This window comes from Nocardia takedensis NBRC 100417, assembly GCF_000308695.1.
In the GTDB taxonomy this organism is placed as follows: domain Bacteria; phylum Actinomycetota; class Actinomycetes; order Mycobacteriales; family Mycobacteriaceae; genus Nocardia; species Nocardia takedensis.
In genome coordinates, this window is record NZ_BAGG01000032.1 from 1 (window position 1) to 115,343 (window position 115,343).

The following is a 115,343-nucleotide window of genomic DNA, read 5'->3' on the forward strand; positions in this document are numbered from 1 at the left end:
TGCCCGACGATCCGCGCATCGACCACACGTCCCGCAAACCCGGGGCCCGCAAGCCGATCGACTAGTTGGTGGTGGTGATGCCGGTGGCGATCTTCACCACGACCTGGTCGGCGGTGACCTCGGAGACGGTGATGTTCATGCCCTCGGCGGACTGGGTCTCCCCGACGGGGACCACGATCTGCTGCCCGGCGATCTTCAGCGTGGCGGCGTTGCCGTCCACCGCGACGAGTTCGGCATCGATGCCCAACACGCTGGCCTTGGCGTCGACGCCGCGTTCGAAGGTGATGGTGCAGCCGTCGATGTGGCAGTCGGCCTTGCTGCCGGGGCCTTCGACGGTGCAGGCGGCCGCGCCGAACGAGCTCAGCACAGCGAACAGAGACAGGGCGAGGAACCGTCGAGCGCGCACGTCACCAGTGTAGGGGCGGGTACGGTGGATCCGACCCACAGACGCCGATCGACAAGGAGACGAATCATGATGCGTGCCATGCTCGCAGCCGGACTCGCCGCGCTGACTCTCGGTGCTCTTCCCGCCGTCGCGTCCGCCGACGACCCCGAATTCCCCCGCAACGGCGTGATCCCGCCGGGGACGTATCAGATCACCCCGCACCCGGCCAACATCTTCGGCTCGCCTTGGGCGAACTGCGATCTCCAGGTCTCCCCGGACGGGGTCGGCGTGGTGATGGCCTGCGGCGCCGCGACCCGCGGCGGTCAGCAGAGCCCCGTCGGGCCGGACCGGACCGACGTGCGCTTGGACGGGCTGCCCTTCGGCTTGGCGCTGAGCGATATCGACCCGCGCCAAGGGCTGTGGATCGGCACCGTGAAGGTCACGGGCACGACGATCGAGGTGCCCTACAACTTCGCCGGGATCTCGCTGACCCGCCGCTGAGACGTCAGTCGCGGGAACGGCGCGGGCGCGCGTCCCACAGCCGGGCCAACGGCCTGCGGTGGTGCGGACGCGCCCGCGTCGCCCAGCGCGGATTGTCCTCGTCGCGCCGGTAGGCGGCGACCTGGCCCGCCACGGTGAACCGCAACCGGCGGGATTCGCCGAGCACTTCGCCGTCGGCGGCGACCGCCTCGGGTTCGTCCAGATGCACGATCAACTCGCGCATCTGCCGTTCGCTGTAGACCTTGCTGTGCCCGATCGCGGCCAGCAGCAGCGCGGCCACGGCGCGCGTGCGGGAGAACTTCAGGTCCGCGCGCAGCCATCGCACGTCGAGCAGGCCGTCGTCGATGCGGGCGCGGAAGGCCGGGATCGCGCCGTGCGGGTGGTAGACGCCGTTGCCGACGAAGACGAACCACACGTCGTGCCATTTCTCGTTGAGCCGCACCCGGATCGGGGCCGAACGGCGCAGTGTCACCACCAGCGCGGCGACGAAAGCGGGCCATTTGCCCCAGCGGTCCTGCCACTTCTCGCGCAGGCGCACCAGATCCGGGTACGCGCCGAGGCTCGCGGTGTTGATCCAGTGGTGGGTGCGGTGCCCGCCTTCGGTCTCGAGTTCGAGGCCGGCGATGTCGACGCCGACGGCCTCGCCCGCACCGGTGGCGTCGACCACTTCGAGCAGGTCGTAGACGCCGAGATCGCGGGCGAAGTGGTTCAGGGTTCCGGTGGGGATCACCACCATCGGCAGGTCGCGGCGCAGGGCGACGGTGGCCGCGGCGGCGATGGTGCCGTCACCGCCCGCCGCGCCGATCGCCACCGTGGTGTCGGCGCTCGCGGCGAGCAGCGCCTCCTCCAACTGTTCGACGCAGTCGCGACCCGCCTCGGTGCGCAGGATGGTCGCGGCGGGCAGGGCGGCGGCGATGTCGTCGGTGGGGTCGTAGCCCGGCGCGCCGGAGACCGGATTGACCAGCAGCACCAGACCTTTGCCCTCGGCCAGGACCGGCACCTCGCGCACGATGTGCGCCTCGGCTTCGTCGGATTCGCGGACCGGCCACCACCGCTTGGTCGCCACGGCGACCGCGCTGCCGATCGCGGCGCCCACGGCGACGTCGGAGGCCCAGTGCACCCCCGTGTGCACGCGCGAGTAGGCGACCGTCGCGGCCAGCGGGGCGACGATCAGCGCGGTGCGCGGGCTCTCCATCGCGACCGCGGTGGCGAAGGCCGCCGCGGACGCGCTGTGCCCGGACGGGAACGACGACGACGTGGGGCGTTTGATGAGCCGTCGTTGCAGCGGAAGCAGTTCCGCCGCGGGCCGCCTGCGCGCCACCAGCGATTTGAGGACGACGTTGACCAAGAAGCTCGACCCGGCCACCGCGACCATGCCGCGCAGCCCGGCCCGGCGCGTCGCCCCGGGGCGCACCGCCAGGCCCGCGGCGATGCCGGACCACAGCAGACTGTGGTTCGCCGACCGCGTCAACCGCAGCATCCCGGCGTCGGCCGCGGTGATCGGCAGGCACGCGACAGCGCCGCTGACGGCTTTGTCGAGACGACCCACCGTGCGGAATCTCTGACCCAACCACTCGCTCACCCGATCGACAGTACCCAGCGCGTCGACGGGCATTCGCGGCGCGACCGAACTCACCACCACTGCGTGAGTTCGCCCAACCTGCGCCCGAGTTCCGGCGCGAGCGACCGCGCGTAGCTGGCGGTCAGGTGGTGCTCGTCGCGGTAGATGAGGATGTTGCCCTCCACGACGCGGCAGCGGTCGGGTCGGCAGATCGCGTCGGACATGTCGAAGGGGAACACGTTCGGGTAGGCCGAGGCCGGTTCGTCGGCGGGATTGCGCGGATCGAGCGCCGAACTGCGTTCGACGCCGCAACTGAACGCGGTGCCGCGGTGCGCGAGACAGTCGACGGCCCGGTAGAACACGCCGTCGCGGCGCAGTCGAGGCGTGTCGCGGACGGCCAGTACCCGCAGTCCGCGATCCGACAGCGCCGACCACACGTCGAGGTATTCCGGCGGCACTTCGTCGCCGTCGGCGTGCATGCGGTACCGGGTGGCGGTGGTGAAGACCCAGTCCGGGCGGGTCTCGGCGAGCCGGTCGAGTACCTCCTCGGTCCACTCCCGGCATTCGGGGAACGGGTATTCGGCGTAGGAGGGCTGGTCGGACAGGGTGAGCGGACACCCTTCCTTCAGATAGGTGACCACGCGGAAACCGCGGTCGCGGCCGAGCATCTCGAAGGCGGGCAGCCAGTGCTCGGAATGCGAACCGCCGACCACCGCGATCGCCCGCGAGGCCGCCTGATCGCCGTAGGTGCACACCCTGACCTCGCGATTCGGGGTGATGCAGCCGTCGTAGGTGGGGGAGGGCGCGTCGGCCGCGGCCTCGAACACGGTGGGTCGCATGGTGGCCTTCTGCTGCTGCACGGCATCGCTGAGCAGGGTGGCGGCGCCGGGATAGTGCTCGATGTCCAGCGCCTGCGGCGGATGGGCCGGGTTGGCACGCAACAGCATCTGCCAGCCGAACGCGCCACCCAGAACTGTGAGCCCCGTCGCCACGATCACCGCCCCGACCGCGCGGCGGTAGCCCGGCCGGCTCGTGCCCGCCGCGCCGGACCGCACCCGCAGCGGCGATTCCACCAGCGCGCGCGTCAACCAGGCCAGGACCAGTGCGCAGCCGACGATCAACAGTCCGTCGGTGAGCCCGGGGGTGCGCTGCCCGTTGTTGGCGAGCCAGAAGATCAGCAGTGGCCAATGCCACAGGTAGAGCGCGTAGGCCAGGTCACCGAGTTCGACGCACGGCCTGCTCGCGAGCACCCGGTTCGGCCACGGCAAAGCCCCGCCCTTCCCGCTGCCCGCGAGGATCAACGCGACCGCGGCCAACACCGGGAACAGCGCCGAGGGGCCGGGGAACAGGTTCGCGCCGTCGAACAGGACACCGCAGCTCAGCACCGCCGCCAACCCGAGGGCGGCCAGCAGCACCCGGATCGGTCGGGCGAGCGCCGAGCCGGGGAGCACGATCGCCACCGCCGCGCCCGCCAGCAGTTCCCAGGCGCGCGCGCCGCTGTCGTAGTAGTTCCACGCCTGGTGACGATCCGAGCCCGCCGCCGCGTACCAGAACGACACCGCGCCGAGCGCGGCCACCAGCACGAGCAACGTCCCGCGCCGCGCGACCGGCCGGAGGCCGCCGGTCAGGATCGCCCACGCGGCGACCACCAGCAGCGCCGCCAGATAGAACTGACCCTGGATGGCCATCGACCACAGGTGTTGCAGCGGGCTGACCGAGGGATCGGCGGCGGCGTAGGTCAGCTCGGCGCCCGCCAGATACCAGTTCTGGTAGTAGAGCGCGGAGGCCAGCGTCTGGGCGGAGATGTCGGCCCACTGGGTGTAGGGGCGGGTCAGCGCGGTGACCAGCAGCACACCGGCCAGCACCACGAACAGCGCGGGCAGCAACCGTCGAGCAGTGCGGCGCAGCGTGGCGCCCACCGCGACCCGGCCGTCGGACTCGACCCGGCGCAACAGCATCCCGGTGAAGAAGAAACCCGACAGCACCAGGAACACGTCCACGCCGCCGGAGACCCGCCCCAGCCAGACGTGGAAGCCGACGACCAGTGCGATGGCGACACCGCGCAGACCGTCCAGATCGTGCCGGTAGGCGGCGTCATCGGGTCGGCGGCCCGCACCGGAACGCCGTGCGACCCGCGAGCCCGAGCCCGCCGTTGGACCCGGGCCGGTCGTCGAATTCGATGTCTGTGCGAACACCCGTGACTCCCCGCCGTAACCCGCGCGACTGCTCGGCCGAGCGGGATCTGCCGACCAGATCTTCCGATGGATCTCTCCGATGGACCTCCGCAAACGATGCCGTACCGGGCACACGGCAGGCAAACCGGAGATGTCCCGCGAGCGTACGCGAGGTTGCGGCGTCGCGGCCCGCGCCCCGCGCTGCCATGGTGCCCGACTACCCGGGGGCGGCGTGATCACCCGTGCGGGGTGATGTCGGCCGGCGTGACGCGGGCCACGATGGACACCCGATCGCCGTCGACGGGAGTGGATATGGCCGAGACGACCCGGCGCAACGTGCTGACGCGCGTATCGCCCACCCAGTGGTTGGCGCTGGGCCTGACGGTGCTGGCGGTGCTGTTCGTCGTGGAGAACCGCGACAAGGTATCGATCGAGATCCTGCTGATCAGCATCAGCGCGCCGATGTGGCTGATCCTGCTGGCGATGTTCCTGATCGGGTGGGCAGTGGGACTGCTCACCCGTCGCCGCACCGCCCGCAAGTGAGTCCCGCGGTCAGTTGACGACCGTGCTCGACCACTCGTCCAGATCGCCGCGCAACCCGTACTCGAGGTGTTTGAGCCCGCAGCGGATGCGACTCTTGACCGTCGGCAGCGGGATCCCGAGCAGATCCGCCACCTCCCGGTAGGTGCGATCGCCGTAGAACGCCAACGCGATCGACTCGCGTTCGAGCGCGGTCAACCGGCCCAGGTGACGGCGCACCGACTGGTGGTCGAACCGGATGTCGACCTGTTCGGTGACGCTGTCGTGGCCCGGCCGGAAATCCGCCGCGCCGTAGGCGGTGTCCCGGTCGGCGCCGGCCTGCTCGGCGCGCACCAGATCCACCGCGCGACGATGGGTCAGCATCATCAGCCACGTCATCGGCGCGGCGCGGCGGTCGTCGTAGCGGTGCGCCGAGGTCCACGCCTGGAGGTAGACCTCCTGGGTGATCTCCTCGGCCATCGACGGACTGCGCACGATCCGCACCGCCAACCCGTGCACCCGCCGGTGGGTGGCGCGATAGAACTCGGTGAAGGCGTGTCGATCTCCCGCCGCCATGGCGGCGAGCAGATCGCTCAGATCGTCTCGTCCGGTTCGCTGGGTGGTGACTGTCATCGCTGGCTCCGCATCGAAAGCTGAAGGTTCGCTGTCCAGTACTCGTAGCGCAGTTCCCCGTGTCGGGGCGGCAGTTGTCGGTCACGTCCGCCTGCCGTGCGGTTTCGTTTGTTGCCTGTAAGAACGCACTTTTCGTGCTCTTCGTGACCGGTCCGGCTGCGGGGGAGATCGCTCGACGATGGGCGACACTGGAGTTTGCCATGACCGCGAACTGCACTGTATGGGCAATCGTCGGCACTCGGATAGGTATTACACATGTGGACTACTGGCCGATAGGCGAACCGTCAGCTATCCAAGCATTCGTGAAAAACGGTTCTGACCGGGCGATTTCATGGGTTGCGGTCGAGATCGCGACGGGGTGCCGCGACCTCGCCGTGATCGTTTCGGTATGTGCGCGGGCCCATCCGACCGGTCCGCGAGGGGTGCCGATCGTTCCGTTGTCGGGTGCTTGCCGACGCCCGCGCGGCTTGCGTAGCCTCGGGACGGTGACCTGATTCGTGTCCGCGGCGGTATACCGAGGGGGAAGTCATGGCGATCGCTCGTCTGGCCGGTGTTTCACTCGACAGCGACGACCCGATCGGGCTCGGGCGCTTCTATCGCGCACTGCTGGATCTGCGCCTGCTGCACGAATCCGACGACGTGGTGGTGCTCGGCGCGAAGGGCGTGGCGCTGACGGTCGAACGGGTCGCCGAGCACAAGCCTCCGGACTGGCCGAACGACGCGGTCCCCAAGCAGATGCACCTGGACCTGTACGTGGACGACTTGGACGTCGCCGAAGCCGAAGCGCTCGCGATCGGGGCGCGCAAGCCGGAAACCCAACCCGCGCCGGACAAATGGCGGGTGCTGCTCGACCCGTCCGGCCACCCGTTCTGCCTGACGCTGCCCGCGTGAGCGCCGAATCCGGTGTTTGAATCGCGCGTGACGCGGGTAACTCTGTGTCGATCAGGTGTATTGCCTGGTCGGAATGTGTTGCGCCCCCGGCAGGAATCGAACCTGCGACCTAGGGATTAGAAGGCCCTTGCTCTATCCAACTGAGCTACGGAGGCAACGCGTTCCACCTCGGTCGGCTATCGACCGTGCTGTTCGGCACGGTAAGTATAGCGACCGTCCAGGTACTAGGTTCTCAGCGTGAGCAACGGTGTGGCACCTCGGTAGAGCGAGCAGGGCGCGCCGACCACGGCGGTCGGTCCTCTGACAGGGTATCGGGCCGAGCCCGAAGGGGCCACGCGAGAGGGTCCCAACTACGCTGAGTCGTATGTCGTCGCAGGACCCGTCCACCGAAACCGGAGCCTCTGACCCGGTCGGACAGGGTCCGGCGGGCAACGCCGCCGCGCTGACCGTCATCGCGGGCGCGGTGTCGGCGGTGGTGGCCGCGCTGGTCGTCGGACTGTCGGCGACGCAGGCGCTGAGCCTGCTCGGCATCCCCGATCCCGGCCCGCTCACGACCTACGGCCTTCCGGCGCTGCGCGCGCTCGCGGACCTGTCGGCGGCGTTGACCGTCGGCGCGCTGCTGTTCGCGGCCTTCCTGACGCCGCCGCAGTCGAGCGGACTGCTCGACGCGGGCGGATACCGCGCCTTGCGCCGCGCCTCGTGGTTCGCGCTGACCTGGGCGTGTTGCGCGGCGCTGCTGGTGCCGTTGACGGTGTCGGACACGACCGGGCAGCCCCTGGGGCAGGTGTGGCGGCCCGAGCAGCTCTGGCGGGCGATCGACCAGGTGGATCTGGCCGAGGCGTGGCGGACCACCGTCGTGTTCGCGCTGGTGGTGGCCATCGGATGCAGGCTCGCGCTGCGCTGGGGATGGACGCCGTTGCTGTTCGGCGCGTCGATCCTGACCATGATGCCGCTCGCGCTGACCGGGCATTCCTCCTCGGGCGGGTCGCACGACGTCGCGACCAACAGCCTGATCCTGCACCTGGTCGCGGCCGCGATCTGGGTGGGCGGGCTGTTCGCCGTCCTCGCCCACGCCGTGCGCGGGGGAGCGCACACCGATCTCGCGGCGCGCCGGTTCTCGGCCGTGGCCACCGTCGCGTTCGTGGTCATCGGGATCAGCGGCGTGGTCAACTCCTGGGTGCGGGTGCCCGCCGACGAGTTGTTCACCTCCACCTACGGCCGGTTGGTGCTCGCGAAGGCGGCCGCGTTGGTCGTGCTCGGCGTCTTCGGCTATCTCCAGCGCCGGGCCGCGTTGCCCGCGCTGGCCGCGAACCCGCGCGACCGCGCCGCGCTGGTGCGTTTCGGCGGTGTGGAGGCGATGATCTTCGCCGCCACGATGGGCCTGGCCGTAGGGCTCGGCCGCACTCCGCCGCCGCCCCCGCGCACGGTGCCCACCCCTGCCGAGGTCGAACTCGGCTACGACCTGGCAGGCCCCCCGACGGCGGCGCGACTGCTCTTCGACTGGCGTTTCGACTTGATCTTCGGCACCCTCGCCGTGGTGCTGGCGGTGGTGTACCTGCTCGGCGTGCGACGCCTGCGTCTGCGCGGGGACGCGTGGCCGGTCGGTCGCACCGTCGCCTGGCTCAGCGGATGCGCGGTGCTGCTGCTGGCCACCTCCTCCGGGGTGGGCCGGTACTCGCCGGCCGTGTTCAGCGTGCACATGGGGCAGCACATGGCGCTGTCCATGCTGGCCCCGATCCTGTTCGCCCTGGGCGGCGCCGTCACCTTGGCGCTGCGCGCGCTGCCGGCCGCCGGTCGCGGGGCCGCCCCCGGTCCGCGCGAATGGATCCTCGCGGCGGTGCACAACCCGGTCTCGCGGTTCCTGACCCAGCCGATCGTGGCCTCGGTCATCTTCGTCGGCGGCTTCTACGCGCTGTACATGGGCGGGCTCTACGACACGTTCGTGGATTCGCACGGCGCGCACCTGCTGATGAACATCCACTTCCTGCTCAGCGGCTACCTGTTCTACTGGGTCGTGATCGGCATCGATCCCAAGCCGCGCCCGGTGCAACCGCTGACCAAGCTGGCGATGGTGTTCGGTTCGCTGCCCTTCCACGCCTTCTTCGGCATCGTGTTGATGAGCATGACCACGGTCATGGGCGGCTGGTTCTTCCGCGCGCTGGATCTGGACTGGAACGGCGACCTGCTCGGCGATCAGCGCGCGGGCGGCAGCTTCGCCTGGGCAAGCGGGGAGGTCCCGCTGGTCGTGGTGATGCTCGCGCTGCTCATCCAGTGGTCGCGCAGTGACACCAAACTCGCCAAACGCACCGATCGGGCCGCCGAACGCGACAACGACGCCGATCTCGCCGCGCACAACGCCATGTACGCCCGACTCGCGAAACGAGATCGCGAGGTACGCAAGTGAATTGCGGGCAAACACCGCACCGGCCCACTCGGGACCGTGTGGTGAGCGGATCGCCGCGTCCTCGGGCACGATGGACTCCGACACCCGGGTGGCGACGCGCCGGAAGATCGTGAGTGAGCGGAAGACTTGGCTGTGACTGAATCAGGCATCGGCGCCGGAACGGACCGGCCCCGAGGCCCCGCGGACCGCACCGCGGAACCATCGTGAGCGGGCTGGTGCCCGTGGAGGACGGACGGGAAGCGGTCGAGGCCGCGCCCGCCGGATACGACACCTCGGGGCGGGTGTCGCGTACGGATGTGCGGACCGCGCGCAAACGGGTGGCCGGGCGGGTGCGCAAGACCCCGGTCTTCCACACGAGCGTGGCCGGGCCCGCCGGTCCGGTGCCGGTCTCGCTGAAACTCGAATACCTCCAGCACGGCGGCACGTTCAAGGTGCGCGGCGCCTACAACACGCTGTTGGGCGCGGCGGTGGTGACCGAACGCGTGGTCATCGCCTCCGGCGGCAACGCGGGGATCGCGGCGGCACTGGCGACCTCGCAACTCGGGATCGCCTGCACGGTGGTGGTTCCTGAGTCCGCCCCGCACACCAAGGTCGCGGCGATGTGGTCGCACGGGGCCGAGGTGCTCTGGCACGGCGCGGACTACACCGAGGCCCACCGCTACGCGAGCGATTTCGCGGCCGAACGCGGAGCGACCCAGTTGCACGCCGAGGACCTGCCCGCGGTGGTGGCCGGTGTGGGCGTGGTCGGCCTGGAACTCGAGGACCAGGTGCGCGGCAGACCGCCGGTGCTGGTCGCGGTGGGCGGCGGCGCGTTGGTCGCAGGGGTCGCGGCGGCCCTGGGGCGACGGCAGCAGGTCATCGGGGTGGAACCGGTCAGCGCGCCCGCCCTGCACACCGCCCTCGAATCGGATCGACCGCGGTCGGGGGCGCGCGGTGACGACCCGCTCGCGGAGCGGATCGGCGGGGTGAGCCTGGGGATCGCGCGTCGATACGGGGTGCGGTCGCTGCTGGTCACCGACGATGCCGTCACGGCCGCGCGCGACTACCTGTGGCGGGAGTTCCGTGTGCTGGTCGAATCCGCCGGTGCGACCGCGCTGGCGGCCGTGCAGAGCGGGGTGTACGTGCCGCTGCCCGGTGAGCGTCCGGTGGTGGTGCTGTGCAGCGCCAACAGCGAGGTCGCCCTTCCCTGAGGCCACCGTTCCCCCGGGATCGCGGCGAAACGATCGCTGTCCACACCCGGGGAGTTGTCCCCAATCCCGTCGCGGGCCCGTCCCGCGTCCTCGCCGACTGCCAGGCTGGAGGGACCTCACCGAGGGGGGAGGCGAGGCCGGGCAGCAACGTCCCGGTCCGGATGCGAAGGGGCGGAGAACATGTACGAAGCGATGGCGACGGTGATCGGCACGGTGGTCACGCATCCGGTCACCCGGGCTCTGCACTCCGGTGAGCGGGTGCTCAGCTTCCGGATGGCGAGCAATTCGCGGCGCTTCGACCCGGCCTGCGGCAACTGGGTCGACAACGGCACCCTGTTCCTGACGGTGACCTGCTGGCGCAGGCTGCTGTCCGGGGTCGAGGAATCGCTGCGGCGCGGTGACCCGATCCTGGTCTACGGGCAGTTGCGCTCGCACGAGTACCGCACCAGGGACGGGGTCGAGCGGCGCGACCTGGAGATGCGCGCCAGCACCGTCGGGCCGGATCTGACCAGGTGCGCCGTGCGATTGCTGCGCGGCGGCGAGGAGTCGGGCGGAGAGTCCGGCGGCCACGACGGGGGCGTGATACGGAATACTGGGCGGGGCTCGAGCGCTGAAGACGAGGCACGCCTCGCCGATGCGGGCGCCGTGGCGGGGGAGTCAGCGGCGGTGCCGCCCTCGGCGCCGGAGCGCAGCGCCGAACCGGAGTCAATCGACGCCTGAGCCTCGGATTCGACCCCCGACCGCCGAGCGGAATCCAGCCCGCCCGTGTGCCGGCCCCACGACCCGTGTCGACCTCGACGCGGTGGGGTGGCGCTGCCCGATACCACCGTTCCCCTGACCGATAGGCTTGCGTATATGGCTGAGTTCATTTACCAGATGAAGAAGGTTCGTAAGGCACACGGCGACAAAGTCGTGCTCGACGACGTCACCTTGAACTTCCTTCCCGGCGCCAAGATCGGTGTCGTCGGCCCGAACGGCGCCGGTAAATCCAGCGTTCTGAAGATCATGGCCGGACTGGACCAGCCGAACAACGGCGATTCTTTCCTCGCGCCGGGCGCGACCGTCGGCATCCTCCAGCAGGAACCGCCCCTCAACGAGGAGAAGACGGTCCGCGGCAACGTCGAGGAGGGCCTCGGCGAGATCAAGGTCAAGCTGGACCGGTTCAACGAGATCGCCGAACTGATGGCGACCGACTACTCCGACGAACTCATGGAGGAGATGGGCAAGCTCCAGGAGGATCTCGACCACGCCGACGCCTGGGACGTCGACTCCCAACTCGAGCAGGCCATGGACGCGCTGCGCTGCCCGCCGCCGGACGAGCCGGTCACCAAACTCTCCGGTGGTGAGCGCCGCCGGGTCGCGCTGTGCAAGCTGTTGCTGAGCAAGCCCGACCTGCTGCTGCTCGACGAGCCGACCAACCACCTCGACGCCGAATCGGTCAACTGGCTCGAACAGCACCTGGCGCAGTACCAGGGCGCGGTCCTCGCCGTCACCCACGACCGGTACTTCCTGGACAACGTCGCGGGCTGGATCCTCGAACTCGACCGCGGTCGCGCCTACCCGTACGAGGGCAACTACTCCACCTACCTGGAGAAGAAGGCCGAACGCCTCGAGGTGCAGGGCAAGAAGGACCAGAAGTTGCAGAAGCGCCTCAAGGAGGAGCTGGCCTGGGTCCGTTCCGGCGCGAAGGCCAGGCAGGCCAAGAACAAGGCGCGTCTGGGCCGCTACGAGGAGATGGCCGCCGAGGCCGAGAAGCACCGCAAGTTGGATTTCGAGGAGATCCAGATCCCCGCGGGCCCGCGCCTGGGCAGCGTCGTGGTCGAGGTCTCGCACCTGGACAAGGGTTTCGGCGATCGCCAGCTGATCAAGGATCTGTCCTTCACACTGCCGCGCAACGGCATCGTCGGCGTGATCGGCCCCAACGGCGTCGGCAAGACGACGCTGTTCAAGACCATCGTCGGACTCGAGGCGCCCGACAGCGGCGAGGTCAAGGTCGGCGAGACGGTCAAGCTCAGCTACGTCGACCAGAACCGCGCGGGCATCGATCCGAAGAAGAACGTCTGGCAGGTCGTCTCCGACGGACTCGACTTCATCGAGGTCGGCAACCAGGAGATGCCTTCGCGTGCCTACGTCAGCGCGTTCGGCTTCAAGGGCCCCGACCAGCAGAAGCCCGCGGGCGTGCTCTCCGGTGGTGAGCGCAACCGGCTCAACCTGGCGCTGACGCTCAAGCAGGGCGGCAACCTGATCCTGCTCGACGAGCCGACCAACGACCTCGACGTCGAGACCCTCGGCTCGCTGGAGAACGCGCTCGAGCAGTTCCCCGGCTGCGCCGTGGTCATCTCCCACGACCGGTGGTTCCTCGATCGCACCTGCACCCACATCCTGGCGTGGGAGGGCGACAACGACAACGAGGCCAAGTGGTTCTGGTTCGAGGGCAACTTCGAGGCATACGAGGCCAACAAGATCGAACGCCTCGGCCCGGAAGCGGCTCGCCCGCATCGGGTTACGCACCGCAAGCTGACCCGCGACTGACCCGTGGCGGCGGGGGAGCGAGGGCGCCGCGTATCGCTCTCCCGCCGCGTCGGTTTCTCGAAGGAAATGCGGTTGAGGTCGGTTCATCCGACGCGCCGCCGAAGGAAATGCGGACATCCTCCCCTACCCGCCGGTACTGGATAGGGTGGGTTACGTGCATGCGCCGGTGCTGTTCGAGGAGTGGGTGGAGCCCAGCTTCGACGCACCGTCATGACGGTCGCAGGATCCGATCGGATGCTGAACCGGGTCAGGAACCCGGCAACTATGCGGCGAACTTCGCAATCGTGGTGAACACCCTGGGATTCAAAGGGATTTCACCCTGTTGTTTCCGGCGCACAGCTACTCTCGGACCGGCGTCACTTTGTTACGGAACCGAATCCGAGGGAGTTGGCGAAAAATGACGGTCTCGTCCGAATTGTCCGCAGCGGCGTGGGCCGCGGGTCTGCCGCAGTCACTGCGCGGCGAACTCGCGAGTCTCGAGGAGGCGTACTTCCGCCACGTCGACGCGGGCGATGTGGACTGCGCGATCACCGGGATCGCCCAGATCTTCCGACGGCACCTCGAACTCGCGATGACGCGTCCCGCCGGACGGACCTTGATCCGTGTCCACCGACCCGAGGACGGCACCGGCCTGGGCGCCGCGGTCCAACTGGTCACCGACGACATGTCCCTGCTGGTCGAATCGGTGACGGCCGCGCTCACCCGGATCGGCGTCGGCGTCAGCGAAGTCATCCACCCGATCTTCGAGGTCGAACGCGACGCCGAGGCGAGATTGATCCGCGCCGCGCCCTACGAGGTCGACCGGCCCGACGAACAAGCCGTGCGCGAATCCTGGATGCACCTGCAACTGCACTCCTCGGTCCCCGCGGAACTGCTCGACCGCATCGAACAGCAGTTGCCGGTGGTGGTCACCGACGTGCGCCAGGTCAACGCCGACACCGACGCGATGAAGTCGGTGCAGAGCACGCTGGCCGACGATCTCGAGGGCTGCGCGGGCACCGGACGCTGCCCGTTCACCGACGACGACCTGGTCGAGACCGCGAACCTGTTGCGGTGGTTGGCCAGTGGCAACTTCACCGTCCTGGGGTACGCGCGTTACCGTCGAGACGAGAAGGACGACTCCGCCTCCTACGCGCTGCCCGGCACCTGCCTGGGCGTGCTGCGGCCCGACGTCGGCACCGACTTCCGGGTGCCCGTCCACGACGGCGACCGCCCGCTGCTGATGCTCACCCAAGGGCTGGTCCCGGCCACCGTGCACCGGTCGGTGTACCCGTACTTCATCGGTGTGGCCGATATCGACGAATCCGGCGCGGTCGTGGGCGACCACCTGTTCATCGGCGTGTTCACCGTCACCGCCGTGCACGAGAACGTCCTCGACATCCCGGTGATCGCGAGTCGGGTGCGCGCGGCCATCGAGCAGAGCGGCTTCGGCCTGAACTCTTTCTCGGGTCAGGCCATGCTCGAGGTCATCCAGTCCTTCCCGCGCACCGAACTGTTCTCCTCGGATTCGGAGACCATGCGCGCCACCGCGACCGCGGTGCTCAACGTCGGATTGCGCAGGCAGGTCAAACTGTTCATGCGCGCCGACGGATACGGGCGGTTCGTGGCCTGCCTGGTCTATCTGCCCCGCGACCGCTACACCACCCGGGTCCGGTTGGAGATGCAGGACATCCTGGTCCGCGAACTCGGCGGTGCCTCGATCGACTATTCGGCGCGGGTCAGCGAAAGCGAATTGGCCAGCGTCTATTTCACGGTCAAGCTGCCCGACGGCGAGCTGGGCGCGCCCCGCGAGACCGCGACGCGCGCCGACACCTCCGAACCCAACCGCGTGCGCATCCAGCGCCTGCTGGCCGAGGCCAGCCACACCTGGGACGACCACCTCACCGACGAGCTGAACAGCGCGCCGGTCGTGGGCCCCGAAGTGGTCAAGCGCTACGCCGAAGCCTTCCCCGAGGGCTACAAGCAGGATTTCGCGCCCTCGCGCGCGCTGCACGACATCGTGCGCCTGGAGCGGCTCACCGAGGGCTCGATCGTCCAGCACCTCTACCGCCGCTCGGAGTCGACGCCCGGTTCCTGGCGGTTCAGCCTCTACATCGGTGGCACCGGCATCTCGCTGAGCCAAGTGCTGCCGGTGTTGCAGAGCCTCGGCGTCGAGGTCGTCGACGAACGCCCCTACCAGATCACCCTCGACGCCGTCGGGGGTGAATCGGCCGCCGAGCGGTGGATCTACGATTTCGGCCTGCTGGCCCGGCCGGAACTGCTGCGCAGCGCGCTCGACCGCGACCTGGACGCCGAACTGCTCGAGTCCTCGGCGCGCGCCGACGCGCTCGAAGCCGAGGTGCGCGGCCTGCGTGAACGCTTCACCGACGCATTCGAGGCGGTCTGGTTCGGCCGCGCGGAGGCCGACGGACTCAACGAACTCGTTCTGCGCGCCCGGTTGCCGTGGCGGGCGGTGTCGATACTGCGCACCTACGCCAAATACCTCCAGCAGGCCGGATTCCCGTACAGCCAGTTCAACATCGCGCGGGTGCTGCTCACCTACCCCGACGCGGCCCGCCTTTTCGTCGACCTGTTCGCGGCGCGTTTCGATCCCGAGACGGTCGACGCCGAACAGGCCGCCACCCTGGAGACCCAGTTGCGCGGGCGGATCGACGAGGTGGTCAGCCTCGACGCCGACCGCATCCTGCGCGCCATCCTCGGGCTGATCAAGGCGACCTTGCGCACCAACTACTACGTCACCGACGCCGAGGGCATGTCGCGCGACTACATCTCGGTGAAGGTCGAACCGCGCGAGATCGTCGAACTGCCCCGGCCGCGTCCGCAATTCGAGATCTTCGTCTACTCGCCCCGGGTCGAGGGCGTGCACCTGCGGTTCGGTCCGGTGGCCCGCGGCGGGTTGCGCTGGTCGGACCGCCTGGAGGATTTCCGCACCGAGATCCTGGGCCTGGTCAAGGCGCAGGCGGTCAAGAACGCGGTCATCGTGCCGGTCGGCGCCAAGGGCGGTTTCGTGGTGAAACAACCGCCCGCCGCCACCGGTGACCCGGGGGCGGACCGGCAGGCGCTGGGCGCCGAGGGCGTTGCCTGCTACCGCACCTTCATCTCCGGCCTGCTCGACATCACCGACAACGTCGACCGGGCCAGCGGAGCCGTGCTGCCGCCCGCCGGCGTGGTGCGCCGCGACGGTGACGACACCTACCTGGTGGTCGCCGCCGACAAAGGCACCGCGACCTTCTCCGACACCGCCAACGAGGTGGCCCAGCGCTACGGATTCTGGCTCGGCGACGCCTTCGCCTCCGGCGGTTCGGCGGGCTACGACCACAAGGCGATGGGCATCACCGCCAAGGGTGCGTGGGAGAGCGTCAAGCGCCACTTCGCCGAGATGGACATCGACACCCAGACCGAGGATTTCACCGTCGTCGGCATCGGTGACATGAGCGGTGACGTCTTCGGCAACGGCATGCTGCTCTCCGAGCACATCCGCCTGGTCGCCGCCTTCGACCATCGCCACATCTTCCTCGACCCGAATCCGGACGCCGCGAGTTCCTTCGCCGAGCGGCAGCGGATGTTCGAGTTGCCCCGGTCCTCGTGGGCCGACTACGACGCCTCGCTGATCAGCACGGGCGGCGGCGTGTGGGACCGCACCGTCAAATCGGTGCCGATCAGCGAACAGGCGCGCGCCGCGCTCGGCCTGGCCGAGGACGTGACCGCGCTGTCCCCGCCGGATCTGGTGCGCGCGATTCTGCTCGCCCCGGTCTCGCTGCTGTGGAACGGCGGCATCGGGACCTACATCAAGGCGTCCACCGAGACCAACGCCGAGGTCGGCGACAAATCCAACGACCCGGTGCGCGTCGACGGGAACCGGTTGCGCGTCAAGGTGATCGGCGAGGGCGGCAACCTCGGCGCGACGGCGCTGGGCCGGATCGAGTTCTGCCGCAACGGCGGCAAGATGAACACCGACGCCCTGGACAACTCCGCGGGCGTGGACTGCTCCGACCACGAGGTCAACATCAAGGTCCTGCTCGACGGCGTGGTGAGCAGCGGTCTGCTGGCCGAACCGGAACGCAACCCGCTGCTGGCCTCGATGACCGACGAGGTCGCCGACATGGTGCTGCGCGACAACGTCTCCCAGAACTCGCTGATGGGGATCTCGCGGTTCGAGGCGCCGCGGATGCTGCGGGTCAGCGCGCGGTTGATCGAGGATCTCGAGCAGCGCCGCGGTCTGGATCGCGAACTCGAGGCGCTGCCCTCCGACAGCGAGATCAAGCGCAGGATCGAGGAGGGCAGCGGCCTGGCCTCCCCGGAACTGGCGAATCTGATGGCGCACGTGAAGCTGTCGCTGAAGGCGGATCTGCTGGTGTCGGAACTGCCGGATATGGCGTGGTTCGCCAACCGGCTGCCCGACTATTTCCCGACGCCGCTGCGCGAACGCTTCGGCGCCGCGATCAAACGGCACCGCCTGCGTCGCGAGATCGTCACCACGATGATCGTCAACGAGGTGGTCGATCACGGCGGGATCACCTACGCGCACCGCTTGAACGAGGAGGTCGGGGCGACGGCCACCGACGCGGTGCGCGCGTTCGCGGCGGCCGCCGACATCTTCGACCTGCACACCATGTGGGCGCGCATCCGGGAGGCCGACGCCTCCACCTCGGTGCGCGACGCGCTGGAACTCGAGACCAAGCGCACGCTGGACCGGGCCTCGCGGTGGCTGCTGAGCAACCGTCCGCAGCCGATCGCGGTGGGCGCGGAGATCAACCGCTACAGCCGCGGCGTGCGCGAGCTGGCCCCGAAGGTGCCGGGCTGGCTGCGGGTGCACCACGTCTCGACGCTGACCGATCACGCGGCCGACCTGATCGCCGAGGGCGCGCCGACCGATCTGGCGACCGAGGTCTTCGGCCTGCTCAACCAGTTCCCGCTGCTGGACGTCCTCGATATCGCCGACATCACCGATCGTGACGGCGAGGAGGTCGGCCAGCTGTACTACGCGCTCAACGACCACCTCAAGATTGATTGGCTGCTCGAGGCGGTCAGCCATCTCGAACGCGGCGACCGGTGGCATTCGCTGGCGCGACTGGCGCTGCGCGACGACATGTACAGTTCGTTGCGCTCGCTGACCCTCGACGTGCTCTCGGCCGGTGATCCTGAGGAGACGGCCGACGAGAAGATCGCCTACTGGGAGTCCAAGAACCAGTCCCGCCTGGGGCGCGCCCGCGCGGCCCTGTCGGAACTGTTCGAGTCGGGGACCCACGATCTGGCGACGCTGTCGGTGGCGGCGCGGCAGGTGCGCAGCATGGTCAGCGGCGTGGGCGTGCAGTCCGAACGCTGAACCGCGTGGTCGGGTGCGCTCGCCGGGCGCACCCGACCGAATGGTGTTACGGTGCAGGATGAAGTGCGGGCGGTGCCGCGCCCGGCGGGAACGTGTTCCGTTTCCGGCGCGCCCCGCGACGATCATCGGGGACCGCGATTGCGATACTGGTTGCCGCGAAAGTGATCGAGTCCGGTGACCGAGGTCTCGCCCGAGCCCACCGCGACGAGGCGGGCGGCACGGATGAGCGTCGGGAACCCAGTCGGAGGTACCACGTGACGAACTCTGTGAACGGCAAGGGGATGAAGGAGGGCGGCGCGGTCGTGCTGCCCAAACGTTTCCACGCCAAAGTGGAGATCCGGTGGTCGGATATGGACGTCTACCAGCACGTCAATCACGCCCGCATGGTGACGCTGCTCGAGGAGGCGCGGATTCCGTGGCTGTTCGACGGCAAACCCACCGCGACGTTGCGTGAGGGCTGCGTGCTGGCCGATCTGCGGGTGCGCTACCGCGGTCAGTTGCGGCACGAGGACACTCCGCTCGACATCGCCATGTGGATCGAGCAGTTGCGCGCGGTCGACTTCACCGTCGGCTACGAGGTACGCGCCAGCGGGGCGGCCCCCGATTCCCCGCCCGCCGTGATCGCCTCCACCCAGATCGCGGCGTTCGACATCCGCACCCAGCGGTTGCGCAGGTTGTCGCCGGTGGAACGCGAGTATCTGTCCGAGTGGATGGTGGGCTGATCCTCCGGTCGACAGGGTTGTCGTGATGATGTCGCCGCAGCGGGTGCTGCACGTGTCCGATCCGGCCGAGCGCGAGAATCTGGCCACCTTCCTGAGCAGGGCCGTGCGGTTGGATCCGGCCACGGTGGTGCGTCTGCGCAAGCGCGGCGACCGACTCGTGGCGGCTTGGGTCGGCACGGGTTTCGAGGCGTTGGCGGTGCGGACGGTGCAGGCCGAACTCGGCGTGGACGATGTGACGGTGGGCGCGGACCTGGTGCTGGCGGGTCTGTCCTCGGGCAGTCCGATCGATCTGGGGTATTCGATGGATTCGGCGTGGCGTGGCGCGTTGCCGCCGACCGACGGGTTCGCCCACATCGATGACGTGCCCGCGCGCTCGCTGGTGGAACTGGCCGAGCGGGGCGCGCAATTGGCCAAGGAGCACGGCAGTTCGCACGGGCCGCCCGCCTCGCTGCTGGATCAGACGGTGCTCACCGCCTCGGCGGACCGGCTCTCGGTGGAGGTCCCGATGCGGGTGGTCTTCGCGCTGACGGCGATGGACTTCATCCCGCATTCGGGCGACAAGGCCGAGTCCCGGCGGATTCCGACCGCCGAGATCGTGCGGGTCCGCGCCACGAAGACCTGGCTGCGCCTGGACGCGCGCTACGGTTCGGTCGCCCGCCGTCGCGGTGGCGCGATCCCGCTGACCCCGCAATAGAACGCCGACCCCGGCCTCGGCCCGACGACCTCAGCCCGCGCCGAACAGACGCAATAGGGCGGTGGTTCCCGCGGCGGCCAGGATCACCACCGGCAGCGGGGCCGAACGCCACGCCAGCAGTCCGGCGACCAGGACGCCCGCGGGGAGGGCGAGGTCGACGTGTCCGGCGGTGAAGGGCAGGGCGGTGACGGCGGCCACGGCGGCGAGGAGCACCACCGCGCCGATCTCCAGCAGGCGCACGGCGCGGTCGGGGAAGCTGATCCGGTTGCGCAGTGCGGGTCCGGCCCAGCGGAAGGCGAAGGTGCCCGCGGCGAGCGCGAGCGCCGCGACGATCGTCATCGGGAGACCTTTCTGTTCGGCTGGGCGCGGTGGCGGGCCGCGGTGGTGGGAAATGGATGCGTCCAGTGGTCGCCGTGGGTGCGGGGTGAGTTCACCGGGATGCGTCGGGGGCGGCGTCGCGAGTCCGGGGCAGGAGGCGGTGCGCGGCGAACAGGCCGACCAGCGCACAGAGCACGGGCAGTCCCTGGGGCAGCACCGGGGCGCTGACCAGGGCGAGGACTACGCCGACGGCAACGGCCCAGCGTGTGGCGCGGTCGCGCAACGCGGGCACGACCAGGGCGGCGAGCACGGCCGGGAAGACCGCGTCCAGTCCGAAGGCGTCGGTGTCGGGGACCAGGCTGCCGATCAGCGCTCCCAGCGCGGCTCCGCCCGGCCACACGATCGCGACGCCGAGTCCGCACAGCCAGTAGGCGGCGCGTCTGCGGTCGGGGTCGGTCTGGGCGAGGGCGACGGCGACGGCTTCGTCGTTCATGACGTGGGTGCCGAGCAGGCGTCGCGGACCGGCCCCGGTGACGGTGGGCAGGGACAGGCCGTAGGGCAGGTGGCGCGCGTTGACGACGAGTCCGGCCAGGACGGCGGCGAACGGGTTACCGCCCGTGGCGAGGATGCCGAGGAACAGGAATTCGGCGCTGCCCGCGAGCACGAGGACGCTCAAGACCACCGGCAGCCACATCGGGAAGCCCCACCCGACGGCGGTGGCGCCGTAGGAGACGCCGATGACGGCGACGGCGAGCAGCACCGCCGCGATGCCGCCGACGGTGTCCCGATCCAGTGTTCGCCATATCGAACGCATGTTGCCTATAGTGAACGCGGACGGTCGGGATCGTCAAGCGAACAGTTCTCCCGATGTGATTACCTGTTGGCCGATTCGGAACTCGACGGGAGTGGGCGATGGCACGGGACGAGACGACCACGGCGACGCCGCAGGCGGTGATCGCGGCTTCGCTGCGCCGCGAGCGCACCAGGGCGGGACTGTCGCTGACCGAGGTCGCCCACCGCGCGGGCATCGCGAAATCCACCCTGTCGCAACTGGAGTCGGGCAGCGGCAACCCCAGTCTGGAAACCCTGTGGGCGCTGTGCGTCGCGCTGGACATGCCGTTCTCGCGCCTGCTCGACCCGCCGCGCCCCACCGTGCAGGTGATCCGCGCGGGCGAGGGGCCGGTGGTCGCCGCCGAACACGCCGACTACCGCGCCACCCTGCTCGCGGCCGGTCCGCCCAACACCCGGCGCGACGTCTTCCGGATCACCGCCGAACCAGGTCACGCGCGGCGCTCCGATCCGCACATTCCGGGGGTGGTCGAACACGTCCTGCTCGCGGCGGGACGCGCGCTGGTCGGGCCGATCGAGGCCCCGGTGGAACTCGCCCCCGGCGACTACATCAGCTACCCGGGCGACGCGCCCCACGTCTTCGAGGCGCTGGACCCGGCGACGTGGGCGACGCTGGTCATCGAGTACGCCTGAGGCTCAGGCCGCGCCTTCGCCGAGGTATTGCAACCACACCGGATCGAGTTCGGAGGTGGTCGACAGCAGTCGCCAGTGCGGGCCTTTCGGCGAGACGAGCGGGGAGCGCAGCGTCCACCCCAGCTCGCTGAGCAGTTTGTCGGCTTTGCGATGGTTGCACGGCGCGCAACTGGCGACGCAGTTCTCCCAGGAGTGCTCGCCGCCGCGACTGCGCGGGATGACGTGGTCGATGGTCTCGGCTTTGCCCCCGCAGTAGCCGCAGCGGTAGCGGTCGCGGTGCATGAGCGCGGCCCTGGTCATCGGGACGCGGGCGCGGTAGGGGACGTGCACGTAGGTGCGCAGTCGGATGACGGAGGGGATGGCGACCTCGGTCTCGGCCGAGTGCACGACGGGGCCTTCGTCGTTGTGGTGGACCGCGTCGGCCTTGTCGCAGATCAGCAGGACGACCGCGCGGCGGGCGGACAGTGCGGTGAGCGGCTCGTAGGTGGCGTTCAGAAGCAACACCCGGCGCTTCAACCAGTTGACGGTCTCGGTGGGAACGGCGGTCAGATGCGGACCGGGATGAGCGGTCTCGCCGGGGCGGTGGCCCCCGGAATGATGGTCGGACAAAATGTGCAGCGGAGCAGCCCCCGACCCACGGATGTGGACGTCGGCGGGCTGGAGTTGTCGGTGTGCCCTGGCCTCGTGTGATCGGCCGTGCCGCTGCTTCATGGGTACCTCCGTGGGACTGCTCCCCAGTTGACCACGGAAACCCCCCGATTGCACGGTGATTTCGCACAATGTTCGGTCAACTGCCGCTGAAGCGCCGTCGGGTCGCCGTAGGCCCCGGTCGGGGCGCGTTCGACGGCCACGGGGGCACAATGGACGGTGGCCGCGGCGGCGGCCATGCGATCACCTACCCGGCGAGAGGATCAGATGAGTACCGGTGAGCAGACGGCCACGTCGTTCTACGAGGCGGTCGGCGGCGCGGAGACCTTCCGACGGATCGTGGCGGTGTTCTACCGCGAGGTGGCCGCCGACGAGTTGCTGCGCCCGCTCTATCCGGAGGAGGATCTCGGTCCGGCCGAACGGCGTTTGCGGATGTTCCTCGAGCAGTACTGGGGCGGTCCGCGCACCTACTCCGACGAGCGCGGTCATCCGCGCCTGCGGATGCGGCACATGCCGTTCAAGGTGGGGCCGCTGGAGCGGGACGCGTGGTTGCGCTGCATGCGGATCGGGGTGGCCGAGATCGAACCGGAGATCCTCGACGACGACCATCGCAAGGCCCTGCTCGACTACCTGGAGATGGCCGCGAATTCCCTGCTGAACTCGCCGTTCTGAGGGTGGACGCCCGGTGTCCGAAAGGTGACGAACATCGCGATTTGGCGGTGGCGGTGAATTCGCGGGCGGCCGTGCGATGGAATCTTCGCTCCGACCGGGGCCGCTGGACGTGGTAAATCGTGCCGACCGGTCCCGATGCCGATGATTTGCCGCATATTTCGAATGTCGGGTCCCCTGAGAGAATTCGGTGAAATTCTTTGGCACTATTGCGGACGTGACAGAATCACCAGCCGCGCCGGTGGAGGGCAACGCGCCGGTTGACGGCGCAGCACAACCGTGGTGGCGTTCGGCCGTGTTCTACCAGGTCTACCCGCGTTCGTTCGCCGATTCCGACGGCGACGGCGTCGGCGATCTCGGCGGGATCGAGGACAAGCTCGGCTATCTGGAACTGCTGGGCGTCGACGCGTTGTGGATCTGCCCGGTCATGCGTTCCCCGATGGCCGACGGCGGATACGACGTCTCCGATCCCCGCGACATCGATCCGCTCTTCGGCGGACTCGAAGCGATGGACTCGTTGCTCGAGGCCGCCCACCGACGCGGGATCAAGATCACGATGGATCTGGTGCCCAACCACACCAGCGACCGGCACCCGTGGTTCGAGGCCGCGCTGCGCGCCGCGCCCGGCGGCGGTGAGCGGGCCCGCTACATCTTCCGCGACGGCCGCGGCCCCGACGGCGACCAGCCGCCCAACAACTGGCCGAGCATCTTCGGCGGACCGGCCTGGACCAGGGTGACCGAACCCGACGGCACTCCCGGCCAGTGGTATCTGCACATCTTCGCCCCCGAACAGCCGGACCTGAACTGGGACAACCCGGAGGTCATGGCCGATTTCGAGCAGACGCTGCGCTTCTGGCTCGACCGCGGGGTCGACGGGTTCCGCATCGATGTCGCGCACGGGATGGCCAAGCCGCCGGACCTGCCGGACATGGCCGAGGTCTCCACCAAGATGCTCGTGCACGACGACGACGATCCGCGTTTCAACAATCCGGGCGTGCACGAGATCCACCGCCGGTTCCGCAAGGTGCTCGACGAGTACCCGCACGCGGTGTCGATCGGCGAGGTGTGGGTGGACGACAACACCCGCTTCGGCGAATACGTCCGTCCCGACGAACTGCATCTGGCCTTCAACTTCCGCCTCGCCGAGACCGCCTTCGACGCCGAGCAGGTGCGCGCGGCGGTGGACAACTCGCTGGCGGCGGTGGCCCCCGTCGGGGCGACGCCCACCTGGACGCTGTCCAACCACGACATCGAACGCGAGGTCACCCGCTACGGCGGCGGGCCGGTCGGGGTGGCCAGGGCCAAGGCCATGATGATGGTCGAGTTGGCCCTGCCCGGTTCGGTGTTCCTCTACAACGGGTCCGAATTGGGTCTGCCGAATGTGGACGACCTGCCCGAGGAAGCGCTGCGGGATCCGGTGTGGGAGCGCTCCGGGCACACCGAGCGCGGCCGCGACGGCTGTCGGGTGCCGCTGCCCTGGGAGGGCGACGCGCCGCCGTTCGGCTTCACCGCGGCTCCGGCGGCATGGCTGCCGCAACCGGCCGCGTGGGCCGGGTCGACGGTGGAGGCGCAACTCGAGGAACTCGGGTCGACGGTGTCGCTGTACCGCCTGGCGATCGAGATGCGTGGTTCGCATCCGGAATTCGCGGGCGCGACGGTCGAGTGGTATGGCAGTCCGAAGGGCTGTCTGGCCTTCCGCAGGCCGGGCGGGCTGATCTGCGTCCTCAACGCCACCGCCGCGCCGATTCCATTGCCGCCCGGCGACATGCTGCTGGCCAGCGCTGCCCTGGTGGACGGTCAACTGCCGCCGGACGCCGCGGCCTGGCTGGTCTGAGGGTGGGTCCGGGACCGACACGGACGCCCCTGGTGTCGACCACGCGATGATCTACTACAGCCGATCGGATACCGTTGATCCGTGAGCATTCTCGAGACAGTGCTGATTTTCGGCGGCATCCCGCTGGTGGTCTACGGCGCCATCGCGGGCTTGTCGTTCCTCGGCAAGCCCTTCGCCGGTGACAAGCCGACCCATTTCGACCTCGGTCAGAAGTGGACGCAGCCGCCGGTGCTGTGGAGTGCCACCGACGAGGTGACCGGACACGGTCACCACGGTGCCGGGGCGCACGGCGACCACCACGCCATCGAGGCGTCCGCGGCGGATCTGATCGGAGGCCGGGCAAGTGGCAAGTTCTGAGTGGCCCGCGGTGGTCGAATCCGACCTGCCGCACGGATACGCGCTGACCAGCAGCGGTCGCGTCTCGGGTGTGCACGAGGCGGGTGAGGTGTTCAAGGAGGTGCCGTTCAGCGACGACGAGCGGCTCACCATCGACAACGTGCTCACCGAGGCCACCCGCGCGACGAAGGTGCGCTTCAACATCTACATCGGCGATCTCGGCGCCGACACCGCCGCCGGTGTCGACGCGATCTTCCCGGCCACGCCGGAGGCCGCGCGGTCGGTGCTCATCGCGGTCTCGCCGAACGAGAAGGCCGTCGAGGTCCGTTCCGGCCGCGAGGTCGCCGACCGGGCCAACGACCGGGTCTGCCAACTCGGTGTGACGGCGGCGCTGAGCAGTCTGCGCCGCGGCGACCTGATCGACGGACTGGTCTCCGCGATCCGCGTGATGACCGCCGCGATCGGCCGCTGACCGCGCTCGGCTGATCCCTGACCAACAGCGGCCCCGGACCCGAAGGTCCGGGGCCGCTGTCGGCTGTGGTCAGCTCGCGTCGAACGCGCGGGCCCGCAGCGACCGCTCGATACCGGCCTTGCCCTCGCCGACCAGCCTGCGCAGCGCGGGCGGGTGGTCGGCGGACAGGAACTTCTCGGCCTCGGCCACGGCCTGCTCCGACACGGCCCACGAGGGGTAGAGCCCGATCACGACGGTCTGGGCGACCTCGCTGGAGCGGCGCTCCCACACCCCGGGGATCTCGGCGAAGTAGCGCTCGACGTAGCCGGCGAGCAGGTCTTCCTGCCCCGCGGGCGCGAACCCGCCGACGATGGCGCGCGCGGTGATGTTGGGGACGGTGTCGTCACCCATCACCGTCTGCCACGCGTTCTCCTTGACCTCGGCGATCGGGCGCGCGGTCGCGGCGGCCGCCGCCTGGCGCTTGCCCGCCGCGGTGCGGTCGCCCGCCAGTTCGGCGTCGATGACCGGGGTGTCCGTGCCGTCGGCGTCGATGACGCCCGCCGCCGCCAGCGCGGTCACCAGACGCCAACGCAGGTCGGTGTCGATGTCGAGGCCGGGCAGTCCGGCGTCCGCGCCGTCGAACAGCGCGCGCAGCGCCTCGGTGTGCCGGGGTTTGAGCTTCGCGCCGGTCAGCGCGTTGACGAAGGCCAGTTGGTGATCGGAGCCGGGTTCGGCGGCGCGGGCCAGTTCCAGCAGGCGATCGGCGAATTCGGGCCTGCCGACCTCGGCCGCCCAGGTCGGCTCGGCGTAGCTGCCGATGGCGGTGGCGGCCTGCATGAGCAGGCGCTGCACGACGCCGATCTCCGATTCCGCGCCGACGCCGCGCTGCACGAGGGCGACGAAATCGCGGGCGCGCATCTCGGCCTGCCTGGTCATCTCCCAGGCCGCCGACCACGCGAGCGTGCGCGGCAGCGGGTCGACGATCTCGTGGATGCGGTGCAGCACCACCTCGAGCGACTCCGGGTCCAGGCGCACCGAACAGTAGGTGAGGTCGTCGTCGTTGACCAGCACGAACCGGCCGCGCTCCACACCGACCAGGTCGGGGACCTCGGTGCGTTCGGTCGCGTCCAGATCCAGTTCCACGCGGTGCGTGCGCACCAGCTTGCCGTCCCGCTCGCCGTAGACGCCGACCGCGAGTCGGTGCACGCGGTACTCACCCGCACCGGGCTGCGCGCCTTCCTGCACCACGGCGAATCGGGTGAACCGGCCCTCGGCGTCGACCTCGAAATCGGGGCACAGAATGTTCAGGCCGGTGGTCTTGAGCCACTGCGAACCCCAGTCCGACAGGTCGCGGCCCGAGGACTTCTCCAGCGCGGCCAGCAGGTCGTCGAAGGTGGCGTTGCCGTAGGCGTGATCGGCGAAGTAGTCGCGCAGACCGGCCAGGAACGGCTCCAGCCCGACGTAGGCGACCAACTGCTTGAGCACCGAGGCGCCCTTGGCGTAGGTGATGCCGTCGAAGTTGACCTCGACCGCGTGCAGATCGGGGATGTCGGCCGCGATCGGGTGGGTGGAGGGCAACTGGTCCTGGCGGTAGGCCCAGGACTTCTCCACATTGGCGAAGGTGGTCCAGGCGTTGGTGTACTCGGTGGCCTCGGCCTGGCACAGCACCGAGGCGAAGGTGGCGAAGGACTCGTTGAGCCACAGGTCGTCCCACCACTTCATGGTGACCAGGTCGCCGAACCACATGTGCGCCATCTCGTGCAGCACCGTCTCGGCGCGGCGCTCGTAGGCGGCCCTGGTGACCTTGGAACGGAAGACGTAGTCCTCGAGGAAGGTGACCGCGCCCGCGTTCTCCATCGCGCCCGCGTTGAACTCGGGCACGAACAACTGGTCGTACTTACCGAAGGCGTAGGGGACGCCGAACTTCTCGTGGTAGAAGCCGAAGCCCTGCTTGGTCTCGGTGAACAGGCGGTCGGCGTCCATGTGCGCGGCCAGCGAGGCCCGGCAGTAGATGCCCAGCGGAATCGTGCCGTGCCCGTCGGTGTAGGCGTCGGTCCACTGCGCGTAGGGGCCCGCGATCAGCGCGACCAGGTAGGTGCTCATCCGCGGGGTGGTGCGGAACAGGTGGTGGCCGGGTTCCGCGCGCAACGTCTCGACCACCGCGCCGTTGGAGATGACCTTCCAGTCCGGCGCCGCCGTCACCGCGATGTCGAAGGTGGCCTTGAGATCCGGCTGGTCGAAGCAGGCGAACATGCGCTTGGCGTCGGCGGTCTCGAACTGCGAGTACAGGTAGACCGCGTCGTCGGACGGGTCCACGAAGCGGTGCAGGCCCTCGCCGGTGTGGGAGTACTCGCAGTCGGCCTCGACCACCAGTTCGTTGCGTTCGGCCAGATCGGTCAACCGGATGCCGGTGGACTCGTCGTAGTCGGACACGTCGATCGCGACGCCGTTGAGCACGGCCGAACGCACACCGCGCGCGACGATGTCGATGAAGGTGCTCGCCCCCGGCGTGGCGGTGAAACGCACCGTGCTGCGGGAGAAGAACGTGTGCTCGCCCGGCTGCCCGGACCCGTCGGTCAGATCGAGATCGATGCGGTAGTTCTCGACCTGCACCGTGGCGGCGCGTTCGATCGCCTGTTCGCGAGTCAGGTTGGGTGCGGACATGAGGCTCCTTCGTGGTCGAAGAACGGCAGGCCCCACCAACCCTATCGGTGCCGCACGGCGTCGCACGTCGAAGACACCGCGGCCCACGCGGGGCGAGTGGCCGGGGGCGGCGGCGGTATCGTGCACGTGCCGCGCAGGCACATCACCGGAGGATTCGGAGGCCAGACGTTGAAGCATGTGCACGCCGGGAAGGTGCGCGATCTGTACGAGGACGGCGACACGCTGGTGCTCGTCGCCTCCGACCGGGTCTCGGTCTACGACGTCGCGTTGCCGACGCCGATTCCCGACAAGGGTGTACTGCTGACCCAACTGTCGAACTGGTGGTTCGACTTCTTCGCCGACATCCCCAACCACTTGGTCTCCACGACCGACGTGCCCGCCGAATTCGCCGGGCGCGGTGTGCGGGTGGCGCGGCTGGAGATGATCCCGGTCGAATGCATCGCGCGCGGGTACCTGACCGGCGGCGGTCTGAAGGAATACCAGGCCACCGGGGCGGTGTCCGGGGTGGCGCTGCCCGTGGGGCTGCGGGACGGCGACAAGCTGCCCGAACCGATCTTCACCCCCACGACCAAGGCCCCGCAGGGCCACGACGAACCGATCACCTACGCCGACGTGGTCGACCGGCACGGCCGTGAGGTCGCCGAACTGCTGCGCGACACCACCTTGGACCTGTACCGGCGCGGCGCCGAACACGCGGCGGGGCGCGGCGTGCTGATCGCCGACACCAAGGTCGAATTCGGCTGGCACGGTGAGGTGTTCACCCTCGGCGACGAAGTGCTCACCTCCGACTCCTCGCGGTTCTGGCCCGCCGACCGGTGGGAGCCGGGCCGCGCGCAGCCCTCCTTCGACAAGCAGTTCGTGCGCGACTGGGCCACCTCGACCGGCTGGGACAAGGAACCCCCGGGGCCGCACATCCCGGACGACGTGGTCGCCGCGACCCGCGCCAAGTACATCGAGGCCTACCAGCTGATCACCGGACTCAACTGGGGCTGAGCCGCCCCTCGGTGAGTAGTTCGGCCAGCCGGTCCAGGAACGGCACCTGCCCCTTGCCGAGTTTGCGGTGCGCGGTCTCCAGGTCGAACCACTGCGCGCGGTCGATCTCGGGAAACTCCGCTCGGCGACCCGAGCGCGGCGGCCACTCCATCTCGAAGGTCCCCGGCACGACCAGCGTCGGGTCCAGATCGCCCAGCACCGCCCACGCCGTCACCGTCTTCTTGCTCGCGCCGCTGCCGTAGCGCACCTGCCCCAGCGGCAGCCAGTCACCCTGCGGCACGGGCAGTCCCAGCTCCTCGGTGAACTCGCGCGCGGCCGCGTCCCGCGCGTCCTCCTCCTCGGCGAGGTACTCGCCCTTGGGAATCGACCACCCGCCGTCGTCCTTGTTCGTGTAGTACGGGCCGCCGAGATGGCCGAGCAGGACCTCGGGCGCGCCGTCGGCGTCGCGGCGGAACAACAGGACTCCGGCACTGGTCTTCTCGGTCATCCGTGCAGTGTGCTCGCTCGACGCCGAGTCTGTGCTCGCGGGGCGGTCGATGCGGTGAATCGCTGTCCGGGGTGCGGTTGGGCACTCGCGCGCCGCCGAGAGGTGATGCGTTCGGCGGGTCAGCGTGTGGTAGCGGCGCGCAGGCGGGCGGCGCGCAGGGTGAGGTAGTCGCGTTCGGGGGTGCTGGTGGTGCGGGCGGCGGCCGCGGTGTAGGCGGCGATTGCGGCGACGTGGTCACCCGCCATCTCGTACAGGTGCCCGCGCACGGCGGCCAGGCGGTGACTGCCCGCCAACTCCGCGTCCGACCCGGCGACGACCGCGAGTCCGGCCGCCGGGCCGTCGGTCATCGCGACCGCGACCGCGCGGTTGAGCGTCACCATCGGGCCGCCCGCCATCGTCTCCAACACCGTGTACAACTGCCGCACCCGCATCCAGTCGGTGTCCTCGGCGCGGCGGGCGTCCGCGTGCACGGCCGCGATCGTCGCCTGCACCTGGTACGGGCCACGCAAGCCGTCGGACAGCGTCGCCGTGACAAGTCGCAGACCCTCGGTGATCCGCGCGCGATCCCAGCGGGTGCGGTCCTGTTCGGCCAGCGGGATCAGTTCGCCGTGCGGACCCGTGCGCGCCGCCCGCCGCGCATCGGTGAGCAGCATGAGCGCCAACAGCCCGGTGACCTCGCTGTCCTCGGGCAGCAGAGCGCGCACCTCGCGGGTCAGCCGGATCGCTTCCCCGGACAGGTCGCCGCTGTGCAGGTCGGGACCCGCCGTACTGGTGTGCCCTTCGGTGAAGATCAGATACAGCACGTGCAGGACCGGGCCGAGCCGTTCGCGCCACCGGGCGCCGCCCGGCGGCCCGAACGGGCGCTCGAGCGTCGAGAGCCGTTTCTTCGCCCGCGAGATGCGTTGCGCCATCGTCGCTTCCGGCACCAGGAAGGCGCGCGCGATCTGCGCGGTGCTCAACCCGCCGACGGCGCGCAACGTCAACGCGATCGACCCCGCCGTCGGCAGCGCCGGATGACAGCACAGGAAATACATCGCCAAGGTGTCGTCACGATCGACGGCGTGCGCGTCGGGCACCTCGCGCGCCACGACGACGTCCTCCCGGCGACGCCGGGCCACCTCGGCGCGGATCGCGTCGGCCATGCGCCGCTCGGCCACCCGGATCAGCCACGCGCGCGGATTGTCCGGGAATCCGTCCGCGGGCCACCCGGTCGCCGCCGCGAGCATGGCCTCCTGGAGCGCGTCCTCGGCGGTGTCGAAATCGCCGAACCTGCGCACCAGCACGCCCAGCACGCGCGGCGCGAGCGCCCGCAGCACCGACTCGACCTGCACCGCGTCCGACTCCGGTGAGGTAGACGCCGCCCCAGGCGGATTCGCCGCCGCGCTCTGCGCGCTGGAGGTCGCCGGGCCTTCCGCGCTGGAGGTCGTCGCGTCCTCTGCACTCGATATCGCCGTGCTCTGCGCGCTCGAGGTCACCGGAGCGGTGCGTGCGGACTCCGTCATTCCTGGGCGGGTGCGCTCATCAACGCCCGCACCTGGATGTATTCGCCGATCGGCGCGCCGCCGGGGCCGGGGGCGGCGGAGGCCAGTGCGGCGATCTCGACGGCGCGTTCGGGGGAGTCGACGTCGACGATCCAGTAGCCCGCGAGGAACTCCTTGGTCTCGGGGAACGGGCCGTCGGTGACCACGGGGGCGGTGCGGCCGTCGGCGGAGACGATCCGCGCCTCCTCGGGGCCCGCCAGGCCCTGGGCGTCGACGAGTTCGCCGTTGGCGGAGAGCAGTTCGCCCAGCGCCTTCTGGAACTCGATGTGGGCGACGATGTCCTCGGGCGACCATTCGCCGATGGGGGTGTCGCAGTGCGCGGCCGCGCCGTAGGTCTTGATCAGCATGTATTTCACGGTCGGTCTCCTCGCCGGTCCGGGAGCGCCCCTGCGGCGCCGCCGCGAGTGGGTCGCAGCCGGCACCGCGTTCTCGACACGTTCGGGGTGGTGATCCGGCTCACAGCGGTTGGTCGGTATCGGCCAGACGGTCCGGATCGACCGGTTCGCCCGCGGCGATCAACTCCTTGACGCGGTCGGTGACATCCCAGACGTTGACGTTCATCCCCGCCAGCACCCGGTTGTCGCCGTCGAGCCAGAACGCCACGAATTCGCGGCCCGCCAGGTCACCGCGCACCACGACCCGCGCGTACTCGCCCGCGGCGGCGTAGCCGGTGTACTCCATCCCCAGGTCGTACTGGTCGGTGAAGAAGTAGGGGAGTCGGTCGTAGACGGCGTCGCCGCCGAGCATGGTCGAGGCCGCCACCGCGGGCTGATTCAGCGCGTTGGCCCAGTGCTCGACCCGGATGCGCCTGCCCAGCGTCGGATGCCGTTGTTCGGCGATGTCGCCGATCGCGACGATGTCGGGGTCGCTGGTCGCCAGGCGCTCGTCGACCAGGACCCCGCCGTCCACCTCCAGGCCCGCGTCGGCGGCCAGATCGATATTCGGTCGCGCGCCCACCGCGATCAGGACGGCATTCGCCTCGACCGTGCTGCCGTCACCCAGGCGCAACCCGGTGGCGAGCATGGCCTCGCCTCCGTCGCGGGTGGTGATCTCCTCGACCGTCACCCCCAGGCGCAGGTCCACCTCGTGCTCGCGGTGCAGGTCGGCGAACACCGCACCCATCTCCGGGCCGAGCGCGCCCAGCAGCGGTTGTTCGGCCGATTCGACCACCGTGACCCGCAGCCCGGCCCCGCGCGCCGCCGCGGCCACCTCCAGTCCGATCCAGCCCGCGCCGATCACCGCGAGACTGTCGTTCTGGCCGAACAGTTGCAGCAAGGTCTCGGAATCCTCGATGTTCCGGAGCGTGTACACGTTCGGCGAGTCCGCGCCCGGCAGATCCGGGCGGCGCGGGGTGGACCCGGTCGCCAACGCCAACTTGTCGTAGGGCAGCGTCGACCCGTCGGGCAACGTCACCGTCTTGGCCTCGCGGTCGATCGCCGTCACCGTCGTGCCCAACCGCAGATCCACCCGGTGATCGCGATACCACTGCGCCGGATCGACCGTGAAGTCGGCGAACTGCTTCTTGCCGAACAGATACTCCTTCGACAACGGCGGCCGCTCGTAGGGCAGATGCTCCTCCGCGCCGATCACCGTCACCTCCCCCTCGAAGTCGTTGGCGCGCAAGGCTTCGGCGAGTTTGGCCGCGGCCAGACCCCCACCGACGACGACGAAACGAGGCTGCGAACTCATGGTCGGACTCCTTCGCGGAGGGGATGGATTCCTGGCACGAGCCTACTGTCACCGACCCCGCGCGACCCCGGTTCGCGCGGACCGGGAACGAACCGCCGCGATCTGTGGTTGGTTCGAGTATCGGCGCGGGGTCACTCCCGCCCGAACACCGAACTTCGCGCAAAGTCGAGAGGAACCCCCGTGACCGACACGGCCGAGAAGAACGTCGCAGACTTCTGGTTCGACCCGCTGTGCCCCTGGTGCTGGATCACTTCCCGCTGGATTCTGGAGGTCGAGAAGGTCCGCGACATCGAGGCGCGTTTCCACGTCATGAGCCTGGCGGTGCTCAACGAGGGCCGCGACCTGCCCGAGCAGTACCAAGCGCTGATGGCGATCGGCTGGGGCCCGGTCCGGGTCGCCATCGCCGCCGCCCAGCAGCACGGCGACAATGTGCTCGCCCCGCTCTACACGGCGATGGGCACCCGCATCCACGAGCGCAAGAGCGAATACGAGCGCGAGAACCGCGCCGACTCGCTGGCCGCCGTCATCGCCGACTCGCTCGCCGAACTCGGCCTGCCCGCCGAACTCGCCCAGGCCGCCGAGAGCACCGACTACGACGAGGCCCTGCGCGCCAGCCACCACGCGGGCATGGACAAGGTCGGCATGGACGTCGGCACCCCGACCATCCACGTCAACGGCATCGCGTTCTTCGGACCGGTGCTCTCGCGCATCCCGCGCGGCGAGGACGCGGGCAGGGTGTGGGACGGCGTCGTCGCCCTGGCCTCCTACCCGCACTTCTTCGAGCTCAAGCGCAGCCGCGACGAAGACCCGTCCTTCGACTGATCGCCCGAACGGTGTGGCGGCGGACTCGCCGCCACACCGTGCTCAGGGGCGAGCGGTGTCCGGCGGGTCGGCCTTCTCGTCGGCGTTTTTCGGTGCGGGGGCGTCGGTGGCCGACGGCCGGTCGGAGGTCGAGCTGTCCGGCCCGACGGTTCCGGCCGACTTCTCGGTGGACACCGGATTCGGCACGCTCGTCGGGATCGAGTCGGCCTCGGGTTCCTTCTCGGTGGCGGGTCGCTCGGCCGGAGGCGCTGAGCTCTCCGGAGTGGCGGGCGCGTCGTGCGGGGGCGTCGCGTCACGCGGAACTTCCGGCGGGCGACTGCCTGCTGCCGGGACGATCGCCGGGTCGGTCCGGTGGGTGTCGGAGAGCGGATGCGGTCCGCTCTCTCTTGCCGGTCCGTTGGGATGGGGATGCGGACCGCTCCCATGTCCGAGTCCGCCGGGCGGGTGCGCTCCGGAGTGCTGCGCAGGTCCGCCGGAGAACGGTTGGCCGGGGCCGGTGTGCGGGCCGTGGCTTCCGGGCGGCGGGGAGTATCCGCCCTGCGGTCCGCCGAATCGCGGCAACGGACCGGTGTGGGGACCGACCGTGGGTGCACAGTACTGCCCAGGGAGGCCCGGTTGGCCGGGTTGCGGATGCGGTCCGCTGTGTCCGGTTCCGCCGGGATACGGCGGCGGGGCCGGATTTCCTCCGCCGAACTGGGGCAGTGGGCCGGTATGAGGTCCGTGGGCGGGGGAGGAGAAGCTGCCCTGCGGGCCGTGTACCCGGGGCAGCGGTCCGGTGTGCGGGCCGTCTCCACCCGGCTGCGGCCCGGACGATCCGAGGCCGCCCGGTGAGCCGTACTTGCCGGCGCCCGAAGGCGGCGGACCGCCGTAGCCGGGGAATCCGCCGGTGGGCAGGGCGGCGAGCGGCGCGGTCGGCCGCCAGAGCAGATTGCCGTGTTTGGTGCGGTCGCGCAGCGCCCACATGCGCCAGGTCAGTACCGGATGGCTGACCAGGCCGTTGTAGAGCCAGACGAAGAAGCCGCGTTCGGCCGGTGCCCGGTCGGCCATCTCGTCGAAGCCGACCAGCGCGTTGAGGTACTTGCCGCCGGCCAGGGTGTTCATCGCGCCGCGCGCGCCGCGGTGGTTGTAGCAGTAGCCGTGGTTGTCGGCGGTGTACTCCTGCGCGCGTCGCAGCGAACCGCCCAGGATCGGCAGGTACGGCACCACGTACATGCCGAGCCACCGCCAATAGGAGGCGTGGCCCGCGGCGATGTGGCCGACCTCGTGGCCGATGATGAACGCCAGCGCGTCGGGATCGCGTGCCGCGCCGCCGATCTCGAACAGGTCGCTGTTGACGGCGACGAAGCGCCGGAAGCCGTGTCCGGAGGCGAAGGCGTTGATCGCGCCGTTGCCGAGCACCACGTACGCGTCGGGCGTCTTGGCCATCCCGAAGCGGTGGGCGGCCTCGGTGACCATGCGGTGCGCGTCGGGGAACTGGGTGGGGGTGATCCGGATGCCGCTGGTGCGCAGTTGCGCGAACAGCATGCCGCGTTGCAGCCACAGCAGCAGCGGGGCCAACAGCAGCGGCGCGGAGATCTGCAACGGGATCCACCCGGCCAGCGTCATGATCAGCCCGAGGACGAAGAACAGGCCCGTGATCACCACGATCACGGTGAGCAGCGGCACCTCCAGGGTGTGCCGGGCGGGCATGCCGAACGGTGACAGTCCGCGGACCTGCTGGATGGGGCCCGGCGGTTTCGGGCCGTAGATCGTGTCGGGTGACTGATAGCCGGGGAGCCAACCCGGCGGCCCGGCGGCCGGGTCCCACCCGGCCGGGTTGATCACCGGAGTCGAACCCGTCGGCCCGCCACCGGAATCCGCGGTCATGAGCGAGGGATGCCGTTGGTCGTCGGACTGCATGGCAGGAACTCTATTCATTCCCCCGCCGTCGGCATCCCGAGAGCGCCTGACACAATCGCTGCCATGCGCGTATACCTGGGTGCCGACCATGCCGGTTTCGAGTTGAAGAATCTTGTCAAGGCCCATCTGGAAGAGGCGGGCCACGAGGTCGTCGACTGCGGCGCGCTCGAGTACGACGCGCTCGACGACTACCCGGCGTTCTGCATCGACGCCGCGCGCCGGACCGTCGCCGATCCGGGCAGCCTCGGACTGGTGTTCGGCGGCAGCGGCAACGGCGAGCAGATCGCCGCCAACAAGGTGCCGGGCGCTCGCTGCGCGCTTGCCTGGAGCGTGGAGACGGCCAAGTTGGCCCGCGAGCACAACAACGCGCAACTGATCGGCATCGGCGGCCGTATGCACAGCACCGACGAGGCCCTGGCCATCGTCGACGCGTTCGTCGCCACCCCGTGGTCGGGCGAGGAGCGCCACCAGCGCCGTATCGACATCCTGGCCGAGTACGAGAAGTCCGGCGTGGCCCCGGCGACCGTCTAGGCGGCTGGACAATGCCCGAAGGGCATACCCTGCACCGACTGGCCCGCTTGCACGAGCGACGCTTCGCCGGGTCGGTGGTGCGGGTGTCGAGTCCGCAGGGGCGATTCGCCGACGGCGCCGCCTCGGTCGACGGACAGGTGCTCGAGCGCTCCGAGGCGCACGGCAAACATCTGCTGCACCACTACGCGTCCGGGGCGACCGTGCACGTCCACCTGGGGCTCTACGGCAAGTTCTACGACGCCGAACTGCCGATGGGCGAGCCGATCGGGCAGGTCAGGATGCGCATGGTCGGCGGGTCCGGTTTCGGCACCGATCTGCGCGGACCGGCCGCCTGCGAGGTGCTGACGCCGCCGGAGGTCGAGGCGCTGACCGACCGGTTGGGCGCCGACCCGTTGCGCGGGGACGCCGATCCCGCACGGGCCTTCCAGCGGATCACGCGCTCGCGCAGGGCGATCGGAGCGCTGCTGATGGATCAGTCGGTGATCGCGGGCGTGGGCAACGTGTACCGGGCCGAAGTGCTGTTCCGGCACGAGATCTCGCCGTATCGCCCGGGAACCTCCCTGGAAGCCGCACTGTGGCAGGCCCTCTGGGACGACTTGGTCGACCTGATGCCGGTCGGAGTCGCCACCGGGCGAATGCATGTCGTGCGTCCCGAACACGATCACGGCGAACCGTCCTACGCCCCCGACCGCCCCAGGACCTACGTCTACCGCCGCGCGGGCGCGGCCTGCCGGATCTGCGGGTCGACGGTCCTGCACGCGGTCATGGAGGGGCGCAACCTGTTCTGGTGCCCCGGCTGTCAACCGGACTGACGCCGAAGCCCCCTTCTCCGAGTGCGGATGCCCCGCGTCGCGATCTCAGCCCGCGACCGCGGCGTCGATCTCCGGCTCGTCGGAATCCGAGAACGCGAACCGCCGTCCGCCCGCCGTCTTGGCGGTGTACATCGCCCGGTCGGCGCGACGCAGCAGATCGGTGAAATCGCAGGGGGACCCCGGTGCGGTGTGCGCGGTGCCGACACTCGCCGAGACCGGCACGGGACCCGCCGTCGACCACACCGGGTCGCGCAGCGCGTGCACGATCTTGTGCGAGATCTCCATCAGCGTGTGCGCGTCGCGGTTGACCGCGAGCACGAATTCGTCACCGCCGTAACGGCAGATCACCGTGTCGGAGGGGCAGATCTCCTTGAGCCGCTTGGCCAATTCGACCAACACCTCGTCGCCGACCGCGTGCCCGTAGCCGTCGTTGATCTGCTTGAACCTGTCCAGGTCGATCAGCAGCAGGCCGACGTGGCTGGTCGGGTCGGCCGCCATCCGGCGCACCCTGTCCTGCAACAGCGTGCGGTTGGCCAGATCGGTGAGCGCGTCGTGGGTGGCCTCGTGCCGCAGTCGATGTTGCAGCGCCGCGATCTCCTGGACCCGCAGCGAGACCTTGGCGGTCATGTTCTGCTCCTGCTGGGCCAGCGCGCGTTCCTGGAGGGCCTGGGCGTAGCTGTCGATGGCCTGGCTGGCCACGAACGGCCAGCGGGTGGCCACCAGCGAACCCGGCCTGCCGGAGGGGAAACCGAGCAGCCAGCGGCTCGCCTGGGCCAGCATGCGGGTGCGCTCGAAAGGGGGATCGGCCAGCAGCGCGCCGAGTTCGCGGGCGGCGGGGACCGGGAAGGGCTCGAAACGCGCGAGATCGAGCAGGCACTGGACGACCTGGACCAGGACCGGCTCCAACTGCTGCGGAGTCGTGTGCGAACCGGGCTCCGCGCAGACCGCGCGTGCCCAGGCGCGCGCCATCGCGGCGACGGGCGGATCGGTGTCGGCAGACATCGCGCTCACCCGACCGGGTCGACGTCGGCACCCTGCCCCGTGCGAGCACAGGGACCGGTTTCACCCCGATCACTACTGCTATGCGGTTGGGTCCACCGTGGTTGGTGCACGTTCACCGCCCCCTTTCCAGATACCCCCGTCCGGCAAAAAGGATCCTAGCAAGCCACCCGGCACTGAAAAACGCCGTTTCACAACGAGTTTTCGACGCCCGACGAATGGCGATCGGTTGTGTGATCGTTCCGGGACCCCCGGTGTTACACATCAATCCCGGTTCGCCGGACGTTCGCGCGGTGACATGCCAGAAGTATGCCCGAAATCGGATGAATCCGCCGCTCGACGGCGGTTTTCGAAGCCGCGGCCGACCGCGCGATCCCCCCGGACGTGGCGAAGTCGGTCGGATCCGCGGGGGAGTGACCTGTGACACAGTCGTCCGAGCAGGGGGCGATTGGCATTTTCGGTGGCGCATTCGGTACAGTCGGTGCGCACACGACATCGTGGCGATCCCATCGGTGTCGTATGCCTGCGGGTGTAGTTCAATGGTAGAACCTCAGCCTTCCAAGCTGATGGTGCGGGTTCGATTCCCGTCACCCGCTCCACACACGAGTTCATCCTCGCCGAGGCCATCGGCCGACGAGGGCCACGGGGTGTAGCGCAGCTTGGTAGCGCATCCGCTTTGGGAGCGGAGGGTCGCAGGTTCAAATCCTGTCACCCCGACAGTCTTTCGCGGAGCGCGGCCCAGGTCAGGGGCCTTCGCCCGTTCTTCGGCAACATTGCCGGATAGCCGTTCGCTACCGGATTTGACCGCGATTCGCCGGTGTCTATCGCACGTAGATCGCACGGCCGGACCACGTTTGGCCCTGGTCAGTGGTGGCCTGCGCATGACGGGGGCTGGCTACCCGCCTGCCCCATAGGGCCTGCCCGTCACGCGCAGAGGCTCGCAGGTCAAGGGTGGCCCTTGGGCCATCGGCGTGCCGACGCGACTTGTCGCGCCCTTGAGGTGTGAGGGGCGCGGGATCACAATGCAGGCCACCACAGACCAGGGCCACGCGACCGGAGGTCGCGAGGATAGCCGCGCGGAGACGGTTACTTCGATGGCTCGCGCGGGAAGTTCTGAAGTGCATGATTGAGCATGTCCACTACTGCCTGATTTGAGCGTTCGCGTATGGCCTCGATTTCGTCTGCGGTTTCGCGAAGCTGACCAGGGGTCACGCTCTTACTGAGCTTGCTGATGCTCGTTGCGGTCGCGAAGTTCTCGTTGGTCACTGTGATCATGCGCTCCTGCAAGGTGTCGTCCGAGGTCAGCAGCCGAGCTGACAGCGCCGCGCTAAGAACATCGTTGGTCGCGGGCTGGAGCTTGTTCAGGTTGTGCAGCGTTAGTTGTGTTCGATAGCTGCCACGGATGTTTCCGGGTTCGTTCGTCTCGATCGCCTCGGCCAGCGCCCGGGCCATCTGTGCGGCCATATTGGCATGGGTGCCACACGCACTGACCTGAAACGAAAGTGCGACCACCGCATCACCCAGGCTGCGTGTGTGCTCGTTGTCCTTGTCGTGACGCCACCGCTCCTCGGCCCGCTGGTAGGTCGCCTCTGCGAGCTTGAGAGATGCGCTTGACCGTTTGAGCGTCAGGACGTTGAAAATGGTTGCTGCGACTAGGGCAGCCACGCCAACGATGACCGTTCCGGACATGGCGCAAACTTACAGCGTTGCCTCACGAGAAGCTATGTGGCAAGCGAGCGAAGCCCGTGCGGCAGCTCGTATGTGAGTCGACCGGAGTAGGGCGCCGACGATATCGGCTCGACAGGACCCAGTTCGCGCCCTGGCGGCGATCCCATCCGCCGACGCACCGCCGCGCCGGTGCCCGACGAGGTACGAGGAGGGTGCCGTTGCGTGGCGTGCGCGGCGGCGGCGCGGAGCGCCGCCGGGGCGCTCTTGATCCTATATAGCTGAATTCGGCAACAACCTCGGTACGAGACCTGCGCCTAGTCGATCGGGTACTCGGCGCTGAGTTCGCGGTCACGGCCGAGGAAGTCGACGGCGTACTCGGTCGGGTTGCCGTCCTGGTCCCAGTAGAGGTTCGTCATGGTGAGGCAGTCGGTTCCGGTCTCAAGTCCGAGCAGGTTGGCGACATCGGCCGGTGCGGGCTGGAGTGCGATTACGTCGCGGCGGCGAACCGCTCGGCGTCCTGTGCGTTCCTCGATCAGGCCGAAGGTCATCTTCGGAAGCGGGGCCGTGGACAGGAGTTCGGGTGCGGCTTCGGCCAGTTCGCCCGGAAGCCATGACGTCGAGACGGTGACCACTCCGCGGTCATCGCGGTAGACGCGGCGGCGTGCGACCGCTGTCGAACCTTCGGGCAGTGACAACGCTTCGGTGACGGTCGAATCCGCGTCGACCAGGGCTGAACTGACTACCTCGACCGTTTCGTTCGGGCGGTAGCCGTTGCCGGTCGCCCGGAACATCTGGAGACGGTCGGGGCCGGTCGTCTGCTTGTGCGCGATGGAGACGAACGTGCCCTGGTTGTTGCTCTGGACGTAGCCTTCCGCGCGTAGCTGCGCGATGGCCTTCGCTGCGGTGGCGGAAGCGACCTGCCAGCCCTGCGAAATTTCGATGACGGACGGTAGCTTTGTGCCCTCGGTCAGCTCGCCGTTCCTGATCTGGACTCGGAAGTGCTCCGCGATCTGCATGTAGGCGGGCGCGGGCCGGTCCACTGTCGGCGACATGGGAAATACCTCCTGGCATTCGCGTGCTAGCTGACGAACCAGTCTATCAACTGCGGTTTCATCCCCCTTGACAAGCGCGTGCTAGTACGCGATGAGTTCGCGTGCTAGCATACGAATACGGGTCAAAAGCGGACAACCGGAGGTCATCATGCGGGTTCACGGAACAGCGACAGCGGCGGCGCTTCGCCCCTCGCGTCTGAACTTCGTCGGGTACTGCATCTACTGCTGCAAGCCGGGGTGCGCGTCGGCGGAGTGCATCGCCTACCACGCCCGATCGGTGTGGGAAGTGTGCCCGCGCTGCGGTGGAAGCGAGTACGTGGACGGTCACATTGACCCGGAGACGGCGTGCGGTCGCTGCGATTGCACGGGCGGGTTGACCGAGACGACTCCTGCCGGGGTGGCCGCGTCGGCGGCGACGGTGGTCGAGTTCCCGCGTCCGGCGGGGCAGACGGTGTACGAGTGCTGGCCGCATGATGGTGGCGCTCCGACGCGGTGGGTTCGGTGATCGCGGTGGGTGAGCGGGTGACCGAGGCCGAGGCGCATGTGTTGTTGCTCGGGCGTGAGGTGCTTCCGGTGCGGGAGCAGGCGGTGTTGTCGTGGCTGTTGTCGCGGCCGGATCGGATGTCGATCGCGTTGGCCGACGAGTGCGGCTACGACTGGACCTCGAAGGCGTTCCGGGAGTTGAAGGATCGGTGGCAGGCGTACGGGCTGCTCACCTACGGCTACAGCAAGACCTACAACGCGTGCCTTCCGCAGGCGACCGAGTTCGCGGCGTTGGTGATGGGCATGGACCCGGTCGAGTGGATCGTCTACACCTGCGCCGGTGCCGAGGTGGTCGACCTCGACGCGCACGCCGAGGATTACGACCTGGCGGCGGGGGAGCCCGCGTGATCGTCGATCAGGTCACCGACACCGATACCGCTGCTGTCCCGCGTGAGACGGCGGCGGATCGGCGCGCGCAGTTGAACGTGGTCGAGTTGGCGGCGTCGATGGCCGAGCAGCACCAGGTGTGCCGCCGACCCCTGGCGATGCATGCCACCAAGGCGGATGGCTCCACCGAATACGTTGCCGCCCCGTGCAAATCGACCATGGAGTGCGTCTGTCCCGGGTGTGCGGCCAGGGCGCGTCTGCTCCGTATCCAGCAGTGCCGCGAGGGCTGGCACATCGAGAAGGAACCCGAGACGGTGAAGAACGAACCCACCACCGAGCAGGCAGACCTGCTCACCGCCCGCACCGCCCTGGCCGAGGAGTACTCCCAGGCCAAGGAGGCGGGGGACGGCGACGCGATGGACGGTATCGCCGAAGTCGTCGCCGAACTCGACCAGGAACTCCGCGATTCGGGAATCCGCGGCAAGCTCCCGCCCCTCGATCCGGAGCCGCGTACAGCCCGGAAGCGGTCGACTCGTCGTCAGCAGGCCGCGCCGGACCTGCCCCGCAAGACGGTGGGTAAGTCGACGGTGGGGCGGGTGTACGCGGGCAAGTACCGGCCCTCGATGTTCATCACCCTCACGTTGCCCTCCTACGGGCGTATCCATCGGGACGGGGCCGGTGTCGACGCGAAGGGCAAACCGGTCTCCGACGGCGCACCGGTCGACCCGTCGAGCTACGACTACCGCCAAGCCGCGCGGGACGCGATCCACTTCGCGGCGTTGTTCGACCGGTTCGTGCAGAACTACCGGCGCGCGACCGGCCGTGACATCCAGTACTTCGCGACGGTGGAACCGCAGAAACGCGGCGCACCGCACATCCACATCGCGGTACGCGGCTCGGACTCGCGGGAGTTGATCCGCCAGGTGGTCGCGGCGACCTACCACCAGGTGTGGTGGCCCCACCACGACCGCGAGGTCTACAGCGCTGGTCGGTTGCCGTTCTGGGACTACCAGCGCAACCGGTTCGTGGACCCCGACACCCGCGAACCCGTCCCGACCTGGGACGAAGCACTCAACGTCATGGATACCGTGGATGATCTCGAACCCGCGCACGTGATCCGCTTCGGCTCCCAGATCGACATCAAGGGCATCCTGGGCGGCACCGAGGAGGCTGGACGTCACATCGGCTACCTGACCAAGTACCTGACCAAGTCGGTCGGTGACGTGCTGGAAGCGGCGACCGACCGCGCCGACGATCACTACGACCGACTCCACGCCGAACTCCAGCGAACCCCGTGCTCCGCGTCGTGTGGGCTGTGGTTCCGCTACGGCGTGGTCCCGAAGGGCGCGAAGGCCAAGACCATTCCGGGCGTGTGCAAGGGCAAGGCACACCGGCGCGACACGTTGGGGATGCGCGGGCGTCGGGTTTTGGTGTCGCGGAAGTGGACCGGCAAGGACCTGTCCGACCACAAGGCCGACCGCGTCGAGTTCGTCCGTGAGCGCCTGGCCGAGGTCGGGATCACGCGCGAGCAGTCCGCGCACTGGAAGATCGCCCCGGCCGAACCGGGTGACCCGAACGTGCCCCCACGCGAGCACCTCATCATGCGCATGGTCACCCAGAAGATCGCCCAACGCGCCGAGTACAACCGCGCCGCGATCGCCCTCGGGGAGGCGTCGTCGCCACCGCCTGTTTCACGTGAAACCGTTCAGCCACAACAAGATTCGCCGAACTCGGCGGCGTAGAGGAGTGGTGGTCATGGAGGCTCGTAGCGAATACTTGGACGTGTCGGGGGCGGCTGCCTACCTCGGAACCGGCGTGCGGTTCATCCGTCGGCTCGTCGCGGAACGGCGGGTGGTGTTCTACAAAGTCGGCGGGCACGTGCGATTCAAAGTCTCGGACCTGGAGGCGTTCGCGCAGGCGGGTCGGGTCGAGCCGATCGAGGTTCGGTGGCACGGTGGCAAGGCGGTGGCCTGATGGCGAGACGCCGTTTCGGCAACGTCCGCAAGCTGCCGTCCGGGAAGTTCCAGGCGTCGTTCATCGGGCCGAACGGGAAGCGTCAGAATGCGCCGAACACGTTCCGCACCAAGACCGACGCGGACCGGTGGTTGGTCAAGGTCGAGTCCGACATCAGCCGGGGAACATGGCTGGATGATGGACTCGGGCGACAGCGCTTCGAGGACTACGCGAAGGCGTACCTTCGCGACAATCCCGAGGTCGGTCGGCGGTGGGAGGAAACCTGCCTGCGCAATATGCGGCTGCACATGGGTGACCTGCTGGACGTGCCGCTGGTCGCCATGTCGCCCGCGATCGTGCGGGCCTGGTACGCCAAGGTCATTTCCGGAACGGGTGGACGTACCTCGATCGCGCAGTCCTATCGGTTCTTGAGTACGGTGATGAACCTCGCTGTCCGCGAACGGGCGGTGTCGATCAATCCGTGTCAGATTCGCGGTGCCGGAGCGAGTCGGGCGAAGGAACGTCCGATTGCCACGCCCGCCATGATCGAACTGCTGGTGCAGGCCATCACTCCGCGGTATCGGGCGGCGGTGCTGATGGCCGCATGGTGCGAGATTCGACGCGGCGAACTGTGCGCGCTGCTCACCGACTTCGTGGACGCCGATTCGGCAACCGCGTGGGTGCTGCGCAACCGGGTCGAACTGCTGGAGTCTGACGTGGCGTTCGACAAAGACCCGAAGACGGATGCCGGTCGTCGCCCGATCGCGATCCCGCCGCACGTCATGCCGTACGTCATCGCTCACCGCGACGAGTGGGCGGGGCCGGTGCGGTTCTTCGTCGGCCGCGACGGTGCGCCGATGCGCGGCAATGCGATCTCGCAGGCGTTCAACCGGGCGAAGAAACAGGTCGGGTTCCTCGGGACGTTCCACGACCTGCGCCATACCGGCCAATCGCTCGCGGCGGCGTCTGGGGCCACGCTGGCGGACCTCAAGAAGCGGGCTGGGCATTCCTCGGATCAGGCGGCGTCGCGATACATGCACATGGTCGCGGGTCGTGACCGGGAGATCGCGTACCGGCTGAGCGAGATCGCACGCACGGGCGACGCGTCCAAGCTGCCGCCCGGAATCGTGATGCACTGAGATATCGCACGTAGGCCGCGTGCCTGGACGTTGCATGACCCCTGACCAGCGGAAACCCCAGGGCTTTGGGAGCGGAGGGTCGCAGGTTCAAATCCTGTCACCCCGACAGTCTTTCGCGGAACACCGCCTCGCTCGAGGCCCGCTCGCCCGGATCACCGCGCGTGGGCGACCGCATTCGTCGAAGAGTCGAGAAAGGCCCGTACTCCTTGGAGTACGGGCCTTTTCGGTGTCGTTCAGCGCTGGCGGCTGGTGCGGGCGCGCCTGCGTTCGGCCTGGAGTTCGGCGAGTTCCTGTTCCAGGAGTTCGGCGATGCGGAACTGGCCGGTGTCGTGGATCGGGTCCGGGGCCGGGACGACCTGGAGATCCGGTTTGGCGGGAACGGCGGGGGTCTCCTTGCCGTTCTTGGCCGGTCGGGGTTCCGGGGTGGCACGGGACTTGGAGGGCACCACCTTGCGCAGGCCGCTCTTGGGCTGAGCCGCCGTCTTCGCCACGGGCCGTTCCACGGGGACGTCGGCGGGTTTGACGATGGGGGACGGGACCGCCTTCACCGTGGGTGCGGGCTCGGCGAACGCGGCCGCGATCGACTCGTGAGCGCGCTGGGCGGTCGCGGGCTCACGCTTCGGCGTGGCCGCGGGCTGCGGCGCCGCCGGGGCGGGAGTTTTCGCGGCGGCGGGCGCCGGAGCGGGTGCGGCGGCGGGCGCGGGTGCGGCGGCGGCCGGTTTCGCCGGTGCGGCGGCGGGTTTCGCGGGCGCGGGACGCGCGGCCGGGCGAGGCGCGGGCTCGCTCTGCTCCTGCGCGACGGGCTTCGCGGCGGCCGGGGCCGGACGCTTCGGCTCCTCGGCCTGCTCGACCTCGATCTCGTCGGTGGGCGCTTGCTCCTCGGCTGCCTCCGGGTCGTCGGCGAACTGTTCGGCGGGCTCGTAGAGGCCCTCCGGTTCGGCGTGCGGGTCGAAGGCGGGCTCGGCTTCGGCGGCGGGCGCCTCGGCCTCGATCACGACCGTGCCGGGCTGGGACAGCTCCATCGCCACCGGGCGGTAGGACGCGAGATCGGGCAGCCTGCTGCGGATGACCTCGGCCGGATCGGGCAGATCGCGGACCTGGTCGGTGGCGCGCGCGATGGCCAGGCCGTAGCGGGCGCTGGCGGCGTCGTGGATGAGCAGGGCCACGCCGATCATCACCGGCGCGACCGCGTGCACGCCGGCGTCGAACCACTGACCGCCGCGCACGTAGGGGTAGGTGTTGAGGCCGACGGTCAGCATGAGCAGCGCGATCTCGGCCGCCACGACCTGACCGCGGTTGTCCATGACACCCCATTCGGACACCTTGTTGGTGCCGATCATGATGATGATCAAGCAGACGCTGATCATCGCCTCGATGAGGTAGCTGAACCAGTACAGCGGATCGCCCGGGCCGCCGGGGGCGATGTTCTGCTGGACGTTGACCGCCGACCAGAGCATGCCCGCACCGACCACTCCGGCGAGCGCGCGCAGTGACCAGGCGCGGTGACGGTACAGCGAGGCCAGTTTGGCGTGCGGACTCGATTCCCGCCGCTGTGCGGCAATCGCTTTGCGAGCGACCAGTAGATCTCTGATGTCGGCCTTCTCGATTTCTTCCGTGGTCTGGCGGGCCCGGTCGGCGGCCGCGGCCGCGGCCTGCGCCTGTTTCCACCGTTGCGAGCGATCCTGGCCGCGGATCTTCTCGGCGAGGTCGCGTTCGGCGTGCAGTTCGTCCTCGGACAGCGCCTGCGTGAGCGCCGGATCGAACTGGTATGCCAGTCTGCCTCGGGCCTTTTCGACCCGCCGGGCCAGCTGACTGACATCGTCCTCGATGGGATGCTCTATCGTCACCTCGACTCCCGCCCGGGCAGGTTCGAGGTTTGGCAAGTGATCACACATGGGAACGGCACATGCCATTCATAGTCGATCGGGCGGTGCCTGCGAAACTGTGGATTAGCCGCGAGGGGGGTCGATCTCGGCGTGGCGCGGGCGACACGCCCCCAGCAAATTCGGCGGGCGGACATGTCGCGTTCACGGAGCCGGTACTGTGTCGGGCTCGTTCGCGTTCTGTCCGGGCAGCTCAGCGGTGTTCCGCGCCTCGAACGAGGTCCCGATCGCTCGGCGGGAGCCGGGTGGATTCCCTGTCGTGGGGGCGCCGGAAACCGGTCAGCGCCCACCCTGCCGATACCGACCGGTAACTATGGGAATTCGATCAACGGATCGCGGCCATCCGACTCAGGTGCGAACCGAGCGCCGTGTCCGTGACCGGCACCAGGGTCAGATCCGTGCTCGTGGTCAACAGGTAGCGGCCGTCGTCGCTGAAGTCGAGCCAGGTGCGATGCCGGGTGGGCGGCGACATGGGATCCTCCGGCGCAACCGTCACGGTGATGAAGCCCCGCGCGTCGATCGGCCGGTGCAGGGTATCGCGGAAGACGGCGGCGCGCTCGGCCTCCGCCGAACGGTCCAGCGCGTGCCGGCCGGTCTCCAGCACGGCCTCGCGGGGCTCGCGCATCGGGGCCAATCGGCCCGCGGGCGCGGAACCCATGGCCGACACCAGATGTCGCGACACCCGGCGCGCGTGACACGCGATGACGGTGACGTCGCACGGCCCCGCGACGATCACCGTCCCCCAGACCAGGTGCGCGGCCCCGAAGGCCAGGATCGGATCCTCGGTGCGGCCGTCGGCGGTGTAGCGGTCGCCGGAGACGGTGATGGTGGTGACGTCGCCGCGCGCGCACAACGCCAGCGCGCCGGTCAGATCCGGATCGCGATTGCGGCCGAACCGGTCGACGAGTCCGAGCTTGTCCCAGTCGTTCTCGCTGCGGACGGTGCCGCGGTGGGCCATGTTGATCGGATAGGGCCGCCGGTCGAGCCCGGTTTCCACCGACCATACGTAGGTGAACTCGTCCGGGCTCAGGACCCACTTCACGGCGCAGGCTCTCCGCGCACCGGCTCCCGGAAGGCGGGCACCGCGTCCCCGGAGGCCACCAGTGTCGAGTTGTAGAGGAAGGTCAGCGTGTCCTGCGCGTCCGCGAGCGCGGTGGCGGCGGCGATGTCGTGGGCCATGCGCCGCGGTCCGCCGTCCACGGCCTCGCGCACCGGGTCGGGGTCGGGGACGTACGGCGCGACCGGTGCCGGGATCGCGTCGCGCACGGTCTGGGCGGCCGAGGAGTTCTGTTCCATGAGCCGGTGCACCGCGGCGCACACGTCCTGGGCGGCCAGTCCCGAGCGGACGAATTCCTCGGTGGCCCGGGTGGCCGCGTCGGCGGCCCGGCCGTGCCATTCCGCGAATTCCTGGCGGACCGCCGCGGCGAACACCTCGAACAACTGCTCGAGGGCGTCGGCCCCGGCCCGCCAGCCCTCTGCGGTGCGGCCCAGCGCGGCCGGATCGAGGGCTTCGTGCACCAGCCGCCAGATCTCCTCGTGGGTGAAGGCGTCGAAGGCCTCGCGGTCGGGAACGTAGGGATCGTCGGTTTCGGCGGGTCGCCCGAGCGGCTTCATAGTCGATCATCCAGTTCGTCGGCGGCCACGGCCAGTGCCGCGCGCCGGGCGGCGTCGGCTTCCTCGAACAACGCGGCCGCCGCGAGATATCCGGCCTTCAGACGCAAAGCGGCCTCCTGCAATTCGGTCAGCACCTCGCGGTACCGCACCCCCTTGTCCTCGAACCCCCTGGTCAGCGCCACACCCGAGGGCAGTTGGGCGAACCCGGCGACCTCGGTGAGTTCACCGCCCGCGCTCCTGGCCCGTGCCAGCCCTTCGATCAGCGCGTCGCAGGCGGCCTCGAGTCGGCGCGCCGACCCCTGCGGCATCGCGAACTCGCCCGCCGCGGCGGCCTCGTACACACCGGCTTCGGCGGCCTGCGCCTCGTCGGGTCGCACTGTTCCGGCCCCCTCGATCTCGGTCGACACCAAAGTCCTTGAAGCTCGGCAGTTTATCAGTGGGGGTATCCGCCGGAGGTGGGTTCTCGGGCCGCTGTGCGGTACCCCGACACGTGAGAACGGCCACTGTGGCTTCGCACGATGCGTTCACAAGGCGAACGCCTGAGAGCCGAGCGCGATCGTCCGAGCACGCGGGCCGGGCGACCGAGGCCGCGATCCTCGGGGCCGACTTGGACACCCAGCGCGTCGGCGGTCAGACGGTCGACTCACCCGGCCAGCGCCATTGCGCCACCTCGGGAATGTCCGCGCCGTGTTCGCGAGTCCAGGCACGCGCGTTCCACCGGGCGTCGACCATCTCCTGCCGCAGTCCGGCGGCGCGGTCGCGCAGCGCGGGCACACGGTCGATGACGTCGGCGACCAGGTGGTAGCGGTCCAGGTCGTTGAGCATCACCATGTCGAACGGCGTGGTGGTGGTGCCCTTCTCCTTGTAGCCGCGCACGTGCATCCCGGCGTGGTTGGCGCGCCGGTAGGTCAGGCGGTGGATCAGCCACGGGTAGCCGTGGAAGGCGAAGATGACCGGCCGGTCGCGGGTGAACAGGCTGTCGAATTCGCTGTCGGTCAGGCCGTGCGGATGTTCCTCGGCGGGGGACAGGCGCATCAGGTCGACCACGTTGACCACCCGCACCCGCAGGTCCGGCAGGCGGCGGCGCAGGATCTCGGCGGCGGCCAAGGTCTCCAGCGTGGGAACGTCGCCCGCGCAGGCCAGCACCACGTCGGGCGTGGTACCGACGGTGTCGTTGTTGCCCGCCCACTCCCAGATCCCGAGTCCGCGCGCGCAGTGCGCCTCCGCCTCGCGCACCGACAGCCAACTGGGCTGTGGCTGCTTGCCCGCGACCACCACGTTGACGTAGTGCCGCGAGCGCAGGCAGTGGTCGTAGGTACTGAGCAGGGTGTTGGCGTCCGGCGGCAGGTAGACCCGCACGATCTCGGGTTTCTTGTTCAGCACCACGTCCAGGAAGCCCGGGTCCTGGTGGGTGAAGCCGTTGTGATCCTGACGCCAGACGTGCGAGGACAGCAGGTAGTTCAGGCTGGGAATGGGCCGTCGCCACGGGACCTGGGCGCTGGCGTCGAGCCATTTCGCGTGCTGGTTGAACATGGCGTCGACGATGTGCACGAACGCCTCGTAGCAGGTGAACACACCGTGCCTGCCGGTGAGCAGGTAGCCCTCCAGCAGCCCTTGGCACATGTGCTCGGACAGCACCTCGATCACCCGGCCCTGGCGATCCAGGTCGACGTCGCGCGGGTCGATCTCGGCCTGCCAGTTGCGCCCGGTCACCTCGAGGATGTCCTGGAGTCGATTGCTGGCCAGTTCGTCCGGGGCGAAGGTCAGGAAGTTGTGCGGGTTGTGCCGGGTGACCTCGCGCAGCCAGCCGCCGAGGACGCGGGTCGCCTCGTGGTCCTGCGCACCGGGTGCGGTGACCTCGACGCCGTACTCATGCCAGTCCGGCAGGCGCAGGTCGCGCACCATCGATCCGCCGTTGGCGACCGGGTTGGCGCTCATCCGCCGCGCGGGCTCGGGCACCAGGTCGAGCAGGTCCGCGACCGGCGCGCCCGCCTCGTCGAACAGGTCCTCAGGACGGTAGGACTTCAGCCACTGTTCGAGTACTTCCCGGTGCCCGTCGTCGGTGCGCGCCGACGGCAGCGGCACCTGGTGGGCGCGGAAGGTGCCCTCGACCTGGTCGCCGTCGACGTAGGGCGGACAGGTCCAGCCCTTCGGGGTGCGCAGCACGATCATCGGCCACCGCGGACGCTCGGTCGCCCCGTCCTCGCGCGCGGCCCGCTGGGCGGCCGCGATCCGGTCCAGGGCGGTGTCGAGCGCCGCGGCCATCGCCTGGTGCACCGCGGCCGGGTCGTCGCCCGCGACCACGATCGGCTCGTGCCCGTAACCGCGCAGCAGCGAGAGCAGTTCGTCCTCGGGGATGCGGGCCAGCAGGGTCGGGTTGGCGATCTTGTACTCGTTGAGCGCCAGGATCGGCAGCACCGCGCCGTCGCGTCGCGGGTTGAGGAACTTGTTGGCGTGCCAACTGCCCGCCAGCGGCCCCGTCTCCGCCTCGCCGTCGCCGACGACGCAGAACACCGTCAGGTCGGGGTTGTCGAGCGCGGCGCCGTAGGCGTGCAGCAGCGAATAGCCGAGTTCGCCGCCTTCGTGGAAGGAACCCGGCGTCTCGGGGGCGCAGTGGCTCGGCACCCCGCCCGGGAAGGAGAACTGGGCGAACAGTTCCTTCATGCCCTCGGCGTCGCGGGGGATGGCGCTGTAGAGCTCGGAGTAGGTGCCCTCCAGCCAGGCGCACGCGTTCGGGCCGGGACCGCCGTGGCCGGGACCCGCGACGAAGACCGCGTCCAGGGCGCGCCGCCGGATCGCGCGGTTGGCGTGCGTCCAGACCAGGTTCAGGCCGGGGACGGTGCCGAAATGCCCCAGCAGCCTGGGTTTGACGTGTTCGGGCCGCAGCGGTTCGCGCACCAACGGGTTGGCCATCAAATAGATCTGGCCGACCGCGAGATAGTTCGCCGCCCGCCACCACGCGTCCAGCGCGAGCAGTTCCGCGCGGTCCAACGGGCCGGGGACCTCGGCGAGTCGGTAGGGCCGCGGTGCGACGGTGCGCCCCCCGCTGCTGTCGACGTTGTCGGCCGAGGTGTCGCCCTCGGTGGCGGCCGTTCGGGTCATGTGCCGAACTCTCCTCACACTGATGACAGGGGCGGTCGCGACCTGGAGTGCCGTCGTCCGCGCTGGACTTCGGGGCGGATCGCGATCGACCCTGGCCGCGATCGAGGGTGTCGGGTGAGCTGCGGGCGGATTCGACCTCAGCCTACCGAGCGTCGGGCCGCGCGCCACCGCACCGCGCGAGTCGGCCGGGCGGGGAGCATACGGCGGGGTGGTGTCCGGTTGTGCGGCTCACGCGCGCGTGGCCTAAGGTCCGCCGCATGCGAAATATCGGCAGGATCATCGGAGTCGCCGTCGTCGCCGCGGTCGCGTTCGCCCTCACCGCTTGTGGCTCCGACGACGACTCGGCCGCACCGGCGAGTTCGACCGCGCGGTCCGCGTCCTCGGCCGTCGCTTCGACCGCCCCGGCGACCAAGACCCACGGTCGCGAGTGCACCGCCGACGACGTCGAGGTCAGCAACGGCTTCGGCGAGAACCCCGTCATCACCCTGCCCGACGACTGCGATCCGCCCACCAAGTTGGTGGTCAAGGATCTGGTCGCGGGCAGCGGGCCCGGCGCGGCCACCGGTCAGCAGCTCACCATGAACTACTCGCTGGTGACCTGGTCGGACGGCCAGAAACTGGACAGCTCCTTCGACCGCGGCAAGCCGTTCCCGCTGACCCTGGGCGCGGGCCAGGTCATCCCCGGCTGGGAACAAGGGCTCGAAGGCGTGCAGCAGGGCACACGGCGACTGCTGATCATCCCGCCGGACCTCGGCTACGGCAAGGGCGGCAACGGCATCAAACCCAACGAGACGCTGGTCTTCGTCACCGACGCCGTCGCCGTCGGTAACCGCTGACCGATTGCAGCGCTGCCCGGCCGGTCAACTACCCTGGTCGGGATGCGCGTCCCGCCGTGCGCGGGTGACGCGAACCACCGACCACACGTACGACGAACAAGGAGCATGTCCGTGAAGAGCACCGTCGAGCAGCTGAGCCCGACCCGGGTCCGGATCAATGTCGAGGTGCCCTTCGAGGAACTGAAGCCGGACTTCGACCGCGCCTACAAGGCGCTGGCGCAGCAGGTCCGCATCCCCGGCTTCCGCCCGGGCAAGGCTCCGGCCCGACTCCTCGAGGCGCGCCTCGGCCGCGGCGCGATCCTGGAGCAGGTCGTCAACGACGCGCTGCCGGGCCGCTACAGCGAGGCCGTCACCACCTCCGAGGTGAAGGTCATCGGTCAGCCCGAGATCGAGATCACCAAGATCGAGGACGGCCAGGAGCTGGCCTTCACCGCCGAGGTCGACGTGCGTCCCGAGATCGCGCTGCCGGACTTCGACGACATCGAGGTCACCGTCGACGCGTTCACCGTCGAGGACGACGACATCCAGACCCAGCTCGATTCGCTGCGTCAGCGCTTCGGCACCCTGACCGGAGTCGAGCGCGCCGTGCAGAACGGCGATTTCGTCTCCATCGACCTGTCCGCCACCGTCGACGGCGAGGAGGTGGCCGACGCCACCACCACCGGCCTGTCGCACGAGGTCGGTTCCGGTCAGCTGATCGAGGGCCTGGACGACGCCGTGGTCGGCCTGTCGGCCGGCGAGTCGGCCGAGTTCACCTCCACCCTGGTGGCGGGCGAGCACGCGGGCAAGGAATCGGTCATCAAGGTCACCGTGCAGAGCGTCAAGGAGCGCGAACTGCCCGAGGCCGACGACGAATTCGCCCAGCTGGCTTCGGAGTTCGACACCCTCGACGAGCTCAAGGACGACCTGAAGAAGCGCGTCGAGCTGAACAAGAAGGTCGAGCAGGCGGGCACGATCCGCGACAAGGTGCTCGAGGCGCTGCTCGACAAGGTCGAGGTGCCGCTGCCCGAGGCCGTGGTCAAGGCCGAGATCGATGCCGTCACCCACGACGCGGTGCATGGTTTCGACCACGACGACGCCAAGCTGGCCGAGGCGCTCGAGGCGCAGGGCAGCAGCCGCGAGGAGTTCGACAAGGACACCAAGGAAGCCGCGGAGAAGTCGGTCAAGACGCAGTTGCTGCTCGACGCGGTCGCCGAGGCGGAGAACACCCAGGTCGGCCAGGACGAGCTGACCGAGCGGATCCTGTTCCAGGCCCAGCGTTACGGCCTGTCGCCGGAGCAGTTCATCCAGCAGGTGCAGCAGGCGGGCCAGCTCGGCGCGATCTTCGCCGACGTGCGCCGCGGCAAGGCGCTGGCGGGCGTGGTGGGCCGGGTCAAGGTCACCGACTCCGAGGGCAACGCGGTGGACACCTCCGAGATGTTCGGCGGCGGGGAGGATTCCGTCGACGAGCTCGCCGAGGCGCTCGAGGCCGCCGACGCGACCGAGGCCGAGGCCGACAAGGCCGACAAGGCCGCGGAGTAGGTTCCGGATTTTCCGAGCGCGGGCGTGGTCGAGCACTGGTCGGCACGGCGCGTCCGCGCGCGCAGCGCAGGTGAGGTCAGCGAATTTGCGCTGTGAGCGAAGAAGGGCGGTGCCGGGAGTTCGGCGCCGCCCTGCTTCGTTACTGTTTGTGACAGCGAAGATCAATGGCTGTGTGGCGATGGGCGCTGTACCGCGTTCACGAGCTGTGTAGCTTTCAACGCTGTAGAGCTTCTAAACGACGAGCCGGTGAGAAGAGAAGGCAGGTATCCGTGACAATGAACAAGGCAGGGGTCGTCATGAGTTCCCCCACTGCTGGCCTCAACCTCAGTGATTCGGTCTACGAGCGCCTGCTGCGTGAGCGCATCATCTTCCTCGGCACCCAGGTCGACGACGACATCGCCAACCGTCTGTGCGCGCAGATCCTGCTGCTCGCGGCGGAGGATCCGACCAAGGACATCGCGCTCTACATCAACTCCCCGGGTGGTTCGGTCACCGCGGGCATGGCCATCTACGACACCATGCAGTTCGCCGAATGCGACATCCGCACCGTCGGCATGGGTCTGGCGGCGTCGATGGGGCAGTTCCTGCTGACCGCGGGCACCAAGGGCAAGCGCTACGCGCTGCCGCACGCCCGGATCATGATGCACCAGCCCTCCGCGGGCATCGGCGGTTCGGCCGCCGACATCGCGATCATGGCCGAGCAGTTCGCCCACACCAAGCGGGAATTGAACGAGTTGCAGGCCCAGCACACGGGCAAGTCGATCGAGCAGGTCACCGCCGACGCCGACCGCGACCGCTGGTTCACCGCGGCGCAGGCGCTGGAGTACGGCTTCATCGACCACGTGGTCAGCCACGCGAACCAGGCGAACGGCTCGGGCGGCAGCTAGCGAGGCCACCGCGGCTCCGGCGCGGACCGCGGCAAGCACTCGATCCCGTTCACCCCCACAGACTTTGGAGACGAAGATGGTCAATCCGATCGACCCACGCGCCGGCGTTTCCGGCATGGCCCCGCAGGGTCCGCACTCGCGCTACATCCTGCCGCAGTTCACCGAGCAGACCACCTACGGCGTCAAGACCTCCGACCCGTACAACAAGCTGTTCGAGGAGCGCATCATCTTCCTCGGCGCACAGGTCGACGACGTCTCGGCCAACGACATCATGGCCCAGTTGCTGGTGCTCGAGTCGCAGGATCCCGACCGCGACATCACCATGTACATCAACTCGCCCGGTGGTTCGTTCACCGCGCTGATGGCGATCTACGACACCATGCAGTACGTGCGCGCCGACGTCGTCACCGTGTGCCTGGGCCAGGCGGCCTCGGCCGCGGCGGTGCTGCTGGCGGCGGGCGCGCCGGGTAAGCGGGCCTGCCTGCCCAACGCCCGCGTGCTCATCCATCAGCCCGCCCTCGAGGGCGGCATCCAGGGCCAGGTCTCGGATCTGGAGATCCAGGCGGCCGAGATCGAGCGGATGCGCAGGCTGATGGAGACCACGCTGGCCAACCACACCGGCAAGGACGCCGAGACGATCCGCAAGGACACCGATCGCGACAAGATCCTGACGGCCGAGGAGGCCAAGGAGTACGGGATCATCGACCAGGTGTTCGGCTACCGCAAGTTGAGCGCGCAGAAGTAACTGTCGCTCTGTGTCAAGGGAATCCGGCCGGGTGGTGTGTCGAGGACAGACTGTCCGGCCGGTTCGCTTCGGCCTCCGGTGGAGGTCGCGGCGACGCGGCCGGCGCCCCGGAACCGGCTTTCTCACGGCGCTCAGGTTGCCGCGCGGTGAGAACTCGCACAACGCGGGCGAGAAACATGCTCGAGTTGTCGACCTCTGTCGACCACACCGGGTACGGTCGACCTAGGAACCTTTGCTCCCGGTTGACGGCGTAGCTCGACCCGCCCGACATGCTCGAAGTGTTCGTTGATACACCCGGGCGCGGTGGAATGCCGGCAACCTGGACGGACGGTTGCACGCGGACAAGGAAGTAGGGACCCACGAGATGGCGCGCATCGGAGATGGCGGCGATCTGCTCAAGTGCTCGTTCTGCGGAAAGAGTCAGAAGCAGGTCAAGAAGCTCATTGCGGGACCTGGGGTGTACATCTGCGACGAGTGCATCGATCTATGCAACGAGATCATCGAGGAAGAGCTGGCCGAGTCCAGCGAGGTCAAACTCGATGAGCTGCCCAAGCCCGCGGAGATCCGGGATTTCCTGGAGAACTACGTCATCGGGCAGGACACCGCCAAGCGCACACTCGCGGTCGCCGTCTACAACCACTACAAGCGCATCCAGGCGGGTGACAAGGGGCGCGACAGCCGCGGCGAGACCGTGGAGCTGACCAAGTCGAACATCTTGATGCTCGGCCCGACCGGGTGCGGTAAGACGTATCTGGCGCAGACGCTGGCCAAGATGCTCAACGTCCCGTTCGCGATCGCCGACGCCACCGCGCTGACCGAGGCGGGCTATGTGGGCGAGGATGTGGAGAACATCCTGCTCAAGCTGATCCAGGCCGCCGATTACGACGTCAAGCGCGCCGAGACCGGCATCATCTACATCGACGAGGTCGACAAGATCGCCCGCAAGAGCGAGAACCCGTCGATCACCCGTGACGTCTCCGGCGAGGGTGTGCAGCAGGCGCTGCTGAAGATCCTGGAGGGCACCCAGGCGAGTGTGCCGCCGCAGGGCGGGCGCAAGCATCCGCACCAGGAGTTCATCCAGATCGACACCACCAACGTGTTGTTCATCGTGGCGGGCGCGTTCGCGGGCTTGGAGAAGATCATCTCCGACCGCACCGGCCACCGCGGGATCGGCTTCGGCGCCGAGGTCAGGTCCAAGGCCGAGATCGATACCACCGATCACTTCGCCGAGGTCATGCCGGAGGATCTGATCAAGTTCGGGTTGATCCCGGAGTTCATCGGCCGCCTGCCGGTCGTCGCCTCGGTGACGAACCTGGACAAGGAATCGCTGGTGAAGATCCTGTCCGAGCCGAAGAACGCGCTGGTCAAGCAGTACATCCGGCTGTTCGAGATGGACGGGGTCGAGTTGGAGTTCACCACCGACGCCCTCGAGGCCATCGCGGATCAGGCGATCCTGCGCGGTACGGGCGCCCGTGGTCTGCGCGCGATCATGGAGGAGGTGCTGCTGCCGGTCATGTACGACATTCCCAGCCGCGACGATGTCGCGAAGGTCGTCGTGAACGCCGACACGGTCACCGAGAACGTGCTGCCGACCATCGTGCCCCGCAAGGCCCAGCGCGCCGAGCGCCGCGAGAAGTCGGCCTGAGTTCGAGTTCTACCCGAACGGTCCGGATATCACCCGATATCCGGACCGTTCGCTTGTTCCCGGATGCGTGTCGTCCGGTGATTTCTGGTTACTCTTGTGCGGCAGGTGTGGGCGCGCGTGGATTCGGGTACCCCCCTGTGAGGGTTGAGTAACCAGCCCAGTCTCACCAGTGTGTGAACGAGGCGCATCATTCTGCGCGGTGCCGCACGGCGAATCCGCGTGCGACAGGACCGGGGTCCACATGTCGACCGTTTCCATCACCACTCGGCTCAGCACCACCGTTTCCCGCCAACCAGGCCCGATCGACCGTCTCCAGGTCTCGATCACCGAACCTGGTGACTCGGTGACGCTGTGCGCCGTCGCGGGGGAAGTCGATTGCTACACCGTGGAGGTCCTGCGCGCGCGCCTGATCGGTGCTGTGGACAAGGCCGCGCGCACGCTGGTGGTCGACCTGTCCGCGGTGAGCTTCTTCGGCGTGGTCGGCCTGTACGTGCTGTTCGAGGCACGGGAACAGGCCGACGGCACGCGGCGGCGACTGCGGTTGGTCACGGGACCGCGCTGTGTGGATCGGGTGCTGGATGTGGCCGGCGAGCCGGTGCGCTTCGAGCGTTTCCCCGACCTGGCGAGCGCGGTGCTCGACCGGGACTGAACCCTAGACCTTCTCGGTGATCATGTCGTCCTGGCTCCAGTAGGCCCGCATGCGGGTGATCTTGCCGTCGTCGTCGAATTCCATGACGTCGATGGGGCTCAGGCTCAGGCGCTGATCGCCGAATTCGGTGACGAGGGTGAAGACGAACGCGGCGTGCTTACCGGCGATGCGCACGGTGTCGGGGCGCAGTTCGGTGTGGCGCTGGAGGTTGGCGATGACGTCGTAGAACTCGCGGATGGCCTGGTGGCCGTGGCGCGGTTCGGTGCCGATGGGGTCCTCGACGACGGCGTCGGGGGCGTAGAGGTCGACGATCGCCTGGGTCGGGCCGGAGCCGACGAGTTTGACGTACTGCTCGACCACATCGCGGATCTGTGCCATCGGAACTCCTGAGGAATTGGAACCTGTTCTAGTTCGGAGCCTAGCAGTGATTCCTCGTCCGATGCTCGGTATGGCGGCGCCTCGGGGGCCGGGGCGGGCCCGTTACCGGGCCCGGATCGGGGATCGCCGTTGATCCCCTGGGTTCTTCGTTGAACCGTGGCCCCCGGTGGCACGTGGTGATGTATTCGATGTTCTGTTGATCCTGTCGTCGCGCGGCCCCGCGGCGTTACGCCGGAGCCGGTGGGGCGAGGGGGCCGCAACCGTCCGGCAACAGCGGTCTATGGTGAACAATGGTGGACCGACAACTCCATGACCGGGGTTCCTTTTCGTCCGATTCGCCCGCTCCGGGCGGGCGCTTCACCTCTTACGACGGCGCGGCCTCGGAAAACTCATCGCTACTTCCACCCGGTGTGTCGACGGGTTGCTGTCGATGGCGTGCTGTTTACTCGGTCCGGTCAACCAGATGTTCGAGAGTGACGAGTGAAAGCGGAGGAGACATGGCACTGCCCACGATGACCGCCGAGCAGCGCACCGAGGCGTTGGCCAAAGCGGCCGCGGTGCGCAAGGCGCGCTCCGAACTGATCGGCAAAGTGAAGGCGGGCAAGGTTTCGGTCGCGGACCTGCTGAAGAAGGCCGAGTCCGACGAATTGGTCAAGAAGACCAAGGTGGCCGCGGTCATCAAGGCACTGCCCGGTGTCGGTCCGGTCAAGGCGGCCAAGCTGATGGATCAGGCCGAGATCCCCGAGGATCGCCGCATCGGCGGGCTCGGAGCGCGGCAGCGGGCCGCGCTGCTCGAGGCGCTCGACGCCTGAGCCCGGGTACCGTCCAGGCATGACCTCGGAACGAACGCTCACGTCGGTTGCCTGGTTGTGCGTCGAGGGAGGCAGGTTGCTCGCGGTCCGCACCGAGGGCCGCGACGCCTTCTACCTGCCGGGCGGCAAGCCCGAGTCCGGTGAGACGCTGACGCGAGCGCTCGTCCGAGAGGTCCGCGAGGAAGTCGGTGTCGACATCGACGAGGACGGCGTCAGGCCCGAGGTGACCATCACGGCTCCCGCCCACGGTCGCCCGGGCACCCTCGTGGAGATGCATTGCTTCCGCGCCGCGGGGCGCGGGATTCCCGCCGCGGCGGCGGAGATCGCCGAGATGGCGTGGTTCGGTCCCGAGGACGAGCACCGGTGCGCCCCCGCCGTCGTCCTGGCCCTGCGCCACCTGACCGCCGTCGGCGGCTGGGCCTGGTCCGATCAGACGGCCGCGGTGCGCTCGGCGTCCAGGTGATCGATGGCGAGTCGGTCCCGGCCGGTGTAGACGTTCATGGTGTCCCCGCGCAGGAATCCGACCAAGGTCAGCTTCGCATCCGCGGCCAGGTCGACGGCCAGTGAACTGGGGGCCGACACGGCTCCCAGCAGCGGCGCCCCCGCCATCACGGCCTTCTGGACCAACTCGAACGACGCGCGGCCGCTGACGATCAGTACCAGATCGTGGGCGGGGACACGGTTCTCGCGCAGCGCCCACCCCAGCACCTTGTCCACCGCGTTGTGTCGGCCGATGTCCTCGCGCACCACCAACGGCACGCCGTCGGCGGTGAACAGACCGGCCGCGTGCAGGCCGCCGGTCGCGTCGAACACCGTCTGCCGGGCGCGCAGCGTGCGCGGCATCTCGGCCAGCGTCGAAGTCGTCACCAGGGGAGCGGGTTCCGGCAGGGGATGACGGGTGTGCACGCGGACTTCCTCCAGCGCGGTCTTCCCGCACAACCCGCACGCGCCGGAGGTCAGGAATCCGCGCGGACGCGCCGTGACCGGCACGCGCAGGTCGACGTCGAGCACGTTGTAGGTGTTGTGCCCCTGCTCGTCCACGCCCGCGCAGTAGCGCGCGGCCAGGATGTCCTCCGCGCCGCCGATGATGTTCTCGCTCAACAGGAATCCGTGCACCAGATCGATGTCGGCGCCCGGGGTGCGCATGGTGACCGTCAGTGACTCGCCGCCGAGGCGGATCTCCAGCGGTTCCTCCACGGCCAGGGTGTCGGGGCGCGCGACCCGCCCGTGCGCGGTCAGCCGCAGGGTCGGACGGCGCGCCGTCACCCGGCTCACGAGCTTTCCCCCACGTGCACATGCGGTTCCAGCCGGATCGTGACCGCCTTGGAGACCGGTGTGTTCGACCGCGCCGCGACGTGATCCAGCGGCACCAGCGGATTGGTCTCGGGGTAGTAGGCGGCGGCGTTGCCGCGCGGGGTGGGGTAGGCGACCACGCGGAAGCCCGTCACCCGGCGGTGCGCGTCATCGGTCCACTCCGAGATCAGATCGACCAGATCACCGTCCGCGTAACCGAATTCGGCGATGTCGGCCGGATTCATCAGGATCACCCGGCGACCGCCGCGCACACCGCGGTAGCGGTCGTCCAGACCGTAGATGGTGGTGTTGTACTGGTCGTGGCTGCGCAGGCTCTGCAGGATCAACCTGCCCGGCGGCACCGGCAGCCACTCGAGGTCGTTCAGCGCGAAATTGGCACGGCCGGTGGCGGTGCGGAATTCGCGCGCGTCGCGCGGCGGATGCGGGAGGACGAAGCCGTTGCGTTCGCGGACCCGGGTGTTGTAGTCGGCGCAGCCCGGCACGACGCGGGAGATGGCGTCGCGGATCTTGTCGTAGTCGTCGCGGTAGCGCGACCACGGAACCGAATGGTCGGGGCCGAACAGTTCCGCGGCCAACTCGCAGACGATCGCGACCTCGCTGCGCAACTGGTCGCTCACCGGGTCGAGCCGTCCGGTGGACAGGTGCACCATCGACATCGAGTCCTCGACCGACACCTGCTGGCGCACCCCGGCGCGGACGTCCTTGTCGGTGCGCCCCAGCGTCGGCAGGATCAGCGCCGTGCGGCCGTGCACCAAGTGGCTGCGGTTGAGCTTGGTGGAGATCTGCACGGTGAGCGAACAGCCGCGCAGAGCGGCCTCGGTCACCTCGGTGTCAGGGGTGGCGGAGACGAAATTGCCGCCCATCCCGACGAAAACCGACGCGCTGCCGTCCCGCATCGCCCGGATGGCGTCCACCGTGTCGTAGCCGTGCGAGCGGGGGCTGGTGATGCCGAATTCGCGGTCCAGCGCGGCCAGGAACGTCTCGGGCATCCGCTCCCAGATTCCCATGGTGCGGTCGCCCTGCACGTTCGAGTGGCCGCGCACCGGGCACACGCCCGCGCCGGGCTTGCCGATCATGCCGCGCATCAGCAACAGATTCGTGGCCTCCTCGATGGTGGCCACGCCGTGCCGCTGCTGCGTCAGACCCATCGCCCAGCAGACGATGATGGTGCGCGCGCCCGCGAACAGGTCCGCGGTGCGCTCGATCTCGGCGCGCGCGAGCCCCGTCGCCTCGACCACCGTGTCCAGGTCGACGGCCCTGGTCTGCCGCTCGTACGCCTCGAACCCCGCGCAGTGGCGCTCGACGAACTCGCGGTCGACGACCGTGCCGGGCGCGCGGTCCTCGGCCTCGAACAGCAACCGGCCGATCCCGCGGAACAGCGCCATGTCGCCGCCGAGCCGGATCTGCAGGAAATCGTCGGCGATGTCGACGCCGGTGGTGAGTCCCTTGACGGTCTGCGGATCGCGGAAAGCCAGCAGACCGGTCTCCGGCAACGGATTGACCGCGACGATCCGCGCGCCCTTCGCCTTGGCGTTCGCCAGCGCGCTGAGCATCCGCGGATGGTTGGTGCCCGGATTCTGGCCCGCCACGACGATCAGATCCGCGGCGGCGAAATCATCGATGGTCACCGACCCCTTGCCGATGCCGATCGACCCGTTCAGCGCGGTGCCGGAGGATTCGTGGCACATGTTGCTGCAATCGGGCAGGTTGTTGGTCCCGAAGCTGCGCACCAACAGTTGATAGAGGAATGCCGTCTCGTTGGCGGTGCGACCGGAGGTGTAGAAGACCGCGTCGTCGGGGGAGGCCAGACCGCGCAGTTCGTCGGCGATCAGGCGGTAGGCGTCATCCCAGTCGATCGGGGCGTAATGGGTGGCTCCCGGCCGCAACACCATCGGATGGGTCAACCGGCCCTGCTGCCCGAGCCAGTAACCCGAGCGGGTCGCCAACTCGGCGACCGGATGCGCGGCGAAGAACTCCGGGCCGACCGTGCGCAACGTCGCTTCCTCGGCGACCGCTTTCGCGCCGTTCTCGCAGAACTCGGCGGGCCGACGATGCCCCGACGGCTCCGGCCACGCGCAGCCGGGACAGTCGAAGCCGTGCACCTGGTTGACCCGGGCCAGCGTGCGCGCCGTGCGCAGCACGCCCATCTCCTCCACCGAACGCTTCAACGCGACGGCCACCGCCGTCACGCCCGCGGCCCGCTGTTCCGGCGCGCGCACCGTCACCGCGGATTCGTCGATGTCCTCGCTCGGGCCGTTGCGATGCATACCCACAGTGTCCTCTCCAGACCCGCGGTCCGCCCCGGGATACCCGGACGCCCGCTCTTCGCATGGTACGACCGCGTTCCGACGCGGGGCGCGGGAGCTACTCGGAGATCCGGGTGGGGCCGTTCGGGTCGGCGACGCGATAGGTGAGGATCTTCTCGCCGATCCGGATGCTCCATCCGGGCGGCAGCGCGGTCGGCGAGGTGCCGACCCTTGTCCACGAATCCGCGCCCGGTGCGGCGACGAAGGTGCCCGCGGGCGTTCCCGCGTCGCGGATGTTGACCTTGCCGCGTTCCAGGGTGATGTAGGCGTGCACCCGGGAGACGTGGCGGTCGCGCGGCACCGACAGCGGCGAGGCGGTGGCGTTGCGGACCGATTCGTCGTTCATCGGGCTGCGGCCGATCACGTACGGGCGGTCAAGGGGGTAGGCGGTGTCCTCGAACAGCAGCGCGCCGGGAGCGGTCGACCCGTCGGTCGCGGGCGGCCGAGCCGGTCGGGTCGCGGAATCGTCGGGCGGCACGGCCGGGCCCTTGTGCAGGGCCAGCGACCGCGACTGCGAGAACGGGCGCGGTGTCGGGGCCTCCGAGCGCGCGCTCGGCGGCGCGGACTGCTCGGGCGGTGGCTGCACCGGATGGTCCGATCCCGACGCGCCCGGACCGGTCGGGCGCGGACGGACGGGCTCGCTGCCGGTGAACGGCGGGACCGATGTCGCGCGGGTCTCGGGCAGGTCCGCGTCGCCCGCGGGGTCCAGCGCGTCGAAACCCGCGGGGGCGGTGTGCGCGGGTTCGACGGCGGTCGGCGGTCGGGCGGTGTCGCGCCGGTCGGCGGCGGGGGAACGGCCGCCGCCGCGCACGCCGACGCGGAACTCGAAACCGCCGCCGGGCACCACGCCCGCGCGCAGGTCGGTGCGGGGATGCGCGGCGGGGGAGTCGGCTTCCTCGGCGGTGACGGTGATGCGGCGCACCGGTTCGCGCACGATCTCGTCGACCCAGGTGAACGCGCGCGCCCCGGAGATCCGGCGCACCCCCTCCGCGCCCTGGATCTCGGCGACCACCGGGCCCCGCAGCAGGATGACGATGCCGTCGGAGGTGGGCGCGAGCACGCCGAACGGCGGCGGTTCCGAACCGCCCGCGAACACCACGGCCGCCAGACGCTGGGCGATCGCCGCCCCGGGATGATCGTCGTCGGCCACGGCTTCGATGGCGCCGAGAATGCGGTCGGTGGAGGAGGTCTCAGCGGCCAGGTACACGACCACGGCCCCGAAACGGGCGATCAGGCCGTCGCCCGGCGCGATCCCCACGGTCGACGTGCTGGTGGGCACCCGGCCTCCTTCCCGCGCGGCGTCGGCGTCCAGCATAGTGGTGCCCCGCCGTCGCCACGCCGGGGTCGGTCGGCGGGCGCACCGGCCCGGCCGCTCCGGAAATGTCCGACATGCCGATCGCCGTTCGTGTCAAACGACGTTCGCCGCTGCGTAGGCTCCCCCCATGGCGAAGTGCGGTGATCCGATGACCGACCCCCGATCCGCGGCCGCGAGCGGAAAGGCGCGCCTATGAGAGCCGCGCCGGTCAGCCGCAGGGCCCGTCCCGCCAAAGCCCCGCTCAGTCGCGAGGCGATCGTGGAGACCGGACTGCGCATCCTCGACACCGACGGACTCGCCGCGCTCACCATGCGGCGGGTCGCCCAGGAACTGGACACCGGCGCGGCCTCGCTCTACGTCTACGTCGCCAACCGCGACGATCTGATGGCGGCCATGCTCGACGACGTGATCGGCGCGGTGCCCGAACCGCGCGGCGGCGGATGGCGCGACCGACTCGTCGCGCTGGTGGAGGCGACCGTGGCCGCGATGGCGCGCCATCAGGGGCTGGCCCTGGTCGCGCTCGGCGCGAGCCCCACCGAGACGGTCACCAAGCGACTCATCGACCGCATGCGCCTGCTGCTGGCCGAAGGCGGGGTCGACGTGCGGACCGCGCGCTGGGCGGTCGGCCTGCTCTACCTCTACATCACGGCCTCCGCGGCGGGCCACATCGAAGGGCTGCCCGCCCGACCCGACCACGACGGCGGCCCCGCCGATCCGCGCCGGGTGCGCTGGGAACTACGGGCTGTCATCGACGGAATCCTGGCGACACCGGCGGGCTGAACCGGCGATACTCGGGCACATGACAACCTGGTATGCCGGCGCTTGCGGCCCAGTGGGGCCGCGCGGTGCGGGACCGGTGGTGCCGCCCGATGCGGAACCGACTGCACCGGGCGCGGCGGAAGCGAGTGGGCCCGACCGCGGGAAATTCGATGTCGTGGACCGGACGAGGTCGAGCGCGCCGGCCGTGCGAGATCCGATGCCATGAACGGTGAGGTATCGGCTGGGGCGGACCGTGGGGGATCGGCGGCGATCCGGGCGGCGGGCGAGGCGGATCTGCCGGTGCTGCGGGAGATCGAGGTCGCCGCGGGCGCGCCGTTCGCGGCGATCGGCATGACCGAGATCGCCGAGGACGATCCGCCGACGCTGGAACGGCTGCGTGAATTCGCCGAGGCCGGGCGGGCCTGGGTGTGGATCGAGCGGGACGAACCCGTCGCGTACCTGGTTCTCGGCGTCGTCGACGGCGCGGCCCACATCGAGCAGGTGTCGGTGCGGCCCGACTTCGCCGGACGGCGCATCGGACTGGCCTTGATCCGGCACGCCGCCCGGTGGGCGCTCGCGCGCGGCATCGACACGATGACGTTGACCACCTTCACCGAGGTGCCGTGGAACGGTCCGTACTACCGCCGCGCGGGGTTCCGCGAGATCGCGCCCGCCGACCTCGGTCCGCGGTTGCGCGCGATCCGCGCGGCGGAGGTGGCGCACGGACTGGACCGAACGTCACCGCGCACCGCGATGCGCGCCGCCTGCGCCGAGGTGTTGACGACGCACTGAGCGGGGCGACGACGGGTGAGTCCTGCTGCGGGCGTGAGGGTTTGCCGCACGACCTCCCTCGGCGAGGACGCTGATTCGATCGGCTGTTCCCGAAAAGTCAGCCGACGGTGTGGGAATGGTCGAAGGCGGCTTCGGCGGCGGGGAGTGCGGCTTCGCGGTCTTCGGGGACCAGACCGATCCGGGTACGGCGGTCGAGCAGGTCGGCCGGTTCGAGCGCGCCCTCGTGGGAGACCGCGAAGGCGAATTCGGCGGCGGTGACGTCCATGCCGGGGGCCACCGGGCGCGCCAGATCGGCGCGGCGTTCGGCGGCGGCCTGGAGCGCGGGAGCTTCCGAGCCGTAGCGATCGATCAGGATCGGCGGGGCGTCGAGGCAGTCGCGCGCGGCCCCGCCGATCGCGCCGACCAGCGGCAGGCGGTGCGTCGAGCAGGGGAGCGCGGTCAGGCCCGCGTCGGCGACGGCCGCGTCCACCACGTCCTGCGCCATCCGCCGGTAGGTGGTGAGCTTGCCGCCGACGATCGTGACGATCCCGTTCGGGGCGCGCAGCACCGCGTGCTCGCGGGAGATGTCGGCGGTGCTGCCGTCTTCGGTGCGCAGCAGCGGGCGCAGGCCCGCGAAGCTGCCGCGGATGTCGGCGCGGGTCAGCGGTTCGCGCAGCGTGCGGTTGACGGTGTCGAGCAGGAAGTCGATCTCGCCTTCGGTGGCGTGCGGTTCGTCGGGGATCGGGCCGGGGGCGTCCTCGTCGGTGAGTCCCAGGTAGACCCGTCCGTGCGGGGCGGGGAAGGCGAAGACGAAACGGCCGAAACTGCCCGGCACCGGCACGGTCAGCGCGGCGGTGAGTCCGCCGAAGGCCGCGGCGTCGAAGACCAGGTGGGTGCCGCGCGAAGGGCGCAGTCGGATGCTGGGGTCGACCTGGTCGGCCCACACGCCGGTCGCGTTGACGACCGCGCGGGCCCGCACGGACAGGGTTTCGCCGGTGCGGGTGTCACGCAGCAGCGCGCCGTCGCCGGTGGCCTCGACGGCCTCGACGCGAGTCAGGACGGTCGCGCCGTGCGCGGCGGCGGTGCGGGCCAGGGCCACGACCAGGCGGGCGTCGTCGACGAGTTGTCCGTCCCACGCTTGGAGGCCGCCGCGCAGTCCGGCGCGGCGCAGCGTGGGGGCGAGGCGCAGCGCTTCGGCGGCGGCCACCCGGCGGGCGCGGGGCAGCGTCGCCGCCGGGGTGCCCGCGGCGCGGCGCAGGATGTCGCCCGCGGCGTAACCCGCGCGGATCGCGACCTGTTCGACGCGCCCGAGCGGTGGTAGCAGCGGCACGAGTTGGGGTAGCGGGCGCACCAGATGCGGTGCGGTGGTGGCGAACACGATGCCGCGTTCCACCGCGCTCTCGTGGGCGAGCCCGATCCGGCCGCTCGACAGGTAGCGCAGGCCGCCGTGCACGAGTTTGGAACTCCACCGACTGGTCCCGAACGCCAGGTCGTGCCGTTCCACCAGGACCGTGCGCAGTCCGCGCGCGGCCGCGTCGAGCGCGGCCCCCGTTCCGGTGACGCCGCCGCCGATGATCAGCAGGTCGATCTCGGGGGCGTCGCCGAGGCGGCGCAGGTCCTCGGTGCGGCGCGCGGCGTTGAGCGCGGAGCCGGAGGCGGCCGGATTCGTGGTCATCGCAAGCTCTTTCGGTAGGGGTCAGGGACGCAGGTAGCCGTCGACGGCGCGCGTCAGTTCGTTGTCCAGGTCGGGGGCGGGCAGCAGGTCGGCGACGGTGCCCGCGGACTGCACGGCCGACTGCGCGATCAGCAGCAGCATGGTGGCGAGGTGGACGGGGTCGCCCGCGCGGATCGAGCCGTCGGCCTGGCCTTCGCCGATGCCCGCGGCGAACAGGTCGACCAGGGTGCGCTGGTTGCGGCCGAGCCGCCCGAAGACGTAGGTCAGCATCAGGTCGGTGTCGGTGCGGAAGATCTTGCCGAACAACGCGTTCGCGCGGATCGCCGCCGCGCCGGTCACGATGCCGCCGACCAGGCGTTCCCGGCCGCTGCCCGCGGTGGGCATGGTGGCGACCAGCAGTCCGCGCAACTCGCGCACCAGCAGTTCGGCGATGAGCGCGCCGGTGTCGGGCCAGCGCCGGTAGACGGTGGGTCGGCTGACGCCTGCGCGCCGCGCCACTTCGGTGAGGGTGGTCCTGCGGACGCCGAATTCCTCGACGCAGGCCCTGGCCGCGGCGAAGATCGCCAGGTCGATGGCCGGGAGGTCGGTGTCATCGGGGGGTGATGTGGGGATGCTCATTCTCGCCGCTCGGGTGTCGATGGTCGGGGCACAGCGGGGTGTCGATTACTTCTTGACAATCTATGTAAGACTGTAACGCATGGTGGAGACGCAGTACAGCGGCGGCCCGCAGGCCCCCGAAAACCCCGACGCGCGGACGCGGGCACCGAGTATGGTGTGGGACGCCTGGGGAATCCCGGCCGGACACCAGCCGTTGTCGGCGCAGATCCGAGGTCTGCTCACGCAGGTCTTCGGGGTCTCCGGGGATCCGGTGGCGCGTCGCGACGAGGGCGACGTGCCGCTCCGCGCGTCGGCGCTCACGCCCGCCCGACGAGACGGGTTGACCGCGGTGGTCGGCGTCGACCACGTGTCCACCGACCACCGCGACCGACTGCGACGCGCGGGCGGCAAGAGCACCCCCGACCTGCTGCGCCGCCGCCTGGATCGCCCGCAGGACGCGCCCGACGCCGTCGTCTTCCCCGCCGATCACGGCGAAGTCCTGGCGTTGCTGGCGCACTGCGCCGAGGCCGGGATCGCGGTCGTGCCGTTCGGCGGCGGCACCAGCGTGGTCGGCGGCGTCTCCCCGGAACGCGGTCGCTTCGACACCGTGATCGCCCTGGACCTGCGCCGCCTCGACGGCCTGCGCGCGGTCGACCCGATCAGCGGCACCGCGACCCTCGGCGCGGGTCTCACCGGCCCCGCCGCCGAGGAACTGCTCGCCGCGCACGGACTGTCGCTGGGCCACTTCCCGCAGAGCTTCGAGTTCGCCAGCATCGGCGGATTCGCGGCCACCCGCTCCTCGGGGCAGGCCTCGGCGGGATACGGCCGTTTCGACGACATGGTGCAGCGACTCCTGATCGCCACGCCCACGGGCGAACTCGACCTCGGGCGGGCTCCCGCCTCGGCCGCCGGGCCCGATCTGCGAGAGTTGTTCGTGGGGTCCGAAGGCGCGCTCGGCGTCATCACCGAAGTCACCGTGCGCGTGCACCCGCGCCCGGAAACCGTTGCCTACCAGGCGTGGTCGTTTCCCGACTTCGCCACCGGCGCGGCGGCGCTGCGCTCGGTGGTCCAGGCCGGCGCGGCGCCGACGGTGCTGCGACTGTCCGACGAGGCCGAGACCGGTCTGAACCTGGCCCGCGCGGGCGATATCGGCGGTGCGCCCGTCACCGGATGCCTGGCCGTCACCACCGTCGAGGGCACGGCCGCGCATGTCGCCGCGCGCCGCGCCGAAGCCGAAGCGCTGCTGCGCGCGGCGGGCGGCACGGCGCTGGGCGAGGAACCGGCCCGCCAGTGGGAACACGGCCGCTTCGCCGCCCCCTACCTGCGCGACGCACTGCTCGACGTCGGCGTGCTGTGCGAGACGCTCGAGACCGCGACCACCTGGTCCGCGCTGCCCGACCTGAAGGCGCGCGTCACCGCCTCGCTGACCGAATCGCTGGGCGTCGACGGCGCGCCCGTACTGGTGATGTGCCACATCTCGCACACCTATCCCACCGGCGCATCGCTCTACTTCACGGTCGTGGCCCGCCAGGCCGAGGACCCGCTCGCGCAGTGGGCCGTGGCCAAACGGGCCGTCGGTGACGTCATCGCGGCGGCGGGCGCGACCATCACCCACCACCACGCGGTCGGCACCGACCACCGGCCCTGGCTGCCCGACGAGATCGGCGACCTCGGGGTACGGGTGCTGCGCGCGGTGAAGAACGAGATCGACCCCGTCGGCATCCTGAACCCGGGCAAGCTGATCCGATGAGCGCGGCGATCCGAACGGCCCTGGTCGTCACCAACCGACTCTCCGGGCTCGGCCGCGGACAGGACTCGGCCGCCGCGGCCGTGGCCCGGCTCAGCGCGGGCGGTGTCGAGATCACCGAGATCCGCGCCGCCTCGGCCGCCGAATCCGTTCGCCTGGTGCGTGATTCGCTCACCGACGCGGGCAGGCGGCCCGACGCGGTGATCTGCGTCGGCGGCGACGGACTGATCAACGTCACCTTGGACGCGCTCGCGAACACCGGCGTCCCACTGGGGCTGATCCCCAGCGGCACCGGCAACGACCTGGCCCGCGCCCTCGGCGTGCCGACCGACGACCCGGTGGCCGCCGCCGAAGTCGTCCTGGCGGGCCGCACGCGGGTGATCGACCTGGGACGCCTGGAGTCCACCGGCGTCGAGCCGATGTGGTTCGCCACCGTGACGGGCACCGGATTCGACGCGCGGGTCACCCTGCGCGCCAACGCCATGCGCCGCCCGAAAGGGCCCGCCCGCTACAGCCTGGCCGCGCTCGCGGAACTGGCGAGCGGGTTGGCGGTGCCGTATCGGATCGAACTGTCCGGTGTGGCCGTCGGGCAGTTGGACAACCCGCCCGCGGACACCGTCCTGGAGACCGAGGCGGTGCTGGTGGCGATCGGCAATTCGCGCACCTACGGCGGCGGCATGCTGATCTGTCCCGACGCCGAGATGGACGACGGACTGCTCGACATCACCGTGGTCGGGAAGGTCTCGCGATGGAAGATGCTCGAACTGCTGCCCGCGCTGTCGTCGGGCAAGCGCATCGATCACCCCGCGACCCGGCGCTATCGCGTCGCCCGGGTCACACTGAGCGCGCCGGGCGCGCCCGCGACCACGGACGGCGAACCGGCGGGCATGCTGCCCGCGACCCTGAGCGCGGTCCCGGGTGCGCTCACCGTGCTCGCGCGCTGAGATGGCTGACCAACGTCGACCGCGCTGGCTGGGCTGACCGCGCTGACCGGGCTGACCGGGCTGACCGGGCTGGTCGCGTCGACCGGGCTGACCGCGGTGTGCCTGCGAGCGCCGATGCGGGCGGGCCGGGGAGTGCGTCGGCTCAGTCGGCGAAGGTGACGCGCGCGATGGCGTTGACGGTCGGTCGGTCCACGACCACGACCGACGCGCACGGCACCGGGTTCGGCGCGACCTCGCTGACCGTGCCGAGCAGTTCCCGCCAGCGGCGGACGTGTAGGCGGAAGGACACCCCGTTCACCCGCCGCCCACGCGCCCGCTGTCCCGCCATCGCCTCGGTCGCGGGCACGTCGAGCAGCACCACGTGCAGTTCACGCTGGAAGCGTCGCGCCCAGCGCGCGATCATGGCGCGCGTCCAGCGAAAGGTCGCGCATTCGTGGATCACGACCGGCCCGTGTACGGTGCGCAGCGCCGATCTGATGCCGGCGTAGTGCACGACGTGTACCAGCGGACGCCACAGCGGATAGGGCAGCCAGCCGAGGCGGCGCTTCCAGCGGTTGCGGGCGTGGTGGGAGTCGAGCACGAGCAGCCCGGCGGGGCCGCGCGGGGGACTCTCGTCCTCGGGGCGGACGCCGAAGTACCGGTGCAGCGCGGTGCTCTTGCCCGCGCCGGGCACCCCCGCGAACACCAGTGCCGCGTGCGCGGGATAGCGCAGTTCCTCGACGGGGCGGCCGCGCAGGTCGTGGACGGCGTGCGGGCACACGATCCGTTCGGCGGCAACGGGAATGCGCGATTCCGGCGCGCAGCCGGGAACGCTGTCCAGTGGGGGGCTCATCCATCCAGAGTTCTCGGTCGGTGCGGTTTCGGCAACCGCGATACGCCGAATTGACCACGGAAACCCGGACTTCGCGAATCGGACACACCGATACCGGCGGGTAGCGGGCGCGGGCTAACAGTTGGCAACTCGCGCAGGCGATTTCGGGGACCCGCCTCGAGGTGACATCGCTGACCCGCGTCGGCGATACTGTTCGCCCGGCGTCACCGCGTCCTCCGGGGCGGGACGCGGGCCCGCATGGTGAGGCCGAGGGCATCGTTGCGGAGCGACGATAGGCACAGCCATGCCAAAAGCTGAGAATTGCTTATGGATTCCGGAGCGGCCCTGGGATCGCCGGTAAGCTGGAGTTCGTAGGCGGAGTGTTCGGTGTCCCTCATCCACCGAAGGCTCCGCCTTTTTTCTTTCCCGCTATTTTTGGGCCGGCCCCCGGGCGCGCTGTGCGGCCGGGGCGCGGCGAGCGGTTCGAGTCGGGCGGTCTCGTACGGTCGCTCGGGCGGTGTCGTCCGAGTCGCTGTGCGGTTCGGGTCGCGCCGGGTGGTTCGAGTCGCCCCGGGCGGTGCGCCCGACCCTTTTGGGAGCTCACCGGCCCGGTCATTAGAATGCCGGAGTGACCAGCACAGCCCCTGACAATTCCCGCGATCGTGCCGATGCCCTCCCCAAGAGCTGGAACCCCGGCGAGGTGGAGGCCGAGATGTACGAGCGCTGGGTAGCCGCGGGCTACTTCACCGCCGACGCGTCCTCCGACAAGCCCGGCTACTCCATCGTGCTGCCGCCGCCGAACGTCACCGGCAGCCTGCACATGGGGCACGCGCTCGACCACACCCTCATGGACGCCCTCTCGCGCCGCAAGCGCATGCTCGGCTACGAAGTGCTGTGGCTGCCCGGCATGGACCACGCGGGCATCGCCACCCAGACCATCGTGGAGAAGCAACTCGCCGTCGACGGCAAGACCAAAGAGGACTTCGGCCGCGACCTGTTCATGGACAAGGTCTGGGACTGGAAGCGCGAATCCGGCGGGCAGATCCAGTGGCAGATGCGCGCCCTCGGCGACGGCGTCGACTGGAGCCGCGACCGCTTCACCATGGACGAGGGCCTTTCGCGCGCGGTGCAGACCATCTTCAAGCGCCTCTACGACGCGGGCCTGATCTACCGCGCCGAGCGCCTGGTCAACTGGTCGCCCGAACTGCGCACCGCGATCTCCGACATCGAGGTCAAGTTCGCCGACGTCGAGGGCGAACTCGTCTCGCTGCGCTACGGCTCGCTCGACGACGACCAACCGCACGTGATCGTGGCCACCACCCGCGTGGAGACCATGCTCGGTGACACCGCGGTCGCGGTGCACCCCGAGGACCCGCGCTACGCCGCGCTCGTCGGCACCACCCTGGAACATCCGATCACCGGGCGACAGATCCCGATCATCGCCGACGACTATGTCGACCCGGAGTTCGGCACCGGCGCGGTGAAGATCACCCCGGCCCACGACCCCAACGACTTCGAGATGGGTCTGCGGCACGGCCTGCCGATGCCGAGCATCATGGACGAGCGCGGCCGGATCGTGGACACCGGAACCGAATTCGACGGCATGGACCGCTTCGAGGCCAGGCAGAAGGTGCGCGAACGGCTCGCGGGCGAAGGTCGCGTCGTCGCGGAGAAGCGGCCCTACCTGCACAGTGTCGGCCACTCCGAGCGCAGCGGCGAACCCATCGAACCCCGGCTGTCGATGCAGTGGTGGGTCAAGGTCGAATCGCTGGCCAAGGCCGCGGGCGACGCGGTGCGCCACGGCGACACCGTCATCCACCCGCCGAGTCAGGAACCGCGCTGGTTCGACTGGATCGACAACATGCACGACTGGTGCATCTCGCGGCAGCTGTGGTGGGGTCATCGCATCCCGATCTGGTACGGCCCCGAGGGCGAAGTGGTGTGCCTGGGGCCCGACGAGACCGCACCCGAGGGCTGGGTGCAGGACCCGGACGTGCTCGACACCTGGTTCTCCTCGGGCCTGTGGCCGTTCTCCACGATGGGCTGGCCCGACAACACCGCCGAACTCGAAAAGTTCTATCCGACCGACGTTCTCGTCACCGGCTACGACATCCTGTTCTTCTGGGTGGCCAGGATGATGATGTTCGGCACCTTCGTCGCCGAGGACGCGGCCGTCACCGCGGGCAAGCCCGCCGGTGACAAGCAGGTGCCCTTCCGCGACGTGTTCCTGCACGGCCTGATCCGCGACCAGTACGGCAAGAAGATGTCGAAGTCGCGCGGCAACGGCGTGGACCCGCTGGACTGGATCAGCGCGCACGGCGCCGACGCGCTGCGGTTCACCCTGGCGCGCGGCGCGCAGCCCGGCGGCGACCTCTCGGTCGGCGAATCGCACGCGCTGGCCTCGCGCAACTTCGTCACCAAACTGTTCAACGCCACCAAGTTCGCGCTGATGAACGGCGCGCGGCCGGGCGATCTGCCCGAGCGCGCGACGCTCACCGATCCCGACCGTTGGATCCTGGACCGCTTCGAGCAGGTGCTGGTCGAAGTGGACGCGGCGTTCGACGCCTACGAGTTCGGCAAGGCGTGCGAGGCCCTGTACCACTTCGCGTGGGACGAACTGTGCTCCTGGTATCTGGAGCTGTCCAAGGCCCAGTTCACCGCCGACGACGCCCGCGCGGAATCGACCAGGGTCGTGCTCGGCACGGTGCTGGACGGCGTGCTGCGTCTGCTGCACCCGGTGATCCCGTTCGTCACCGAAGCGCTGTGGCAGGCGCTGACCGGGGGTGAGTCGGTGGTCATCGCGAGTTGGCCGCGGCCTTCGGGGGTGGCGGTCGACGCCGAGGCGGCGCGGCGGGTCGCCGACGCCCAGCAGTTGATCACCGAGATCCGCCGCTTCCGCAGCGATCAGGGTCTGGCCGACAAGCAGAAGGTGCGCGCGCGCCTGGAAGGTCTCGACGAGGCGGGGCTGACCGAGTTGCGCGAGGCGATCACCAGCTTGGCCAAGCTCACCGATCTCGAGGCCGACCAGCCCGCCACCGCCTCGGTGGAGGTCCGGCTCAGCGGCGCCACCGTGGCCGTCGGCCTGAACACCGAGGGCGCGGTCGACCTGGACGCCGAACGTCGCCGCCTGGAGAAGGATCGGGCCGCCGCGGAGAAGGAACTCGCGGGCACCGACGCCAAACTCGGCAACGAGGCGTTCCTGGCCAAGGCCCCCGATCACGTGGTCGACAAGATCAAGTCGCGCCGCGAGGTGGCCGCCGCCGAAGTCGACCGGATCAGTGCGAGGCTCGCGGAACTGGCCGTGCGATGAACGACGAACCGGAGCGTCAGTACCGGGCCGAGCACGGGGCGACCCGGCTCGGCGCCGGGCCGTCCCCGGTGGATCTGGCCGAGATGGCGCTGGTCGAGGCCGAACTCGACCGCCGCCGGCCGGAGACCAAGATCGAACCGTCGCTGACCAGGATCGCGACGTTGATGGATCTGCTCGGCTCCCCGCAGCACGGCTATCCGGCGATCCATGTCGCGGGCACCAACGGCAAGACCTCGGTGACCAGGATGATCGACGCGCTGCTGACCGCGCTGCACCGGCGCACCGGCCGCGTCACCAGTCCGCACCTGCAACTGGCGACCGAGCGGATCAGCGTCGACAACCAGCCGATCACGCCCGCGCGTTACGTCGAGACCTATCGCGAACTCCAGCCCTACATCGAGATGATCGACGAGCGCTCGGCCGCCGCGGGTGGTCCGGCGATGAGCAAGTTCGAGGTGCTCACCGGGATGGCCTTCGCGGCCTTCGCCGAAGCGCCGGTCGACGTCGCCGTGGTCGAGACGGGGATGGGCGGCACCTGGGACGCCACCAACGTGGTGGACGGCCAGGTCGCGGTCATCACGCCGATCGGCCTCGACCACACCGACTACCTCGGCGACGACTTGGCGACGATCGCGGGGGAGAAGGCCGGGATCATCAAACGCGCTCCCGAGGGCCTGGTGCCGCGCGACACCGTCGCGGTGATCGCCCAGCAGGAACCCGAGGCGATGGAGGTGCTGCTGCGGCGCGCGGTCGAGGTCGACGCGGCGGTCGCGCGCGAGGGCGCGGAGTTCCGGGTGCTGGCCCGGCAGGTCGCGATCGGCGGGCAGCAACTGGAGTTGCAGGGGCTGGGCGGGGTCTACGACGAGATCTTCCTGCCGCTGCACGGCGAGCACCAGGCCCACAACGCCGTCCTCGCGCTGGCCGCGGTCGAGGCGTTCTTCGGCGCGGGCTCCGCCAAACAACTCGACGTCGAGGCGGTGCGGGCCGGTTTCGCCGCCGTCACCAGTCCGGGGCGCATGGAGCGGATGCGCGCCGCGCCGACCATCTTCATCGACGCCGCGCACAACCCGGCGGGGGCCGCGGCGCTGGCCGCCACCCTGACGGCGGAGTTCGACTTCCGCAAACTCGTCGGGGTGGTCGCGGTCCTGGCCGACAAGGACGCCGCGGGCATCCTCGAGGCGCTCGAGCCGGTGTTCGACGAGATCGTGGTCACCACCAACGGCTCGCCCCGGGCGATGGATCTCGACAGCTTGTCGAACCTGGCCGTGCAGCGCTTCGGCGACGAACGCGTGGTGACCGCCGAAACCCTGCCCGACGCGCTGGAGACGGCCATCGCCCTCGCCGAGGAGGTCGGCGAATCGGGCGAGATGGTGTCCGGCGCGGGCGTGGTGGTCACCGGGTCGGTCGTGACGGCGGGCGCGGCCCGCGCCCTGTTCGGCAAGGACCCGGCGTGAGCGCCGCCGCGGCGGAAAGGAACCCGAACGTGAGCGAGCAGTCCGAGCGGCCCGCGCCCCCCGATCCCTGGAAGGGGCTGCGGGGCGTGATGGCGGGCACCTTGATCCTCGAGGCCATCGTGGTCCTGCTGGCACTGCCGGTGGTGGCCGACGTCGGCGGCGGGGTCACCTGGTTCTCGGGGATCTACCTGGTGACGCTGGCCGTGGTGATGGTGCTCGGCGCGGGTCTGCAACGCAGGCCGTGGGCGCTGACGTTCAACCTGGCGTTGCAGGTCCTGCTCGTCGCGGGCGCGCTGATCCACCTGTCGATCGGCATCATCGGCGTGGTGTTCGCCGTCGTCTGGGGTTTCATCCTGGTGCTGCGCCACGATGTCAAGCGCCGGATGGAGGCGGGCACCCTGCCGAGCCAGCGTCCCGATCCGCGCGGTTGAGCCGTCGGCTCGTTTGGGTACCCGGCGGGGGTGCCGGTTAGGCTGTGCGCCGTGACTGAGCAGACGTTGGTACTCATCAAGCCCGACGGCGTTTCCCGCGGCCTGGTCGGCGAGGTGCTGGCCCGTATCGAGCGCAAGGGCCTGACGATCAAGGCACTCGAGCTGAAGCAGGTGTCCGAGGAACTCGCGGGCGAGCACTACGCCGAACACGCCGAGAAGCCGTTCTTCGGCTCGCTGATCGAGTTCATCACCTCCGGCCCGGTCGTCGCCGCGATCCTCGAGGGTCCGCGCGCCATCGCCGCTTTCCGTCAGATCGCCGGCGGCACCGATCCCGTCGAGAAGGCCGTTCCCGGCAGCATCCGCGGCGATTTCGGTCTGGAGACCCAGTTCAACCTGGTGCACGGCTCGGATTCGACCGAGTCGGCCAAGCGTGAGATCGCCCTCTGGTTCCCGGCCCTGTCCGCCTGAGCCTCCCGCCTCGTACCCCCCGCCCACCAGGGCGGATACGGCCCGGTTCGACGGCGCGGCCGCACCCGGGAAGCGGGCCTCGGCGCGCCGCGTTCCGGGCGCGCTCGTGCGCCGATGGCGAATCGCCCGAGCCCGGTGTGGGATACTGGAGGCGGTTACCAACGGTTCCGACTGTTCGCGCAGGTACGCGAGCTATCGGTGATCGAGGCAACCGGATGACACCGCGGTTCGATGCCGATCATCGCTGCCACGGCGATCTGCGCCTGCTTTTCCGGGCGTCGATCACCGCGTCGGCACGCTGGATGAGCGCTAACGCCGTGGAGTTCAGCCAACAGCCAGGCGCCGCGTGACCGGTCGGCCCGAACGACGAGACAACAGGGTATCGACCGGATGCGCGGCGCGAGACCACAGGACCTTGCGCCGCGGGCGTGAGGTGTACGGACAGCGCCCTCGCGTTGGCCGCGTCACTCCGTACCGGGAGGGACGCGCCCGGGGGCCCGAGGAGACTTCGTGGCCGAACAAGAGCCGCAGGAAACACCATCACAGGATGCCGATCAATTGCCGGAGCGAATCCGAGTTCACGCACTTGCCAAGCGGCTGGGAGTGACGAGCAAGCGAATCCTGGCCAAACTCACCGAATTGGGTTCCGACGCGCGCAGCGCGCAGTCCAATGTGGACCGCGCTCTCGCGGAATCGGTGCGTGACGCCCTCGATTCGCCCGACACCCCGGTCGAGCCCGCCACCGCGGCGCCCGCCGAGCCGCCGCCCGTCAGCGAGGCGGTCGCCGTCGACGCGGACGGCCCGGCCGAGCCGGGCACGGAGGCCGTCGCCGAGGCGACGCCCGAACCGTCGGGGCCGATCTTCTCCCGGCCCGACACCGGCGCCGCGGCCCCCCGGCTGTTCACCCACGCCGAGCAGACCCAGGCCGTCGAGCCGGTCCAGTTCGACGCGGTCGCCGTCCCGCTGTTCCTCCCGCCGGACGCCACGGCGGTCCAGGAGATGCGCAAGCAGCGCAAGGCCGAGCGCGACGCGGCCCGCCGCGTCGAGGAAGCGCCCGCCGAACCCGAGGACGAGACCGACACCGCCGAGGAGGACGCCGACGGGGCCGACCAGTCCGGCGACGCCGACGGTCAGCCCAGGCGCAGGCGGCGCGGTCGCCGCGGTCGCGGTCGCGGACGCGGCGAACAGCACGCCGATTCCGAGTCCGACGACGACGAGCACGGCGACGCCGAGTCCGACGAATCCGCGCCCGAGCAGTCGCGTGGCGAGAACGCCGGGTCCGCCGACTCCGACGGCGACGCCGAGGACGAGGACGACGACGAGTCGACTTCCCCGGAGGGCTCGAGCCGCCGTCGCCGTCGCCGTCGTCGCCGCAAGGTCGGCGGCGAGGGCGGCGAGTCCGACTCCGCCGCCGAGGACGACCCGCCGAACACCGTCGTGCACGAGCGCGAGCCCCGCAACAAGAGCCGTGGCCGCGCCCCCTCCGACGAGGTGCAGGGCATCACCGGCTCCACCCGGCTCGAGGCCAAGCGTCAGCGGCGTCGCGACGGGCGCGAGGCCGGTCGCCGCCGTCCGCCGATCCTGACCGAATCGGAGTTCCTGGCCCGCCGCGAGGCCGTGGACCGGGTCATGGTGGTCAGGGAGAAGACCTTCCCGGACCATCCGACCGCCACCCAGGTCGCGGTGCTCGAGGACGACATCCTGGTCGAGCATTTCGTGACCAGCACGGGCTCGGCCTCGATGGTCGGCAACGTCTACCTCGGCCGGGTGCAGAACGTGCTGCCCAGCATGGAGGCGGCCTTCGTCGACATCGGCCGCGGCCGCAACGGCGTGCTCTACGCGGGCGAGGTCAACTGGGAGGCCGCCGGGCTCGGCGGTCGCGAACGCAAGATCGAACAGGCGTTGCGCCCGGGCGATCAGGTGCTGGTCCAGGTCTCCAAGGACCCGGTCGGGCACAAGGGCGCGCGCCTGACCACCCAGATCAGCCTGGCGGGCCGGTTCCTGGTGTACGTGCCGGGCGGCACCTCCACCGGGATCAGCCGCAAACTGCCCGACACCGAGCGCAAACGTCTCAAGGAGATCCTGCGCGACATCGTGCCCGCCGACGCGGGCGTGATCATCCGCACCGCCTCCGAAGGCGTCGCCGAGGCCGAACTGGCCCGCGACGTGGAGCGGTTGCAGGCCACTTGGCGCACCATCGAGGAGCAGGCCGCCAAGGAGAACGGCGCGCCCAAGACCCTCTACGAGGAGCCGGACCTGCTGGTCAAGGTGATCCGTGACCTGTTCAACGAGGATTTCTCCAGGCTGGTCATCGAGGGTGAGCGCGCCTGGAGCACGGTGGAGAAGTACATCGGCACCGTCGCGCCCGACCTGCTCGCGCGGGTCTCGCGGCACGACAACGCCACCGTCGACGTCTTCGAGACCTTCCGGATCGACGAGCAGTTGGCCAAGGCGCTCGACCGCAAGGTGTGGCTGCCCTCGGGCGGCACCCTGGTGATCGACCGCACCGAGGCCATGACGGTCGTCGACGTCAACACCGGCAAGTTCACCGGCGCGGGCGGCAGCAACCTGGAGGAGACGGTCACCAGGAACAACCTGGAGGCGGCCGAGGAGATCGTGCGCCAGATGCGGTTGCGCGACATCGGCGGCATGATCGTCGTCGACTTCATCGACATGGTGCTCGAATCCAACCGCGATCTGGTGCTGCGTCGTCTGACCGAGGCGCTCGGCCGCGACCGCACCCGCCACCAGGTCTCCGAGGTGACGTCGCTGGGCTTGGTCCAGATGACCAGGAAGAAGCTCGGCACCGGCTTGGTGGAGGCGTTCTCCACGACCTGTGAGCACTGCCACGGCCGCGGCATCCTGGTGCACACCTACCCGGTGGAGCCCTCGTCGTCGGGCGACGACGGCGGTTCGCGCAAGGAGTCGGGGTCGCGCAGGCGGCGCGGTCGGGACAAGTCGCCCGCGCAGTCCGGGCCCGCGGCCAACGGCGCTCCCGCAGCCGCCGAGGTGGGCGAGGAGGACGCGGTCGCCAAGCGCGCGCATCCGGTCGCTCTGGCGATGGCGGCGCACCAGCACGGCGACGAGGACATCGACGGCGATCTCGCGGAAACCGCGGTGGTGGAGTCCACCGAGGACGCGGTCGTCGCGCAGGTTGCGGCGAATGCGCTGAGCGAGGGCGCGGACGCGGTGGTCATCCGCGAACCGGCCGAGGAGTCGGCGACGGCGCAGGCGGGTTCGGACAACGGTGTCGCGGCGGGTTCGAGCCATCGGACGCGCTCGCGGCGGTCGAGTCGGTCGCGGCGGTCCGCCGGGCCGGTGGCCGACGAGGCGACCGAATCGGACAGCGGTACGCGGACCGAGGAAGTCACCGCGGCTGCCGGGTCGACCGAGGCCGCGGTGCGCGCCGAGACCCCCGCGGCCCCGGTGGCCGAGGTGGCTGAGGTGGCTGAGGCGGCCGAATCCGACGACGGTGTCGCGGAGGCGCCCGAGGTCGTGACGGCTTCGGCGGGCTCGGTCACCGAGTCGAACCCGACGGCGGCGGAGTCCGAGCAGGTCACGGCGGCTTCGGCCACCAACGGCTCGGCCGAGCCGTCCCGTCCGCAGCGTCGTCGCCGGGTCGCCCGGTCGGCGGCGGCTCCGGCGGCCGACAGCAGTGGCGCGGTGTTCGTCGTCGCCGGTGACGAGGCGCCCGCGGCTCCGATCCTCGACGTCGCCGCCGAGGCAGAGGCGGTCGAGGCGGTGGCCCGCAAGCCGCGCAGGCGCGCGGTGGGCCGTCCGGCGGGTCCGCCCGTCGACGCCTGATCCGCCCTGGTCGCGGTATCCGCGCCGTCCGTTCCGGGCGGTGCGGACCAGCCCGTCCCGACCGGTTCGGACCCCGCTCCGAGCGGGTCCGGCAATCCGGTTGGGCCGCCGCGCCGTTCGGCGCGACGGTAGCCGGGTGGGTGCCGGTGACCGGATTGGGTTGTGGAGAAGGGGTCTGGTAGCCTTGGACGGTCGCTGCCTGGCGATGGGCATCAACTCACGCCCCCAGTCGCAGCAACCAGCCAAGAAGAGGTCACGTCGCACCCTGCGACGTGATCAAGCACGAGTAGACATCGAGTGGAGGAAGCCGACCGATGGCAACGTACGCGATCGTCAAGACCGGCGGAAAGCAGTACAAGGTCGCGGTCGGTGACCTGGTGAAGGTCGAGAAGATCGAGGGTGAGCCCGGCGCGTCCGTGGCCCTGTCCCCGGTTCTCGTCGTCAACGGCGCTGAGCTGACCACGGATGCGGCCGCCCTGGCCAAGGTTTCCGTGGCGGCCGAGGTCGTCGAGCAGACCAAGGGCCCGAAGATCCGCATCCACAAGTTCAAGAACAAGACCGGCTATCACAAGCGCCAGGGTCACCGTCAGCGGCTGACGGTCATCAAGGTCACCGGCATCAAGTAAGACATCCGAGGAGAATCAGCTCATGGCACACAAGAAGGGCGCGTCCAGTTCGCGGAACGGTCGCGATTCCAACGCCCAGCGACTCGGCGTCAAGCGTTTCGGCGGCCAGACCGTCAAGGCCGGCGAGATCCTGGTCCGCCAGCGCGGCACCCATTTCCACCCCGGCGTGAACGTCGGCCGCGGCGGTGACGACACCCTGTTCGCCCTCGAGGCGGGTTCGGTGCAGTTCGGCGCGAAGCGCGGACGCAAGACCGTCAACATCGTCGTCCCGGAGCCGGTTCAGGCCTGACCGCCTAACCACTTCGACAGCGTAGAGCGGGTCAGGGTCGCTACACCCTGGCCCGTTTTCGTGTTCTCCGGCCCCGTGCCGAATCCGCGTCGTCCGCACGACCTGCGGGAACGCCGACCACAGAAGGAGGATGATTCGGCGTATGTCCAAATTCATCGACCGTGTCGTGCTCCATGTGCGGGCGGGCAAGGGCGGACACGGCTGCGCCTCGGTGCACCGCGAGAAGTTCAAGCCGCTCGGCGGCCCCGACGGGGGCAACGGCGGCAACGGCGGGGATGTGATCCTCGAGGTCGACTCGAACGTGCACACCCTGCTCGACTTCCACTTCCACCCGCACGCCAAAGCCGGTAACGGCAAACCGGGCGAGGGCGGCAACCGCGACGGCAAACAGGGCGGCCCGCTGCTGCTGAAGGTGCCCGACGGCACCGTCGTACTCGACAAGGACGGCGAGATTCTGGCCGACCTGGTCGGCGCGGGCAACACCTTCGTCGCCGCGCGCGGCGGACGCGGCGGTCTCGGCAACGCGGCGCTGGCCTCCAAGGCGCGCAAAGCGCCCGGCTTCGCCCTGCTCGGCGAGGAGGGCGAGGAACGCGACCTGGTCCTGGAACTGAAATCCGTGGCCGACGTCGGTCTGGTCGGTTTCCCCTCGGCGGGGAAGTCCTCGCTGGTCTCGGTGCTCTCGGCCGCCAAACCGAAGATCGCGGACTACCCGTTCACCACCTTGGTGCCCAACCTCGGCGTCGTGCTCAGCGGCGACACCACGTTCACCGTCGCCGACGTGCCCGGTCTGATTCCCGGCGCGAGCGAGGGCCGCGGGCTCGGCCTGGACTTCCTGCGCCACCTGGAGCGCTGCGCGGTGCTCGCGCACGTCGTGGACTGCGCCACCTTGGAACCCGGCCGCGACCCGGTCACGGATGTGGACGCGCTGGAAGCCGAGTTGGCCGCCTACAAACCGGCGCTGTCCGGTGACGCGAGCCTCGGTGACCTGGCCGACCGTCCGCGTGTGGTCATCCTCAACAAGACCGATGTGCCCGACGCCGCCGAACTCGCCGAACTGGTCACCCCCGAATTCGTCGAACGCGGGTGGCCGGTGTTCGAGATCTCCGCGGTGAGCCGTGCGGGCCTGCGCTCGCTGACCTTCGCGCTGGCCGATCTGGTGCGGCAGTACCGCGAGGACAATCCGCCCGCCGCGCCGAAACGGCCGGTCATCCGTCCGATCGCGGTCGACGAGACGGGCTTCAGCGTCATCGCCGATCCGCGGGAACCGGGCGGGTTCATCGTGCGCGGTGTGCGTCCCGAGCGCTGGGTGCGTCAGACCCAGTTCGACAACGACGAGGCCGTGGGCTATCTGGCCGACCGATTGGCTCGCCTCGGCGTCGAGGAGAAATTGGTCAAGATGGGCGCGGAACCCGGCGCTCCGGTCACCATCGGCGAGGTCACCTTCGACTGGGAGCCGCAGATCTCGGCGGGTGTGGACATGGTGCCCACCGGTCGCGGCACGGATGTGCGACTCGAGCAGAACGAACGCGTCGGCGCCGCCGAGCGCAAGCACGCCTCCCGGGTGCGGCGCGGACTGGTCCGCGAGGACGAAGAGGAGTAGCCGGTGCGATCCGGTGATGTGGCGCAACCGAATTCGCCCACCGATCTGGTCGCGGGCGAGCCGAGTCCGGCGCGCGCGGCGATCGCCGACGCGCGCCGCGTGGTGGTCAAGATCGGGTCCTCGGCGCTGACGAGTCTCAAAGGCGGCCTGGACACCGAACGCCTGGACCGGCTCGCCGACGCCGTCGAGGCGCGGATGCGCGCGGGCTCCGATGTCGTGGTGGTGTCCTCCGGCGCCATCGGCGCGGGCCTCGCCCCGCTCAAATTGGCCACGCGGCCAAGGGATCTGGCGACCAAGCAGGCCGCGGCCAGCGTCGGTCAGCTCGCCCTCGCGCACGCCTGGGGCACCTCCTTCGCCCGCTACGGCCGCACGGTCGGGCAGGTGCTGTTGAGCGCCGACGACTTCTCCCGCCGCGAACACCACCGCAACGCCCAGCGCACCCTGGACCGGTTGCGTTCGCTCGGCGCGGTCGCGGTGGTCAACGAGAACGACACCGTCGCCACCGAGGAGATCCGTTTCGGCGACAACGACAGGCTCGCGGCGCTGGTCGCGCACTTGGTCGGCGCGGACGCGCTGGTGCTGCTCTCCGACGTCGCGGGCCTCTACGACGGCGATCCCCGCAAAGGTTCGGCGAATTTCATCCCCGAGGTGCGCGGCAGCGTCGACCTCGACGGCGTCATCGCGGGCAGCGGCGGCGCGCTCGGCACCGGCGGCATGGCCTCGAAGCTGTCCGCGGCTCGGTTGGCGGCCGACGCGGGAGTGCCGGTGCTGTTGGCCGCCGCCACCGACGCCGCGGTCGCGTTGACCACCGGCGCGGTCGGCACCGCCTTCGCCGCGCGCCCGGTGCGTCTGTCCGCCAAGAAGTTCTGGGTGCGCCACGCCGCCGACAGTCGCGGCGCGGTCCTGCTCGACGCCGGCGCCGTCGCGGCCGTCGCCCGCCGTCACTCGCTGCTGGCCGCCGGGATCGTCGGCCTGCGGGGGCGTTTCCACGGCGGTGACGTGGTCGACCTGGTGGCCCCCGACGAAACCGTGGTGGCCCGCGGTGTCATCGAATACGACAGCACCGAACTGTCGGGCATGTTCGGCCGCTCCACTCGCGAACTTCCCGACACCATGCAGCGTCCCGTCATCCACGCCGACGATCTGGTCAGCGTCTAGCGCCGAATCGGATCGCGCTGACCGGAATACTGTCCGGTCCGCGTCCGTCCTGCCACCCTTGGTGGACGCGCGCCACCGCGGAAGCCGAGGGGACCGGCGCCGCGGGGGCGCGCGTTCCGGGTCGCGGGCATCCGCCGAGTGATGCGGGTACCCGGCGATTCCGGAAAGGCTGCCCATGACCGCCCTCGACGCCACCCCGGCCGCGCTGTTGGACTCCGTGGCCGGCGCGATCGGCGACACCCCGCTGGTGCGGTTGCGGCGCGTCACGCCGGGCGGACGTCCCGTCGGTCATCCCGAACACCTGCGCTCGGTGGCGCTGGGCCTGGCCGAATCGATTCCGGGCGCGTGGTTCGCCGGTCAATACGACAACCCCGCCAACCCCGCCGCGCACTGCGCCACCACCGGTCCCGAGATCTGGGCCGCCACCGGCGGGCGGGTCACCCATTACGTCGCGGGCGTCGGCACCGGCGGAACCATCAGCGGCGCGGGCGAATACCTCGAAGAGGTGTCCGACGGCCGGGTCCGGGTCATCGGCGCCGACCCCGAGACCTCGGTGTACGGGGGCCGGGGACGGACGCGCCGGGTTCGCGGTGATCCCGTCGAACGCCACGGTCGCCGAGGCCACCGCCCTGCTCGGCGACCGCGCCGCGCTTCCCGTGCAACTCGCGCGAGCGAAGTCCGGAGCGCCCGTGGCGGCCGAGTTGATCGGTTCGTTCGCGTCGAATTCCACCGCCTCCACCGAGGATCCGGTCCGCGACCATCTGGCCCCGGCCCTACCGGTAGTCGGCGTCACCGAATCGATCGACGCCGCCCGCGAACGGTTGGGCGAATATCGCGGGTCGGTCGTCGTTGTGCGCGCGGGAATCGGTATCGCCTCGATCGAAGCGGGCCAGTTGGCTGATCCGAGCGAGCGCGACGCCCGCCCAACCCCGTCGATCTGACCTACGGCGAGATCGCCTCTGACGAAACGTTTTTGTCGAAGCGCTGCGCGTGCATATCCTGATCGCACAGCAATCCCGGCAGGAAGGACCCTCGTGCGAGCCATGCACAGCACCAAAGCACGTCGGAAGTGGTCCGCGATGCTGGACGCCGCGACCGAGGACGACGACCTGGTCGTCATCACTCGGTCCGGTGGGAAAGAACCCGCCGTGGTGATCTCGTTGACCGCATACAACTCCTTGCGGGAAAACGCCGACATTCCGTCGACCGTGGTCAGCGCTCGCCGCCTGCCCGAGTCGCCCGCGAATCCGGAATTTGGCCCGGGTGCGGGATGACGTGCTGATCGAGCCGGAGGTGACGGGCGCTGACAACGGTGATCCGCTCCGCTCCGCTTCGTGCCGTCGGAGCAGTGGTGGAAGGCGTCGCGTCAGAGGTCGGCGAGTTTTGGGACTATGGGGGCGATCTGGTCGATCCAGGCGGCGGGGGTGGTCGAGGTGGGGATGACGATGGCGGCGTCGATGCCGAGTTTCGCGTAATCGGCCATGCCCTTGACGAATTCGTCGGTGTTGTCGGTGGTCAGGCGGGGGTTGTGGGCCATGACGGTCTTGTGGATGGCGTCGTAGTCGCGGCCAGCGTCGTCGCAGTGGCGGCGCAGGACGTCGAGTTTGTGGGCGACGTCGTCGGGGGTGGTGCCGAAGAGGTTGCAGGCGTCGGCGTACTGCGCGACCAGGCGCAGGGTCTTCTTCTCGCCGCCGCCGCCGATGAGGATCTTCGGGCGGTGCAGCGGCTGGGGCGAGCAGAGGGTTTCGGCGAGCTGGTAGTGCTTGCCCTCGAACGGGCCGTTGTCGGCGGGGTCCCACATCTGGCCGCAGATCCGCAGCGCTTCTTCCAGGCGCTCGAACCGTTCGGCGATGGGCGGGTAGGGGACGCCGAGGCCGTCGTGTTCGCGCTCGAACCAGGCGGCGCCGATGCCGAGGGCGGCGCGGCCGCCCGACAGCACGTCGAGGGTGGTGACGATCTTGGCGAGCAGGCCGGGATGGCGGTAGGTGACGCCGGTGACGAGCAGGCCGAGTTCGATGCTGGAGGTGTGGGCGGCGAGGAAGCCGAGCGCGGTGTAGCCCTCGAGCATCGACGCCTCGGCGGGCAGCCCGGTCGGCTCGATCTGGAAGTAGTGGTCCATGAACGACAGCCAGGTCGCGCCCGCGGCTTCGGCGGCCGCGGCGGTCCTGGCGAGTTCACCGGCGATGGCGGGCGTGCCACCGTCGAAATCGAAGATCGGGAGGTGGATGCCGAGCTCCATGGGGGTGATCTCCTCACTGTCGATGGTGCGTCGGAATCCACGCTAGGCCCCGAGCGCGCTCCGGGCACGGTGACCGGCGATGCCGCAGTAGGCCGCGTTATGAATTGGTGGCGCGGACGATCAGTTCGGCGACCACGGCCGGGGTCGACACCGCCACCGCGTGCGAGGCGGCGATCTCCACGACCTGCGCGCCCGCGCGTTCGGCCATGGCGCGCTGCGCGGCGATCGGGATGTTCTTGTCGTCGGTGGTCAGCAGCGCGTAGGACGGCACCTCGCGCCACGCCGCCGCCCCGGCTCCTTCCTGGAGGGCGGCCAGCGCGACCGGCCGCTGGGTGACGGCCATCAGTCGGGCGGTGGCCGCCGGGACATCCGCGGCGAACTGGGCGGGGAATTCGTCCTGGCGGATGGTGAGTTCGGTGCCGGTCGTGCCGTCGGGCAGGGGATAGTCGGTGGGGGTGGTGGTGGGTGCGAGGGTGGAGCCGGGGTGTTCGTCGGTGAGCGCCAGCGCGCTCTCGCCTTCGGCGGGGATGAACGCGGCGATGTAGACCAGCGCGGTGACGTGCGCTTTGCCGTGCGCGGCGACGGTGGCGACGCTGCCGCCGTAGGAGTGGCCGACCAGCACGCACGGTCCTTCGACGGTGTCGAGGACGGCGGCGACATAGGCGGCGTCGGCCGCGAGTCCGCGCAGTGGGTTGGCGACGGCCAGGACGGGGAAGTCCTGGTCACGCAGGATGTCGATGACGCCGTTCCAGCTCGCGGAGTCGGCGAACGCGCCGTGGACCAGAACGACGGTGGGCTGAGTGCTCATGGGTTCTCCCGGAGGTGTCAGGCGAGGGTGGCGGCGGCGTCGGCGATGACCGCCGCGACCTCGGCCGGATGGGTCTGCATCACCAGGTGCGGCGCGTCGATCTCCACGACCGAACGCAGTCCCGCGCGCTGGTAGCCGAAGCGTTCGACCTCGGGGTTGATGGTGCGGTCGGCGCTGGAGACGATGCCCCACGCCGGGGTGGTGCGCCACGCGGCGGCGGTCGCCGGTTCGGTGAACGCGGCCGCCGAGAGCGGGCGTTGCGACACCGCGAACACCCGCGCCAACGCCGGGTCCAGGCCGGCGGCGAACACCTCGGGGAAGGCGTCGATGTCGACCGAGACGTCGGTGCCGCCCGGGTAGGGCGCGTAGACCAGGTGCGCGGCCAGCTCCGAATCCGGGAAACCGCCCTGGAGTTGGGCCAGGCTCTCGCCCTCGGTCAGCGCGTAGCCGGACACGTAGACCAGGCCGGCGACGTTCTCGGCCATGCCCGCGACGGTGATGACCGCGCCGCCGTAGGAATGTCCGGCCAGCAGCACCGGTCCGTCGATCCGCTCGACCACGGACCGGACGTAGGCGGCGTCCTCGCCGAGACCGCGGTTGAGCACCGGCGGCGCGAGGACGCGGTGACCGCGATCCAGCAGGTAGGCGGTGACGGGCTGCCAACTGGCGGCGTCGGCGAACGCGCCGTGGACCAGGACGATGGTGGGGGCGGTCATGGGGTTCCTCTCGATCGCGCGCGGCGGGCGCTGCGCCACCTCGAGTCTCGACCGCGCGACCGGGTGCGCGCCCCGCGTCACCGGCCCCGAAAACCCCCGATCAGGACACGGCGCGCGTCGACCCGGTCGTGCGGAATCGCTGCTGGTACTTGCGCGGGGAGATGCCCAGGCGCGCGACGAACGCCCGGCGCAACGCCTCACTGCTGCCGTACCCGGCGGCCATCGCCGCCTCGGTGACGTTGTGACCGGCGTGCAGCATGTCCCGCGCCACCCCGAACCGGATGAACGCGACGTATTCGGCGGGGGAGTGCTCGAGTTCGGCGCGGAACAGTCGGGTGAGATGGCGCACCGACACCCGGGCGTGGTCGGCGAGGGTCTGCACGGTGTGCGGGAAAGCCGGATCGGCGCAGATCAGATCCACCACCTTGCGCACCAGCGGACTGCGCGGCGCCGGACCGGTCAGCGACGCCGAGAACTGCGACTGCCCGCCCGCGCGCTGCATGTAGACGACCAGCAGTTGCGCGACCCGGCGGGCGACATCCGCGCCGTGGTCCTCCTCGACCAGGGCCAACGCCAGGTCGATGCCCGCCGCCACGCCCGCCGAACTGTAGAGATTGCCGTCACGGGTGAACAGCGCGTCCGGTTGGACCGCGATCGACGGGTAGCGGCGGGCCAGGTCCTCGGCGAACTTCCAGTGCGTGGTGGCGCGGCGTCCGTCGAACGCGCCCGTCTCGGCCAGGACGAACGCGCCGCTGCACACCGAGGCCAGGCGCCGGGTGCTCCAGGACAGCTGCCGGGTGGCCGCCACCACCTCCGGGGTGACGAACCGCGACGGCGGCAGTTCGCTGCCCGGCACCAGCACGGTGTCGAAACGGCCCGCCTCGGCGGCCGAGACGGTCACCTCCATCCGCACGCCGATGGAGGTCTGCACCGGCCGGCCGTCGGGGGAGATCAGCACCACCTCGTAGTCGTCGACCGCCTGATTGGCCTCCACGAAAACCTCGGCGGGGCCGACGAAGTCGAGCATCTTGACCCCGTCGAAGACCAGAATGCCGATCCGTCGGCGGCGCGGAGCGGCAAAAGCGGAGGTCATGACGGGCAAGTATTGTGGAGTGTCGACTCCAGAACAAGCGGTGTGGGCGATCTCGCAACCCGTTGGTACGGTGTGCCGATGGGACGGCCACGACGGTTCGACGAATCGGACCTGCTCGACGCGGCCGCGGAACTGTTCTGGACCCGGGGATTCGACGAGACCTCCATCGAGGACATCGCGCGTGCGGGCGGCGTCGGCAACGGCAGCATCTACGCCGCCTACGGCAGCAAGAAGGGCCTGTTCCTCGCCGCGCTCGAGCACTACTGCCAGGCGCGCGCCGCCTTCGTCCGCGACGTCGTCACCGGCGCGCCCGGCACCGCCCGCACCGCGGCCCGCACCCTGCTGCGCGCCGTCGTCGACGACTGCGCCGCCCACCCCGACCGCCGCGGGTGCCTCATGCTCAACGCCGTCGCCCACCTCGGCGCGCGCATCCCCGAAGTCGGCGTCATCGGCCGCCGCACCACCGCCGCCATGGAAGACGCCGTCACCGCGCGCCTGCGCACCCACCTCGACGCCGAGGAAACCGTCCTCGCCGCCCACGGCGCGGCTCTCGTCGTCACCGCCCAAGGCCTCATCCACGCCGCCCGCCTCGGCACCCCCACCCCCGCCTGCACGCCATAGCCGACATAGCCTGCGCCGCGATCCCTCAGGCACCGCTGATATCGACCTCGGCTGATTGATCAGCGTCCTACACACTCGCGCTTCCCCTCAGCGAAGCGTGGCTCAACCGCCGGGTTGAGGGACGACGCCCGGTTGGTTGGAGGTCGATTCGCCCGGGGTCTGGCCCTGGTTCTCCGGGATGGGGCCGGTGACGCCCGGTTGGCCGCCCGGGTCCGGGAGGGGTGCGCCGGGTACAGGGGCCGGAGGTGGCGGGGCCTGTTGGGGTGGTGGGGGCGGGGGTGCCTGGGTCGAGGTCGGCGGTGCCGGTGCGGGTTCCGGTGGTGCGTCGGGGGTCCGGGGGGCCGGGGCGGGTTCCGGGGCCGGGAGTGGGGGTGGTTCGGCGGCGCGAGGTTCCGGAGTCGGCGTCGCCTCGGGTGCGGGCGCGGGGGCCGGATCAGGTGCGGGGGCCGGTTCCGGCTCGGCGGCGCGTGGATCGGGCGTCGGCGCAGGTGCAGGTTCCGGCGCCGGTTGAGGGGCGGGCGGGCTCTCGGGCGAGTGCCCGGATTCCGGTGCCGGCGACGGTCCGCCATCCGGTGCGGGCGCGGCGTCGGGCGACGGTCCGCCCTCGGGCAACGGTGCCGGCTCATCTTCGGGCGACGGTCCGCCCTCGGGCGACGGTGCCGGCTCCCCTTCGGGCGACGGCAGACCTTCGGGCAGCAGGTCCGGTTCGGGCGAGGGCGCGTATCCCGGTGCGGGTGTGCCTTCAGGCGACCCACTTTCGGGCGAGGGCGCTGCTTCGGGAGTGGACCCGTCCTCGGGCGACCCGCCGGATTCAGGTGCCGATCCGTCACCGGGCGACCCGCCGGACTCCGGTGCCGACCCGGACTCGGATTCGGGGGAGCCCCCGGGTGTGCCGTCCGATTCCGGCGCGGACTCGGAGTCCGGATACGGTGTGGGCGAACCGTTCTCGGGTGAACCGTCCTGCGGCCACTCGTCGCCGGGCGTCATGGACTTCCCGCGCGGCATGCCGTCATCGCCGTTGCGGAGGACGCGCGGTGTCGCGCCTTCCAGGGCGTAGGGGGAGTCGGGGAGGGCGGGGATGCCGGTGCCCGCCGCGGTATAGGCGGGTTTGTAGATCATGTTCATCGCCATGACGGCTTCTTGGCGCAGGGCTTCGCGGGCCATCTGCGCGTCGATGACGTTGGCGGCTTCGAGGAGTCGGGCGATGGCGCCGATGGGGCCGGTGCCGCCCGGCGGGACGACGGCGAGTTTGACGGCTTCGCCCGCGGCGGCGACCGCGCCGAGGCGCGCGCCGACTTCGCCGAGGACGGCGGACAATTCGTCGACGGAGGCGGCGAAGCTGCGGGTGCTCGCGTAGGCGGCCTGCGCGGCGGCGCCTTCCCATTCCATGCCGTTCATGACCCGGTCGGCGCTGCCGCGGGCGAGGGGGAAGGTGGCGGCGAGGGTGCTCGCGACTTCGAGCCATGTGGTGGAGGCGCGCAGGACGGCCCCGGCGTCGATCCGCTGGACCTTGGCGTAGATCTCCTCGTGCGGCATCGCCTCGAAATGTTCCATCGAGTTGATGTAGTCGGGGTCGGTGCCGCTCATGACCGCACCACCCTGGTCTCGACCGCGCGCAGCGCGGCGGCGTTGGCGGCGTCGGCTTCGTCGTAGAGGCCCGCGCTGATCAGGAACGCCTCTTTCATGCGGTACGCGGCCTCGATGTACTGGTCGAGCAGGGCCGCGGCGTCGCGGGCCTTGTGGCCGAAGCCCGCGCGCAGTTGGTCGGCGGAGACGAATCCGCCGAAACCGTCGACCTCGGCGACCGATTCGAGGCGCTGCCGCAGGGTGAGCAGGCGGTCGGCCTGGTTCTCGTACACCTCCGCGCAGCGTCGCGCCGCGTCCGGATCGAACTTGATGGTGCCCGCTTGCGCGTCCTGCTTGAACCGCGCGATGTCGGCACGGCTGTTCTCGATGGTCATGCGCACCCCCGGGATCGGTCGGTCCGCCTAGCGTAGCGGGAAGGGGTGTCCCCGGTCACCAGTAGTCGGGCGGTGGTGACCGGCCGGTAGCGTGCGGCTCAGTGCGCTTGTGCGGGAATGCGTTTCTGGAGTTGGCCGGCGATCTGCTCGAGGGAGGCGGGCACCACGTGCACCATCTCGCCCGCCTTGATGAGATAGCGTCCGTCCCCGGCGACATCGATCCAGGTGTAGTGGATCGGCGGGGTCTGTTCGGCGCGGTCGAGGCGGGGCTCGATGCGGATATGTCCTTCGGCGGTATGCGGTTTGAGCAGCAGTCGCCGGATGGGGGCCGCGCCGGGACGGGGGGCCACGGTCTCCTCGTCGCGGACCGCGGCGGACTCGGCGGTGCGGGCGGGGTGACGGCCCGCGGGTGCTTTGGGCAGCAGTCCGGCGATGCGTGCGCCGAGCTTGCCGCTGTGGCCGATCGAGATGCGCACCGCACCACCGAAATCCGGTCGCGTGCCGGGTTCCTGCACGGCGAGCACGGCGCGGTCGAAGACGGTGCAGGCCAGCAGTCGGATCTCACTGCCCGGGGTGTGCGCTCCGCCGATCGCGACGATCCGGGTGTGCGGTTCGGCGAGGATACGCAGGCAGGCCGTCAGGTCGGGGTCGCCGCCGCGCGGTAGTCGTTCGGCCAGGCGGGCGCGCAGTCGGTCGGCCGCGTCCTCGGTGCGCGGCGTCTCGAGCACACGCAGCGGATACGGGTGCCGATCCACCTCGGTTTCGCGCCAGACATGCGCGAACTCGTCCGGAGTGAACGTCCATCCCACGCCGAATCACATCCTCACCGAACCCGCCGAGACGGGTCGAGCATATCGGGTCGTCGCCCGTTCGCCACGCGGACCAGCGAACCGGATTCGTGACGACGGCTAACGTCGAGGGGGCATTTCGGATATATCCAGAACGAGCCTCCCGGTTCCCACGATCGCGCCCGCGCCGGCGCACCCTAGTCCGTGGCGCCGGGGACGATGGGAGTTCAGCGTGCGGGTACTTGGTCCTGGGTCCGATACGGCGCTGATCGAGGCGCTCGGGGGCGGAAAAGCGCGCGGGCTGCACGCCCTGTCCTCGGCCGGTTTCCCGGTGCCGGAGTGGGTGGCGCTCGGCGTCGACGTCTTCGACCGGGTGCTGACCGACTGCGCCCCGGTCGCGGCGGCGGTGGCCGCCCTCGACGCCGCCGATCCCGCCGCCGCGCCCGCCGCGGCCGAGGCGGTGCGCACCGCGATAGCGGCGGCCGACCTGCCCGAGGCGGTCCGCGCGCTGATCGAGCAGGCCGCCGCGCCGTTCGGTGACGATCCGGTCGCGGTCCGGTCCTCGGTGGCCGCGGAGGACGGTGCGGACCACTCCTTCGCGGGCCAGTTCGACTCCTATCTGAACGTGCGCGGCGCGCTGATCGCCGACCGCGTCCGCGACTGCTGGGCCTCGGCCTTCTCCGAACGGGCGGTGCGCTACGCCGTGGCTCGCGGGCTGCCGCGGGTGAACGCCCCGGCGGTGGTCGTGCAGCGCCTTGTGGCCGCTCGCGCCTCCGGGGTCGTGTTCACCGCCCATCCGGTGACCGGCAGTCGGGCGCAGATGCTCGTCAGCGCCGTCTACGGTCTGGGTGAAGGTCTGGTCTCGGGCGCGGTGGACGCCGATTCGATCACCGTGGACACCGCGACGGGCGCGGTCCTGGACATCGTCGTCGGCGAGAAGGACCGCAGCTACGCGCCCGCCGCCGATCAGGGCTGCGAGGTCCGCGCGGTCGACGACGCCGATCGCGAACGGGCCGTGCTCACGCCCGCCGAGATCGCGGAACTGACGGCCGTCGCCCGCAAGGTGGAGATCGAATTCGGCACGCCGCAGGACATCGAATGGGCCGCCGACGACGCGGGCATCTGGCTGGTGCAGTCCCGCCCGATCACCACCCTCGGCGAAACCGTCTCCGCCGATTTCGCCTCGGATCTCGGCCTTTTGACCGGCGCGGGCGAATCCGTCCCGGACGGCGAGCTCCGAATCTGGGACAACTCCAACATCATCGAGAGTTTCAGCGGCCTCACCTCCCCGCTGACCTACACGACCGCCGCCGACATCTACGGCCGTGTCTACCGCGGCTACGCGGAGTCGCTGCGGGTGCCGCGGGCGCAACTGCGGCAGACCGACGCGTGGACCCCGGTGCTGCTGGGCTATTTCCACGGGCGCGTCTACTACAACCTGCTGCACTGGTATCGGATGGTGGGGATCGCGCCCGGCTATCCGCTCAACCGCAAGGTGCTGGAGGCGGCGCTGGGCGTGGACGAACCGCTGGCCGACGACATCGCGAAGACGTTGCGTCCGTTCACCTTCGACTCCCCTCGGCAGCGGCTGCGGTCGCGGGCCGTCACCACGGCCACCTATCTGCGCCGCATCCGTGAGATCGACGCGTTGATGGAGCGCTTCACCGACGAGTTCTACCGTGTCTACGACGAATACGACGCGCTGGACTACCGGTCGTTGTCGGGCGAACAAGCCTATGCCGCTTACCGCACGGTGGATCGGGATCTGGTGCGACGCTGGGGTCCGCTGATGGTGCTCGACGCGATCCTGCTGACCACCACCGGGTTGATGTTCCTGTTGACCAAACTGTTCCTGCCGAAGGCCCCGGAGTGGTTCCTCTACGCGGTGGTGGGGCCGGGGGCGGATGTGGAGTCGGCGGAACCGGCCCGCGCGATGACCGAGTTGGCGACGGCGGTGCGCGCCGACCCCGAGTTGACCCGTCTGATCAACACGACCGCGCCGGAGTCGGTGTGGTCCGCGCTGGCCGAACCCGGTCGGGAACGGTTCCTCGCGGCGGTGCGCGACTATCTGGACCGTTACGGCTACCGCAGCCTGGACGAGCTGAAGTTGGAGACCCCGGATCTGCGGGAGGACCCGGCGAGCTTGTTCGTGATGTTGCGCAGCGCGCTGGGCCGGGTGGGCGACACCGCCGCCGAGGACCGCTCCGGCGACGCCCAGGAGTATCTGGACGCGCGGTTGCACGGGGTGCGCCGCCGGATCTACGAGCGTCTGCGCGCGAAGGTGTCGCGGTGCGCGGCGCACCGCGAGCGCCTGCGGTTCTGCCGGACCAGGGCGTTCGGCATGGTCAAGCGGATGATCCGGGTGATGGCGCGCGACCTGGTGCGTCGCGGTGTGTTGGACGAGTTCGCGGATGTGTTCGAGTTGACGGTGCAGGAGCTGCGCGGCTGCTACGAAGGGCAGGACACGGCGGGTCTGCGCGCGGTTGTCGCGGCCCGCAAGGCCCGCCGCGCGCGTGACGCGGGCCTGGTCGCGCCGGCGCGATTCCGTACGCGCGGAACCGATTTCGGTCCGCTCGCGATGGCCGAGCAGGGGTGGGTCCCGATCACCGACACCCCCGCCGCCGAAGTGGGCACGGTGTTGACCGGAACCCCGTCGGCCGCCGGGATCGTCGAGGGCGTGGCGGTGGTGGTGGAACAGCCCCGCGACGTCGCGGGCGGTGTGCTGATCGCCTACCGCACCGATCCCGGCTGGGTGGCGGCGCTGCCCTCGGCCGCCGCGTTGGTGATCGAGCGCGGGTCGCCGCTGACCCACGTGGCGATCGTGGCTCGTGAGTTGGGGGTACCGACGGTGGTGCAGGTCAAGGACATCTCCCGAAAGATTCGGACCGGTATGCGAATCCGGGTGGACGGGGCGGCCGGAACGGTTACTGTGCTGTCCGAAGGAGGCCGCGATGCGTGAGATCGCGAAGTTTGCCGAGGAAGACGTTGCGGCGGTACGCGATTGGCTCGTCGGTCCGGCCGCGGGGCGCGGCATCCACTTGGCCGACGAACAGGACGGCTGGGAGTATCGCGGCTACCCGGAGATCGCCGAGCAGACCTGGTCGATCGCCGCGTTGATGCGCGCGGCGGGTTTCGGCAGCGGCGACGGCGCCTGCGTCATCATGCCGACCGGCTTCCCGTGTGTGGCGGCCTTCTACGCGGTGTGGGCGTGCGGCGGCGTGTTCACCCCGGTCGCGCCGCCGATGTTCGGTGATCTGGCGCAGATCGTCGCCCATATCGCGGGAATCCTGCGGCAGGCCGCGCCGCGCCTGGTGGTGACCTCACCGGAGTTCGAGTCGTTCGTGCGCGAGGCCGCGATCCAGGCGGGCCGCCCCGACGAACCGCTGGTGGTCGACGCGCGCACCCTGCCGCCCGCCCCGGCCGAACGGGTCTTCGGCGCGCCGGACGAATGCGCGCTGTTGCAGTTCACCTCCGGGTCGACCGGCACGCCGCGCGGAGTGCGGGTGAGCTGGCGCAATCTGGCGAACAACATCGCGATGATCTCGAAGTTGATCGATTGGCGCGACGGCGAGTCGATGGTCTCGTGGCTGCCGCTCTACCACGACATGGGTCTGGTCGGCGCGTTCCTGACCACCGTGACCAACCAGGGCGAGTTGTATCTGATGCGCCCGGACCAGTTCGTCCGCGATCCGGCGCGCTGGCTGCGGGCGATGTCGCGCGCCCAGCATTCGCCCTCGCCGTCGTTCGCCCTCGGGTACGTGGCGCATCGGGTGCCCGCCGAGGAGATCGCCGACCTGGACCTGTCGGGCTGGCGCACGCTGGCGGTGGGGTCGGAACCGGTCGAGGTGGCCGACCTGCAATCCTTCGCCGATCTGACCGGCCCGCTGGGCTTCTCGAAGTCCGCCTACACCCTGGCCTACGGTCTGGCCGAGGCCACGTTGATGGTCACCTCCTCGGCCCGGGACGCGCCGATCACCGCGCTGCGTGTCGACAACCCGAATCTGCGCTTCGGTCAGTCCGTTCCGATCCTGGCCGAGGCCGCGATCGACGACGCGCACCGGGTGCACGGGGCGGGCTGGATCACCGGTCTGGGCTATTCCACGCCCGAATGCGCGGTGCACGCGGTGGACGAGGACGGCGCGCCCCTGCCGGACGGCACGCTGGGCGAACTGGTGGTGACCGGCGACTCGGTGGCGATGGGCTATTCGAACGAGGCGGGGGAGGGGTCCTCGACCCGGATCGTCGACGGCGCGCTGTATTCCGGTGACGCGGGGTTCCTGCATCGCGGCGAGGTCTTCGTGCTGGGCCGGATGGGGTCCTCGCTGAAGGTGCGCGGCCGTTCGGTGTTCATGGAGGACATCGAGTCCCGGGTCGCGCAGGAGACCGGTCTGACCAAAGGCAAACTCGCCGCCGTCGCCCTCACCGAGGCGGGCGCGCAGGGTGTGGCGTTGTTCGCCGAGGCGTCGCCGGGCGACTGGATCGCGCAGGCCCGCAAGGTGATCGGCGGTGAGCTCGGTCCCGCGCAGACGGTGGAGATCGTCACCGGCCCGCGCGGGATCATCCGGCGCACCTCCAGCGGCAAGCCGCGCAGGCGGCACATGTGGCAGTTGCACCGCGACGGCGCGCTCGACGGCGCGGTGGTGCATCGCGCCGACCCCGAACCGGACGGCGCGGCCCTGCCCGCCGCGCGTCTGCGGGCCCTGTTGGACGCGGCGCTCGACAGCGTCGACCTGCCCGACGCCGCCGCCGTCCTGTTCGAGGGTTCGCTGGCCGAGGGTTTCGGCAACGAGGGCTCCGACATCGATTTCCTGGCCGTGGTCCCCGGTGACGAGGATCTGCCGACGCTGCCGACGGTCCTGTTCGTCGACGGTCGCCGGGTGGAGGTGCGCACGCGTTCGGAAGCCCAGGTGCGCGCGCAACTGCGCCGCCTCACCGCCGGTCCCGACGAGGACGTGCTCAACCGCTGCCAGCGTTTCCTGCGCGCCACGGTCCTGCGGTCCGGCGGCGTCGACCTGGACGCCCTGCGCGCGGAGATCCCCTTCGCCGGGTTCACCGAGATCCTGGCCGGGTGGTGGACCGCGCGTGCGGTGCACGCGCTGCGCTACGCGGTGGCCCTGAAGGCGTTCGGGGCGCGGGCCGAGGCCGCGGAATGGGCGTTGGACGGACTCACCCAGGCGGTGAAGGGATGGCTGGCCCGTCGCGGGGAGACCTACCTGGAGACCAAATGGATTCCCTCGCAACTGGATCGCCTCGGCCCCGATCCGCTCACCGACCGCTACCGCGACCTGATCGATCCGGCCGCCTGGGGTTCGCTCGACCCGACCGACCGCTTCGGCGAGCGGGCGCTGAGCGGCCGCGAGACGCAGGCGGGTCCCGAGGACACCGACGGTGACAGCGCGGCCGTTCCCGGCGAGGGTTCCGCACCGATCGGCGTGCTGGGCGGCGGCGCGGCGCGGGCGTTCGCCGACGAACTCGCCTGGGACAAGCTGTGGTCGCTGGTCGCGGACCTGGGGATCGACGCGGTCACCGACGACCCGCACCGAGTCCTGCTGGCCCGCAGGCCCGCCGTCACCACCTGGTCGATCGGCGGTCGCCTGCACGTGCTGCGCGGCGACCGTGACGTCTTCGTCCTGTCCGAAGCCGCGGCGCTCGCCTGGCGGTCGGTGGTGTTCCGCCATTCGGTGCGCGACGTCCTGGCCCGCGAGCCCGGGATCGGCGCCCGCCTGGTCGAATTCGTCCGCCTGGGTTTCGTCGGCCTGCACTGGCGCGGCGCAGGCCCGATCGTTCCGGCGCTGGCCATGTGCAAGCCGCTGCGCCCGCACACCCCCGTCCCCGGTGCTTCCGCGCCGCTGCTCGGCCTGACGGGTGCGGCGAGCGACGGCGAGCAGGTGACGCTCGCGCCGCTGCCCGCCGACCGGTTCACCGAATGCGCGTTGAACCTGGTGTGGTCCAACGTCGTGCTGGAGAACGCGCGCGAGGATCTGGCGGGCGCGGTCAAGGACGGGCAGGGCGCGGTCGCCGACATCGCCGCGCACCGCATGATCGCCATGGCGGTGCGGGTCCTGTTGTCGGCCTTCGGCATCCATCCGCTGCCCGCCGACGTGACGCCCGCCGAAACCCTCGCGCGGCTGATACCGGCCCGCGCCGGTCGACGCGCGGATCTGCTCGCCGGGCTGGCGACCGCGCGCCGGGTCCGTTTCTCGGCGCTGATCGAGCAGGGCGGCGACGTGCAGGCCGGTCTGGCCGCGCTGGACGATTTCGTCGCCGCCGTGCGCGGTGTCGCCGACGGCGCGGACCGGGCTTTCCCGGCCTCCTTCGACTCCCGCGAACAGTGGCAGCGCACGCTGGCCATCGGCTACGACTGGCTGCGGCTGGCCGGCTACCTGAATTCCGACCTGCCCCTGGACGAGGCGCGTGACCTGCTCAGTTCCGGTGGCCGACAGCCGCATCTGCGGAAAGGGGATCTCGCATGACCGCGGACCGGGTGCGCGGCATCATCACCAAGATGGCCCCGCGGCCACCGGAAGCCCTCGCCGACGAGGACCGCCTGGTGGAGGATCTGGGCTTCGACTCGCTGCGGCTGATGGAACTGACCGTCGTCCTCGAACGCGGCTTCGGCCTGCCGCGGCACCGCCCGGAGGAACTGATCGGGGTGTGGCGGGTCGGCGAGGTCGTCGCGCTGGTGGAACGCGGCCTGGCGAAGCGGGCGAGCGCGTGAGCGGGCGCGAGGCGGTCCTGGTGACCGGCGCGGGCGGACTGGTCGGCGCCGAAGTGGTGGCCAGACTGGCCGCGGCCGGTCGACCGGTGGTGCCGCTGCTGCACGTCAACTCCGCGATCGTCACCAACGACGGCACCAGGCTCGACGCGGGCACCGCCGTGGCGGGCGACATCCGCCGCCCCGGTCTGGGGCTGGCCGACCGCGACGCGCGGGATCTGGCCGAGCGGGTCGGGCTGATCGTGCACTGCGCGGCCACGACCGCCTTCGACGCGACGCCGACCGCCTACGAGGAACTCAACGTCGCGGGCACAGGCCACGCGGTGGAACTGGCGCTGGCATGGGGCGTCCCGCTGATCCACGTCAGCACCGCCTACGTGTGCGGGATGCGCGGCGGCACCGTCACCGAGGACGAACTCGAGGCGGGCCAGCGCTTCGGCACCGAGTACGAGCGCAGCAAGTTCCGCGCCGAACAACTGGTGCGCGCGGCGGGCAACCGCGGCCTCGACTGGGCGATCGTGCGCCCCGGCATCGTCACCGGCGACGCCGCGACCGGCGCGATCCGCGAGTACAAGAACCTCTACACCGTCGTGAAACTCATGGTCGAGGGCAAACTGCGGTCGCTGCCCGGCCGCTACGACGCCACCGTCGCGCTGGCACCGGTCGACCACGTCGCCGACGTGATCGCCGCGACCGCCCTGGATTTCGTGTCCGCGGTGGGCCGCACCATGCACGCGGTCGGCCGCGACACCCTTTCGCTGCGCGAGATCTCCGACGTGCTGGCCGAATACCCGTCCTTCCACGTGGCGACCTTCGTCCCGGAATCCGGTTTCGACGCCGACGATCTCGACCCGGTCGAGGCCGAGTACTTCCGCCGGATCGGCTCGCTCTACACCAGCTATTTCCAACGCCGCATCGTCTTCGACACCACCCGCGCGCGGCTGACGCTGGGTCGTCCGATCCCCGCCACCGGCAAGGACTACCTGCGGTTGCTGCTGGACTCGTGCTTGGAGACCGGCTACCTGGGGGTGCCGTTGCCCTCCATCGAGGACGTCCTGGCCGCGACCGACTTCGGCGGTGCGCCGTGACCGAGGACCTGCGCGCGCTGCTCGACACCCTGACCCCGCTGCCCGCCAAGGCGGCCGCCTACGCCACCGACACCTACGTGCTGGAGTCGGTGGACCAGGCGCGCCGTGCCGGCGTGGACCCGGCCGGGTTCGCCCGCACGCATTCGCTGCTGCTGCTCAAACCGGACGCGATCGTCGCCAGGGCGGTCGAGCCGACGCTCGACTGGCTCGACACCGCGGGCTTCCGTGTCGTCGGCGCGTACCGGGTGCCCGTGGACCGTCACCTGGCGCGGGCGCTGTGGTACTTCGCCTGGAACATCGCCTCGCCGGAGCGTCGCCGCCTGGCCGACCTGCTGGTCGACATCTCCGACGCGCTGGTGCTGGTCCTGCGCGGCGAGGACGGCGAACTCCCCGTCCCGGTCCGGCTCACCGAGGCCAAGGGCCCCACCGACCCGCGCAAGCGACAGCCCGGCGAACTTCGTCACCTGCTCGGACGGCACAGTTACCTGCTGAACCTGGTGCACACCCCCGACGATCCCGCCGACGTGCTGCGCGAACTGTCGATCTACTTCGGCGAGGTCACGCGGGCCGCGGTGCTGCGCGGACCCGAGGTCGACGCACCCACCCGCGCGCGACTGCTGGCGGAACGACTGTACGAGGCGACCCCCGCCCGCGGCTTCGACCGAGTCGAGGCCCTGGCCCGCCTGTGCGCCGATCTGGGGATCGACCCGGCGGGCGTACGGTCTGATCAGGACTGCGCGCGTCTGCTGTACGCGGCCTGGGAGCGGGGCGATGCCCTCGATCCGTGGGCGAGCATCGTGCTCGGGTCGCACGTACTGCCGATGCGCGGCGGATCCGGCGGCCAGGTTCTGCCTCCGGTCGCCGCGAACGACTGGTTGGAGGCTCGACCGTGACATCTACCGCCGCCGTGGCGGCCACCCACGACCGCACCGTCTCCCGTGCGCTGGCCCACCGGTGCGCGGTGGCCGAGGTGTTCGTCACCTCGCTCGACCCCGTCGGGGAGGACAGCTTCGTGGTGGGCGCGCAACTGCCGAGGATGCACGCCTACTACGGCGACCACGCGGGGACCCAGGCGCTGCGTCACGACCCGCTGCTGGTCATGGAGGCCGCGCGGCAGGCCGCCATCGCGCTGACCCACGAGTGCTACGGCGTGCCGGTCGAGTCGGCCTTCGTCGTGCGCACCTTCAACGGCACCGGGTCCGACACCGACGCCTGGACGGTGACGACCGCGCCCGCCGACCTGGAGATGGCCGTGCGGGTGCCGCGCCGCCACCGACGCGGCGAGGCCCTGTGCGGCCTGGACATGGTGCTCGAGATCGCCCGCGCGGGGCTGCCGATGCTCACCGTCGACGGCTCGTTCTCCTGGACCACGCCCGCCCACTGGTCGGCGCTGCGCACCGGTTTCCGCGACAGCCTCGGAGTGGGCGCGTACACGGGACCGTCCGCGCCCGGACCGCGCGCCGAAACGGCGACGGTCGGCCGCGAGAACCCGCGCAACGTGGTGATCGGGCCGCCCCAGCCCGCCGGGCCGCGCGGTGCGCGGGCGGCGCTGGTCGCCGACGTCACCCACCCGTTCCTGTTCGACCACCCCCTCGACCACATCCCCGGCAGCCTGCTCATCGAGGCCGCGCGGCAGACGGCGACGGCCCTGACACTGCCGGGGCCCGCGAAACTGGTGTGCGTGGCCAGCACGTTCGACCGGTTCGTCGAACTCGACTTCCCCGCCGAATGCCACGCCGAGATCGTCGACCTCGGGCGGGCCGCGGAGGTCGTGCGCTGCGAGATCCACCAGGCGGGTGAGGTGGCCGCCCGGATCGATCTGGAATTCGCCGAGGAACCGAGCGCCGCGTGAGCCCGGGTGACCGCCGATCCGGGGCGACGCCGTCCCACGCACATCGCGGGGCCCGATGAACCCGTTCACCTCCGCGCGCCGTGTCGCCCGCTTCACCACGGTCATGTACAAGCCGCACTACCTGCTCTACGGCATCCTGTGGACGCTGGCGGTGGAGGGTACGGCGGCCCTGGTGACCGTCCCCGACACCCCGTGGCGGCCGACCGGCGCGACCCTGCTGCGCATCGTGGTCATCGCTTTCGTCCTGCTCTACCTGCGCATGGTCGACGAACAGAAGGACCTCGACTACGACCGCGTCCACAACCCGGACCGGCCGCTGGTCACCGGCGCGGTGAGCGCGGCCGAACTGCGGGTGTCGATGGCGCTGATCGCGGCGGGCGCGAGCGCCGCGAGCGCCGCGCTCTCGGCGGTCTCGGCGCTGTCGATCGCGGCGGCCCTCGGCTACGGCCTGCTGCTGTGGTGGTTCGAGCGACTCTCCGCGACGGTGCGCGCGAACGTCCTGCTGAACCTGGCGATCACCTATCCGGTGCAACTGCTGCTCACCGCCTACGTCCTGCTGTCGGCCGCGGACACCGACGAAACCGGACTCGGCTGGTCGCTCGTGCCCGTCGTGGTCCTGTTCGCGGGCGCGTTCCTCCAGTTCGAGATCGCCCGCAAGACCTCCCGAGACCCGCGTCCGGGCGAGATGTACTACTCCGAACCGCTCGGCGCCGGGGGCAGCGCGGCGGCGGCGCTGCTGTGCGCGCTGCTCGCCGCGACCCTCGCCGTGGTGCTGTCGCGTCCGTGGGACCACACGATGCCCGCCGCGCTGATCGGCTGGACCCCGCTGGCGCTCGCCCTGATTCCCCTTTCCGGGTGGTGGCGCTTCCACCGCTCCGCCGACCCCGACTACCCGGTGATACCCGCCGTCCTGTTCGTCCTGACCCTCTACCTCGCCTTGATCGCCGCCGCCCTCGTCCTGCCGGGCCGCTGATCGGCCTGGCTGGTGACTGGCCCGGCTGCTGATGGGCCTGGCTGCTTACCGGCTCGGCTGGTGATTGGCTCGGCCGCGATCCGACCGGCTGGTGATCGGCCCGGCTGGTGGTCAGCCCGGCTGCTGATCGCTCGGTCGAGACCGGGCGTCCCGCGCTTCTCGTCCGGGGATCGGAGCCGTGGGTGACCCGTCACCGGTGAGGACGACCGCCGCTGAACACCGTCCGCTCACGGCAGGACCGGGCGATCCGATGAGAGTGTCGTCGGGTCAGCGGGAACCGCCTCTAGGACGTTGTCCGGTGCGGCGGAGGCGACGGTGCGCAGCAGGCGGAAGCCCGAGCGCGCCAGCAGGTCCCGGTACTCGGCTTCGGTGCGTTCCCGGCCGCCGGTGTTGATGAGCATCTCCAGGTCGATGTACTTGCCGGGGTGCGGGCGGGAGTTCTCGGGCAGGACCAGTTCCACGATCAGCAGGCGCGCGTCGGGCGTCATCCGCTCGCGCAGCACGCCCAGGATGGCGGCGATCCGGTCTTCGTCCCAGTCGTGCACGATGTGTTTGAGCACGTAGGCGTCACCGTCGGGCGGCACCGACTCGAAGAACGAACCGGCCACCACCGTGCACCGGTCGACCACTCCGGCCGCGCGCAGTGCGCCAGGGGCGTGGGCTACCACCTCCGGCAGGTCGAACAGGACGCCGCGCGAACGCGGTGCGCGGCGCAGGATTTCGGTGAGGAAGCGGCCCTCGCCGCCGCCGACGTCCACGACCGTGTCGAAGCGCCCGAAATCGTAGGCGTCCAACAGCGCCGCGGTGGACAGGGTGCCGATACTGGTCATCGCGCGGTCGAAGATCTCGCCGAGTTCCCGGTCCTCGCCGACGAGTTCGAAGAACGGCTTGCCGTCGAGCACCGGTCCGATCGGCGCGCCGCTGCGCACCGAATCGACCAGGTGGGTCCAGTGCGTGCGGTGGATCTCGCTGCCGAAGAACAGCGCCGCGTCGCGCAGGGTGACCGGCGAATCGGCGCGCAGGGCGCGGGCGGCCGGGGTGAGCGCGTAGCGGCCGCGCGCGTCACGGGTGAAGATGCCGTGGCTGATGAGCAGGCGCAGCAGGCGGTGCAGTCCGTCCTCGTCGGCGCGTACCGCCTCGGCCAGTTGGGCTCCGGTGCGCGGGCCGTCGGCGAGCGCGTCGGCGATGCCGAGGGCCGCCGCCGCGTGCACGGCCTGGGTGAGCCATCCCGCCGTGAGCATCTCCATCAGCGCGAGGTGGCCCGGCACCATCCTGCGGTGCAGGCCGATCAGCGCCGAGCGCGCGAATTCCACGGCGCGGACGAGCGGAACGGGCGGGCGCGCGGTGAACGGCACGGCGACTCCTCGCGTGGCACGGTTGCGGTCACAGGCAGGGTACGTCGGTGGGGTGCCCGACGATAGCTTCGAACCGGTTCGGCGGGTCGCGGGCGACCAGATGGTCCAGATGGCAGCCGAAACCTGGCGAATCGCTGGAAGATAGCCGTCATTCGATCATCGACGCTCCCGGTCCGGTTCACCCACCGCGGAACCGCCCGTCGCGCCCGTCTCCGTCCGGAGCGAAGTTGATAACGGTTGGTGCCGTTATATGGAAGGGGGAGCGCGGAATTGGGACAGTATTCCTACGCGTCATGCGAGCGGAATGAGGTGCCCCATGAACACGTTGGTGTGCGGCGACTGCTGGCGACAGGACAATCTGACCTTCAAGCAGCGGTTGGATCCCGCTTTCATCCGGCCAGGCAACCGGTACCTGTGTCCGGAGCACTCCGCCCGGCACGACGAACTCCTCGGCCGCCACGGCCTCGGGAAGTCGGCCGCCTGAGCGCGGCTCAGTCCCCGGCGTTGCCCGCTCTGCTGCGTTCGCGTTCGGCCGCGGTGGCCAGATAGTCGCCGAGTTCCCGACGCAGCGTCGCCTCCAGCGAGCGCGCCAGGGTGCTGTGCACCGAGGCGACCGCGAGTTCGCGCATCTTCTCCAGCATCGCCGTGGTGTCGGCGATCTCGACGCTGGTCTCGGGCAGCCAGCCCGGACCGTGCTCGTCGACGATGTGCTGACGCGCGGCGCCGATCATGGTGTGCGCGATGTCGTCGATCTTGTCGGCGACCTTCGCGTAGATCTCGATCAGCGTGCGCAGTTCGAGCCCGTACTCGTGCAGTTCGGCGAAGGAGGCGAGTAGTTGGGTGTCGGTGAAGACGACGGTATCGCCCTCCGAGCGAACCAGTTTCATCTCCTCGAGCCGACCCACCAACTCGTCGGCCTCGGGACCGAGGATGGTGCCGATGAGTTCCCGCGCGACCTCGAAAGTCTCGTCCTCGCGCCACGGCGCCGTCACCGCGTGCTGGAGGCCGAGGACTTCGGTGAGATCCTTGCCGGTCTCCCAACTGGTGATGAAATCGGCGATGTGGGCGGTGGTGAACCCGCGCTGGAGCAGCGCGTCGATCAGCCGCAACCGCTCGAGGTGCGCGGGGCCGTAGATGCTGGCGCGCCCGTCCTTGCCGACGGGCGGCGGCAGCAGTCCCCGCTCCTGATAGGCGCGCACGTTGCGGGTGGTGGTGCCCGCGGCGCGGGCCAGATCGTCGATCCGGTACTCCACCGGCGCGCTCACCTCCTCACCCCTGTCCGCCCGCTGCCCGGCGACTCGCTGCCGGCAAGTCTAGTCCCGGGCCGCGGGCGGTCTCTCACCTGGGAACTGTCGCGAGTCCGACCCGTCGCGCGCCCGCCTCGAACGGCGCGGCCTCGTAGGCGGCGAGGTCGAACTCGCGCAACTGGCCGACGTACTGGGTGGCGAAACCCGGGTACATGGTGGCGTTGAAGCCGTCCTCGGTCAGATACCAACTGCGGCACCCGGAATTCCAGGTGGTCGCGGCCAGTCGGCGCTGGATCGTCGCGTTGTAGCGGTCCTGGCGGTCCTTGCGCACGTCGAGGACGCGCAGGTCGCGGGTCAGGATGGTCTCGATCGCGCTGACCAGGTAGTCGATCTGGGCTTCCATGTACACCAGCGCCGAATTGTGGCCCGGCCCCGAATTCGGCCCGAAGGTCAGGAACAGGTTCGGGTAACCGGCGACGGTGATGCTCTTGTACGCGTAGGCGCCGCCGGACCATTCCTCGGCCAGCACCCGGCCGTCGCGGCCGACGATCGGGATCGGCGTCCCGGTCTTGCTGACGTCGAAGCCGGTGGCGAAGACGATGCAGTCGGCGCGGTGCTCGACGCCTTCGGCGGTGCGGATGCCCTGTTCGCTGAGGCGCGCGATCGGCCAGGTGATGAGTTTGCAGTTCTCGGCCTGCAACGCGGGGTAGTAGTCGTCGGTCATCAGCAGTCGTTTGCAGCCCGCCCGGAAATCGGGGGTGAGCTGACGGCGCATCCACGGGTCGCGCACCTGACGCCGCAGTTGCGCTCTGCCGACCATCTCCACCACGCGGGTCAGCGGCGTGTTCCACACCACGCCCAGCGCCACCGATTCGTGGCCGTAGTACCAGAGCGCGCGCGCCGCGCTCTGCGCGCCGGGCACCCGCCGGTAGACCTCCCTGGTCAGCGGCCCGGTGCGCCGGTTGACCCGCGGCAGCACCCACCCCGGCGTGCGCTGGAACACCTTCACCGACGCGGCCTTGCGCACCAGTTCGGGCACGATCTGCACACCGCTGGCCCCGGTTCCGACGACGGCGACCCGCTTGCCGGTGAAGTCATAGTCGTGATCCCAGCGGGCGCTGTGGATCTTGTGGCCGGTGTAGTCCTCGATGCCGGGGATCGCGGGCAGGCTCGCCTCCGACAGCGGACCCGAGGCCAGCACCACCGCCCGCGCGCGCACCGTCGGACGGTCGCGCACGCTCACCTCCCACACGCCCGCCGCCTCGTCGAAGACGATCCCGGTGACGGTGCTCTCGAAGCGCACATGCGGCGCGAGCCCGAATTTCGCGGCCATCGACTCGATGTAGCCGAGGATCTCACCACTGCCCGAATAGGTGTGCGACCAGTCCGGATTGGGCGCGAACCCGTAGGAGTACAGCCGCGACGGGATGTCGCAGGCCGCGCCCGGGTAGGTGTTGTCGCGCCAGGTGCCGCCCAGCGCGGTGCCGCGCTCGAGCACCACGAAGTTCTCGATCCCGCGCTGCCGCAACCGGATGGCCGCGCCGACGCCGGCGAAGCCGCCGCCGATGATCGCGACGTCGAGCGGCCCGCTCTCGCTGCGCGCGCTCATGCGGCGGGCTCGTAGGTGAGTTCCTTCGACCACGTGGGGTCCTTGCGCAGCAACAGCTTCGGCACGCGCGCCGTCACCTTCACCAGCGTGTCGGCCAGCAGGTGATACGGGTGGTCGCGGTCCACGACCCAGGTCCCGTGCCGCTTGACGATCTGATACATCGGCAGCCTGCGCGCGAACTCGCTGCGCTCACCGACGTTGGCGTAGCGCTTGAGCGCCGTATACAGCTTCTCCTCGTCCACGCCCATCGCGACGATGTTGTCGCGCATCTTGTTCAGCAGCGGCACATAGCTGAGCACGCCGATCAGGAACGTCGGCTTGATCCAGCCGCCCACCAACTCGATCGCCAACTTGCGCATCTCCGCGTGCCCGAGCACGTCCATCACCGCGAAATCCACGGCCAGGTGCCGGGACTCGTCGGCGTTGATGCGCTTGAACACCTCCTGGCAGACCGGGTCCTCGATCTCGTCCATGATGAACTTGACCAACGCGCCGTCCAGGGCGACCTCGAGCATCGGGATCACCGTGCCCAGGAACGACAGCGACATGCTGTCGGAGTACCGGTCCAGGAAGTCGATGACGAGTTTGACGTTGATGTTGGGCTGGGGGATCTCGTCGCCCTCGAGCATGCCCCACCGGCGCATCAGCGCCAGTTCGGCGTTGGCGTGCTTCTGCTCCTCGGCGTGGAAGTAGCGGTAGATCTCGCGCAGCGTCTCGTCGGGGGCCTTCTTGGCCATCGCGGCGAAACCGCGCGCGCCCACGTTCTCGATCCACATCAGATCGGCCATGAACGGCTTGAGCCGGGCGTGCAGTTCGGGCGAGATCGTCTCGGCGCCGGGGGCGTCCCAGTCGATGTCGGCCAGCGCCCACTGGCGGTCCTTGATCTTGCGGAGCATCTCGTCGAAGTCCATGGCGATGGCCATCTCAGACTCCCGTCTTCTCGGTGACCGTGCGGTCGGGGGTGGAGTCGTCCTGCGGCAGCAGCCGATCGAGCAGGCCCAGGGCGTAGGTGTACTGCGCGGGGAACAGGCGCTTGAGCCGCCAGATGACCTGCGCGTCGAGTTGCGGCACGACGTAGAGCCTGCCGTGGTCGTGCGCGTCCAGGGTGGTGCGCGCGATGCGTTCGGGGGTGAAGCCGGTCAGCCGCATGAGGGTTTCGGCCAACCGCTGCGACCCGGCGGTGATGCGGCCGTCGCGGACCACGTTGGTCCGCACGAAGGTCGGGCACAGGACCGTCACCGCGACACCGGTTCCCGCGAGTTCGGCGGCCATCGTCTCCGACAGCGACACGACCGCCGCTTTGGAGGTGTTGTAGGCGGCCATCGACGGCGCGGCGGCGAAACCCGCGGCCGAGGCGACGTTGATGATGCCGCCGTGACCCGCCGCGCGCAGTTGCGGTGCGAAGATCTCGCAGCCGTTCACCACGCCCCACAGGTTGATCCCGAGCGCGAAGTCCCAGTCGGCGAAGCCGATCTCGCCGACGTGCTTGCCGCCGATCCCGACGCCCGCGTTGTTGACGACCAGCGTCACCGGCCTGTCGAACAGCGTCTCGGCGGCGTGCGCGAGCAACTGCACGTCCTCGCGGCGGGCCACGTCGCAGCGGACCGCGTGCGCCGCGCCGGGGTGGTCGCGTTCGATCAGCGCCACCGTCTCCTCGGCGCGCGCCTGGTCGATGTCGGCGCAGAGCACCCGGCCGCCGCGCGCGGCGATCTCGACCGCGAAGGCGCGCCCGATTCCGCTGCCCGCCCCGGTCACCACCGCCCGCGCGCCGCGGGTGCGCCGCGGGCCGCCGGGAAGCAGCCTGTCGAGTCCGAACATTCAACTCACCTTCTCGGAAACGGTGTGCGCGTCCAACGCCGCGCACAGGAATCGGGCGGCGCGTTCCAGCGCCGGATCGGCTTCGGCCGACAGCAGCGGCAGCGCCTGGAAGACGTGCACCTGGCCGGGCCAGATCTCCAGATCGCAGGACCCGCCGACCGCGCGCACCATGCGCTGGACCTCGCGCGCGTCCGCGCACAGCATCTCCGCGCCGCCCGCCTGGACCAGGATCGGCGGCAACGCCGAGCCCTCGAGCAGGCGCAGGCGCAGTCGGGGCGCGTCGGCCGGGTGGTCGCGCGTGTACTGGAGCGGGAGTCGGGCCGCGGCGGCCGCGGAGATCAGCGGATCGCGCCTGCGGCGTTCCTGTTCGGCGGCCAGCGTGAATGTGAGATCGACCAGCGGGGAGAACATCGCCACCCCGGCGGGTTGCGGGGCGCGGGTGCGGGCGTTCTCGATCAGCAGGTCCAGCGCGAGGTGTCCGCCGGCCGAATCGCAGGCCACCACGATGTCGTGCGCCGCGATGCCGCGATCGAGCAGCCAGCGGTAGCCCGCGGCCACGTCGTCGGCGGCGGCGGGGAAGCGGTGCTCGGGGGCCAGGCGGTAGTCGGTGAGGAAGACGGGCAGTCCGGTCTTCGCCGACAGTCGGGCGGCCAGCGCGCGGTGGGTGCGCGCCGAGCACAGCACGTATCCGCTGCCGTGAATGTAGTAGACGACCCGCGGTCCGAATTCCACGCCTGCCGCCCGCACCCATTCGCCGCGCACCGCGCCCGCTCGCACCCCGGTGACCGAGGTGCGGGCGGGCACGGGACCGCCCGCGGCCATCAGCGTGGCGATCAGCGTGCGGGCGAACCAGATGCCGGGGGGATTGAGGGGGACCGCGCAGTTCACCGGCCGCAGCAGGTATTCGGCGGCGGTCGCGGCCAAGGTGGCGCGCAGGGAAGCGCGCGTGGCCACCGCGGGGACCGAGGTCTTCATCGACCGTGTCATAGCCCCAGAATCATTTATCAATGTGCCATCTGTCAATGGCACATTGATGAAAGGTTGTTTTTGGGCTGGTCAGTACCCCCGCACCGGATCGACCGGCGCCAGCAGATCCCGTCCCGCCGCGAACCGGCGCACGTTCTCGCCCACGTGATCGGCCCACGCCGCCACCCGCAACTGCGGCGGATTCGAATCGTGCGGGGTGATGATCGCGTTCGGCAGCGACCACAGCGGATGACCCTGCGGCAACGGTTCCGGATCGGTCACATCCAAGCCGGCCCCCGCGATCGTCCCTGACGACAGCGCCGCCACCAGCGCCTCGGTATCGATCAGCGACCCGCGCGCCACATTCACCACCCACGACGCCGGCTTCAACCGGGCCAGCGCGTCCGCGCCCACCAGATGCCTGGTCTGCGCCGTCGCGGGCGCGGCGATCACCACATGGTCCGTGCGCGCCCACACCTTCGACAACTGGTCGGCCGCCACCGTCTCCACCGACTCCGGAATCCCCGGACCCGCCACCGGACGCCCGGACCGATTCACCGCGATCACGTGCACCCCCAACGGAATCAGCATCGGCACCAGCGCACGGCCGATGCCGCCCGCGCCCACGATCGTCACCGTCTTGCCGCGCAACGACCCGACATGCGGGAAGAACTCCTGCTGGCGCCACCGGTCGGCCCGCAGATGCTCCGGCAGATACCGCACCCCCGCCAACAGCAACGCCAACGCGTGCTCGGCCACACTCGCCGCGTACGCGCCCGCCGCCGAAGTGAACCGCACGTGCGGGTGGCGCTGGATGATCCCCGCCGCGAACCAGTCCTCCACACCGGCCGCGGGCAACTGCACCCACTCGACACCCGACGGCAGGTCGGCGGGAAACCCGTCCGGCCCGCCCACACTGATCAACGCCCTGGCCTCGGCCAGATCCGTGACCTTCCCACCCCCGTCGACCACCGCCCGCTCCAGCAGTGTCGGGGCAGGCCCGGAAGGACCGATCGCCACCGGTACGACTGGCTCGCTCATCACGCGACCCTCCTCATCGACCACCGACCGCGGCCGACGAAGACACCCGCCGACCCGGACGGGCCGCCGCCCGCCCGCGCAATCTAACACCGGCGAACCCGGCCGACCGGGGCCGACGGACGTGCCCACCCGGTGAGCGCGAGGAATCACCGGGATCGATATTCCGCGGCGGGCCTTCGGATCACGACCGAAGGCGTCGACTCACAGCCGATCGCGCGTCCGAGTCCGAGGTGTACGCGGTGGCGACCACGGGTCGTCGCGGTCTGTTCCGATGGCGGCCGAGCGGACTTCTTGTCGGGGTGCCGGTCGGGCGGTTCGGGGTCCCCGGGCGCGCGGCGCTCAGGCGTCGGGGTCGGGTGGGGTTTCCAGGCGGTCGCGGTCGGCCCAGGCCAGGAGAGGGTCCAAGGAGAACACGGCGTCGTCGATGCCCGCGTGCAGGTCGCCCAGGTCGGCGTAGCGGGGCGGGACGGTGGTCATGGTGAAGTCGCGGGGGTCGATGTCGGGGATCTCGTCCCAGTGGACCGGGGTGGAGACGGTGGCTTCGGGGACGCCGCGCACGGAGTAGGCGGCGGCGATGGTGTGGTCGCGGGCGTTCTGGTTGTAGTCGACGAACAGCATCTCGGGATCGCGGTCCTTGCGCCACCAGGTGGTGGTGACGTCCTCGGGGGCGCGACGTTCGACTTCGTGGGCGAAAGCCAGTGCGGCCCGGCGGACCTCGGCGAAACCCCATTCGGGGGCGATGCGGACGTAGACGTGCAGACCCTTGCCGCCGGAGGTCTTGGGCCAGCCGACCGCGCCCAGATCGTCGAGGACCTCCCGGACGACACCCGCGACCCGCTGCACCCGCGACCACGGGCAGTTCGGCATCGGGTCGAGGTCGATGCGCCATTCGTCGGGGCGTTCGGTGTCGGCGGCGCGGGAGTTCCACGGGTGGAACTCCACGGTCGACATCTGGACCGCCCAGATGACGTCGGCCAGTTCGGCGACGCACAGTTCGTCGGCGTGCCGTCCGTAGCGGGGAAAGAACACCCGCACGGTCGGGATCCAGTCCGGCGCGCCCGCGGGCAACCGTTTCTGGTGCACCTTGTCGCCCGCGAGTCCTTTGGGGAACCGGTGCAGCATGCAGGGCCGGTCCCGCAGCGCGTTGACGATGCCGTCACCGACGCTCAGGTAGTACTGGACCAGGTCGAGTTTCGTCGCGCCCGAGGCCGGGAAGTACACCCGGTCGGGGTTGGACACCCGCACCCGCCGCTCCCCGATGTCGAGTTCGATCGCGGGTGACGTGGATTTGCCTGCCACCCGTCCGACCCTAGCGGCCGGACCGGGGCGGCACATCCGGACACACCTCAGGTCACCGAGGCCAGGGCGAAGGGCAGTACGGCAGGCGCGCCCGCCGCGCGCAGGGTGTGGGCGGCCAGGGTGAAGGTCCATCCGGTGTCGGTGAGGGCGTCGACCAGCAGCAGCGGGCCGTCCAGGCCGGTGAGGTCCGGCGGCTCCCACGAGTCGTACAGTCCGGCGACGCGGTGGGCGGAGTTGGCGGCCGAGACCGGCGGGCGACCGGGGCGGGTGGGCAGGGTGCCGAGGTCGGTGAGTCGACCCACTTCGGCCAAACGCGCGGCGAGGGTGGCGGTGAGGACGGGATGGGTGGGGGATTCCAGGGCCAGCACGGCGACCGGCCTGGTGTCCCAGCGCCATTCGCGCAGCACCGCGACGCAGGCGTCGAAGACCTGGTCGGGGATCGGGTCGTCGGGGGCGTCGAGCAGGGCGCGCAGGCGCTGCCCCCAGCCGAGGTCGGTGAGTCGGCCCAGCGCGCGGCCGGTCTCCGCGCCCGCGCCGATCTTCCCGGACAGGTCGATGCCAAGGGTTCCCAGCCCCGTCGGCCACTGTTTGCGCGGCGTCAGGTCCAGTCCGGGACGGTCGAGTCGGGCGCGGGTGGCGGCGACGGAATCGTCGGCGACGCTGGTGTCCGGCCCGACGCCGGTGCAGTTGTCGCAGCGCCCGCACCCCGGTGTCGCGTCGGGGTCGGCGGGCAGGCCGGGATCGTCGAGTTGGCGGCGCAGGAAATTCATCCGGCAGCCGTCGGTGGTCTGGTAGTCGAGCATCGCGCGTTGCTCGTCGTCGCGGGCGCGGGCCAATCGCTCGTAGCGCTCGGTCTCATAGACCCACGGCTGACCGGTCGCCAACCACCCGCCGCGCACCCGCCGCACGGCGCCGTCGACGTCGAGGACCTTCAACACCATCTCCAGGCGCGAGCGGTTCAACTCCACGCGCGGTTCCAGCGCCGCCGTGGACAGCGGCCGTTCGGTCTCGAGCGCGTCGAGCACCGAACGCACCACGTGTTCGCGCGGGAAGGCGACCGAGGCGAAATAACTCCAGATCCGTTCGTCCTCGGGGCCGGGCAGCAGCACCACCTCGGCGCGGTCGGTACCGCGCCCGGCGCGGCCGACCTGCTGGTAGTAGGCGATCGGCGAGGAGGGCGCGCCGACGTGCACGACGAATCCCAGGTCGGGTTTGTCGAAGCCCATCCCCAGTGCCGAGGTGGCGATCAGCGCCTTGACCTCGTTGTTCAGCAGGGCGGCTTCCAGGACTTCGCGTTCGGCCGGGTCGGTCTGGCCGGTGTAGGCGGCGACTTTGTGCCCGCGTTCGGCCAGCACGTCGGCGAGGTCGTGGGCGGCGGCCACGGTCAGCGTGTAGACGATGCCGGACCCGCGCAGCGCGTCGAGGTGCTCGCCCAGCCAGGCCGTGCGCCGCACGGCGTCGGGGAAGCGGACCACCGACAGGTGCAGCGACTCCCGGTCCAGCGTGCCGCGCAGCACCAGGGTGCCTTCGGCCCCGATCTGGCTCGCGATGTCGGTGACCACCCGATCGTTGGCGGTGGCGGTGGTGGCCAACACCGGGATCTCGGCCCCGAGGTCGGCGACCAGGGTGCGGATGCGCCGGTAGTCGGGCCGGAAATCGTGACCCCAGTCCGAGACGCAGTGCGCTTCGTCCACGACGACCAGACCGGCGTCGGCGGCCAGGCGGGGCAGCACCTGATCGCGGAAATCGGGATTGTTCAGCCGCTCCGGGCTGACCAGCAGGACATCGATCTCGCCCGCCGCCACCCGCTGGTGGATGTGATCCCATTCGGTGACGTTGCCGGAGTTGATGGTGGCCGCCACGACGCCCGCCCGCTCGGCCGCGGCCACCTGGTTGCGCATCAGCGCCAGCAGCGGCGACACGATCACGGTGGGTCCGCGACCCGCGCCGCGCAGCAGTTTCGCGGCGATGAAATACACCGCCGACTTGCCCCAACCGGTGCGCTGCACGACCAGCGCGCGCTGCCGTCGCACCACCAGCGCCTCGATGGCCGTCCACTGGTCCTCGCGCAGCCGAGCCCGCGGCCCGGCCAGTTCGCGCAGCAGTGTCTCGGCCCGTTCCCGCAGGTCGGGCGCGGCGGTGTCGATCGCGGAGGTCCCACTGGCGGAGGTCATGGCCTCCATCGTGCCCCACACCACCGACACCGCCGCGTCCGGCGAATCCGGCCGGGGTGGACTCAACCCTTCACGCACAGCACCTGACGCAGCGTGGCCACCACGTCGACCAGATCGCGCTGGGCCTCGATCACCGCGTCGATGTCCTTGTAGGCGGCCGGGATCTCGTCCACCACCCCGGCGTCCTTGCGCGACTCCACCCCCTCGGTCTGGGCGACCAGGTCGGCGACGGTGAACTGACGCTTGGCGGCGTTGCGGCTCATCCGACGGCCCGCCCCGTGCGAGGCGGAGGCGAAGGAGTCCGGGTTGCCCTTGCCGCGCACCACGTAGGAGCGGGTGCCCATCGAGCCGGGGATCAACGCCAGGTCGCCCGCGCCCGCGCGCACCGCGCCCTTGCGGGTGACCAGCATCGGCGTCCCGTCGATCTCCTCTTCGGCCACGTAGTTGTGGTGGCAGGAGATCGGCTGCTCGAAGCGCACCGTACGGTCGCCGAACTCGTCGCGCACGGCGCCGCAGACCAAGGCCAGCATGACCGCGCGGTTGCGCGCGGCGTACTCCTGCGCCCAGGTCAGGTCGCGACGGTAGGCGTCCATCTCGGTGGTCCCCGCGACGAACACGGCCAGATCCCGGTCGGGCAGGTCGCGGTTGTGCGGGAGGTCGCGCGCCACGGCCATGTGCCGCTCGGCCAGTTCCTTGCCGATGTTGCGGCTGCCCGAATGCAGCAGGATCCACACCGCGTCGTGCTCGTCCAGGCACACCTCGATGAAGTGGTTGCCGCCGCCGAGCGACCCGATCTGCTTGCCCGCCTTGGCTTCCAGCGCTCGCACGCCAGGATGCAGGTCGGCGAAGCGGTTCCAGAAGCGCCGCCACCCGTTCAGGTCGCGAGCGAGCGTTCCGTGCGAGATTCCGGTGCGCGCACCCAGCTTCGCCACGTCGACCGGGTCGGTGTGCGACTGGAAGCCGACCGGCACGGCGGCTTCGATCCGGGACCGCAGCGACCGCAGGTCCTCGGGAAGGTCCGCCGCCGTCAGATCCGTCTTGACGCTCTCCATCCCGCACCCGATGTCGACGCCGACCGCCGCGGGGGAGACCGCGTCGCGCATCGCGATGACCGAACCGACCGTGGCGCCCTTGCCCAGG

At 70.2% G+C, this 115,343-nt stretch carries 100 protein-coding genes, 3 tRNA genes and 1 pseudogene (1 of these 104 running past the window's edge); 58 read left to right on the plus strand and 46 right to left on the minus strand.

Annotation, left to right across the window (positions count from 1 at the left end):
* Window positions 1-61 precede the first annotated feature (61 nt).
* Window positions 62-406, minus strand: a complete 345-nt coding sequence (locus ON30_RS07085) for a hypothetical protein (protein ID WP_040705054.1) — start codon at window positions 404-406, stop codon at window positions 62-64.
* Window positions 407-472: 66 nt separating this feature from the next.
* On the opposite strand from ON30_RS07085, the gene ON30_RS07090 reads away from it, so the two are divergent.
* Window positions 473-886, plus strand: a complete 414-nt coding sequence (locus tag ON30_RS07090; RefSeq protein ID WP_040705057.1) for a hypothetical protein — start codon at window positions 473-475, stop codon at window positions 884-886.
* 4 nt (window positions 887-890) lie between these two features.
* Here the strand turns inward: ON30_RS07090 and ON30_RS07095 are convergent, their stop codons facing one another.
* Together ON30_RS07095 and ON30_RS07100 are read right to left on the minus strand one after the other, a co-directional pair.
* Window positions 891-2,468: a bifunctional phosphatase PAP2/diacylglycerol kinase family protein gene (locus tag ON30_RS07095; protein ID WP_245553963.1), complete on the minus strand. Its 1,578-nt coding sequence runs from the start codon at window positions 2,466-2,468 to the stop codon at window positions 891-893.
* 50 nt (window positions 2,469-2,518) lie between these two features.
* Window positions 2,519-4,642, minus strand: coding sequence for an acyltransferase family protein (locus ON30_RS07100; RefSeq protein WP_083911197.1), 2,124 nt, complete (start codon window positions 4,640-4,642; stop codon window positions 2,519-2,521).
* Between the two features lie 291 nt (window positions 4,643-4,933).
* Between ON30_RS07100 and ON30_RS07105 the strand changes: the two genes are divergently transcribed.
* Window positions 4,934-5,164, plus strand: coding sequence for a DUF1049 domain-containing protein (locus ON30_RS07105; protein WP_051029026.1), 231 nt, complete (start codon window positions 4,934-4,936; stop codon window positions 5,162-5,164).
* A 9-nt stretch (window positions 5,165-5,173) separates the two neighbouring features.
* Here the strand turns inward: ON30_RS07105 and ON30_RS07110 are convergent, their stop codons facing one another.
* Entirely contained in the window at window positions 5,174-5,773 is a 600-nt protein-coding gene (locus ON30_RS07110) for a sigma-70 family RNA polymerase sigma factor (protein ID WP_083911198.1), read from the minus strand.
* Between the two features lie 528 nt (window positions 5,774-6,301).
* Between ON30_RS07110 and ON30_RS07115 the strand changes: the two genes are divergently transcribed.
* Complete coding sequence (locus ON30_RS07115; protein ID WP_040705059.1) at window positions 6,302-6,664, plus strand: VOC family protein; 363 nt, start codon at window positions 6,302-6,304, stop codon at window positions 6,662-6,664.
* 81 nt (window positions 6,665-6,745) lie between these two features.
* Here ON30_RS07115 and ON30_RS07120 read toward each other — a convergent pair.
* A tRNA-Arg gene (locus ON30_RS07120) sits at window positions 6,746-6,819 on the minus strand.
* A gap of 209 nt (window positions 6,820-7,028) precedes the next feature.
* Here ON30_RS07120 and ON30_RS07125 point away from each other — a divergent pair.
* The 7 genes from ON30_RS07125 to ON30_RS07155 all read left to right on the plus strand — a co-directional run bounded on the left by ON30_RS07125 (window position 7,029) and on the right by ON30_RS07155 (window position 19,532).
* Window positions 7,029-9,068 (plus strand): bifunctional copper resistance protein CopD/cytochrome c oxidase assembly protein, encoded by a 2,040-nt coding sequence (locus ON30_RS07125; RefSeq protein WP_040705061.1) that lies wholly within the window; start codon window positions 7,029-7,031, stop codon window positions 9,066-9,068.
* Window positions 9,069-9,271: 203 nt separating this feature from the next.
* Window positions 9,272-10,258: a serine/threonine dehydratase gene (locus tag ON30_RS07130; RefSeq protein WP_245553964.1), complete on the plus strand. Its 987-nt coding sequence runs from the start codon at window positions 9,272-9,274 to the stop codon at window positions 10,256-10,258.
* A 180-nt stretch (window positions 10,259-10,438) separates the two neighbouring features.
* Entirely contained in the window at window positions 10,439-10,978 is a 540-nt protein-coding gene (locus ON30_RS37215) for a single-stranded DNA-binding protein (protein WP_083911199.1), read from the plus strand.
* A 135-nt stretch (window positions 10,979-11,113) separates the two neighbouring features.
* Window positions 11,114-12,790 (plus strand): energy-dependent translational throttle protein EttA, encoded by a 1,677-nt coding sequence (gene ettA / locus ON30_RS07140; RefSeq protein ID WP_040705063.1) that lies wholly within the window; start codon window positions 11,114-11,116, stop codon window positions 12,788-12,790.
* Window positions 12,791-13,187: 397 nt separating this feature from the next.
* On the plus strand, window positions 13,188-18,116 hold the full coding sequence (locus tag ON30_RS07145) for an NAD-glutamate dehydrogenase (protein WP_040705065.1): 4,929 nt from the start codon (window positions 13,188-13,190) through the stop codon (window positions 18,114-18,116).
* Window positions 18,117-18,397: 281 nt separating this feature from the next.
* Window positions 18,398-18,838, plus strand: a complete 441-nt coding sequence (locus ON30_RS07150; protein WP_051029050.1) for an acyl-CoA thioesterase — start codon at window positions 18,398-18,400, stop codon at window positions 18,836-18,838.
* 25 nt (window positions 18,839-18,863) lie between these two features.
* On the plus strand, window positions 18,864-19,532 hold the full coding sequence (locus tag ON30_RS07155; protein ID WP_373282505.1) for a DUF8010 domain-containing protein: 669 nt from the start codon (window positions 18,864-18,866) through the stop codon (window positions 19,530-19,532).
* Window positions 19,533-19,562: 30 nt separating this feature from the next.
* On the opposite strand, the gene ON30_RS07160 is transcribed toward ON30_RS07155, so the two are convergent.
* A complete protein-coding gene (locus ON30_RS07160) occupies window positions 19,563-19,871 on the minus strand; it encodes an AzlD domain-containing protein (protein WP_040705067.1) in 309 nt (102 codons plus the stop codon).
* Window positions 19,872-19,962: 91 nt separating this feature from the next.
* Window positions 19,963-20,664, minus strand: coding sequence for an AzlC family ABC transporter permease (locus tag ON30_RS07165; RefSeq protein WP_040705069.1), 702 nt, complete (start codon window positions 20,662-20,664; stop codon window positions 19,963-19,965).
* A 98-nt stretch (window positions 20,665-20,762) separates the two neighbouring features.
* Here ON30_RS07165 and ON30_RS07170 point away from each other — a divergent pair, with 98 nt between their 5' ends.
* Window positions 20,763-21,332, plus strand: coding sequence for a helix-turn-helix domain-containing protein (locus tag ON30_RS07170; RefSeq protein ID WP_051029029.1), 570 nt, complete (start codon window positions 20,763-20,765; stop codon window positions 21,330-21,332).
* Window positions 21,333-21,335: 3 nt separating this feature from the next.
* Here ON30_RS07170 and ON30_RS07175 read toward each other — a convergent pair whose 3' ends face one another.
* On the minus strand, window positions 21,336-22,043 hold the full coding sequence (locus tag ON30_RS07175; RefSeq protein WP_174387410.1) for an HNH endonuclease: 708 nt from the start codon (window positions 22,041-22,043) through the stop codon (window positions 21,336-21,338).
* A 204-nt stretch (window positions 22,044-22,247) separates the two neighbouring features.
* Here ON30_RS07175 and ON30_RS07180 point away from each other — a divergent pair, with 204 nt between their 5' ends.
* The 4 genes from ON30_RS07180 (at window position 22,248) to ON30_RS07195 (ending at window position 25,291) form a co-directional block, all read left to right on the plus strand.
* The gene (locus ON30_RS07180; RefSeq protein ID WP_040705071.1) at window positions 22,248-22,652 is read left to right on the plus strand and encodes a globin; all 405 of its coding nucleotides are present in this window, start codon (window positions 22,248-22,250) and stop codon (window positions 22,650-22,652) included.
* 238 nt (window positions 22,653-22,890) lie between these two features.
* Entirely contained in the window at window positions 22,891-24,483 is a 1,593-nt protein-coding gene (locus ON30_RS07185; RefSeq protein ID WP_040705073.1) for a glycoside hydrolase family 13 protein, read from the plus strand.
* A gap of 81 nt (window positions 24,484-24,564) precedes the next feature.
* Entirely contained in the window at window positions 24,565-24,840 is a 276-nt protein-coding gene (gene ctaJ / locus ON30_RS07190) for an aa3-type cytochrome oxidase subunit CtaJ (protein ID WP_040705075.1), read from the plus strand.
* Window positions 24,827-25,291 (plus strand): DUF5130 domain-containing protein, encoded by a 465-nt coding sequence (locus tag ON30_RS07195; protein ID WP_040705077.1) that lies wholly within the window; start codon window positions 24,827-24,829, stop codon window positions 25,289-25,291. Before ctaJ ends, ON30_RS07195 begins: the two co-directional genes overlap by 14 nt.
* A 69-nt stretch (window positions 25,292-25,360) precedes the next feature.
* Here the strand turns inward: ON30_RS07195 and pepN are convergent, their stop codons facing one another.
* On the minus strand, window positions 25,361-27,934 hold the full coding sequence (gene pepN / locus ON30_RS07200; protein ID WP_040705078.1) for an aminopeptidase N: 2,574 nt from the start codon (window positions 27,932-27,934) through the stop codon (window positions 25,361-25,363).
* A 168-nt stretch (window positions 27,935-28,102) separates the two neighbouring features.
* Between pepN and ON30_RS07205 the strand changes: the two genes are divergently transcribed.
* Complete coding sequence (locus ON30_RS07205) at window positions 28,103-28,927, plus strand: phosphoribosylaminoimidazolesuccinocarboxamide synthase (RefSeq protein ID WP_040705252.1); 825 nt, start codon at window positions 28,103-28,105, stop codon at window positions 28,925-28,927.
* On the opposite strand, the gene ON30_RS07210 is transcribed toward ON30_RS07205, so the two are convergent.
* From ON30_RS07210 to ON30_RS07225, 4 genes are all read right to left on the minus strand, one after another.
* Window positions 28,914-29,414: an NUDIX hydrolase gene (locus ON30_RS07210; RefSeq protein ID WP_040705081.1), complete on the minus strand. Its 501-nt coding sequence runs from the start codon at window positions 29,412-29,414 to the stop codon at window positions 28,914-28,916. The two genes, ON30_RS07205 and ON30_RS07210, sit on opposite strands and share 14 nt — an antisense overlap.
* A gap of 119 nt (window positions 29,415-29,533) precedes the next feature.
* A complete protein-coding gene (locus tag ON30_RS07215) occupies window positions 29,534-30,916 on the minus strand; it encodes an RNA polymerase sigma factor (protein WP_083911200.1) in 1,383 nt (460 codons plus the stop codon).
* Window positions 30,913-31,311 (minus strand): YciI family protein, encoded by a 399-nt coding sequence (locus ON30_RS07220; protein ID WP_174387412.1) that lies wholly within the window; start codon window positions 31,309-31,311, stop codon window positions 30,913-30,915. Before ON30_RS07220 ends, ON30_RS07215 begins: the two co-directional genes overlap by 4 nt.
* A 100-nt stretch (window positions 31,312-31,411) precedes the next feature.
* Complete coding sequence (locus ON30_RS07225) at window positions 31,412-32,644, minus strand: NAD(P)/FAD-dependent oxidoreductase (RefSeq protein ID WP_040705086.1); 1,233 nt, start codon at window positions 32,642-32,644, stop codon at window positions 31,412-31,414.
* Between the two features lie 180 nt (window positions 32,645-32,824).
* Between ON30_RS07225 and ON30_RS07230 the strand changes: the two genes are divergently transcribed.
* Complete coding sequence (locus tag ON30_RS07230) at window positions 32,825-33,466, plus strand: mycothiol-dependent nitroreductase Rv2466c family protein (RefSeq protein ID WP_040705087.1); 642 nt, start codon at window positions 32,825-32,827, stop codon at window positions 33,464-33,466.
* A 42-nt stretch (window positions 33,467-33,508) separates the two neighbouring features.
* On the opposite strand, the gene ON30_RS42210 is transcribed toward ON30_RS07230, so the two are convergent.
* Window positions 33,509-35,365, minus strand: coding sequence for a M48 family metalloprotease (locus ON30_RS42210; protein WP_063719840.1), 1,857 nt, complete (start codon window positions 35,363-35,365; stop codon window positions 33,509-33,511).
* A 63-nt stretch (window positions 35,366-35,428) separates the two neighbouring features.
* Here ON30_RS42210 and ON30_RS07240 point away from each other — a divergent pair, with 63 nt between their 5' ends.
* Both ON30_RS07240 and ON30_RS07245 read left to right on the plus strand, forming a co-directional pair.
* Window positions 35,429-35,896 (plus strand): ribose-5-phosphate isomerase, encoded by a 468-nt coding sequence (locus ON30_RS07240; protein ID WP_040705089.1) that lies wholly within the window; start codon window positions 35,429-35,431, stop codon window positions 35,894-35,896.
* An 11-nt stretch (window positions 35,897-35,907) separates the two neighbouring features.
* Entirely contained in the window at window positions 35,908-36,708 is an 801-nt protein-coding gene (locus ON30_RS07245) for an Fpg/Nei family DNA glycosylase (RefSeq protein ID WP_040705091.1), read from the plus strand.
* A 45-nt stretch (window positions 36,709-36,753) separates the two neighbouring features.
* Here the strand turns inward: ON30_RS07245 and ON30_RS07250 are convergent, their stop codons facing one another.
* The gene (locus ON30_RS07250) at window positions 36,754-37,710 is read right to left on the minus strand and encodes a GGDEF domain-containing protein (protein ID WP_040705093.1); all 957 of its coding nucleotides are present in this window, start codon (window positions 37,708-37,710) and stop codon (window positions 36,754-36,756) included.
* A gap of 522 nt (window positions 37,711-38,232) precedes the next feature.
* On the opposite strand from ON30_RS07250, the gene ON30_RS07255 reads away from it, so the two are divergent.
* Both ON30_RS07255 and ON30_RS07260 read left to right on the plus strand, forming a co-directional pair.
* Window positions 38,233-38,306 (plus strand) — tRNA-Gly (locus ON30_RS07255).
* Between the two features lie 44 nt (window positions 38,307-38,350).
* Window positions 38,351-38,424 (plus strand) — tRNA-Pro (locus ON30_RS07260).
* A 369-nt stretch (window positions 38,425-38,793) separates the two neighbouring features.
* On the opposite strand, the gene ON30_RS38895 is transcribed toward ON30_RS07260, so the two are convergent.
* Entirely contained in the window at window positions 38,794-39,396 is a 603-nt protein-coding gene (locus tag ON30_RS38895) for a hypothetical protein (RefSeq protein WP_157183646.1), read from the minus strand.
* A 293-nt stretch (window positions 39,397-39,689) separates the two neighbouring features.
* Window positions 39,690-40,427 carry a GntR family transcriptional regulator gene (locus ON30_RS07270; RefSeq protein WP_040705097.1) on the minus strand — a complete coding sequence of 246 codons (738 nt, stop codon included), beginning with the start codon at window positions 40,425-40,427 and terminating at the stop codon, window positions 39,690-39,692.
* Between the two features lie 501 nt (window positions 40,428-40,928).
* On the opposite strand from ON30_RS07270, the gene ON30_RS07275 reads away from it, so the two are divergent.
* Genes ON30_RS07275 through ON30_RS07290 form a run of 4 tightly spaced genes read left to right on the plus strand, consistent with a single transcriptional unit; the run spans window position 40,929 to window position 44,389 of the window.
* Window positions 40,929-41,318 (plus strand): hypothetical protein, encoded by a 390-nt coding sequence (locus ON30_RS07275; protein WP_157183647.1) that lies wholly within the window; start codon window positions 40,929-40,931, stop codon window positions 41,316-41,318.
* Window positions 41,315-43,039, plus strand: coding sequence for a replication initiator (locus tag ON30_RS07280; protein WP_245553965.1), 1,725 nt, complete (start codon window positions 41,315-41,317; stop codon window positions 43,037-43,039). The genes ON30_RS07275 and ON30_RS07280 overlap by 4 nt, the downstream gene beginning before the upstream one ends.
* A gap of 13 nt (window positions 43,040-43,052) precedes the next feature.
* Window positions 43,053-43,271: a helix-turn-helix domain-containing protein gene (locus ON30_RS07285; protein WP_040705259.1), complete on the plus strand. Its 219-nt coding sequence runs from the start codon at window positions 43,053-43,055 to the stop codon at window positions 43,269-43,271.
* A complete protein-coding gene (locus tag ON30_RS07290) occupies window positions 43,271-44,389 on the plus strand; it encodes a tyrosine-type recombinase/integrase (RefSeq protein WP_040705102.1) in 1,119 nt (372 codons plus the stop codon). Before ON30_RS07285 ends, ON30_RS07290 begins: the two co-directional genes overlap by 1 nt.
* A gap of 233 nt (window positions 44,390-44,622) precedes the next feature.
* On the opposite strand, the gene ON30_RS07295 is transcribed toward ON30_RS07290, so the two are convergent.
* From ON30_RS07295 to ON30_RS07315, 5 genes are all read right to left on the minus strand, one after another.
* Window positions 44,623-46,236 (minus strand): hypothetical protein, encoded by a 1,614-nt coding sequence (locus ON30_RS07295; protein WP_040705104.1) that lies wholly within the window; start codon window positions 46,234-46,236, stop codon window positions 44,623-44,625.
* A gap of 361 nt (window positions 46,237-46,597) precedes the next feature.
* Window positions 46,598-47,314 carry an ESX secretion-associated protein EspG gene (locus tag ON30_RS07300; RefSeq protein ID WP_040705106.1) on the minus strand — a complete coding sequence of 239 codons (717 nt, stop codon included), beginning with the start codon at window positions 47,312-47,314 and terminating at the stop codon, window positions 46,598-46,600.
* On the minus strand, window positions 47,311-47,886 hold the full coding sequence (locus ON30_RS07305; RefSeq protein WP_040705107.1) for a hypothetical protein: 576 nt from the start codon (window positions 47,884-47,886) through the stop codon (window positions 47,311-47,313). The genes ON30_RS07300 and ON30_RS07305 overlap by 4 nt, the downstream gene beginning before the upstream one ends.
* A complete protein-coding gene (locus tag ON30_RS07310; protein WP_051029030.1) occupies window positions 47,883-48,293 on the minus strand; it encodes a hypothetical protein in 411 nt (136 codons plus the stop codon). Before ON30_RS07310 ends, ON30_RS07305 begins: the two co-directional genes overlap by 4 nt.
* A gap of 223 nt (window positions 48,294-48,516) precedes the next feature.
* Window positions 48,517-50,988, minus strand: a complete 2,472-nt coding sequence (locus ON30_RS07315) for a phosphoketolase family protein (protein WP_083911201.1) — start codon at window positions 50,986-50,988, stop codon at window positions 48,517-48,519.
* Window positions 50,989-51,245: 257 nt separating this feature from the next.
* On the opposite strand from ON30_RS07315, the gene ON30_RS07320 reads away from it, so the two are divergent.
* The 6 genes from ON30_RS07320 to ON30_RS35960 all read left to right on the plus strand — a co-directional run bounded on the left by ON30_RS07320 (window position 51,246) and on the right by ON30_RS35960 (window position 57,271).
* On the plus strand, window positions 51,246-51,824 hold the full coding sequence (locus tag ON30_RS07320) for an FKBP-type peptidyl-prolyl cis-trans isomerase (RefSeq protein WP_040705109.1): 579 nt from the start codon (window positions 51,246-51,248) through the stop codon (window positions 51,822-51,824).
* 111 nt (window positions 51,825-51,935) lie between these two features.
* Window positions 51,936-53,345: a trigger factor gene (gene tig / locus ON30_RS07325; protein WP_040705265.1), complete on the plus strand. Its 1,410-nt coding sequence runs from the start codon at window positions 51,936-51,938 to the stop codon at window positions 53,343-53,345.
* Window positions 53,346-53,641: 296 nt separating this feature from the next.
* Window positions 53,642-54,232, plus strand: a complete 591-nt coding sequence (locus ON30_RS07330) for an ATP-dependent Clp protease proteolytic subunit (protein WP_051029031.1) — start codon at window positions 53,642-53,644, stop codon at window positions 54,230-54,232.
* A 76-nt stretch (window positions 54,233-54,308) separates the two neighbouring features.
* Window positions 54,309-54,977 carry an ATP-dependent Clp protease proteolytic subunit gene (locus tag ON30_RS07335; protein WP_040705113.1) on the plus strand — a complete coding sequence of 223 codons (669 nt, stop codon included), beginning with the start codon at window positions 54,309-54,311 and terminating at the stop codon, window positions 54,975-54,977.
* A 364-nt stretch (window positions 54,978-55,341) separates the two neighbouring features.
* Complete coding sequence (gene clpX / locus ON30_RS07340) at window positions 55,342-56,622, plus strand: ATP-dependent Clp protease ATP-binding subunit ClpX (protein WP_040705115.1); 1,281 nt, start codon at window positions 55,342-55,344, stop codon at window positions 56,620-56,622.
* A gap of 241 nt (window positions 56,623-56,863) precedes the next feature.
* Window positions 56,864-57,271 carry an STAS domain-containing protein gene (locus ON30_RS35960; protein WP_051029052.1) on the plus strand — a complete coding sequence of 136 codons (408 nt, stop codon included), beginning with the start codon at window positions 56,864-56,866 and terminating at the stop codon, window positions 57,269-57,271.
* Between the two features lie 3 nt (window positions 57,272-57,274).
* On the opposite strand, the gene ON30_RS07350 is transcribed toward ON30_RS35960, so the two are convergent.
* Window positions 57,275-57,649, minus strand: a complete 375-nt coding sequence (locus tag ON30_RS07350) for a nuclear transport factor 2 family protein (protein ID WP_040705117.1) — start codon at window positions 57,647-57,649, stop codon at window positions 57,275-57,277.
* 497 nt (window positions 57,650-58,146) lie between these two features.
* Here ON30_RS07350 and mihF point away from each other — a divergent pair, with 497 nt between their 5' ends.
* Window positions 58,147-58,461: an integration host factor, actinobacterial type gene (mihF, locus tag ON30_RS07355; protein ID WP_040705119.1), complete on the plus strand. Its 315-nt coding sequence runs from the start codon at window positions 58,147-58,149 to the stop codon at window positions 58,459-58,461.
* Between the two features lie 19 nt (window positions 58,462-58,480).
* Window positions 58,481-58,924 carry an NUDIX hydrolase gene (locus ON30_RS07360; RefSeq protein ID WP_051029032.1) on the plus strand — a complete coding sequence of 148 codons (444 nt, stop codon included), beginning with the start codon at window positions 58,481-58,483 and terminating at the stop codon, window positions 58,922-58,924.
* Here ON30_RS07360 and fdhD read toward each other — a convergent pair.
* From fdhD to ON30_RS07375, 3 genes are all read right to left on the minus strand, one after another.
* Complete coding sequence (gene fdhD / locus ON30_RS07365; RefSeq protein WP_051029033.1) at window positions 58,891-59,736, minus strand: formate dehydrogenase accessory sulfurtransferase FdhD; 846 nt, start codon at window positions 59,734-59,736, stop codon at window positions 58,891-58,893. The two genes, ON30_RS07360 and fdhD, sit on opposite strands and share 34 nt — an antisense overlap.
* Complete coding sequence (locus ON30_RS07370; protein ID WP_040705121.1) at window positions 59,733-62,042, minus strand: FdhF/YdeP family oxidoreductase; 2,310 nt, start codon at window positions 62,040-62,042, stop codon at window positions 59,733-59,735. Before ON30_RS07370 ends, fdhD begins: the two co-directional genes overlap by 4 nt.
* A gap of 97 nt (window positions 62,043-62,139) precedes the next feature.
* Window positions 62,140-63,360 (minus strand): FHA domain-containing protein, encoded by a 1,221-nt coding sequence (locus tag ON30_RS07375; protein ID WP_157183648.1) that lies wholly within the window; start codon window positions 63,358-63,360, stop codon window positions 62,140-62,142.
* Window positions 63,361-63,588: 228 nt separating this feature from the next.
* Between ON30_RS07375 and ON30_RS07380 the strand changes: the two genes are divergently transcribed.
* Both ON30_RS07380 and ON30_RS07385 read left to right on the plus strand, forming a co-directional pair.
* On the plus strand, window positions 63,589-64,176 hold the full coding sequence (locus ON30_RS07380) for a TetR/AcrR family transcriptional regulator (protein ID WP_040705125.1): 588 nt from the start codon (window positions 63,589-63,591) through the stop codon (window positions 64,174-64,176).
* A 201-nt stretch (window positions 64,177-64,377) separates the two neighbouring features.
* Window positions 64,378-64,947, plus strand: a complete 570-nt coding sequence (locus tag ON30_RS07385; RefSeq protein WP_051029034.1) for a GNAT family N-acetyltransferase — start codon at window positions 64,378-64,380, stop codon at window positions 64,945-64,947.
* 97 nt (window positions 64,948-65,044) lie between these two features.
* Here ON30_RS07385 and ON30_RS07390 read toward each other — a convergent pair whose 3' ends face one another.
* Together ON30_RS07390 and ON30_RS07395 are read right to left on the minus strand one after the other, a co-directional pair.
* A complete protein-coding gene (locus tag ON30_RS07390; RefSeq protein WP_040705128.1) occupies window positions 65,045-66,601 on the minus strand; it encodes a glycerol-3-phosphate dehydrogenase/oxidase in 1,557 nt (518 codons plus the stop codon).
* A gap of 21 nt (window positions 66,602-66,622) precedes the next feature.
* A complete protein-coding gene (locus ON30_RS07395; RefSeq protein ID WP_040705129.1) occupies window positions 66,623-67,219 on the minus strand; it encodes a TetR/AcrR family transcriptional regulator in 597 nt (198 codons plus the stop codon).
* A 151-nt stretch (window positions 67,220-67,370) separates the two neighbouring features.
* Between ON30_RS07395 and ON30_RS07400 the strand changes: the two genes are divergently transcribed.
* The gene (locus tag ON30_RS07400) at window positions 67,371-68,948 is read left to right on the plus strand and encodes an FAD-binding oxidoreductase (protein ID WP_051029053.1); all 1,578 of its coding nucleotides are present in this window, start codon (window positions 67,371-67,373) and stop codon (window positions 68,946-68,948) included.
* On the plus strand, window positions 68,945-69,889 hold the full coding sequence (locus tag ON30_RS07405; RefSeq protein ID WP_040705131.1) for a diacylglycerol kinase family protein: 945 nt from the start codon (window positions 68,945-68,947) through the stop codon (window positions 69,887-69,889). The genes ON30_RS07400 and ON30_RS07405 overlap by 4 nt, the downstream gene beginning before the upstream one ends.
* Window positions 69,890-70,031: 142 nt before the next feature.
* Here ON30_RS07405 and ON30_RS07410 read toward each other — a convergent pair whose 3' ends face one another.
* The gene (locus tag ON30_RS07410; protein WP_083911203.1) at window positions 70,032-70,721 is read right to left on the minus strand and encodes an AAA family ATPase; all 690 of its coding nucleotides are present in this window, start codon (window positions 70,719-70,721) and stop codon (window positions 70,032-70,034) included.
* A 607-nt stretch (window positions 70,722-71,328) separates the two neighbouring features.
* Here ON30_RS07410 and ON30_RS07415 point away from each other — a divergent pair.
* From ON30_RS07415 to ON30_RS07465, 12 genes and pseudogenes are all read left to right on the plus strand, one after another.
* Window positions 71,329-74,010 carry a valine--tRNA ligase gene (locus tag ON30_RS07415; protein ID WP_040705133.1) on the plus strand — a complete coding sequence of 894 codons (2,682 nt, stop codon included), beginning with the start codon at window positions 71,329-71,331 and terminating at the stop codon, window positions 74,008-74,010.
* A complete protein-coding gene (gene folC / locus ON30_RS07420; protein WP_083911204.1) occupies window positions 74,007-75,464 on the plus strand; it encodes a bifunctional tetrahydrofolate synthase/dihydrofolate synthase in 1,458 nt (485 codons plus the stop codon). The genes ON30_RS07415 and folC overlap by 4 nt, the downstream gene beginning before the upstream one ends.
* 89 nt (window positions 75,465-75,553) lie before the next feature.
* Window positions 75,554-75,895, plus strand: a complete 342-nt coding sequence (locus ON30_RS07425; RefSeq protein WP_085999291.1) for a DUF4233 domain-containing protein — start codon at window positions 75,554-75,556, stop codon at window positions 75,893-75,895.
* Between the two features lie 51 nt (window positions 75,896-75,946).
* A complete protein-coding gene (ndk, locus tag ON30_RS07430; RefSeq protein ID WP_040705135.1) occupies window positions 75,947-76,363 on the plus strand; it encodes a nucleoside-diphosphate kinase in 417 nt (138 codons plus the stop codon).
* Between the two features lie 510 nt (window positions 76,364-76,873).
* Window positions 76,874-80,167 carry a translation initiation factor IF-2 N-terminal domain-containing protein gene (locus ON30_RS07435; RefSeq protein WP_040705137.1) on the plus strand — a complete coding sequence of 1,098 codons (3,294 nt, stop codon included), beginning with the start codon at window positions 76,874-76,876 and terminating at the stop codon, window positions 80,165-80,167.
* A 314-nt stretch (window positions 80,168-80,481) separates the two neighbouring features.
* A complete protein-coding gene (gene rplU, locus ON30_RS07440) occupies window positions 80,482-80,793 on the plus strand; it encodes a 50S ribosomal protein L21 (RefSeq protein ID WP_040705139.1) in 312 nt (103 codons plus the stop codon).
* 22 nt (window positions 80,794-80,815) lie between these two features.
* Window positions 80,816-81,082: a 50S ribosomal protein L27 gene (gene rpmA / locus ON30_RS07445; protein WP_040705141.1), complete on the plus strand. Its 267-nt coding sequence runs from the start codon at window positions 80,816-80,818 to the stop codon at window positions 81,080-81,082.
* Window positions 81,083-81,224: 142 nt separating this feature from the next.
* On the plus strand, window positions 81,225-82,682 hold the full coding sequence (gene obgE / locus ON30_RS07450) for a GTPase ObgE (RefSeq protein WP_040705143.1): 1,458 nt from the start codon (window positions 81,225-81,227) through the stop codon (window positions 82,680-82,682).
* A 45-nt stretch (window positions 82,683-82,727) separates the two neighbouring features.
* Window positions 82,728-83,840, plus strand: coding sequence for a glutamate 5-kinase (proB, locus tag ON30_RS07455; RefSeq protein WP_040705283.1), 1,113 nt, complete (start codon window positions 82,728-82,730; stop codon window positions 83,838-83,840).
* A gap of 175 nt (window positions 83,841-84,015) precedes the next feature.
* Window positions 84,016-84,375 (plus strand): annotated as a pseudogene (locus tag ON30_RS42215) (pyridoxal-phosphate dependent enzyme); the annotation flags it as partial.
* 55 nt (window positions 84,376-84,430) lie between these two features.
* The gene (locus ON30_RS42025) at window positions 84,431-84,781 is read left to right on the plus strand and encodes a hypothetical protein (RefSeq protein WP_040705145.1); all 351 of its coding nucleotides are present in this window, start codon (window positions 84,431-84,433) and stop codon (window positions 84,779-84,781) included.
* A 102-nt stretch (window positions 84,782-84,883) separates the two neighbouring features.
* On the plus strand, window positions 84,884-85,114 hold the full coding sequence (locus tag ON30_RS07465) for a type II toxin-antitoxin system Phd/YefM family antitoxin (protein ID WP_083911206.1): 231 nt from the start codon (window positions 84,884-84,886) through the stop codon (window positions 85,112-85,114).
* Window positions 85,115-85,206: 92 nt separating this feature from the next.
* On the opposite strand, the gene ON30_RS07470 is transcribed toward ON30_RS07465, so the two are convergent.
* The 4 genes from ON30_RS07470 to ON30_RS07485 all read right to left on the minus strand — a co-directional run bounded on the left by ON30_RS07470 (window position 85,207) and on the right by ON30_RS07485 (window position 88,696).
* Complete coding sequence (locus ON30_RS07470) at window positions 85,207-86,079, minus strand: LLM class F420-dependent oxidoreductase (protein ID WP_040705148.1); 873 nt, start codon at window positions 86,077-86,079, stop codon at window positions 85,207-85,209.
* Window positions 86,080-86,176: 97 nt separating this feature from the next.
* Window positions 86,177-86,887, minus strand: a complete 711-nt coding sequence (locus ON30_RS07475; RefSeq protein ID WP_040705150.1) for an alpha/beta fold hydrolase — start codon at window positions 86,885-86,887, stop codon at window positions 86,177-86,179.
* Window positions 86,888-86,904: 17 nt separating this feature from the next.
* Window positions 86,905-87,603: an alpha/beta fold hydrolase gene (locus ON30_RS07480; protein ID WP_040705285.1), complete on the minus strand. Its 699-nt coding sequence runs from the start codon at window positions 87,601-87,603 to the stop codon at window positions 86,905-86,907.
* 100 nt (window positions 87,604-87,703) lie between these two features.
* Window positions 87,704-88,696: a GlxA family transcriptional regulator gene (locus tag ON30_RS07485; protein WP_040705153.1), complete on the minus strand. Its 993-nt coding sequence runs from the start codon at window positions 88,694-88,696 to the stop codon at window positions 87,704-87,706.
* Window positions 88,697-88,774: 78 nt separating this feature from the next.
* Between ON30_RS07485 and ON30_RS07490 the strand changes: the two genes are divergently transcribed.
* Complete coding sequence (locus ON30_RS07490; protein WP_051029055.1) at window positions 88,775-89,317, plus strand: TetR/AcrR family transcriptional regulator; 543 nt, start codon at window positions 88,775-88,777, stop codon at window positions 89,315-89,317.
* Window positions 89,318-89,419: 102 nt separating this feature from the next.
* Here ON30_RS07490 and ON30_RS41675 read toward each other — a convergent pair whose 3' ends face one another.
* The 3 genes from ON30_RS41675 to ON30_RS07505 all read right to left on the minus strand — a co-directional run bounded on the left by ON30_RS41675 (window position 89,420) and on the right by ON30_RS07505 (window position 92,087).
* On the minus strand, window positions 89,420-90,904 hold the full coding sequence (locus ON30_RS41675) for a hypothetical protein (protein ID WP_040705155.1): 1,485 nt from the start codon (window positions 90,902-90,904) through the stop codon (window positions 89,420-89,422).
* Window positions 90,901-91,278: a hypothetical protein gene (locus ON30_RS07500; protein ID WP_040705157.1), complete on the minus strand. Its 378-nt coding sequence runs from the start codon at window positions 91,276-91,278 to the stop codon at window positions 90,901-90,903. Before ON30_RS07500 ends, ON30_RS41675 begins: the two co-directional genes overlap by 4 nt.
* Before the next feature lie 98 nt (window positions 91,279-91,376).
* On the minus strand, window positions 91,377-92,087 hold the full coding sequence (locus tag ON30_RS07505; protein WP_040705159.1) for an ESX secretion-associated protein EspG: 711 nt from the start codon (window positions 92,085-92,087) through the stop codon (window positions 91,377-91,379).
* A gap of 211 nt (window positions 92,088-92,298) precedes the next feature.
* Between ON30_RS07505 and ON30_RS07510 the strand changes: the two genes are divergently transcribed.
* From ON30_RS07510 to ON30_RS07540, 7 genes are read left to right on the plus strand one after another with little or no spacing between them, the layout of a single operon-like run.
* Window positions 92,299-95,025 carry a phosphoenolpyruvate synthase gene (locus ON30_RS07510; RefSeq protein ID WP_051029036.1) on the plus strand — a complete coding sequence of 909 codons (2,727 nt, stop codon included), beginning with the start codon at window positions 92,299-92,301 and terminating at the stop codon, window positions 95,023-95,025.
* Window positions 95,018-98,539 carry an AMP-binding protein gene (locus ON30_RS07515; RefSeq protein WP_040705161.1) on the plus strand — a complete coding sequence of 1,174 codons (3,522 nt, stop codon included), beginning with the start codon at window positions 95,018-95,020 and terminating at the stop codon, window positions 98,537-98,539. Before ON30_RS07510 ends, ON30_RS07515 begins: the two co-directional genes overlap by 8 nt.
* Window positions 98,536-98,784, plus strand: coding sequence for an acyl carrier protein (locus tag ON30_RS07520; protein WP_040705163.1), 249 nt, complete (start codon window positions 98,536-98,538; stop codon window positions 98,782-98,784). Before ON30_RS07515 ends, ON30_RS07520 begins: the two co-directional genes overlap by 4 nt.
* Window positions 98,781-99,869 (plus strand): SDR family oxidoreductase, encoded by a 1,089-nt coding sequence (locus ON30_RS07525; protein ID WP_040705165.1) that lies wholly within the window; start codon window positions 98,781-98,783, stop codon window positions 99,867-99,869. Before ON30_RS07520 ends, ON30_RS07525 begins: the two co-directional genes overlap by 4 nt.
* Window positions 99,866-100,762: a nucleoside-diphosphate kinase gene (locus ON30_RS07530; protein ID WP_040705167.1), complete on the plus strand. Its 897-nt coding sequence runs from the start codon at window positions 99,866-99,868 to the stop codon at window positions 100,760-100,762. The genes ON30_RS07525 and ON30_RS07530 overlap by 4 nt, the downstream gene beginning before the upstream one ends.
* The gene (locus tag ON30_RS07535; protein WP_040705168.1) at window positions 100,759-101,721 is read left to right on the plus strand and encodes a ScbA/BarX family gamma-butyrolactone biosynthesis protein; all 963 of its coding nucleotides are present in this window, start codon (window positions 100,759-100,761) and stop codon (window positions 101,719-101,721) included. The genes ON30_RS07530 and ON30_RS07535 overlap by 4 nt, the downstream gene beginning before the upstream one ends.
* A 55-nt stretch (window positions 101,722-101,776) precedes the next feature.
* Window positions 101,777-102,694 carry a membrane protein gene (locus ON30_RS07540; protein WP_040705170.1) on the plus strand — a complete coding sequence of 306 codons (918 nt, stop codon included), beginning with the start codon at window positions 101,777-101,779 and terminating at the stop codon, window positions 102,692-102,694.
* A gap of 227 nt (window positions 102,695-102,921) precedes the next feature.
* Here the strand turns inward: ON30_RS07540 and ON30_RS07545 are convergent, their stop codons facing one another.
* Complete coding sequence (locus tag ON30_RS07545) at window positions 102,922-104,049, minus strand: methyltransferase (RefSeq protein ID WP_040705172.1); 1,128 nt, start codon at window positions 104,047-104,049, stop codon at window positions 102,922-102,924.
* 316 nt (window positions 104,050-104,365) lie between these two features.
* On the opposite strand from ON30_RS07545, the gene ON30_RS38900 reads away from it, so the two are divergent.
* Window positions 104,366-104,533: a hypothetical protein gene (locus ON30_RS38900; protein WP_157183649.1), complete on the plus strand. Its 168-nt coding sequence runs from the start codon at window positions 104,366-104,368 to the stop codon at window positions 104,531-104,533.
* Window positions 104,534-104,540: 7 nt separating this feature from the next.
* On the opposite strand, the gene ON30_RS07550 is transcribed toward ON30_RS38900, so the two are convergent.
* The 9 genes from ON30_RS07550 to ON30_RS07590 all read right to left on the minus strand — a co-directional run.
* Window positions 104,541-105,314 (minus strand): MerR family transcriptional regulator, encoded by a 774-nt coding sequence (locus ON30_RS07550; protein ID WP_245553966.1) that lies wholly within the window; start codon window positions 105,312-105,314, stop codon window positions 104,541-104,543.
* Window positions 105,315-105,387: 73 nt separating this feature from the next.
* On the minus strand, window positions 105,388-106,905 hold the full coding sequence (locus tag ON30_RS07555; protein ID WP_083911208.1) for a flavin-containing monooxygenase: 1,518 nt from the start codon (window positions 106,903-106,905) through the stop codon (window positions 105,388-105,390).
* Window positions 106,902-107,822 carry a reductase gene (locus ON30_RS07560; protein WP_040705294.1) on the minus strand — a complete coding sequence of 307 codons (921 nt, stop codon included), beginning with the start codon at window positions 107,820-107,822 and terminating at the stop codon, window positions 106,902-106,904. Before ON30_RS07560 ends, ON30_RS07555 begins: the two co-directional genes overlap by 4 nt.
* A 7-nt stretch (window positions 107,823-107,829) precedes the next feature.
* On the minus strand, window positions 107,830-108,723 hold the full coding sequence (locus ON30_RS07565) for an SDR family NAD(P)-dependent oxidoreductase (RefSeq protein ID WP_051029038.1): 894 nt from the start codon (window positions 108,721-108,723) through the stop codon (window positions 107,830-107,832).
* Entirely contained in the window at window positions 108,724-109,710 is a 987-nt protein-coding gene (locus ON30_RS07570; RefSeq protein ID WP_040705174.1) for an alpha/beta hydrolase, read from the minus strand.
* Between the two features lie 69 nt (window positions 109,711-109,779).
* Window positions 109,780-110,730: a D-isomer specific 2-hydroxyacid dehydrogenase family protein gene (locus ON30_RS07575; protein WP_040705176.1), complete on the minus strand. Its 951-nt coding sequence runs from the start codon at window positions 110,728-110,730 to the stop codon at window positions 109,780-109,782.
* Window positions 110,731-111,069: 339 nt separating this feature from the next.
* Window positions 111,070-112,029, minus strand: a complete 960-nt coding sequence (gene ligD, locus ON30_RS07580) for a non-homologous end-joining DNA ligase (protein ID WP_040705178.1) — start codon at window positions 112,027-112,029, stop codon at window positions 111,070-111,072.
* Window positions 112,030-112,076: 47 nt separating this feature from the next.
* The gene (locus ON30_RS07585; RefSeq protein WP_040705300.1) at window positions 112,077-114,203 is read right to left on the minus strand and encodes a RecQ family ATP-dependent DNA helicase; all 2,127 of its coding nucleotides are present in this window, start codon (window positions 114,201-114,203) and stop codon (window positions 112,077-112,079) included.
* A 62-nt stretch (window positions 114,204-114,265) separates the two neighbouring features.
* Window positions 114,266-115,343, minus strand: partial view of an RtcB family protein gene (locus tag ON30_RS07590; RefSeq protein WP_040705180.1) — the 3' portion only. Its footprint extends 146 nt past the window's final position; only the last 1,078 of its 1,224 coding nucleotides appear in the window; its start codon lies off the right edge, out of view; it ends in the stop codon at window positions 114,266-114,268.

Excerpts from the sequence above, each read along its gene's own strand:
- ON30_RS07390 (WP_040705128.1), bottom strand. The coding sequence starts at position 66,601 with ATGACCACGAATCCGGCCGCCTCCGGCTCCGCGCTCAACGCCGCGCGC.
- ettA (WP_040705063.1), top strand. The coding sequence starts at position 11,114 with ATGGCTGAGTTCATTTACCAGATGAAGAAGGTTCGTAAGGCACACGGC.
- ON30_RS07405 (WP_040705131.1), top strand. The coding sequence starts at position 68,945 with ATGAGCGCGGCGATCCGAACGGCCCTGGTCGTCACCAACCGACTCTCC.
- ON30_RS07150 (WP_051029050.1), top strand. The coding sequence starts at position 18,398 with ATGAAGGAGGGCGGCGCGGTCGTGCTGCCCAAACGTTTCCACGCCAAA.
- ON30_RS07285 (WP_040705259.1), top strand. The coding sequence starts at position 43,053 with ATGGAGGCTCGTAGCGAATACTTGGACGTGTCGGGGGCGGCTGCCTAC.
- ON30_RS07240 (WP_040705089.1), top strand. The coding sequence starts at position 35,429 with ATGCGCGTATACCTGGGTGCCGACCATGCCGGTTTCGAGTTGAAGAAT.
- ON30_RS38895 (WP_157183646.1), bottom strand. The coding sequence starts at position 39,396 with ATGTCCGGAACGGTCATCGTTGGCGTGGCTGCCCTAGTCGCAGCAACC.
- ON30_RS07480 (WP_040705285.1), bottom strand. The coding sequence starts at position 87,603 with ATGACCGCCCCCACCATCGTCCTGGTCCACGGCGCGTTCGCCGACGCC.
- ON30_RS07115 (WP_040705059.1), top strand. The coding sequence starts at position 6,302 with ATGGCGATCGCTCGTCTGGCCGGTGTTTCACTCGACAGCGACGACCCG.
- ON30_RS07245 (WP_040705091.1), top strand. The coding sequence starts at position 35,908 with ATGCCCGAAGGGCATACCCTGCACCGACTGGCCCGCTTGCACGAGCGA.
- ON30_RS07225 (WP_040705086.1), bottom strand. The coding sequence starts at position 32,644 with ATGAGTTCGCAGCCTCGTTTCGTCGTCGTCGGTGGGGGTCTGGCCGCG.
- rplU (WP_040705139.1), top strand. The coding sequence starts at position 80,482 with ATGGCAACGTACGCGATCGTCAAGACCGGCGGAAAGCAGTACAAGGTC.
- ON30_RS07555 (WP_083911208.1), bottom strand. The coding sequence starts at position 106,905 with ATGAGCGCGCGCAGCGAGAGCGGGCCGCTCGACGTCGCGATCATCGGC.
- ON30_RS07110 (WP_083911198.1), bottom strand. The coding sequence starts at position 5,773 with ATGACAGTCACCACCCAGCGAACCGGACGAGACGATCTGAGCGATCTG.
- ON30_RS07465 (WP_083911206.1), top strand. The coding sequence starts at position 84,884 with ATGCACAGCACCAAAGCACGTCGGAAGTGGTCCGCGATGCTGGACGCC.
- ON30_RS07585 (WP_040705300.1), bottom strand. The coding sequence starts at position 114,203 with ATGACCTCCGCCAGTGGGACCTCCGCGATCGACACCGCCGCGCCCGAC.
- ON30_RS07305 (WP_040705107.1), bottom strand. The coding sequence starts at position 47,886 with ATGAAGCCGCTCGGGCGACCCGCCGAAACCGACGATCCCTACGTTCCC.
- ON30_RS07410 (WP_083911203.1), bottom strand. The coding sequence starts at position 70,721 with ATGAGCCCCCCACTGGACAGCGTTCCCGGCTGCGCGCCGGAATCGCGC.
- ON30_RS07360 (WP_051029032.1), top strand. The coding sequence starts at position 58,481 with ATGACCTCGGAACGAACGCTCACGTCGGTTGCCTGGTTGTGCGTCGAG.
- folC (WP_083911204.1), top strand. The coding sequence starts at position 74,007 with ATGAACGACGAACCGGAGCGTCAGTACCGGGCCGAGCACGGGGCGACC.
- ON30_RS07335 (WP_040705113.1), top strand. The coding sequence starts at position 54,309 with ATGGTCAATCCGATCGACCCACGCGCCGGCGTTTCCGGCATGGCCCCG.
- ON30_RS07165 (WP_040705069.1), bottom strand. The coding sequence starts at position 20,664 with ATGCGTTCGATATGGCGAACACTGGATCGGGACACCGTCGGCGGCATC.
- ON30_RS07125 (WP_040705061.1), top strand. The coding sequence starts at position 7,029 with ATGTCGTCGCAGGACCCGTCCACCGAAACCGGAGCCTCTGACCCGGTC.
- rpmA (WP_040705141.1), top strand. The coding sequence starts at position 80,816 with ATGGCACACAAGAAGGGCGCGTCCAGTTCGCGGAACGGTCGCGATTCC.
- ON30_RS07370 (WP_040705121.1), bottom strand. The coding sequence starts at position 62,042 with ATGCATCGCAACGGCCCGAGCGAGGACATCGACGAATCCGCGGTGACG.
- ON30_RS07210 (WP_040705081.1), bottom strand. The coding sequence starts at position 29,414 with ATGACCGAGAAGACCAGTGCCGGAGTCCTGTTGTTCCGCCGCGACGCC.
- ON30_RS07385 (WP_051029034.1), top strand. The coding sequence starts at position 64,378 with ATGAACGGTGAGGTATCGGCTGGGGCGGACCGTGGGGGATCGGCGGCG.
- ON30_RS07515 (WP_040705161.1), top strand. The coding sequence starts at position 95,018 with ATGCGTGAGATCGCGAAGTTTGCCGAGGAAGACGTTGCGGCGGTACGC.
- clpX (WP_040705115.1), top strand. The coding sequence starts at position 55,342 with ATGGCGCGCATCGGAGATGGCGGCGATCTGCTCAAGTGCTCGTTCTGC.
- ON30_RS07315 (WP_083911201.1), bottom strand. The coding sequence starts at position 50,988 with ATGACCCGAACGGCCGCCACCGAGGGCGACACCTCGGCCGACAACGTC.
- ON30_RS07575 (WP_040705176.1), bottom strand. The coding sequence starts at position 110,730 with ATGAGCGAGCCAGTCGTACCGGTGGCGATCGGTCCTTCCGGGCCTGCC.
- ON30_RS07350 (WP_040705117.1), bottom strand. The coding sequence starts at position 57,649 with ATGGCACAGATCCGCGATGTGGTCGAGCAGTACGTCAAACTCGTCGGC.
- ON30_RS07180 (WP_040705071.1), top strand. The coding sequence starts at position 22,248 with ATGAGTACCGGTGAGCAGACGGCCACGTCGTTCTACGAGGCGGTCGGC.
- ON30_RS07215 (WP_083911200.1), bottom strand. The coding sequence starts at position 30,916 with ATGACGGAGTCCGCACGCACCGCTCCGGTGACCTCGAGCGCGCAGAGC.
- ON30_RS07175 (WP_174387410.1), bottom strand. The coding sequence starts at position 22,043 with ATGAAGCAGCGGCACGGCCGATCACACGAGGCCAGGGCACACCGACAA.
- ON30_RS07380 (WP_040705125.1), top strand. The coding sequence starts at position 63,589 with ATGAGAGCCGCGCCGGTCAGCCGCAGGGCCCGTCCCGCCAAAGCCCCG.
- ON30_RS07250 (WP_040705093.1), bottom strand. The coding sequence starts at position 37,710 with ATGTCTGCCGACACCGATCCGCCCGTCGCCGCGATGGCGCGCGCCTGG.
- ON30_RS07330 (WP_051029031.1), top strand. The coding sequence starts at position 53,642 with ATGAGTTCCCCCACTGCTGGCCTCAACCTCAGTGATTCGGTCTACGAG.
- mihF (WP_040705119.1), top strand. The coding sequence starts at position 58,147 with ATGGCACTGCCCACGATGACCGCCGAGCAGCGCACCGAGGCGTTGGCC.
- ON30_RS07270 (WP_040705097.1), bottom strand. The coding sequence starts at position 40,427 with ATGTCGCCGACAGTGGACCGGCCCGCGCCCGCCTACATGCAGATCGCG.
- ON30_RS07320 (WP_040705109.1), top strand. The coding sequence starts at position 51,246 with ATGCGAAATATCGGCAGGATCATCGGAGTCGCCGTCGTCGCCGCGGTC.
- ON30_RS07290 (WP_040705102.1), top strand. The coding sequence starts at position 43,271 with ATGGCGAGACGCCGTTTCGGCAACGTCCGCAAGCTGCCGTCCGGGAAG.
- ON30_RS07145 (WP_040705065.1), top strand. The coding sequence starts at position 13,188 with ATGACGGTCTCGTCCGAATTGTCCGCAGCGGCGTGGGCCGCGGGTCTG.
- ON30_RS07470 (WP_040705148.1), bottom strand. The coding sequence starts at position 86,079 with ATGGAGCTCGGCATCCACCTCCCGATCTTCGATTTCGACGGTGGCACG.
- ON30_RS07485 (WP_040705153.1), bottom strand. The coding sequence starts at position 88,696 with ATGACCTCCGCTTTTGCCGCTCCGCGCCGCCGACGGATCGGCATTCTG.
- ON30_RS07475 (WP_040705150.1), bottom strand. The coding sequence starts at position 86,887 with ATGAGCACTCAGCCCACCGTCGTTCTGGTCCACGGCGCGTTCGCCGAC.
- ON30_RS07105 (WP_051029026.1), top strand. The coding sequence starts at position 4,934 with ATGGCCGAGACGACCCGGCGCAACGTGCTGACGCGCGTATCGCCCACC.
- ON30_RS07540 (WP_040705170.1), top strand. The coding sequence starts at position 101,777 with ATGAACCCGTTCACCTCCGCGCGCCGTGTCGCCCGCTTCACCACGGTC.
- ON30_RS07160 (WP_040705067.1), bottom strand. The coding sequence starts at position 19,871 with ATGACGATCGTCGCGGCGCTCGCGCTCGCCGCGGGCACCTTCGCCTTC.
- ON30_RS07490 (WP_051029055.1), top strand. The coding sequence starts at position 88,775 with ATGGGACGGCCACGACGGTTCGACGAATCGGACCTGCTCGACGCGGCC.
- ON30_RS42210 (WP_063719840.1), bottom strand. The coding sequence starts at position 35,365 with ATGCAGTCCGACGACCAACGGCATCCCTCGCTCATGACCGCGGATTCC.
- ON30_RS07090 (WP_040705057.1), top strand. The coding sequence starts at position 473 with ATGATGCGTGCCATGCTCGCAGCCGGACTCGCCGCGCTGACTCTCGGT.
- ON30_RS07400 (WP_051029053.1), top strand. The coding sequence starts at position 67,371 with ATGGTGTGGGACGCCTGGGGAATCCCGGCCGGACACCAGCCGTTGTCG.
- ON30_RS07170 (WP_051029029.1), top strand. The coding sequence starts at position 20,763 with ATGGCACGGGACGAGACGACCACGGCGACGCCGCAGGCGGTGATCGCG.
- ON30_RS37215 (WP_083911199.1), top strand. The coding sequence starts at position 10,439 with ATGTACGAAGCGATGGCGACGGTGATCGGCACGGTGGTCACGCATCCG.
- pepN (WP_040705078.1), bottom strand. The coding sequence starts at position 27,934 with ATGTCCGCACCCAACCTGACTCGCGAACAGGCGATCGAACGCGCCGCC.
- ON30_RS07395 (WP_040705129.1), bottom strand. The coding sequence starts at position 67,219 with ATGAGCATCCCCACATCACCCCCCGATGACACCGACCTCCCGGCCATC.
- ON30_RS07155 (WP_373282505.1), top strand. The coding sequence starts at position 18,864 with ATGATGTCGCCGCAGCGGGTGCTGCACGTGTCCGATCCGGCCGAGCGC.
- ON30_RS41675 (WP_040705155.1), bottom strand. The coding sequence starts at position 90,904 with ATGAGCGGCACCGACCCCGACTACATCAACTCGATGGAACATTTCGAG.
- ON30_RS07500 (WP_040705157.1), bottom strand. The coding sequence starts at position 91,278 with ATGACCATCGAGAACAGCCGTGCCGACATCGCGCGGTTCAAGCAGGAC.
- ON30_RS35960 (WP_051029052.1), top strand. The coding sequence starts at position 56,864 with ATGTCGACCGTTTCCATCACCACTCGGCTCAGCACCACCGTTTCCCGC.
- ON30_RS07565 (WP_051029038.1), bottom strand. The coding sequence starts at position 108,723 with ATGTTCGGACTCGACAGGCTGCTTCCCGGCGGCCCGCGGCGCACCCGC.
- ON30_RS07570 (WP_040705174.1), bottom strand. The coding sequence starts at position 109,710 with ATGACACGGTCGATGAAGACCTCGGTCCCCGCGGTGGCCACGCGCGCT.
- ON30_RS07520 (WP_040705163.1), top strand. The coding sequence starts at position 98,536 with ATGACCGCGGACCGGGTGCGCGGCATCATCACCAAGATGGCCCCGCGG.
- ON30_RS38900 (WP_157183649.1), top strand. The coding sequence starts at position 104,366 with ATGAACACGTTGGTGTGCGGCGACTGCTGGCGACAGGACAATCTGACC.
- obgE (WP_040705143.1), top strand. The coding sequence starts at position 81,225 with ATGTCCAAATTCATCGACCGTGTCGTGCTCCATGTGCGGGCGGGCAAG.
- ON30_RS07425 (WP_085999291.1), top strand. The coding sequence starts at position 75,554 with ATGGCGGGCACCTTGATCCTCGAGGCCATCGTGGTCCTGCTGGCACTG.